This is a genomic window from Nocardia niwae NBRC 108934 = DSM 45340 (assembly GCF_001613465.1).
GTDB lineage: Bacteria > Actinomycetota > Actinomycetes > Mycobacteriales > Mycobacteriaceae > Nocardia > Nocardia niwae.
Map to the genome: position 1 here is coordinate 57,077 of NZ_BDCK01000018.1, position 111,347 is coordinate 168,423.

Sequence of the window (111,347 nt, forward strand, 5' to 3'; positions counted from 1 at the left end):
GCCGCCCAGCGTCTCGTACTCGCCCTCGGGCGCGTCGTATCCGGTCGCTCGGGAGACCTCGTCGATGCGCAGCAGGCCCGAGCAGTCCCAGCCGTCGGAGACGCGCCGTACGTCGCGCTCCTCCTCGTCGTGCTCGTCGCGGACGTCACCGAGGATCTCCTCGATGATGTCCTCCATGGTGACCAGGCCCGCGGTGCCGCCGTACTCGTCCACGACCAGGGCGACCTGCATGCCGTCGGCGCGGACGCGTTCGAGCACCTCGTCGCCGTCCAGGCTGGCGGGCACGATCGGGACCGGCTGGGCGAGCCGGTGTAGCGGGATGGTCCGGCGCGCGTGCACCGGGCGGGTGAACGCCTGCTTGACGTGCACGAAGCCGAGGGTGTTGTCGAGGTCGCCGTCGATCACCGGGAAGCGGGAGTAGCCGGTGCGGCCCGCCGCATCGATCAGATCGGCGATGGTGTCGTCCTTGTCGAGCGATTCGATCTTCACCCGCGGGGTCATCAGTTCCTCGGCGCTGCGCTCGCCGAATTGCAGTGACCGGTCCATCACCTGGGCGGTGGGCTGGTCCAGCGCGCCGCGTAGAGCGGATGTGCGCACCAGCGAGCCGAGTTCCTGCGGCGAGCGGGCCGAGCGCAACTCCTCGGCGGGTTCGACGCCGAGCCTGCGGACCACCCAGTTGGCGGTGCCGTTGAGGAAGTGGATCATCCACTTGAACACGACCGAGAACCCGACCATCGGTCCGGCCGTGACACGGGCGGTGGCCAGCGGTTTGGCGATGGCGATGTTCTTGGGCACCAGCTCGCCGTAGATCATCGACAGCGAGGTGGCCAGGACCAGCGCCAGGGTCAGGGCGATGCCGCTCGCGACGGCTTCGCTCAGCCCCAAGCCGGTGAACACCGGATTCAGCAGCCTGGCCAGCACCGGCTCGGCGATGTAACCGGTGATCAGCGTGGTGATGGTGATGCCGAGCTGGGCGCCGGACAACTGGAACGACAGGGTGCGGTGCGCGTTGCGGACCATGCGGGCGCGGACGTCGCCGGTGCGGGCGTGCGCCTCGACGGTGCTGCGCTCGAGGGCGGTGAGGGAGAATTCCGCGGCGACGAACAGGGCCGTGCCGACGGTGAGTGCGATGAATCCGATCAGGCTGAGCGCGGTGAGCGCGACGGACATGGTCAGCACCACCCGAACGGTGCTGGGGAATGGCCTGTGCGGAGTGGGACTACTGCGGGGAGGGGGACGCCGGGTCGGTCACCCGGCTCGGTAGAGGAGCCCTCCTGTGCGGCGCCCTCGGACGCGGGTGACAACTGGATCCTTTCGCGAATGTGTCGTGGTGCCGGTGTCCGGCAACCCCCATGCTACCGGCCCACCTGCCGAGCGGCGTGGGCCGGTGCCGGTGCGGTGCGCGTGTCGGCGCTCACCAACCGCTTGGCAGCGGGCGACCTTCGGCGAAGCCGGCCGCGGACTGCACGCCGAGCACGGCCTTCTCGTGGAATTCGGTGAGCGTCCGCGCTCCCGCGTAGGTGCATGCGCTGCGCACGCCGGAGCAGATGTGGTCGAGCAGGTCCTCGACGCCGGGTCGCTCGGGGTCCAGCCGCATCCGGGAGCTGGAGATGCCCTCTTCGAACAGCCCCTTGCGCGCGCGGTCGAATTCGCTGTCGGAGGCGGTGCGGGCGGCGACGGCCCGCTTGGACGCCATGCCGAAACTCTCCTTGTACGCGTTGCCGTCGCGATCGACGCGCAGGTCGCCGGGGGACTCGTAGGTGCCGGCGAACCAGGAGCCGATCATCACGTTGGACGCGCCCGCGGCCAGTGCGAGCGCCACGTCGCGGGGATGGCGCACGCCGCCGTCGGCCCAGATGTGCACGCCCAGTTCCTTGGCGGCCGCGGCGCATTCGGCCACCGCGGAGAACTGCGGACGGCCGACGCCGGTCATCATCCGGGTGGTGCACATCGCGCCCGGCCCGACACCGACCTTGACGATGTTCGCGCCCGCCTCGGCGAGTTCTCTCGTGCCCTCGGCGGAGACGACGTTGCCCGCGGCCAGCGGCACGCCGAGCCCGAGATCGCGCACAGCGGTGAGGGTTTCGAGCATCTTGGTCTGGTGACCGTGGGCGGTGTCGATGACGAGCAGGTCGGCGCCCGAATCCACGAGGGACTTGGCTTTGGCGGCCACGTCGCCGTTGATGCCCACCGCGGCCGCGACGCGCAGCTTGCCGGTGGCGTCGACGGCGGGCTGGTAGATGCCCGCGCGCAGCGCGCCGGTGCGGGTCAGCACACCGGCCAGCGTGCCGTCCTCGGCGGTGAGCACGGCGAAGTCGGCGTGCTCGGCGTGCAGCAGGTCGAACAGGTCACGCGGCGTGGTGCTCGCGGGGGCCCGCACGAAATCGGTGGCCGCGACCTCGCGCAGCCGGGCGAAGCGATCGACGTCGGCGCAGGCGGCCTCGGTCACCACGCCGACCGGGCGGCCCTCGTCGACCACCACGACCGCGCCGTGCGCGCGTTTGTGCATGAGCGCCACGGCCTCGGAGACCGAGCGGTCGGGATCGAGGGTGACCGGGGTGTCGGCGGTGAGCGAGCGGCTCTTGACGAAGGCGATGGTGTCGGCGGCGGCGGTGATCGGCAGGTCCTGCGGAAGGACGACGATGCCGCCGCGACGCGCCACGGTCTCGGCCATTCTGCGCCCGGCGACGGCGGTCATGTTCGCCACGACGATCGGGATGGTGGTACCCGACCCGTCGACCGTCGAGAGATCGACGTCGAAGCGCGACGCGACGTCCGTCCGGTTCGGGACGAGGAAGATGTCGTCGTAGGTCAGGTCGTACGGCGGCTGATGACCGGGGAGAAAGCGCACTCGACCGATGATATCCGGGCGCCGACCGGTGCGCGCCGTTCTCCCGGAGGTGCTGCCGCATTTCCCCCGCTACCTCATGCGAATGCCGGCCGCGCGGCTTCGGGCGCCGAGCGCGGCCGCGTCGAAGCGATGGCAGGCCCGTCGCGGGGGCGCTTGCACCGAACCGCGGCCGGGCGATGCCGGCGTCCGTCGACCCCGCCGGTTCCCCGCGCCGGTCGGTCCGGTTCAGGCGACGGCTTCGGAGCGGGAGAGCATGATCGTGGTGATGACCATGACCACCACCGCACCTGCGGTGACAACCAGCCCGCCGGTGTCCGCGCGCAACCGCTCGTCGAGCACGGCGATGCCGATGAACGCGGCGGCCAGTGGTTCGGCGACCGTGACGGCGGGCAGCGAAGCGGTCAGCGGCCCCACTTGATAGGCGCGCTGCTGCAGGTAGACGCCGGTGACGCCGGCCGCGACCAGGGCCCAGGTCTGCCAGCCGCCCAGCACGTCTCCCAAACCGTGTTCGAACAGGCCGGTGACATAGTCGGTGAGTGCGGCGGCCAGCCCGTAGAGCGCGCCGCTCGCGGCGCCGAGCAGCAGCGCTCGCCACGCGGGCTCGCGTGCGGCGATCCCGGTGACAGTCGCGGCGGCGATCAGGCCGACCAGGAGGCCGAGCGGCAGGAGCCACTCGCGCAGCGGCGCACCGGTATCACCTTCGGTCGGATCGCCGACGAGCACGAAGCAGGCCAGCGCGGCGGTCAGCGCGAGCGCGGTCGCCCACGTGCGCGGCGCCACACGGCGATCGTTGAGGCGGGCGGACAGCGGCAGGGCGAACACCAGCGCGCTCACCAGGATCGGCTGCACCAGCAGGACCGCGCCCAGGGCGAGGGCGGCGACCTGCATGGCATACCCGCCCGCGTCTCCGACGACGCCGGCCCACCAGCGGGGGGCGCGCAGCAGCGAGCGGACCAGCGACTGGCTTTCCGGCACCGCGGCCGCCGCGCTCTGCTGCGCGACCGCAGCGACCGCGAACAGGAGCGCGGCCAGCAGCGCGCAGCCGACGGCGGCTGCCGGATGGGTCGACATCCAACTAGTTTGCTGCTCGATTGCTTCGAGTGGGAGACTGCTGGGCTCGCACGGCGCGTCGCCGAGGTCGGCCCGCCGTGTCGCCGGATGCGGAAGTGGCGGCGCGGCCGGCGAAACCGCTCCCCGTGCCCGAGGTGCGAGTGGGCGTGCCCTTGGCCGAACCCGCGCCGCGGCCTCCGGCCTTGCTCACGACGGGTTTCGCGTCGCCGCGGCGGCGTGCGGGCGTGGCGACCGATTCACTCCTGCGGCCCCCGCCTGCGGCCGACCGGCTCCCGGGCTGCTCGGCCGCCGTGCTCCGGTCACCGGCGGCCGTGGGCGTCCCACGTTTGCCGGGCTTGCGCCGTGCCTGTTTCGCGGGTGCCGCGGCCGGGGTGGACACCGGCGCGGCCGCCGCGACCGGGATACCGGACGGGCGGCGGGCGCCGGTGATCTCGATCAGCGCGCGGTCGCCGGGACGGACCGCGACCCCGTCGACCTCGACACCCGCCTTGCGGGCCATGGCCTCGACGTCGCGGCGTTCTTCGTCCATCACCAGCGTGACGACCACGCCGTCCTCGCCCGCGCGGGCGGTGCGCCCGGCCCGGTGCAGATAGGCCTTCGGCTCCGGCGGCGGGTCGACGTGCACGACCAGGGAGATCCCGTCGACGTGGATGCCGCGCGCCGCGACATCGGTGGTGACCAGCACCGGCACCGAGCCGTCGGCGAACGCGGCGAGGGTGCGGGTGCGGTTGTTCTGCGCCTTGCCGCCGTGCAGCGCGCCCGCGGCGATGCCCGCCCCGCGCAGCTGCTTGGCCAGCCGGTCGGCGCCGTGCTTGGTGCGGACGAACATGATGGTCAGCCCGTCGCGGGCCGCGATCTCGGTGGCGACCGCCCGTTTGGCCACTTTGTCACCGACGTACAGCAGGTGATGCGACATCGTGGTGACCGACGCCGACGGCGGGGCGGTGGAATGCGTGACGGGGGCGCGGAGATAGCGCTTGACCAGCTTGTCGACGTCGCCGTCCAGCGTGGCCGAGAACAGCAGGCGCTGTCCGTCGCGGGGGGTGCGGTCCAGCAGCTTGGTCACCTGCGGCAGGAAGCCCATGTCGGCCATGTGGTCGGCCTCGTCCAGGGCGGTGATCAGCACATCGGACAGATCGGCCGACCCCTGCGCGAGGAGGTCGGCGAGCCGTCCCGGCGTGGCGATGAGCAGGTCGACGCCGCGGGCGAGCCGGTCGGCCTGGCGCTTGATCGGTGCGCCGCCGACCACCGAGGCCACCCGCAGGCCGAGCGCGAGCGCGGGTTCGTCGAGCGCCCGCTCGATCTGCGCGGCCAGTTCGCGGGTCGGCACCAGCACGAGGCCGCGCGGGCGGCCCGGCTTGGCCGGAGCGCCGGTCAGGCGGGCGAGCATCGGGAGGCCGAAGGCGAGCGTCTTCCCGGAACCGGTCGGCCCGCGGCCGAGCACGTCCTTACCGGCCAGGACGTCCGGCGCCGTGGCGGCCTGGATCGGGAACGGCGTCTCGATGCCGTCGCGTCGCAGTGCCTGTACGAGCACGGCGGGCAGGCCCAGATCCGCGAAGGTCGCGGTGGGCGCCGCGGCGACGGTGGTCGAGGGGGTCACGAGGTGGTTGTGCCTTTCGTCGCACGGCGCGTTCCAGCGGAACGCGCTGTTCGGTGGGGTGGAGGGCGGTGCACGATGCGGTTCACCGCGCTGCGGCGCGGGCGATGACGCGCGCCGGTTGGAGCGAGAGGGTGCGGCCGACCGGAGGCGGACCGAATCTCCAGGATACGTGCCGAGGAGTCAGCCGTGGAACAGCCGGCTCAGTTCCACGAGCCAGGGCACGGCCACGGCCTGCGTGGGCACCACCAGGATGGCCGCGGACCCGAGATAGGCGGCCGTGGCGATGCGGATGTCGCCGATCCGCTCGCTGAGCCGCTGGATGCGGATGAGCGTGGTGGGGCCGCCCGCGGCGAGCGCACCTTGCGGCGCGGTGGATTTCGCACACGCGACGAGAGCGCGAGCCAGGGGTTTCGGCCCGGTGACCTTGACCGCCGAGTCGTCCGCGAGCAACTCGATGAGCAGTTTGACCGAGCCGAGCGCGGCCTTGCTGCGCACCACCCTCGGGAATGCCTCGTGCACCGCCGTGAACGCCTCCAGCACCAGATCGTGCCTGGCCCGCAGATGCGAACGTTCATGGCTGACGATGGCCGTGACCTCCGCGTCCGCGAGGTTGGTCAGGGTGCCTTCGCTGAGCACTACGCGCTGGCGCAGACCGGGCAGGCAGTAGGCGATCGGCTCGGTCGCGGCCAGCACCCGGATATCGGCCGCGCGCCGGTGCGGGCCGCTCTGGTCCAGCAGGTCGACGAGCATGCGGTGACGCGCCCGCCGCCTGCGGGTATGCACGCCGACCCGGATGATCGCGTAGATCAACCGGGCGCCGACCAGCAGTGTGAGCGCGAAGACGAAGACGTAGGCGAGCCACAACGGCAGGCCGAGCGCGTCGATCTCCCTGGTGGGCGCGGTGGTCGGGCGGCCGTCGGGGCCGGGCACGAGCAGTTCGGCGGCGATGGCCAGCCCGGAGCCGAACGCGCTGAGCACGGCGGCGAGCGCGATGGCCTGCCACAGCACCAGCGCAGCGCGGGGCGTCCGGTAGGTCCAGGTCGCCCGGCTGAGCAAGGCCGGGGCAGGCCCCGCGAGAAGCAATGCGAGTCCGGCGAAGACCGGCGCGGTTGCGTTCATCGACTCAGCTCACTGCGTTGTGGGGCCAGGGCGCCCGAGGAGTCTACTGCGGCGGCGGCGCCGAGTCCTCGTCCTCGGTAGCTTCGAGCTTAGCGAGTGCTTCGCGCAGGGCGGCAGCCTCGTCCTTGCCGACTTGCTCCACGAAGTGCACCAGCGCGGCGGCGCGGCTGCCCGCGGCGTCGGCCTGTTGCAGCGCGTCGACCATCAGACTGGCGACGAGTTCGTCGCGGGTGTGCACGGGCGCGTAACGGTGCGCGCGGTCGTCGCGTCGCTGCACCACGAGGTTCTTCTTCGCCAGGCGTTGCAGCACGGTCATCACCGTGGTGTACGCGAGCTCACGGCGTGCGGCGAGCGCCTCGTGCACCTGCCGGACCGTTTGTGGTTCGTCGGCCGACCACAACTGGTCCATGACCGCTTTCTCGAGTTCACCAAGACCTGCCATCCCACAATTTTAGGTACTCAACGACGAAGATGCGTACTACAGGGTGTCGTAACCATGAAGTAGCTGGTGTGTCATTTCTCATAGGGCGCGAATCCGGGCTCTCCGGCAGCGGGTCCACCCACCTTTCCGCGCACGTGCCGGGCGCCGATCGGCACGATCAACGGCCGGCCCGACACCGGGTCCTCGAGCACCGTGGCCTCCAGGTCGAACACCTCGCGCAGCAGCTCCACCGATACGACTTCCCCCGGCGCGCCCACGGCCACGACACGCCCATCGCGCATGACGACCAACTGGTCGCTGTAGCGGATCGCGAGATTGAGATCGTGCAGCACCATCACGACGGTGCGCCCGAGATCGGCGTGCAACCGGTCCACCAGGTCCAGCACCTCGATGGAGTGCGCCAGGTCCAGGTAGGTGGTCGGCTCGTCGAGCAGCAGGATGTCGGTGCCCTGGGCCAGCGCCATCGAGATCCAGGCGCGTTGCCGCTGCCCGCCGGACAGCTCGTCGAGCGGGCGCTCGGCGAGGTCGGCGATCCCGGTCTGCGCCAGCGCGGTCGTCACCTCGGTCTCGTCGGTGCCCGACCACTGCCGGAACCAGGACTGGTGGGGATGGCGTCCGCGCGCGACCAGATCGGCGACGGTGAGCCCTTCCGGAGCCACCGGCGACTGCGGCAGCATGCCGATGATGCGGGCGACGTCCTTGGTCTTCATCGTCGATATGGTCTTGCCGTCCAACAGGACTCGGCCGTCCCGCGGCCGCAGCAGCCGGCCGAGCGAACGCAGCAGAGTGGACTTTCCGCAGCCGTTCGGTCCGATGACGGTCGTCACCACCCCGGGCGTGATGGACAGGCTCAGTCCGTCGACGATCACCCGGTCGCCGTAGCCGAGGGTGACCCTCTCGGCGTCGAGCCGGTGTCCCGGAGCGTTCGCTCGGTCCGCGGCATCGGGGGTGGTGAGGTCTGCGATCGTCATGACAGCGTCGCCTTCCGGTTCATACGCACGAGCAGATACAGCAGGAACGGCCCGCCGAATGCCGCGGTCACGACGCCGAGGGGCAGGTCGACCGGGAACACGGTGCGGGAGGCGACATCCGCGCCGACCACCAGGATGGCCCCGGCCACCGCGGAGCCGACGAGCGGTTCGCCTGGCGTGCGCAAAACGCGCCGGGCGATCTGCGGCGCGGCGAGGGCGACGAAGCCCACCGGTCCGACGGCGGCGGTGGCCACCGAGGCGGACACCACAGCCGCTGCGATCAGGATGGCCTGCTGGGTCTGGATGCGCACGCCGAGCGCGCGCGTGGTGTCCGAGCCCAGGCGTAGCGCGGCGAGGGTGCGGGCGGAGGCGAGCGCGACGAGGCCAGCGGCTCCCGCGGCGATCGCCGCGGGAATGAGGTGCGTGGCGTCGGCCGCGTTGAGCGATCCGGTCAGCCACAGCTGCACGCGCTGGGCGTCCGCCAGGCTGGCCCGGGTGAGCAGCCAGGTGATGCCCGCCGTCAACAAGGCGTTCACACCCACGCCGATCAGCACCAGCCGTAGACCGGTGGCGCCGTACGCGCCGGTGGCAGTGCGTCCCCACGCGAGCGCATAGATGGCGACGGCGGTGAGCAGGCCGCCCGCCAGCGCCGCCATCGGCGCGCCGACCGAGGCGGCCAGTCCGGTGCCCGCACCTCCCGTGCCGACCAGCACGGCGACCGCGCCCAGGCTCGCGCCCGAGGTGATGCCGAGCATGTCCGGCGCGGCCAGCGGGTTGTGCAGGACGGACTGGGTGATGGCGCCGGAGAGTCCGAGCGCGAGGCCGACCACGAGCGCGGTGAGCGCGCGCGGCAGGCGGGATTCCAGCACGATGAACCGCTGCGCCTTGGTGCCGCCGCCGGTCAGCACGTCCAGCACCCGCCCCAGCGGCAGATGAGACTCGCCCACCGCGATGTCCAGGCAGAACAGTCCGAGCGCCAGCGCGATCAGGAGCGCGACGATCACCACCATCCGCGGTCGCAGCACCGTCGACACCGGCCCGAGGCGCAGCGCGGGTCGCCCACTCGTCGTTCGCAGCGAAATCGTCACGGATTCACCAGCTTTCGCCGACGCACGAATGCGAGGAAGAACGGCACGCCGAGCACGGCCAGCATCGCCCCGACCTCCAGCTCGCCGGGCCGTGCCACCACCCGGCCCGCCACATCGGCGATCAGCAGCAGCAACGCGCCCAGCAGTCCGGAGTAGGGGATCAGCCGGCGATGGTCCGGTCCGGTGACCGTCCGCGCGAGGTGCGGGACGACCAGGCCGAGGAAGGCGATCGGCCCGACCGCCGCCGTCGCCGCGCCTGCCAGCAGGACGACGGCCGCGAGCCCGAGCGCGCGGTTGCGGCCGACATGCACGCCGAGCCCACGCGCGACGTCGTCGCCGAGGCCGATCAGATTCAGTCCGGGCGCTGCCAGCACCGCCAGGAGCATGCCCGCCACCAGGAACGGCAGCACCTGCCAGAACACCGCGGCGTCGCGGCCCGCGACGGTGCCGATCACCCAGAATCGGTAGGTATCCAGCGCGGCGGCGTCGAACAGCACGACGGCGTTCGTCATCGCCTGCAGGAACGCGGTGATCGCCGCGCCCGCCAACACCAGGCTCAGCGGACCGGCCTTACCGCCGCCGACAGACGAGGTGGCGAACACCACCACGCCGGCGATCAACGCTCCGGCGAGCGCGAACCAGATGTATTGCTCCGGCGCGCTGAAGGCGAACAGGTACACGCTCAGGGCGGCGAGGAATGCCGCGCCCGCGTTCAGCCCGAGCAACCCGGCGTCGGCGAGCGGATTGCGGGTGTAGCCCTGGATCAGCGCGCCGGCGATGCCCAGAGCCGCTCCGCAGACCAGGGCCAACGCGGTGCGTGGCAGCCGCAGGCCGCGCACGATCTGCTCTTCTGTGGAATCGGCGGCGCAGGTGAAGGGGCCGCCGGGGCAGGTGAGCGCATGGTGCACGGCGTCGAACACGGTCCCGGGCGCCAGGGATCGGGCGCCCACCGCGACACCGGCGAGCGCGGCGAGCAGGAGCAGGGCGGTCGAGAGGAACAGTCCGGAAAGACGTCGCCGCCGAACGGTGGGAAGGAAGGTCACGGCGACGAGCTGCTCCTGAAATCAACGATACGGTTGCTAGGTCTGGTAAGCCTAACCTATCTTTCGCTAGGGACGGGCATGGCCGAGTGTCCGCCGCGCCGCGCGACGGAGCCGATCCCCGAGGAGGTTCGATGACCGAGCTGATCACCACGCCACATCGCTCGCCGACGGCGTTCGGACGCGCCTGCGCCCGGCTTCGCGCGCTGCAACCGGAACATCCTCGGGTCTACGCCGTCGCCGCGATCGCGGAGCAGGGTAAGCGGCGCTGGTGGCGGCTGGACGACGGTGTGCGCGAGGGGCGCGTCGAACTCATGTACCGGCGGCACGCCGCGGAGATGATCAGTGCCGATATCGCGGCGGAAGTCGTTGCCACCGCGCTGATCCACGCGATCGCCGGACGCGTGGTCGCGCTGCTCGTCGCGGAAGGGCGAGCCTGGGATCCCGGATTGGAGAATCTCTGGATCCACACCGACAACGACGGCGGGATCGACTGGGCCGGCTTGTCGGACACCACGATTCGCGTGGTCGAAGGTGACCCGCTCGCGGGCGGGCGCGGTGTGGTCGCCTTGCCGTGCGCGGAGGCGATGTACGTCTGGCTCGCGCATCGCTGCGAATCCGCGCTGACCGTCGTCCAGCAGAACCTCACCCGTTGCTCCGGTTTGAGCGCCCGGCGGTTCTGGTCCCTCGTCGGCGAATCCGTCGCCGGCGCTTCGACTTACGTGCCGGACCTGGCGCGGACCGATTCGGTTGCCGGTGCCCGGCGCGGGCAGGGGTTGCTGGCGGCGATGGCCGAGCGCGGGCTCCCGGTTCGACGGTCGGGATCTTGCTTAGTTAGGTAAGCCTGACCTATACTTCTCGGCGTACGGATCGCGCGAGAGTCCCGAGGGCTGCGGTGACCCCCGATCCCGTGCCGCGGCGGGCTCCACTCCGGTGGGGCCCGCCGCTCAGTTTCGGTGTGAACTACGTCGCCCGCTCTGGCGCTGCGCCTCGTCACGGATCTAGTCTGACGCCGGCACGAACGCTGAACCCGCTGCACAGCAGGGAGATTCGTCGTCCGGCCGGCCACGGCGGGCCACCGCCGCGTCGCGGATTCGGCCCGGTCTCGTGTCGCGATCATCGGTGCGCATCGGCGCGCGCCTGCTCCGAGTCGTCGATGACGCCCGCTCGCCCTCCCGCACAGGCTTTCACGATGGCTCTCCGGAAGTTCGAGGGGTTGTCGGCTTGCCCACCATCACACCGTTCCGTCCCCGTTCGATCGCAGCGGTGCTGGCCGCGGTCGCGGTACTCGTGCTGCCCGCCTGCGGCTCCGGTGAGCAGCGGGGTGAACCGTCCCCGCACGCCGCGCCGCACTGGGATTACGACGCCGAGGGCCCGGACCATTGGGCCGACCTGGACCGGGACTTCCTGACCTGCAAAAGCGGCCACCAGCAGTCACCCGTCGATCTGCCCGGCCACGCCCGGCTCGAGCCGCACGAGCACACCACCATCGACTACCACTCGGTGCCCGCGGTGACGCTGCGGAACAACGGGCACACCGTGCAGGCGAATCTCCCCGCGGGCAACGGAAACCGCGTCGTGGTCGACGGCGTGCCGTTCGAGCTGGCGCAATTCCATTTCCACCTGCCGAGCGAGCACACCGTGGACGGCGCAGGTACCACGATGGAAGCGCACTTCGTGCACAAGAGCGCGGAAGGTGCGGTGGCTGTGCTCGGGGTGCTCCTGCAGGCCGGACCCGGGGCGTCGGGCTTCGCGCCGATCCTCTCGGTCGCGCCACGGGCGGCGGACGCCGAGACGGTCGTGCCCGGCCCGATCGACTTGCGCTCGATGCTGCCGAGCGTCACCGATCAGTACCGTTATCAGGGTTCACTCACCACGCCGCCGTGCAGTGAGGGTGTCTCGTGGACGGTGCTCGGCAGTCCGGTGGCGGTGGCTGCGGCCGACGTCGACCGGTACCGGGCGTTGTTCGCGCACAGCAATCGGCCGACCCAGCCGCTGAACGGCCGGACGGTCACGCTGGCCGGCGGGTGAGGCCGAAGCCGGGTCGAATCGGCCGATTCTGGGCGGGGTATGTTCTGAAGGGCCGACGCGACAGGAGAATTCGACGATGATGACGACAGTGCAGGGCGAGTCGGTCGACGTTCGGACCGCCGATGGTGTCGCCGACGCTTATGTTGCCTACCCCGACGATGGCGCCGCCCATCCGGGAGTGCTGGTGATCCAGGACGGTTTCGGACTGCGGCCCAGCCTGCGGTCGCTGGCCGATCGTATCGCGGCCCACGGCTACACCGTCTTGTTGCCGAACGCCTATTACCGGCACGGACGTGCCCCGGTGATCGAGCTGCCGGACTTCATCGACCCGGCGCAGCGGCCGGAGATCTTCGAGCAGGTCGTCCCGATGATCGTTGAGCTGACACCGGAGCTCCTGCGTTCCGATGCCGCCGCTTACCTCGCGTGGCTGGCGGCGTCGCCGCTGGTCGCCGAGGGGAAGGTCGGCCTCACCGGCTACTGCATGGGGGCGCGACTGGCGGTGCTGATCGCCGCCATGTTTCCCGATCGGGTCGCCGCGGTCGCCGGTTTCCACGGCGGACCGCTGGTCACCGATACCCCGGACAGTCCCCACCTGGCCGCCGGAAACATCACGGCCGAACTGTATTTCGCCCACGCGGGCGAGGACCACCACATGACTCCGGAACACATCGCCCGATTCGACAAGGCACTCGATGCCGCAGGCGTCCGCCACCGCACCGAGATCTACGACGGGGCGCAACACGGCTTCACCCAGGCCGATACTTCCGCCTATGACGCCGAGGCCGCCGAGCGGCACTACCGCGAACTGGCGGCCCTGTTCGGCCGCAATCTGCGCACGTAGCTCGCCTCGGCCGTGCCCGGGCCGTGGCGACCCGGGTGCCGGATCGGCGCTGAACTCCGCCGGAACCCACCCGGAGGCGTGGCTGGATGTGTCGCCGTCTGCGTCGTCGAGGACGAGGTGACGCGGCTGCTCCGGATCCAATGGGCGCCAGGACCTTTCCGGCGGCGTGTGCGTGCTATCCGGTGAAGGACTGGACACAGATGCTGGAACGAGCGTCTGGAGCAGACAGTTCGAGGAGGATGCCATGGCACAGGAGAGCTACCGTTCCGCCGAGACCGGCGAATACGTGAGCGAGCGGACCGCGGCGGAGAACCCGAGGACCACCCTCGGCGAAGACGAGCCGCATCAGGGTGACAACCGGCGCGACCGCTCGGCGATCACCGGGCACTTCGTGAAGCCCGATACCAGTCGTCGTCACCCCGACACCACCGTCACCGAGAACGGGTGACATCCCGCAGGTCGTGACAGCGTTTCCTTCCCGTCGACCGCTTCGGCGCGTGGGAAGTCCCTACGGGTCGCTCTGTCGCCCGCCCAGCCGTCCACCGGCCGGTGAGCCCGCGCCGGCGGGTATCGCCGGCTGTGCGACAGTGAATACATGACACAGCAGGAGACTCAGCAGGTCGGCTCGCTGGCGGACGTCACGCCCGAGCAGATGAACGCCTACAGCGAAGGCACCTTCGCCGACCTGATCGGCCTGCGCTACACCGAGCTGAGCCCCGACCGCGTGCGCGGCGAGTGGGTCGTCGAACCGCACCTCTATCAGCCCGCGGGCATCCAGAACGGCGGTGTGTACTGCACCGTCATCGAAACGCTGGCCAGCATCGCCGGCGGCATCTGGTTCGGCGACCAGGGCACGGTGGTCGGCGTGAACAACAACACCGACTTCCTGCGCGCGGTACGCGAGGGCAGGCTGTCGGGCGAGGCGACCCCGCTGCATCGGGGCAGGCTGCAACAGCTGTGGCAGGTCGTCATCACCGACGAGCAGGACCGCACCGTGGCCCGCGGCCAGGTGCGGCTGCAGAATCTGCCGCATCGTTCCTGACCGCTCGCCCGGCGACGGCGGAACGGGCGTGCCAGAATGTCCGTCACCCGCCACTGTGAACCGGTGAGGAGCCCGGATGCGACTGTCACCGCATGAGCAGGAGCGCCTGCTGCTCAGCTACGCCGCCGAGCTGGCTCGGCGCAGGCAGGCGCGCGGACTCAAGCTGAACCATCCCGAGGCGGTCGCGCTGATCACCGACCACGTGCTCGAAGGCGCGCGGGACGGCCGCACCGTCGCCGAGCTGATGTCCTCGGGGCGGGCGGTCCTCACCCGCGACGACGTGATGGAAGGCGTGCCGGAGATGATTCCCGATGTCCAGGTCGAGGCGACCTTTCCCGACGGCACCAAGCTCGTCACCGTGCACCACCCGATCGGCTAGGCGGGCGGTATGGGGTACCCGAACGCCGCCCAGGCGGATCGAGGTCCGGCGTGATACCGGGCGAGTACTTCTGCGCCGAGGGCGTCATCGCGCTGAATTCCGGCGCGCCGCGCGTGGAACTGGACGTGCTCAACACCGGTGACCGGCCGGTTCAGGTCGGCAGCCATGTGCACTTCCCGCAAGCGAACGCGGCGCTGCGATTCGACCGGGCGGCCGCGCACGGGCACCGCCTCGACATTCCGGCCGGGACCGCGGTGCGCTTCGAACCCGGTCTCGGGCAACGCGTGCGGCTCGTGCCGCTCGGTGGCGACCGGGAGGTCCACGGGATCAGCCTCACCCCACCGGGCCGTCTCGATGACCAGTGCGCGGGCCCGGCCGATCCGGTGCGGGGCAGGAGGACGCGATGAGTGAACTGAGCCGGGCGCGGTACGCCGAATTGTTCGGGCCGACGACGGGCGACCGCATCCGACTGGCGGACACCGATCTGCTGATCGAGATCACCGAGGACCGCAGCGGGGGGCCGGGGCGCGCGGGTGACGAGGCCGTGTTCGGCGGTGGCAAGGTGCTGCGCGAATCGATGGGCCAATCCCGGGCGACGCGCGCCGAAGGTGCCCCCGACACCGTGATCACGGGTGTGGTGATCATCGATCATTGGGGAATCGTCAAGGCGGACTTGGGTATTCGCGATGGACGGATCAGCGCGATCGGCAAGGCGGGCAACCCCGACACCATGACCGGGGTGCACCCCGACCTCGTCGTCGGCCCGTCCACGGAGATCATCGCGGGCAACGGCCGCATCCTCACCGCGGGCGCGATCGACTGCCACGTCCATTTCATCTGCCCGCAGCTGATGCAGGAGGCGCTCGGCGGCGGCATCACCACCCTCATCGGCGGGGGCACCGGTCCGGCCGAGGGCAGCAAGGCGACCACCGTGACGCCCGGCGCGTGGCATCTGGCGCGGATGCTGGAGGCCACCGACGGCTGGCCGGTGAACATCGTGCTGCTCGGCAAGGGCAACACGGTGAGCGCCGAGGCCATGTGGGAGCAATTGCGGGCCGGCGCGTCGGGTTTCAAGCTGCACGAGGATTGGGGCTCCACACCGGCCGCGATCGACGCCTGCCTCACCGTGGCCGACGCGGCCGGGGTGCAGGTCGCACTGCACTCGGACACCCTGAACGAGGCGGGTTTCGTCGAGGACACCCTCGCGGCGATCGCCGGGCGCGGCATCCACGCCTACCACACCGAGGGCGCGGGCGGCGGGCACGCGCCCGACATCATCACCGTCGCCGCCCATCCCAACGTGCTGCCCAGCTCCACCAACCCGACTCGTCCGCACACGGTCAACACCCTCGCCGAGCATCTGGACATGCTCATGGTGTGCCATCACCTGAGCGCATCGATCCCCGAGGACCTGGCTTTCGCCGAGAGCCGCATCCGACCGTCCACCATCGCGGCCGAGGACCTGCTGCACGATCTCGGCGCCATCTCGATGATCGGCAGCGACTCGCAGGCCATGGGCCGCATCGGCGAGGTCGTGCTGCGCACCTGGCAGACCGCGCACGTGATGAAGCGCCGCCGCGGCGCGCTGCCGGGCGACGGCGCCGCCGATAATGCCCGCGTCCGGCGCTATGTCGCGAAATACACCATCTGCCCGGCCATCGCGCACGGCCTGGATCACGAGATCGGTTCGGTGGAGGTGGGCAAGCTCGCCGATCTGGTGCTGTGGGAGCCCGCGTTCTTCGGCGTCCGCCCGCACGCCGTGCTCAAGGGCGGCGCGATCGCCTGGGCCGCGATGGGCGACGCCAACGCCTCCATTCCGACGCCGCAGCCGGTGCTGCCGCGCCCCATGTTCGGCGCCGCCCCGGCGACCGCCGCCGCCACCTCGCTGCATTTCGTCTCCGAGCAGGCGATCGAGGACGGCCTCGCCGACCGCTTACGCGTGCAGCGCAAACTGGTGCCGGTGCGCAACGTCCGCGGCGTGACCAAGACGGACCTGCCGCACAACGACGCCATGCCGCGCATCGAGGTCGAGCCGGACACCTTCACCGTCCGCATCGACGGCGAGGTCTGGCGCGAACAACCCGCGACCGAACTGCCCATGGCCCAGCGCTATTTCCTGTTCTGAGCGCCGACCGCCCACCTCGCCGACGGTTGCGCTTCTCGCGGTCCCGCCCGATCCGTGAGTGAACCGGCTGCGACGGAGAGAGCCTCGCGGTTCCTGCTACTCGTACGGGCGATCGGGGACAGAATTGTATAGTCCGGTAGCCAGCCCGAGCTGGAGGAAGGGAGGGAAGCATGACTGAAACGGGCGAGCGGGGAGTGGCGCGTCGAGTTCTGCTGGGTGTTGTCGGCGGGGGGACGTTCCTAGCGGCGATGTTCGCGACCTCCTCGGCCGCGCCGCTGCCGTCCGGCAGCGGGTCGGGGCTCCAGAACAGCTCCACGGTCACCTTGAACGACTATTGTCAGGACCCCGGCGCGGTCGGCCACCTCGCCGACGGCCGCACCGTCTACTGCACGCAGGTACAGAACACCGACGCGTTCGTCTGGTCCTACAGCCGGAACCCGATCCCGCGCGATCCCCACACGCGCGGCTACACCTGTGACAGCGACGCCTGCCACCGGCCCGACGGCACTGCCGTCCCGAACTACGAGCGCTGTGGAATTCTCTGCGGCGAGCCGCCCACCAGCGGCGACGTGCAGAGCGGTCTTTACGACTGCTTCGAAACGGGAGCCGAATTCGAGGAGTGCGAACGCCGGACGCGATGAGCCGAGCGGCCGCCATGAACAAGCCGCGTGCAACGGGACTATCCCTGTCGTCGGGGTGTACCGACGGCCGTGTACCCCGGATCGCGGAAACGCTACGTGAGCCGGTGCTCGTCGACCGAAGTGCTCAGCGCGGTGCCGTTGAGGTCCAGATACAGCAGGCGCTCGGTGACCGACAGGGTGACGGTGTTGCGCCGTTCGACCGCGCCGACGGCGGCATCGATGAAGCCGCGATCGAAGCTGTACAGCGGTATCGCCTCGGCGCGATGGATACGTTTGCCGGTTAGTTGCGCGAGCACCTTGGCGGGGTCGCGATGGGTGTAGACGGCGACGCGTTCGGCCAGTTTGCTGCCGCGGTGCACCCGCTCCGCGTCCGGCGCGCCGACTTCGATCCACGCGGTGAGGCGTCCGGTGAGGTCGCGGACCAGGACGGCGGGCTCGTCGGTGGACGAGACTCCGCCGTCACTGAAGGCGATGCCCTCCTCGTACTCGAGGCAGTAGGCCAGCACGCGCGTCAGCATGAACTCCGCCGATTCCGACGGGTGACGCGCCACCCGCAACTCCAGCTCCTGGTAGACGCCGCGATCGACGTCGGCCGAGTGGACGGCGAAATTGTGCAGGGTCGCGCTGAGTGCCATAGGTGTAGCAGCTTAACGCCGGTCGGAATGCGGACGGGGGAGGGCTGGTCTCCAACGGCTCCGCTCGGCGCGGACCCCTGGTGATCAGCCGGCACGGTGGCGATGAAGCAACGGGCCACGTGAGCGATGTCTCCGGGAAAGGCGGCGGCGACGAGAACCTATCCCTCGGCGAATGCCTCTGGTGGCGTTTAGGATTCGACGGTGACACTGACTCGTGACGACCTCGCCGGCTACGTCGAGCGCGACCTGGACTCCGATCTGGCGCGGTGGTTTGCCGATCGGCCGCCGGTGGTCGTGCCGGAGGACACCCGGCCCGTGGCGCCCTTCCTCGAACGGCTGGCGCCCGCGCCCGCGGCGGCGCTGGCGGCCTTCGATCGCCGGGTGCGGTCCGGGCGGATGCCGCAGTTCCTGGACATCCACTCCTGGTCCTACGGTTTCGATTTCGCCGGAAACGACTGCGGGATAGTGGATTCCGACTACGAGACCGAGCTGACCGACGACGACGTGTACTCGATCGGCGCGGACGGCGGCGGCAACCTGTATCTGGTGCTCACCAACGGGCAGGTCGCGATCTGGTTCCACGAGGAGGAAGTCGTCGAGGGCGGCACTCGCTTCGACGATCTCGATGTCTTCCTCTGGTCGGTCGTGCGTTACCACGCGGTGCGGGCCGGGGTGCTGGAGCGAGCCGCCGTCGAGGCCGACTTCCGGTCCCTAAGCCAGGACGGCGCGCTCGAGCCGGAACTCGGTTTGCTGCGCTCGATGAAGTAAGGCGCACCGTCGGATCAGTCTTCGCCCGCTCGTCGCTGAAATGGCCTGCGGGCCCGGAAGACATCGCGCAGCCACGGCGATCGGCGGTGGTGCGGGCGGCTCCGGTCGGCCCAGAGGGGATTGGATTCGTCCCGGCGGTAGACGGCGAGCTGACCGGCGATGGCGAAGTGCAGGCGGTTGGCCTTGCCGACCACCTCACCGTCGGTGGCCAGTGCCTCCGGCGTGGGCAGGTGCACGAAGAGCTCGGGCAGCTGGCGCTCGCCGTAGACCTTGCTGTGGCCGATCGCGGCCAGCAGCAGTGCCAGCACGGCCCGGGTTCGCGACCACCGCAGATCGGCGCGCAGCCAGCGGACGTCGAGCAACCCGGCGTCGAGCCGGTCGCGGAAGGCGGGCACGGCGCCGTGCGGATGGTAGGGACCGTTGCCGACGAACAGGAACCACACCCGCTGCCAGCGCCCGTCCAGGCAGATCTCGATCGGCTCGGCCCGGCGCAGGGTGACCACGAGCGCAGCGGCGAACGCGGGCCATTTGCCCCATCGGGCTTGCCACTGTTCGCGCAGCTGCACCAGATCCGGGTAGGCGCCGAGGCTGGCCGTGTTGATCAGATGCCGAGTGCGCGTACCGGTGTCGTCCTCGCATTCGACGCTGGCGATGTCGACCGCGACCGCCTCGCCCGCGCCGGTCGCATCGATCACTTCGCGCAGGTCGTAGACGCCGAGGTCGCGGGCGAAGTGGTTGAGCGTGCCGGTGGGGATGACGACCAGTGGCAGTTGGTGGCGCACCGCGACGGCGGCCACGGCGGCCACGGTTCCGTCCCCACCGGCGACGCCGACCGCCAGCACCGGTTCGCCGTGTTCGGCGATGGCCCGTTCCAGGTGGTCGGCGCAATCGACATCGGGCTGCGTGCGCAGCACGGTGGCGGCGGGCAGGGCGGCGACGACGTCGTCGGTGGGGTCGTAATTCGGATCACCCGAGATCGGATTCACCATGACCACCAGGCCTTTGCCCTCCGCCAGCGCGGGCACCTCGGGGACCGGGCTCGCCTGCGCTTCGTCGGATTCGCGCACCGGCCACCAGCGCCGCGTGGCCAGGGCGACCCCGGAACCGACGGCCGCGCCGATGAGCACATCGGAACTCCAATGCACCCCGGTGTGCACGCGCGAGTAGGCGACGGTGGCGGCCAGCGGGGCGACGACCAGTGCGGTGCGCGGACTTTCCATCGCCACCGCGGTGGCGAACGCGGCGGCGCAGGCGCTGTGCCCGGAGGGGAACGACGACGACCGCGGGGCGGGAGTGAGCCGCCGGTGCACCGGCAGGAGTTCGGCGGCGGGCCTGCGTCGCGCGATGAGCGACTTGAGGCCGACATTGACGACGAGGCTGGCTCCGGCGACGGAGACGACACCGCGCAGCGCGGCCCGGCGCGGTGCGCCTTGGCGGGTGGCGAGCAGCGTCGCGAGCGCCAGCCACAAGCCGCTGAAATCGGCACTGTTGGTAAGCCGTAACAGGCCGTGGTCGGCCATCGAGGCCGGCAGTTCGGCGACCGCCCCGCCGATCGCCCGATCTATTCGTCCGATGCCGTGGAACTTCCGGCGCACCCAGCTACTCACCCGCCCGACATTACCGATCCCCGCCCGACCGTCGCTGCACCGCGACTGCTCGGCGGCCGTGGCTCACAACAGGATCGACCGCCGCCCTGGGTTCCTCCTGCCGGGGCGCCGCGCGGTTCCAGCGTGATGGCGTCTCGGGGACGATCCTTGCAGCGCCCACAGCGTTGAGGGTGAGCGGTGGCACCGCGTACGGATCGGCGGTGCTCTGCCGCGGCGCGGACGTGTTCTGGATCGACTGTTACATGCATCGTGGGACCCTGGACCAGGTGCGGTGGGGCGTCACAGCTGTTTCGTCGGCGTGCCTGGCGGGCGTCTGGTAGCCCGGCGAGACCTTGCTGCGCCCGCGGCAGCGGGGGCGGACGCGATGTGGACGCGTGACTTTCCCTCGTGAGGTGCCCCCGGCGCGCGCACCGTCCGCTTCCACGATTCCTGATTCGCGCGCACGTCCCGACATCTGCGGCTACCGTAGTGGTGCGCGATTGCCAAAGGTTTGCTGTGGAGCGGGTCGGTCAGGTGGACACTGCGCCCTCGGTGTCGCAACGGTGACGAGCTGCCGAAGATCGGGGCCCCGGAATCTCGCACGCGCCGTGGACCGACGTCCGTTCCTCGCGGCATTCGGGGGCGGATCCGGTAGCTGCACGTATCCCCATCATGAATCCCACAGGAGGTACACCATGTCTCGAGCAACGACGCAGGGTTCGGCCGGCCTCACTTCTGGTGCGGCGTCGCCGGCCGGGCTATCCGCGGAGAACATCACCGTCAGCAGCCTCACCCGCGCGTTCCGCGACCTCGCCCACGCCGCCGCCGACGACGTCTTGGTGCACTCCCTCGCCGAGGCCCGCGCGCTGGCCGAGGCCGCCCGCGGTCTGGCCGACTCGGCCCGGGCGGACGCGGCGGCCGGTGCGTGCGGTCTCGCCCGCGCCGATGCGAACTTCGCGGCCGCACTCGCCGCCGCCGCCAGGGATACCGCTGCTCGTGCCCGGAGTATGGCGGAGGCCGCCAATGCCTACGAACGCAGGCTGACCGATGAAGACGCGCCCACCGCGCGGTACCAGGAACCGGGCAGCCCCTCCGTGGGCCTGCACGAGTTCTACCACACCGAACCCGCGTTCCCCACCGCCGTGAACGATTCCGTTCGGTACGCCGACCTCTCGACGGCCGAAGCGGGCGACGACGCCGGCCGTACCCGTGCCGCGAAGCTCCGTAGTGTCGCCGGCGCGCTCGCCGCCAGTGCGCAGGCTCGCGCCGACGACCGGGCGAACAAGATCGTGCAGCTGGCTCGGGAAGCCGACGCGGCCGCGGCCGAAGCCTCTCGCGCCGCCGAGGACGCAGTCCGGGCGGCCGACTCGTGTTCGGGTACCGACGGAGCCAAGTGAACTTCCGCCCGTCGTCTCGGCTGTGCGGTGCTATCGAAGGGCCGTGGGAATGAGGTGGCGGCGGGCGAAGCTGCGAGCGTCGTCGTCGGTGTCGAGGCAGAAGTAGCTGTCGGGGATGAGCAGGAGGGTGAGGGACAGGCGGGCGGCGATCTCGGCGGAGGCCTCGGGATCGATGTCGCCGACGTCGTCGGCCCGGCGGAGTTGATCGGCGAAGAACCCGCGTGCGGCGGCGAGCAGGGTCGAGCCGTAGGTGAGGACGAAGGGTTGGCCGCCTTCGCCGGCGAGCAGGATGCGATTGGTGAGCGGGTCGCTGCGCAGAGTGCGCAGCACGATGGCGAAACCCTCGGCGGCGCGAATGCGGACGTCGGTATGGCCCGCGACGGCTGTGGTGATGCCGGACAGGACGCGCCGCAGCCACACGGTCAGCGCGGTGGTGACGAGCCGGTCTTTGGTGGGGAAGGCCCGGTAGACGGTGGCGCGATGCAGCCCGGCGCGGCGGGCGATGTGCTCCATGCGGACACGATCGACGCCGTGGTCGCGGAACTCCGCCAGGGCCGCGTCGAGGATCCGGACGGCCTGCGAATCGCCTTCGACGTCGGCGGCGAGCTGGTCGACATCGAAGGCGGTGGTCGTCTGCCCCGGAATATGCAACCAATGGTTGCGTTCGAGGGAGGGCCGAGCTAGCGTCATGTGCAACCAAATGTTGCACATGACGAAAGGCGGCGGGTATGGAGTACGGCAGCATCGAACGGGAGATCTACGTCGATGCCTCGCCCGAGGTGGTCTTCGAGGTCGTCAGCAGCCCGGAGCACATCTCGCAATGGTGGAGCGACGATGCCGCGTTCGAAGTGGCTCCCGGTGCGGTCGGCGAGCTGGTCTGGGGTGACCGGGCGCAGGTCGCTCCGATGACCGTGGTGCGAGCCGAGCGGCCTCGGGTGTTCTCGTTCCGCTGGTGCTACCCGGACGGCGAGGTCGACGACTCCGCCGGCTCGCTGCTGGTCACCTTCGAACTCGTCGCCTCGGGTGCGGGCACCCTGATCCGGCTCACCGAGACGGGTTTCCGGGAGACGGGCTGGGAGGCCGCGAAGCTGGCCGAGCAGTACCGCGAGCACACCGTGGGCTGGGACACCTACGTTCCCCGGCTGGGGGAGTACATCGCCCGGCTGGTGTCGGCCCCGTGACCGCCGCTGTCGACGACGACCTGTGGTCGGCTATCGGAGATCCGACGCGTCGTCGGATGCTCGACCTGCTCCTCGTGGACGGCGGGGGCACGGCCACCAGTCTCAGTACGCAACTACCCGTGACGCGGCAGGCGGTCGCCAAACATCTCGGCGTGCTCGACCGCGTCGGCCTGGTGCATGCCACCGCCGCCGGGCGGGAGCGGCGGTACCGCGTGGACGAGGCGCAACTGGCCCGAGCGGTGGCCCAGCTGTCCTCGGTGGGGGCGGCGTGGGACGCCAGACTCCGCCGGATCAAGCGGATCGCCGAGGCGATTCAGCGCAGCCAGGACCGGCAGTGAATCCGGACCGGAACCAACGGAAGAAAGGAAGCGAAAATGGTGGACATCCTGCACAGGGTCGGTATCGAAGCGCCGGTGGACGAGGTCTACGCCGCCTTGACCACCACCGAGGGCTTGTCCGGCTGGTGGGCGAGCGACACCAGCGGCACGAGCGACGACCTCGGCGGCCTGATCGAATTCCGCTTCGGCGCGGGCGGATTCGACATGCGCGTGCGCGCCCTCGAGCCGGGCAAGCGAGTGCTGTGGGAGGTGGTCGGCGGCCCCGACGAGTGGCTCGGGACCGAGGTGGACTGGACCCTCGATCAGGCAGGGGACTACACCGTCGTGCTCTTCGCGCATCGGGGATGGAAGGAGCCGGTGGAGTTCATGCATCACTGCAGCACCAAGTGGGCGGTCTTCCTGCTGAGCCTGAAGTCCTTGGTCGAGACCGGCAAAGGCGCGCCGGACCCGTACGACGTCAAGATCGACAACTGGAATTGACGTGCTGCGCGGGCATCGCGACAGCATCTTCGCCATCGGTGAAGATGCTGTCGCGCACTCGCCGCGGTGTGCGAATCAGGCGCCCACGTAGGCCGCGAGGTGCTCGCCGGTGAGGGTGGCGCGGGCGGCGACGAGGTCGGCGGGAGTGCCCTCGAAGACGACCCGGCCGCCGTCGTGGCCCGCACCGGGACCCAGATCGATGATCCAATCGGCATGCGCCATCACCGCTTGGTGATGCTCGATGACGATGACGGACTTGCCGGAGTCGACGAGCCGGTCCAGGAGGGCGAGCAACTGCTCGACGTCGGCGAGATGCAGGCCGGTGGTCGGCTCGTCCAGGATGTAGACGCCGCCCTTGTCGGCCATGTGCGTGGCCAGCTTGAGTCGCTGCCGCTCGCCGCCGGACAGCGTGGTGAGCGGTTGGCCCAGGCTGAGATAGCCCAGCCCGACGTCGGCGAGCCTGCCCAGAATGGCGTGCGCGGCCGGCGTGCGCGCTTCGCCGTCGCCGAAGAACTCCTGCGCCTCGAGCACCGGCATCGCGAGCACTTCGCTGATGTCGCGTCCGCCGAGGTGGTACTCCAGTACCGATGCCTGGAATCGCTTCCCCTCACACTCCTCGCAGGTGGTGGCGACGCCGGCCATCATCCCCAGGTCGGTGTAGACGACGCCGGCGCCGTTGCAGGTGGGACACGCCCCCTCCGAGTTGGCGCTGAACAGGGCGGGCTTGACGCCGTTGGCCTTCGCGAACGCCTTGCGGATCGGCTCGAGCAGGCCGGTGTAGGTTGCCGGGTTGCTGCGCCGTGAGCCGCGGATGGGCGCCTGGTCCACCGACACCACACCCTCCCTCGCGGGAATCGACCCGTGCAGCAGTGAGCTCTTGCCGGAACCGGCCACGCCGGTGACGGCGACGAGCACGCCCAACGGAATGTCGACGTCGACGTCGCGCAGGTTGTTGGCGTTCGCGCCGCGGATTTCCAGCTTGCCTGCGGGCTTGCGCACCGTCTGTTTGAGCGCGGCCCGGTCGTCGAAGTGGCGGCCGGTGACCGTGCCGCTGGCCCGCAGCCCCTCGACGCTGCCCTCGAAGCAGACGGTGCCGCCCGCCGTACCGGCTCCGGGGCCGAGGTCGACGATGTGGTCGGCGATCACGATCGCCTCCGGCTTGTGCTCCACCACGAGCACCGTGTTGCCTTTGTCGCGCAGCCGCAGCAGCAGATCGTTCATCCGCTGGATGTCGTGCGGGTGCAGGCCGATGGTCGGCTCGTCGAAGACGTAGGTGACGTCGGTGAGCGACGAGCCGAGATGACGGATCATCTTCGTGCGCTGCGCCTCGCCGCCCGACAGCGTGCCCGATGGCCGGTCGAGCGAGAGGTAGCCGAGGCCGATCTCCACGAACGAGTCGAGGGTGTGCCGCAGCGCGGTCAGCAGCGGCGCGACCGACGGCTCGTCCAGACCCGCCACCCACTCGGCCAGGTCGCTGATCTGCATCGCGCAGGCGTCGGCGATGCTGATGCCCGCGATCTTCGACGATCGGGCCGCCTCGGTGAGCCGGGTGCCCTCGCATTCGGGACAGGTGGTGAAGGTGACCGCCCGGTCCACGAACGCCCGGATGTGCGGCTGCATCGCCTCCCGGTCCTTGGCCAGGAACGACTTCTGGATCTTGGGAATCAGCCCCTCGTAGGTGAGGTTGACGCCCTCGACCTTCACCTTGGTGGGCTCCTTGTAGAGGAAGTCCCGCATCTCCTTCCGGGTGTAGTCGCGGATCGGTTTGTCGGGGTCGACGAAGCCCGACTCCGCGTAGACCCGCACCGTCCAGAAGCTGTCCGATTTCCAGCCGGGAATGGTGAACGCGCCTTCGGTGAGCGACTTGGAGTCGTCATAGAGCTGGGTGAGGTCGATATCGGAGACCGAGCCCCTGCCCTCGCAGCGCGGGCACATGCCCCCGGTGACGCTGAAGCTGCGCCGCTCCTTCACGGTCCGTCCGGCGCGCTCGGTCGTGACCGCACCCGCTCCGCTGATCGAGGCGACGTTGAAGGAGTACGCCTGAGGCGAGCCGATGTGCGGCTTGCCGAGCCGGCTGAACAGAATGCGCAGCATGGCGTTGGCGTCCGTGGCGGTGCCGACCGTGGAGCGCGGATCGGAACCCATGCGTTGCTGGTCGACGATGATCGCGGTCGTCAGGCCCTCGAGCACGTCGACCTCGGGCCGGGCCAGCGTCGGCATGAAGCCCTGGACGAAGGCGCTGTAGGTTTCGTTGATCAGCCGCTGCGATTCGGCGGCGATGGTGCTGAACACCAGCGAACTCTTGCCCGAGCCGGAGACGCCGGTGAACACCGTCAGCCGCCGCTTCGGGATCTCGATGCTGACATCCTTCAGGTTGTTCTCGCGCGCGCCGTGCACGCGGATCAGATCGTGGCTGTCGGCAGTGTGCAGCGCGGGCGACTGCGTGTCCGTCGTCGTGGCCGTGCTCATCGTGTCTCCCTCTGTCGGGCGGGGCCGCGTGAGCGGCCCGGGATCGGCGTCGCCTGGCTCGATCCAACCAGATCGACCGATATGGCTGATTGTTCGCGAGCCCGCCCGGGCGACGGCGCCGGACGCGGCGCACCGAGTCGCCGGCCGTCCGGGCGTCGTCGCGGGTGACGGTGGTCGTCGGGCGGCGCGGCTGACCGCACCGGAGGTTCAGCGCAGCTGCTGGATGCGGATCAGATTGCCCGCGGGGTCACGGACGGCGCAGTCGCGAACCCCGTACGGCTGCTCGGTGGGCTCCTGCACGATTTCCGCGTCACCGGCCGCCAGCCGCTCGAAGGCGCCGTCGAGATCCTTGGTTGCCAGCAGGATGCCGCCGTAGGTGCCCTTGGCCATCATCTCGGCGATGGTGCGGCGCTCGTCGTCGGTGATGCCGGGATCGGCGCCCGGCGGGTGCAGCACGATGGACGTTCCGGGCTGGCCGACGGGGCCCACGGTGAGCCAGCGCATCCCTTCGTAGCCGACGTCGTTGCGGACCTCGAAGCCGAGAAGGTCGCGGTAGAAGGCGAGCGCCGCATCCGGGTCGTCGTGCGGCAGGAAGCTCGCGTGAATGGTGATATCCATGGCAGTCAGGCTAATTGCGGCTCGGTAACCGGCGCTTCTCGATTCCTGATCGGTCTGGTCACCTGTTTCGCCACGCAGGACGGCATCCCCGCCGTCGCGCGCGCCGCCTCGCGCCGGTAGACGCTGGGCGGCACCCCCACCAGCTCGGTGAAGCGTGTGCTGAAAGTGCCCAGCGACGAACAGCCGACCTCGAAGCAGACCTCGGTGACGCTCAGGTCGCCCCGGCGCAGCAGCGACATCGCGCGCTCGATGCGCCGCGTCATCAGATAGGAGTACGGCGACTCGCCGTAGGCGAGCCGGAACTGGCGGCTGAGGTGCCCGGCCGACATGTGCGCGTCGCGGGCGAGCGCCTCCACGTCCAAGGGCTGCGCGTACTCCCGGTCGATGCGGTCGCGGACTCGACGTAGCCGCGCGAGGTCGTGCAGCTGCTGCGCCGCGGCGGGTCTACTGGTCACTCACCCGATGGTGCCACATCGCGGTGACACGCGGTCGATGTCCGTCCCGCCGCTCGCGGGCTCCCAGGGCTACCAGAAGGTCGCCGAGAGCTCGTACTCGGCGAGCGCGGCCTGCACCAATTCGGTGAGCCGCTCGGCGTCGAGCAGGGTCGGTGGGTGGAAACCCATGATGCGCAGCGTGATCGCGTCCGCGGCCTCGATCAGCGCGACATACAGGTTGCCGCCGCGTTCGGTCACGACGGTCCGCGAGTTCAGGCTCTGATTGACCAGGCCCAGCATCATCGCCGAAGCCGGGCGGCCGTCGATGCGGAGGATCTCGGGGTCGAGCTTGCCGAGGCTGGAACACACCGTGGAGATGGGATCGGTGGCGGCTTGCCGCGCCAGGCGGGCGTAGCGCCCGCGCGGCAGCGCCACCGCGACCGGAACCAGCGGCGGGACGTCCTGACCGCTCGCCGCGGCCGCCGTGAGCTTCTCCTTCATCACCGCGCGCAGCGGGGCCAGGTCGACCGGCTCGCCCCCGCGAGCGTCCAGCTCGAAGGCGATCGAGGTCAGAGCGTTCGCGCGAAGATCATCGGCGGTACGGGTGCTGACCGGCATCATCATGCGAACCCGGCCCTCTTCGTCGGTGCGGCCGATCTCCGTGGCGATAGCGGCCATCATCGCCACCGCCAAGGTGGTGCCGGTTCCGCCCCGCGCCCGTGCCGCCGCATGCCACTGCTGCGCCGGGACGGTCGCGGTGACCGTCGGAAGGTGGAAGTCCCGCCCGTTATCGCCAGGCCCGGCGCCGCCGCGCCTGGCGACGGACAACCGCAGCGCCAAACCGGCAGCCGAGGGGAACGACCGGGCTCGCCGCGCGGCATCGCGAAGATCGCCTGCCAGCAGACGCAGCCGGCCGAACTCGTCGCTCGGGTACGCCAGGTCGAGCCGCTTGTCCGCGACCGCGTCGGTGACTGCCGCGCAAAAGGCGTGGCCGTCCGCGAGGGTGTGCGAAACCAGCAGCGACACCGCGCTTTCCCCGTTGTCGAGCCGGGTAGCGGCCAGCCGCCACGCGGGCCCGCCGAAGGTGCGTAACTCGGCATGCCCCTGTTCGGCGATCCAGGCCTCGAGGGCACCCGATGGAATGGGCTCATCGGCGATCTCGAGCGGGCTGAATTCGGCTCGGGTGGTCCAGCGGTCCCCGGCGGCGGGGATCATCGCGGGTGCGGCCGCCCTGCCCAGCCTGCCGTGCCGCAATGCCTCGTGGAAATGCTCCAGCGCCGCGAGGTCCACGGGACGGTCGTAACGCCAGACCGCCTGTATCGCCAGGGTTCCCCCTAGCGCGGAGTGCCCCCGTGCACTCACGCAATCGATATCGGTCAGGCGGTAGGTCACGCAAATCTCCCCTCGAGTTCCGGACACCGGGCGGGTCCGCACCGGTGTCGTCGCCGCCACAACTCTGGCGCTTACGACGATGAAGATCGTTCGAATGTCCGGTTTCGAGCTGTTCGGCCAACCAAGAGCATCCGGCCTGGCAACGCCGTGGTCAACCCTACTGGCGGGTTCGGTGTCCGCCGCCTCCGCGATACGTCCCGATGCGGTGCGAATGGTACCCATTGGTTCGCTGTGCTGCACGAACGAGAAATCTCTGCACATCCGCGGGGGATCCGAGGCTCGATCGCCGGGCACCGCGAACCGGCCCGATGCGGTCACTCGAGCTGGACGGGCGACCACATCAGCAACGTGCCGGTGGCGCGGGTGGCCGGCTCGCGCCCGCGGATCAACGGCAGGTAGACCTCGTCCACGAGGTCGATCAGCACGTCGTCGGGCGCGGTCGGCGCGCCGCGCACGACGAATTCGTTGCGGAGCAGAACCAGGGCGACGGTGGGGACGCGCGGATGCAACGCCTCAGGGGCTACTTTCCCCGGGCGATTGCGCGACTCAGCAGGGGTGAGCCACGGGGCGGCGGCGTCGCCGGACTGATCCGGCAGTTGCGCGGGCAGTTCGGATGCGCCACCGGCGGAGAGAGCGCGGCGGCTCAGTCGTGGCGCTCGCGGTGGTGGCGGAAGGCCAGGCGGACGAGGTCGGCGATGTCCGGGTCGGCGATCGCGTAGATGTGACGCCTGCCGTCCTTGTGGGCGTGGACCAGGCCGGCGAGCTTCAGTTTGGCCAGGTGCTGGCTCACGGCGGGCACGGACTGGTCGACGGCGGCGGCGAGGGAGCCGACGTCGCGCTCACCCTGCGCGAGGAGCCAGAGTATCTGCAGGCGCGCGGTGGCCGCGAGCATGCCGAAAACGGCCGCAGCGTCCTGTAATCGGTCCGCCGGGATGGGGCCCGGCGGTTCGCCCTGCTGGGTCACGTCCGCCTCCATAGCTGTCGGTAGGGTGACACGGCCGTGTCCGGCTGTGCAAGCATGTGGCCGCCGGACCGGCACGTGTCGCTTCGGGCCGAAAACCGTTGTCGTGCGCCCACATCGGTGCCGATCGGCGCCGCCAGTTTTCCAATGGGTGGCGGGTTGTCGAATACTTGCGCAACTGATTGACGTACCCCGATCGGCGGGTTTCTAATGATGGATGGCGCAATTCGTGCGCCGGTCGACCAGTGAAGCGAGGTGAGCGGCAGATGCCGGATGACGGTATCGACATCGACATCGACATCGACATCGACATCGACAGCCGGGCCGCCCTCGAGAAACAGGTTGCGCCGCCGCGTCGTTGATCCGCGTACGTGATCGGCGACCGGGCAACGGCGCCCCGATCGGCCGGCGCAGCACGCACTTCCACCTTCGTCGATCGACGCGAAAGGGCGCGTCCGGGTTCGATCGATGCGTGTTGTGTCCGCGGCGACGGTCTTCTCGCGGATCGACGCTGCCCCGCCCCGTGTGCGCGTCCTCTGTCCACGAGGGGTGTGCCAGCCCCGCACGATAGTAAGTATTGGAGCCCCCGCTATGGCCACACCGCACGAGAAATCCGAAACATCGTCGCGCCCAACAAATCCGGAAAGCGAGCCGACCGGTGCGCGCCCGGATTCGTGCATGCGAGTCTTCTCGGGGCAGTGGTAGTCGATGACGACCTTTCTCAACGCCGTGACCGCCGACCACTTCGACACCGAGGTGCTCCAGCAGCATTGGATTCCCCTCGCGGCCGACGACGCCGACACCGCGGCCGTGCTCCGGGAACGGCTCGGCGTCGACTTCACCGCCGCGCACAACCAGGTCTGGGAGGCAGGCAACTTCCTCTACCTGCCGGTGGTCGCCGATTACCAGCGCGGCGAGACCATCGAAAGGGCGACGATCGTCTTCGCCCTGGGCGGAGAGTTCCTCGTGACGCTGCAGCCGTCCGAGCATTTCGTCCCGTTCGACAAGGCGGTCGCGAAGATGCGCCGCAACCCGCAGCTCGCGGGTTCCGCGCACGGTGTGATGTACGCGCTGCTGTGGGCGCTGAACGAGGCGTCGGAGCGGGTACTCCACCACAGCGGTGACGCGCTGGAGGCGACACAGGACGAGATCGAGCGGGCGATCTCCGGCCACGACCGGCGCGATTCCGCGATGGCCGACCTGCGCGGCGCGCTGGCGCGGATGAACGCGACCGAGCGAATCGTCGCGCGTACTCGCGAGACGCAGCTGCAATTGGCCCGTGCGGCGCGCCACCTGCGGGCCGATGCTCCGTCCGGCCACGGCGAACTGGACAGTGCGATCGGCGTCCTGCTCGCGGACATCGACGGGGTGGGGCAGCACGCGGGCGTCGAGTACGACAAGGTTCGTTATCGGCAGCACTCCGCGCTGGCCTGGCTGGATGTCCGGCAGAACGAGATCGTCGAGGCGTTCGCCGTCACCGCGGTCTTCCTGCCGCCCACGCTGATCGCCACCTGCTACGCCGTGGATCTGATCTCCGAGTTGTCCTGGGTGACCGGTCTTCTGGTCACCTGCCTGCTGACGCTGGCCTCCGCGCTGATTCCGCTCGCCTACCTGAAGAAGAAGGGCTTACTGCGCTGAGTGCCGTCGCTGTTGTCCGGCGATCATTACCTCGCGCGTAATCGACGCGAGGCGCGCGGCACGGCAAGGTTGACGACAGCCGAACGGAGAACCCGATTCGGTTGACGAAAACCATTGCAGCACAGGAGGTTCAACATGTCGCGTTATGAGGAAGCGGTCGATCGGTACTTCGCCGCGTGGAACGCCACCGACGAATCCGCCCGGGCCACCGCGGTCGCGGCCGCGTGGGCCGAGGACGGCGCGTACACCGATCCGCTCGCCGAGGTGAGCGGTCACGCCCAGCTGGCAGCTGCCATCGGGGGTGTACAGGCGCAGTTCCCCGGTTTCGAGTTCCGCCGTCTCGGCGAGGTCGACGGCCACCACGACATCGCCCGCTTCTCCTGGGAGCTGGTCTCGGCGGCCGACGGCAGCGCCCCGGTCGCGGGCTCGGACGTGATCACCCTCGGATCGGACGGCCGGATCACGAGCGTGCACGGCTTTCTCGACCGGGTGCCCTCGGCTTAGCGTCCGGTCCTTGCGCCGCTGAGCGCAAGATTCCCGGAGGTCCTGGTCGCCCGCCCGTGCCCCGAAACGGTCCGGCGCCCGCGCGATGGCGGGCACCGCTGTGGGGTCTCGTGATCGCGACACGCCCGGCAGCCCGCGGCCCGGTTGTGCCTGCGGCGAACACGGTGCGTCGCCGCCGCCGCGGGGGCATGCTGGACAAAGTAGTGCAAATCCGGCAAACAGGGTGGTGGTCGGCGTGGACAACGCCGCGATGGATGCCTACTCCCGCACGGTGATCGCGGTGGCGGCGTCGGTGACGCCGCACGTCGCGAGTGTGCGGACCAGGCGGGGGAGCGGATCGGCGGTGGTTTTCACCGACGACGGGTTTCTGCTGACGAACGCGCACGTGCTCGGCGCGGCACGCGAGGGCGAGGTGGTCTTCGCCGACGGGGTGGAATCCCGGTTCCGGGTGGTCGGGGTGGATCCGCTGTCGGATCTGGCGGTGCTGCGCGCCCGCGATGGCGCACCGGACGCGGTGCCCCTCGGAGACGCCGACCGATTGGTGGTCGGCCAGCTGGTGGTCGCGGTCGGCAGTCCGCTGGGTCTGGCGGGCTCGGTCACCGCGGGCGTGGTCAGCGCGCTCGGACGGGCGGTTCCGGTGGCCTCCCGCCGCGCCGGGCGGGTGATCGAAGACGTGATCCAGACCGATGCGGCGCTCAATCCCGGCAATTCCGGCGGCGCCCTGTCCGATTCGGCGGGCCGGGTGGTCGGCATCAACACCGCGGTCGCCGGGATCGGTCTCGGCTTGGCCATCCCGATCAACGCGACGACGCGCCGGATCATCGGCACGCTGCACACCGACGGACGGGTACGACGCGCGTATCTGGGCTTGGTCGGCGTGCCCGCGCCGCTACCCGAGCCGGTCGCCGCGCGGACCGGGCAGGCGGCCGGGGTGCGCATCGTGGAGGTGGTCCGGGGCGGCCCCGCGGAGGAAGCGGGCCTGCGCCGCGGTGATCTGGTGCTGAGCGTGGCGCGGTCGGAAGTGCGTGACGCCCAGGGCATCCAACGGCAGCTGTTCGCCGAGGCGATCGGCGTGCAACTGCCCGTCACGGTGCTGCGCAACGGGGCGATGGTGGACGTGATCGCCGTTCCGGTGGAATTGGCGGCCGACTGAGCGCCTGCTAGTGGGCGGTCCGGACGGGTTCGGGGGCGCCCGCCGGGGCGGGTGGTGCCGTCTTCCATCGCGCGTCGACGACCAGGCCGGCCAGGCCGATCGCCAGGCAGACGCCGGACAGCGCCAGCATCGCCGGGTGAGTGGTGCCGGTGAGCGCGTCGCCGAGCACGACGGTGCCGATCGTGCCGGGCAGCACGCCGAGCACCGTGGCGATCAGGTACGGCCAGAACCGGATCGAGGACAAGCCGCAGCAATAGTTGATCACCGAGAACGGCACCGCCGCGATGAGCCGCAGCGAGCCGACCGCCAGCCAGCCCCGGCGCGCGAGACGTTCATCGATCGCGCGCACCGCCGGATGGGTGAGCCGGGCGGCGACCTGCTCCCGGTCCAGCGCGCGCACGAGCAGGATCGCCAGCACCGCGCTCACGGTCGTCGCGCCCACCGCGAGCGTGATCCCCAGCAGCGGGCCGAACAGCAGCCCGGCGCTGACGGTGAAGACGGTGCGGGGAATCGGCGCCACCGTCACCAGAGCGTGGACCAGGAAGAACAGCAGCGGGAAGACCGGGCCGACCGACGTCGCCCACTCCTGCACCTGGCGGGGCGAGGGCAGCGGAACCACCAGGGCCGTGCCGAACAACGCCACCGCGCCCACGAGCAGCGCGACGATACGCGGGTCGCGGATCAGCTTGGTCACGACGCCGACGCGCCGGCGCTCGGCTGCCTCGTGCCCATCGGGGCTGCGGTCGATCACCGCGACAGGTTACCGGTTGGTAGTGGCGGGCAGGGGAAACGGCTGGGAATGCGCCCGCTAGCATCAGTGGAAGCGGGACGAATGCCCGTTAACCGAAGTAGTCGCTGAGCTGGGCGAATGTGAGGGTATCGGGCGCGCACTGGCGGTGCGCCCGTGGTGAGGAAGAGGAACAGCAAGCTATGCCGATTGCTTCAGATCCCGGGACCGATCCGGTGCCCGAATACGGTGCATGGCGCAAGGGCGTTGCCGGAGTGCTGGCGAAGGCTCGCCGCGTCGAGGTCAGCGAACTTCCCGAGGAGCCCGAGCGACTGCTCGACGAGACCACCTACGACGGGCTGACCATCGCTCCGCTCTACACCCGGCGCGACGAGCTGCCGGAGCAGCCGCTGCCGGGCGCCTTTCCCTTCGTGCGCGGCCGGGACGCCACACGGGACGTGCACCGCGGCTGGTTCGTCGGCGCGCAGGTCGCCCAAGGCGACGCCGCCGCGGCCAACCGGGAGATCCTGACCGGACTGGAGAACGGGATCAGCGCGATCCGGCTCGGCGCGGGCGATCGCGGTGTGCCCGTAGCGGATCTGCCCGCCGCGCTGACCGGCCTGCTGTTCGAATTGGCCCCGCTCACCCTGGACGCGGGCGGCGATGTCGCCGAGGCGGCGGCACAGGTGTTCGCGGTGCTCGACGGTTACGCCGCGCCCGCTCGCGAGGAGATCCGGATCGCCCTCGGCGCCGCCCCCTTGACCAGTCGCTTCGCCGGTCTCGCCGATATCGGTCTCGCCGAGGCCGTCGCGCTGGCCGGACGGGCGGCGGGGCGGGCGGAAACGGTGCGCGCGATCACCGTGGACGGCACCGTCTTCCACGACGCGGGCGCGTCCGACGCTCAGGAACTGGGCGCGGCCGTCGCCGCGGGCCTGGCCTACCTCCGGTCGCTGATCGAGAGCCTGGACCTCGCCGACGCGCTGGGCCAGCTGGAGTTCCGGTTCGCGGCAACCGACGACCAGTTCGCCACCATCGCGAAGTTCCGTGCCGCCAGGCAGCTGTGGGCGCGGGTCGCCCAGGTCTGCGGCGCACCGGATCTGGGCGGCGCGCCGCAGCACGCCGTCACCTCGGCCGCCATGATGAGTCAGCGCGATCCCTGGGTGAACATGCTGCGCACCACGCTCGCCGCGTTCGGCGCCGGCATCGGCGGCGCCGACACCGTGACCGTGCTGCCGTTCGACTCCGCCCTGCCGCCCGGTGAGCTCGGCGTCTCCAAGTCGTTCGCCGACCGCATGGCCCGCAACACCCAGCTGCTGCTGCTCGAGGAATCGCATCTCGGCCATGTGCTGGACCCGGGTGCGGGCTCCTGGTACGTCGAGGACCTCACCGCCGCGCTGGCGGCGAAGGCGTGGGAGTTCCTCCAGGAGATCGAGGCGGCGGGTGGTTACCTCGCCGCGCTGGAGTCCGGTCTGCTCGCCGAGCGCGTCGCCGAGACGAAGACCGCCCGCGACGCCGATGTCGCGCACCGCAGGACCGCCGTCACCGGCGTGAACGAATTCCCGAATCTGGCCGAGCAGCCGTTGTCGGAGGCGGCGCGCCGGCCGGACCGGGTCGCCCGCTACGGCGCCGCGTTCGAGGAACTGCGCAACCGCTCCGACGCCTACCTCGCCGCCCACGGGACGCGGCCGAAAGCGCTGCTGGTGCCGCTCGGTTCGGTGGCCGAGCACAACGTGCGGGTCACCTTCATCGCGAATCTGCTGGCCTCCGGCGGCATCGAGTCGATCAATCCCGGACCGCTCGCGGTGGACGCGATCGCCGCGGCGGCCACCGAGGCCGGAGCGCCGATCGCGGTGCTGTGCGGGTCGGATACGCGTTACGGATCCGAAGCCGGTGCGGCGGTGGAGCGACTGCGGGCCGCGGGTGTGGCCACGGTGCTGCTGGCCGGCGCGGCCGAGGCCGTCGCCGATCTGGACGACGCGCAGCGCCCGGACGGATTCCTCGCCGCGCGCATCGACGCCGTCGCCGCGCTGTCCGGCCTGCTGGAGAAGGTGGGAGCCTGATGACTACTCGTGAGATCAAGCAGCTGATCGGCAGTTTCGCCGACGTGCCGCTGGCCGAGCGGCCGCCGGAGCCCGCCGCGGTCGACGCGGCGCAGGTGACGGAGTACGTCCGCGCGGCCGCGGCGGCCAACCGGTACGCCCCCGAGCAACTGGTGTGGTCGACGCCCGAGGGCATCGACGTGCCGCCGGTGTTCACCAAGGCCGACCGGGATGCGATCGCGGCCGAAGGGTATCCGCTCGACAGCGTGCCCGGCGTCGCGCCGTTCGTGCGCGGGCCGTACCCCACGATGTACGTCAACCAGCCGTGGACCATCCGCCAGTACGCGGGCTTCTCCACCGCCGCGGATTCGAACGCCTTCTACCGGCGCAATCTGCAGGCGGGGCAGAAGGGCCTCTCGGTCGCGTTCGACCTGGCGACCCACCGCGGCTACGACTCCGATCACCCGCGGGTGCAAGGTGACGTCGGCATGGCGGGCGTGGCCATCGACTCGATCCTGGACATGCGCCAGCTGTTCGATCACATCCCGCTGGACCAGGTCAGCGTCTCGATGACGATGAACGGCGCGGTGCTGCCGATCCTGGCGCTGTACGTCGTCGCCGCCGAGGAGCAGGGCGTCGCGCCCGAGCAGCTGGCCGGAACCATTCAGAACGACATTCTGAAGGAGTTCATGGTCCGCAACACCTACATCTACCCGCCGAAGCCCTCGATGCGGATCATCTCCGACATCTTCGCCTACACCAGCGCGAAGATGCCGAAGTTCAACTCGATCTCCATCTCCGGCTACCACATCCAGGAGGCCGGTGCGACCGCCGACCTGGAGCTGGCCTACACCCTCGCCGACGGCGTCGAATACATCCGCGCCGGCATCGACGCGGGCATGGAGGTCGACAAGTTCGCGCCGCGGTTGTCGTTCTTCTGGGCGATCGGCATGAATTTCTTCATGGAGGTCGCCAAGCTGCGCGCGGGCCGCCTGCTGTGGAGCGAGCTGGTCGCGAAGTTCAACCCGAAGAGCGCGAAATCGCTGTCGCTGCGGACCCATTCGCAGACCTCCGGCTGGTCGCTCACCGCGCAGGACGCCTACAACAACGTCGCGCGCACCTGCATCGAGGCGATGGCCGCCACCCAGGGCCACACCCAGTCGCTGCACACCAACGCGCTCGACGAGGCGCTGGCGCTGCCCACGGACTTCTCCGCGCGCATCGCCCGCAACACCCAGTTGCTGATCCAGCAGGAGTCCAACACCACCCGCCCGATCGACCCGTGGGGCGGCTCCTATTACGTCGAGTGGCTCACCCACCAGCTCGCCAACCGCGCCCGCGCGCACATCGCGGAGGTCGAGGCGCACGGCGGCATGGCGCAGGCCATCGGCGAGGGTATCCCGAAGCTGCGCATCGAGGAGGCCGCGGCGCGCACGCAGGCCCGCATCGACACCGGCCAGCAGCCGGTGATCGGCGTCAACAAGTATCAGGTCGAAGAGGACCAGCAGATCGAGGTCCTCAAGGTCGAGAACTCGCGCGTGCGCGCCGAGCAGATCGAGAAGCTGCAACGCCTGCGCGCCGAGCGCGACCCCGACGCGGTGCGCCGGGCGCTGGCCGAATTGACCCGCGCCGCGGCCTCTTCCGAGGGCGGCATGGCGAACAACCTGCTCGCGCTGGCCATCGACGCGGCCAGGGCCAAGGCCACCGTCGGCGAGATCTCCGACGCGCTGGAGCAGGTGTACGGCCGGCACCAGGCGGAGATCCGTACGCTCTCCGGTGTGTACCGCGACGAGGCAGGAAAGGTCACCAACATCACCAAGGCGAGCGAGCTGGTCGAGGAATTCGCCGAGGCCGAGGGCCGCAGGCCGCGCATCCTCGTCGCGAAGATGGGCCAGGACGGCCACGACCGAGGCCAGAAGGTGATCGCCACGGCCTTCGCCGACCTCGGCTTCGACGTCGACGTGGGCCCGCTGTTCCAGACCCCGGAAGAGGTGGCGCAGCAGGCGGCCGACAACGACGTGCACGTCGTCGGTGTGTCGTCGCTGGCGGCGGGCCACCTCACGCTGGTGCCCGCCCTACGGCAGGCGCTGGCCGATGTCGGCCGTCCCGACATCATGGTCATCGTCGGCGGCGTGATCCCGCCCGGTGACTTCGACGAGCTGTATCAGGCGGGCGCGGCGGCGATCTTCCCGCCCGGCACGGTGATCGCGGACGCGGCGATCGACCTGCTGAAGAAGCTCGGCGCCGAACTCGGTCACGAACTCGGCAGCGGCGCCGCGGATTCCGCCGCGACGGAATGAGCGAAGCGGGTTCCGCGGCGCGTGGCGCCCGCGCGGCCGCCGCGCGCCGGACGATCGACGTCGACGCTCTCGCCGCGGCGGTCCGCGCCAACGAGCGGGCCGCCCTGGCGCGGGCGATCACGTTGGTGGAGTCCACCAGAGCCGATCATCGAGCGCTGGCGCAGCAACTGCTGCTGAAGGTTTCGCCGGAGGCGGGCGCGGGCAGCGCGCCCTCCAACCGCGTGGGTATCACGGGCGTTCCCGGCGTCGGCAAGTCGACCTTCATCGACGCCCTCGGCATGTTCCTGATCGAGCGGGGACACCGGGTCGCGGTGCTCGCGGTGGACCCGTCCTCGACCAGGACCGGCGGCTCCATCCTCGGCGACAAGACCAGGATGGCGCGCTTGTCGGTGCAACGCGACGCCTACATCCGGCCTTCGCCCACGGCGGGCACGCTCGGCGGCGTCGCCAAGGCGACGCGCGAGACCATCGTGCTGCTGGAGGCAGCGGGCTACGACGTCATCCTCGTGGAGACCGTCGGGGTGGGGCAGTCGGAGGTCACCGTCGCGAACATGGTCGACGTGTTCTGCTTCCTGACCCTGGCCCGGACCGGTGATCAGTTGCAGGGCATCAAGAAGGGCGTGCTCGAACTCGCCGACCTGGTGGCGGTGAACAAGGCCGACGGCAAACACGAGGTCGAGGCCAGGTCCGCCGCCCGGGAGCTCGCGGGCGCGCTGCGCCTGATCCATCCGCACGACGCGCTGTGGCGGCCGCCGGTGCTGACCATGAGCGGTCTGGAAGGCGTCGGCCTGGACCGGTTCTGGGACACGGTGCTCGAACACCGCCGCGTGCTCACCGACGCAGGCGAGTTCGCCGAGAAGCGCCGTCGGCAGCAGGTCGACTGGACCTGGACCATGGTGCACGACCAGCTGCTGCGAAGGCTCGCGGACAACCCGCAGGTGAAAGACATTCGGGCGCAGGTGGAGAAGCAGGTTCGGGACGGCACCCTCACCGCGGCGCTCGCCGCGGAGGAACTGCTGCGCGCCTTCGACGGCCGCTGACGGCCGGATCGACGGCCGAGGTCACCGGCGGTTCAAACGGATCTGCGCCACCAAGGCGCGGTGGTCCGCACCCGGCAGGCCCACCGTCCGCACCGCGACCGCGCTACCACCGGCGACGAGGATGTGGTCGATACCGACGAGCGGCGGCCATCGCTTGTCGGTCGGATAGGTGACCAGATGTCCGGCGCCGGCCTGCTCGGCGGCGTCGCCGAAACGGCCGGAGAGCATCGCGCGGAACTGCCGGTGATCGTAGGTCGCGTTGAAGTCGCCGCCCGCGATCGCCGATCGATCGGCGGGCGATCGGTCGAGAATCGCACGCAGCCGGGACAATTCGTCGGCCCAGACCTGCGTGCCGTACACCGGCGGCACCGGATGGAAGGCGTAGACCGCGACCGGCCCGATACCGGGGATGTCCGCGGTCGCCGCAAGCTGGTTCAGCACATAGCCGTCGTATTCGACGGTCTCCGACAACGGGTGGCGGCTCCAGATGCCCGTCCCGGCGGCCGTCCTCCCCGGGGAGAGATACCGGTACGGCAAGACCTGGTCCAGTCCCGCCCGGCCGAGATCGTCGACTGCCGTCGGCGTGAGCTCGTTCACGGTGAGGACGGCGACCTCACGTGTGCGTACCTCATCGACCAGTGCCCGGGGATCGGCTCCATCGAACAGGAGATTGGCCTGCATCACCGTCAGGGTGTGCCCGTCCCCGTCGTGCGAGCGGCCGACGTACAGCGGCGCTTGTGTCCACGCGGCGATGGCGACGACGAGCGCGACTGCCGCACCGCTCCACTGCCGCAGGGCGACGAACGCGACCGCCCCGAGCACGGCGCAACCCATGAGATACGGGGCGCCGGACGCCGCCAAGACCAACAGCCGAGACGACAACCAGTTGAAGTGCAATGCGATCCCCACGCCCCCGGCCAGCGCGGCAAGCCAGGCCAGTGACTGGACGGCGGCCGATATCGACTTCGAAACCACGTCCGAACCCACGCCGGTCACTCGAGGCCGAACAGCGTCGCCGCGTTGTGGTAGCAGACCTGGCGCAACCAGTCGTCGCCGAGCTCGAGCCGTTCGAGCGCCTCGATCGAATGATCATAGGAATGCGGGATGTTGGGGAAGTCGCTGCCGAACAGGATGCGGTCGGCGAAGGCTCGTAATCTGCCGTGTTCGTGCGCCGGGAACGGGGCGTCGGCCTCGGAGAAATCGGTCCACACCATCGTGGTGTCCAGCCGCAGGTCCGGGTAGTTTTCGGCCAGGTCGAGGAATTCGGAGTACTCGGGCGTGCCCATGTGCGCGATGATCAGCCGCAGCCGCGGAAAGCGCCGCAGCACACCGGCGATCGGCTCCGGGCCGGTGTACTTTCCGGGCGCCGGGCCGGAACCGCAATGGATGACGATCGGAACCCGCGCGTCCTCCAGCAGGCCCCACACCGGGTCCAGCAGCGGGTCGCCCGGATGGTAGCCGCCGACCTGAACATGCGCCTTGAAGACGCGCGCGCCGCGCTCGACGGCGTCCCGGACATAGGTCGCCGCCTGCGGCTCGGGAAAGAACGTGGCGGTGTGCAGGCAGTCGGGGGTGCGGGCCGCGAAATCGGCGGTCCATTCGTTGAGCCACGCGGCCATGTCGGGTTTGTGGGGGTACACCAGCGCGGTGAACGCGCGAACGCCGAAGTCCCGCAGAGTCTTCAGCCGGACCTGCGCGTCGGCGCGGTAGGTGATCGGCCAGCTGCGGCCGAGCAGCGGTCCGGCCGTGTCGAAGTACGCCCACACCTTCCGCATCACCTGATCGGGCATGAAATGGGTGTGCACGTCGATGATGCCGGGCAGTCCGAGCCCGGCACGGAAGGCGGACAGATAGGCCGCGTCGTCGGCGCCGGTCACCGGACCTCCTGCGTCGCGGGCGGGTGCACGATTCGCGCGAAGTCGCCGACCCGGGCGATCAGCCGTTCGAAGAACAGCTCGGGGTCGGTGCCGATCACGATGTCCGCGTTCGGTTCCCGGCCCCACATGCCCGCCCAGTCGGCGACCGTGGTCGCGCGGGTGATGGTGCCGGCCAGCTCCACGTCGACCGTCGCCGGGCGAGTGCGGGCCAGCGCCGGGTCCAGCGCCACCGCGGCCGCGAAGGGGTCGTGCATGTGAGCCAGATAGCCCAGGTCGTAGCCGTGATGGAAATCGAAATAGAACCGCACGGCGTCGGTCACGTGCCGGACGATCGGATTGCTCGCGATCGAGCGGGTCCCGGGCGGATCGTCCGGCGAGAGGAGCTCCACCGGGTAGCTTTTCGCCCGTTCGGCCAGGCGGACCAGATGCCCGGGCCGCATCTCGATGGTCTCGGTGATGTCGAGCGCGCAGACGATCGGCCTGCGCTCCGCGGGCGCGGCAGCGAACGCGTCGAAGACCTCTTTGGCGGCCTCCGGGTCGACGTGCACGTTCCACTCGTTGGTCGGCGTGGTGTTGCCCGGATGATTGAACGCCCCGCCCATGACGACCAAACGGCGCAGCAGCAGTGGCAGATTCGGCTCGATCCGCAGGGCGAGAGCGAGATTGGTCAGCGGTCCGGTGCACAGCCCGACGATCTCGCCCGGATGCGCGCGCACCAGCTCGGCCCACATCTGCGCGGCCGAGCGCCGGGAGAGACGGCGCGCCGACGGGCAGAGTTCGGCGTATCCGATGCCCTGGGGTCCGTGCGTGTCCTCGGTGGTGCGCAGCGGGATGGCCAAGGGATGCGCGGCGCCGAGCGCCACTTCGATCTCCGGTGCGTGGCAGACGTCCAGCCAGGCGAGATTGTTCGCCGCCACCTGGGCTGCCGCGACGTTGCCCGCTGTGGCGGCGATGCCGGTGATCTCGGCCTCGGGCGAGCCGAGCAGATACAGCAGCGCGAGGGAGTCGTCGATGCCGGTGTCGACGTCCAGGATGATCTTCTGCCGCACGGCACGAGACTAGCGAGCCGGGATGCCGGGGCGACGGCGAGGTGTCGATTGCCCGGCGGTCGCAGCCGGTAGGACGTACGTCTAGTACATTTGTCTGAGACGTTGTAGCCTGTGGTCATGGGAAATCGCGAGGATCTACTGGCGGGAGCACGGAAAGTCATCGTCGAGCGCGGCGTCGCCAAGGCGACCGCCCGCGACATCGCCTCGGCCGCCGGGGTGAGCCTCGCGGCGATCGGGTACCACTTCGGCTCCAAGGACCAGCTGATCACCGAGGCGCTGACCGACTCCCTGGGTACCGCGATCGGTGACAGCATGGAGGCGAAGATCCGCGACGGCGGCGGCGTCGCGCCGCTGGCCGCGTTCGCCGCGATGTGGAACGGCATGCCCGCCGTGTTCACCGAGAACCGCGACAGCATGCTCGCGAGCCTGGAGAACCTGGTGCGCGTCGCGCGCTCGCCGGAGTCGCAGCGATTCTTCGCCCAGAGCCTGCCGGGCGCCTATCGGGACATGGCCGACGCGCTGCGGCAAGCGCATCCCCAGCTGACCGAAGACCAGGCCGAAGCGATCGCCGAGCTGTACTTCGTGCTCGTGCAGGGCCTCGGTGTGTTGCAGACCATCGCTCCGGAGGCGGACCTCCCGGACGGCGACCGCTTGGCGCAGGCCGTCGCGGCGCTGGCCGGCACCGAGGACTAGTTCCGATTCGACAGCTGCCCGGCCCCGGCGCGGCGATCAGTGCGTCGGCAGGGGCCAAGCCGGGCGATCGGAGCCGTAGGCGGGCGCGGGCCACGCGTAGTCGCGGTATTCCGCGAGCACGGGCGGTGCGGTGACGACCTGGCCGTGCCGGACCGTCTCCGCCGGACTCGGCGCCGCGGCCTTGGCATGTCGCGGCGTGCGGTCCGGCGCGTCGAGCAACCAGGACGCGGTGCGGGCCAGAGCCACCCGCACGTCGCGCCCGACGCCGTCGCCGCCGCGCGCGACCAAGGCATCGATCACGCCCGCGGCGAGCAGGTAACCCGACGCGTGATCCAGTGCCTGCGCGGGCAGTGCCCCCGGCACGGACGGCGCGCCCTCGATGGTCGAGATGCCGGACGCGGCCTGCACGATGCTGTCGAAGCCGCGGCGATCACCCCACGGACCGGCTTCGCCCCACGCCGAAACCCGCCCGTGGATCAGCCCGGGACGGGCGGCCGCCCGCACTCCCGCGCGTTCGAGCGCACCCGGCCGGTACCCGGTGATCAGCACGTCGGCGGCAGCGACCAAGTCGTCGATGCCGCGGGTGCGCAGGTCGACCAAGGCCGAGCGTTTGCCCTGACAGGTATCGGCGAATTGCCAGGAGATCTCGGGCAGCTGCGGCGGGTCGACGCGCAGCACCTCTGCGCCGAGCAACGCCAGCGCCCGGGTCGCGACCGGTCCCGCGATCACCCTGGTCAGATCGAGCACGCGGACTCCACGCAGCGGCTGCAGCGGCGCCGCGCCCGTGGGTAGTCCGGTCTCTCCGCGATCGCCGCGCTCGTCGATCGCGACCAATGGACCGGCCGCCGCGGCCTGTCCCTCCGGGCTTGCGGCCCATTCCTCCTCGGTGCGGACGCGGACGGCGATGGCGCCCTGCGCGGCGGCCCGCTCCTCCAGATCGGCGGCGCGCATCATGGCCATCTGGGCGACGACGAGGTCGACCGGCGCGGACTCGGGCAGGCCGAGCGTGGCGAAGAGCCGGGCCCGGTGATGCGGATAGTTCGCGTGGGTGCGAACCCACCCGTCGAACGTGGGGAAGAAGCCGGAAAGGTCGGCGAACGAGGTCGGCCCTCGGCCTTCGATACGCAACAGGCGCTCGCTGGAGAAGGCCGCGGTGATGCGGGCCGGATCGATGCGGTGCGCCACCGGGTGGATACCGCGCGCGGTCCGCATGCGATTCGCGGCGGCGGTCAAGGCCGCGACCGAACCGGCGGCCAGTGCCCAGACCGGTAATGTCGCGGCGAGATTGCTACCCGGATCGGGCGCGGGGGAGACTGGCGAGGCGGTGACACCGATACCGGCCTCGTAGTCCTGGACGAGCCGTGCGTGCGTGTTCACTCGCTTCAGCCTAGTTGCCGGCTTCGTCCGGCCGGGGGCCGTGGTGCCCGCGCCGCCGTCCATGGCCGCGGACGGTGTGGTCGTTCTCTGACCTCACCTGCGCCGATTCGATTCGAAGCTCGGCGGGGCCCGCGCGCGGGCACGCGGGGCGTCGCGCGCGGGGGCCGGAGGTCGCGCTCGTCCGGATCGCTCGGGCGCGGGCGCTCACGCGGTGCCCGCGCGGTCGCCGAGCCGTTTCGCGGAGATAGCGGATCAAGTGCTGACGCGCCCGCGCCGCCGCGACCTGTCGCGAAGGGCCCCGGGCGTCGTCCCCAGTATTCCGGAGCGCGAAAAGAGCTGCCGGAGCGAACTTCTCGCCCGTGAGGACGGTGCAGTCCAGAGGACATCGGCGTTGCCGAGTATCCGGACGAAAAGCGTTACGCCGTGGCCGGACCGGCCTGCTGTCCTCGGCGTCGCACTGAGCCGCCGCATCAGGATTCCCGGACGACCCGGCCTGGTGACCGCGGGCGGCTACCGTGGTCTGGTCCGGCCTGCGCGGCGGAACCGGTGACGGCGAAGGGAGACCGAACGTGGCGGGTGGCATCACCGACTCGGCGTGGTTGCGGACGTTGCGATCCGCGGCGGCCGTGCGGCAGAACCTGCTGTGCTTTCCGCCCGGCGGAGGATCGGCGACGGCCTACCGGGACCTCGCCCAGCGGTTCGGGGCGGGCGTCGCGGTGTTCGCGGTGCAGTACCCCGGACGGCAGGACCGATTGAGCGAGGAACCGATCACCGACCTGGTCGAACTGGCGGACCGGATCGCCCGCGAAGTGCTCGCGCAGGGCCGGATCGAGCGGCTGTCGCTGTTCGGGCACAGCATGGGCGCGACCGTGGCGTTCGAGACCGCACGCCGGCTCGAGCGTGCGGGGCAACCGGTGGCCACGCTGTTCGTCTCCGGCCGTCCCGCGCCGGAATTCGAGGAGACCCAGCGGTTGCACCTGGCCTCCGACGACGAACTCATCGACGACCTGGCGCGGCTGGCCTCGGATCCCGCTCCGCTCGAATTGCTGCGTGCCGAGCCGGGCCTCGCCGAACTCGTACTGCCCGCCGTACGTGCCGATTATCGAGCGGTCGAGACCTATCGCCACCGAGCGGAGAACCCACTGCGCGCCGACATAGCGGCGCTGGTCAGCACCGAGGACCCGACGATGCGGCCCGAGCAGGCCGACGAATGGCGCGCGCACACCAGCGGCGGATTCGAGCGGGCGACGTTCCCCGGCGGGCATTTCTACCTCGACGAGCACGGCGCGGAGGTCGCCGGTTTCCTCGCGCGCCACCTCGACGCCTGACCGATCATGGCGGGTCAGTGCGGCGCGTGCACACCGGCGGCGGGGACGTTCCGTCGGCGCGCCAGCCACGCGAGACCGATCCAGGACGACACCACCGTCGCCGCCGCCACCGCCCGCACCAACCCGAGCGCGTCCTCGGGATAGATCACGCCGGTGAGGTAGTGGTCGATGAACCCGCTCGACGGCAACCGCTGCTGCCCGGCGCGCTCGCGCGCCCAGTTCTCCAGATGTGTCAGCGGGCAGTCGAATCCGACCACGATCGTGCCGAACCCCCAGCAGACCGCGAGCAGGTGCAGCCAGATGGTGCGCGGGAACCGCCACGCGAGGAAGCCGCCGACCACCACGTAGGCCACGAAGGCGAAATGCGTCACGGCGGTGGCGTCGGCCGTCAGCCGGTAGAGCACGCTTCCAGCGTAGCCTTCGGGCGCGCGGCGGATCCGGGGTCGGCCGCTACCAGGGGGAGGGCTGATAGTCCTTGAGGAAGCAGCCGAACAAATCGGTGCCGTTCTCCCCCTGCACGATGGGGTCGTAGACCCGCGCCGCGCCGTCGACCAGGTCCAGCGGCGCGTGGAAGCCTTCCTCGGCGAGGCGGAGTTTCGTGTAGTGGGGGCGTTCGTCGGTGATCCAGCCGGTGTCGACGGCGGTCATCAGGATGCCGTCCTGCTCGAACATCTCCCGGGCGCTGGTGCGGGTCAACATGTTCAACGCCGCCTTGGCCATGTTGGTGTGCGGATGCCCGGGGCCCTTGTAGGCGCGGGAGAACTGCCCTTCCATGGCCGAGACGTTCACGACGTACTTGCGGCGCGCCGGTGCGGCCGACATCGCCGGGCGCAAGCGCGAGACCAGGATGAACGGCGCGACCGAGTTGCACAGCTGTACTTCCAGCAGTTCGGTCGGATCCACTTCCGCGACGGTCTGTACCCAGCTGTTGGTGTGCGCGAGGTCGGGCACCAGGCCGCCCGCGTCGATCGCGACCCCGCGCGCGATGCGTTCCGGAGTCGCCGATCCCGCGACCAAGGCCAGCTCCGCGACGTCGGCGGCGGTCAGCGCGGGGGTGAGCGAGGCGGTCAGCGCGGTGGGGTGCGCCTGCATGGTCTTGCCGAAACTGACCACCTCCGGCAGGGCGCCCGCGGGCAGCGGTCCGGATTCGGCCTCGACCAGGGCGCTGTACGCGCCGGGGGAGCGGCGCACCGTCTGCGCGGCGTTGTTGATCAGGATATCCAGCGGGCCCTGGGCGGCGACGTCGTCGGCCAAGGCGACGACCTGGGCGGGATCGCGCAGATCGATACCGACGATGCGCAACCGGTGCAGCCAATCGGCGCTGTCGTCCATCGCGGCGAAACGCCGGATGGCGTCGTTGGGGAAGCGGGTGGTGATGGTGGTGTGCGCGCCATCGCGCAGCAGCCGCAGCGCGATGTACATGCCGATCTTGGCGCGGCCGCCGGTGAGCAGCGCCCGCCGCCCGGTCAGGTCGGTACGGGCGTCCCGCTTGGCGTGGCTGCTGGCCGCGCAGTCCGGGCACAGCTGGTGATAGAAGGCGTCGACCTCGGTGTAGCGCTGCTTGCAGATATAGCAGGGCCGGGGGCGGATCAGTGTGCCCGCGCTGGCTCCGGTCGTGGTCGAGCTGATCGCGATGCCCGCGGTCTCGTCGTCGATCCGGTTCGGTGAGCCGGTCGCGGTGGCGGCGACCACCGCTCGGTCGGCGGCCGAGACCGCCGCGCGCGCTTCGGACCGGCGGCGCTGCTTGAGCTTCTTGAACATGTGCCCGACCGCTCGCTGCACGGCCACCGAGTCCGGATGCTCCTTGTCGAGCGCTCCGGCGTGCTCCAGGACCCGAAGACAGGTCGCGAGATCCTCGGGATCGATCATGCTTTCGGCCATCGCGGCGGGGGACATCCTTCATCGAGCTGGGCAGACGACCGGCCCATTGTCGCAAACCCCCCGCCCCGCGCCTCGGCGGGGAGGACGCGGTCAGCTGCTGCGCGGTGTGATGGCCGCGCGATCGCCGCGCAGATCGTCGACGAAGTTCGCGATCGCTTCGGCGACCAGCAGCGGCTCGGTGATCGGCAACCAGTGATTCGCCGGGACGGCGCAGCGCCACAGCTTGTCGACCCAGCGCGCCGAGGCGTCGTAGACGGCGGCCGGGACGAAGGGGTCGGTGGTGTCGACCAGCAACTGGACCGGGACGGCGGTCCGCCGCACTCGCGGTTTGCCCAGGTGGTGCAGCAGGTTGGCGTGCGCGATGCGGACTCCGGCGACCAGATCGGCACGCCAGGTGCGTGCCACGCGTGCGGGCAACGGTGTGACGCCGCCGAGCCTGCCCACGATCAACCCGCGCACCCGTGGCGGGTACAGCCTGCGGGCGATCGGACCTGGCGTCAGCGCCCAGCGCGCGCCGTGCAGCCACCAGCCCAGCTCGCGGAGTTCCCGGCCGGCACGGGGCGCGAGCGCACGCAACCACAGGCCGAGATGATCGAGGTTCGGTCCGGCGATCGCGGTGAACGAAGCGATGCGGGTGTTGGCCCGTTCGTCGCAGACCGCCTCCCACAGTTGCACCGCGCCCCAGCCGTGGCCGCACGTGTGCACCGGCTTGCCCGGGCTGGCGGCATCGATCACGGCGTAGAAGTCCTGCGCGAGCAGGCCGAGGCGGTACTCCGTCACCGCCGCGGGGGCGGCCGAACGTCCGTGGCCGCGCACGTCGTAGGTGATGACCCGGAAGCCGTCGGACAACAGAGCCGCCACCGTCGACCAGACGCGGTGCGTGTCGGTGAGCCCGTGCACCAATACCAACGGGTCGGCCGCGGCGTCACCCCATTCGTAGACGGCGAGATCGGCCCCGTCCCGGTCGACCGTCCAGGTGCGGTCCGGGCCGGGCGTTTCGGTGGTGTCGAGCAATTCGGCCATTCGCTACCTCATTCGCTGCCGCTACCGATCCATGACACGTCGCCGTCGTGCCCGATGTCAGTAATTCCGATACGGACAGTACGAAGAATTGACCCATCAAGGGAAAGGTAAAACGCCCGAATATGGCACAGGTCACCCCGGGTGTCGCGAACTCGGCGCCGGTCCTCGGTGGGTGACCGGATTCGTTCCCGTCCGAGCCTCGAAATCCGTGCGTCGGCGTCGGCGATCGGGCGCCTGGCCGGTCGGCGCGGCAGCGGCGGCGAATCTTGTTGACAACTCGCCAATAGTTCGGGAACCTGAGGCGGAACCGGCGACGGCGCCGGACCGGAGCGAGCAAAGGATCGAGCGATGGCACGCGCGGCGTGGAGTGACGACGAGGTCGAGGCGGTACGCGACCTGGCGAAGACCTTCTTCGAGAAGGAGGTCGTGCCGCACGAGGAGAAATTCGTCGCCCAGGGGCACCCCGATCGCGCGCTGTACAACCGCGCGGGTGAACTCGGCCTGCTGTGCCCCGCGATCCCGGCCGAATACGGCGGTGGCGGCGGCACCTTCGCGCACGAGGCCGCGATCATCGAGGAGCAGGCCCGCGCGGGCGACGGCTCGATGGGCATCCCCGTGCACAGCTCGATCATCGCGCCGTACCTGTACGAGTTCGGCTCCGAGGAGCTCAAGCGGCGCGTGCTGCCCCGGGCGTCGAGCGGCGAGATGGTGCTGTCCATCGGCATGACCGAGCCCGGCACCGGATCGGATCTGCAGAACATCAAGACCCGCGCGGTGCGGGAAGGCGACGAGTACGTCATCACCGGCTCGAAGATCTTCATCACCAACGGCTGGCTGTGCGACGGCATCATCATCGCCGCCAAGACCGACCCGACCAAGGGCGCGGCCGGTGTCTCGCTGATCTTCGCCGAAGTCGGCGACGACACCCCCGGCTTCAAGCGCGGGCGCATCCTGAACAAGATCGGCGGCAAGGCCCAGGACACCGCCGAGTTGTTCTTCGACGGCCTGCGCGTGCCCGCGTCCAACCTGCTCGGCGCCGCCGAGGGCCAGGGCTTCTACCAGATGATGCAGATGCTCGCGCAGGAGCGCCTGGTCACGGCGATCATCGCGGTCGCCATGATGGAGCAGGCCGTACAACTCACCGTCGACTACACCAAGGGCCGCGAAGCGTTCGGCAAGCCGCTGTTCGCGATGCAGAACACGAGGTTCGAACTCGCCGAGTGCGCGACCATCACCAAGGTCTCCCGCACCTTCCTCGACGACTGCATCGACAAGCACCTGCGCGGCGAACTCGATATTCCCAGCGCTGCCATGGCGAAGTACTGGCTGACCGATCAGCTCGGTATCGTGGTTGACCGCTGCCTGCAACTGTTCGGCGGCTACGGCTACATGACGGAGTATCCGATTTCCCAGCTCTACACCGGCGCCCGCGTCCTGCGCATCCTCGCGGGCAGCAACGAGGTGATGAAGGATCTCATTGCCCGGTCTCTCTGACACCACGAGCGCGACCGCCGACGGTGGCGCCGATCCGGCGCTACCGCGCCGCCGCAGGCTCGAACCCGACGAGCGGCGCGCGCAGATCCTGGCCTGTGCGATCGACATGTTCGGCGAACGGCCGTACGCGGCCGTCTCCACCGCCGAGCTGGCGCAGCGGGCGGGCGTGGCCCGCGGTCTGATCAACCACTATTTCGGCAACAAGCGGGATCTCTACCTCGCGGTGGTGCGGCGCATGGTGACGCTGCCCAGGCTCGACGACATGGTCGTGCCGACCGGCAGCTGGCGCGAGCGGGTCGATGCCAGTGTGCGCTGGCTGCTGGACACCATCGCCGAACACGGCAGCACCTGGGTGAAGGTGACCAGCCACGAAGGGGTCGGTGACGATCCCGAGGTGCAGCAGATCCTCGACGCGGCCGACGACGCGGCGGCCGAACGCCTGCTGTTGATGGTCGGCCTGGCACATTCGGCACACGACGCCGAATTGCGCGCGATGGTGCGCGCCTACGGCGGGCTGGTGAAGGTCGCGGGCCGGGAATGGATCACGCGCGGCACGCTCACCCGCGAGCAGGTGCACGACCTGCTGTGCGACATGTTGCTGACGCTGGTCACCGAATCGCTGCCCAAGGTCGACCGCAGGCAGTGACTCGGCGTCGCCGGATCACCGGTCGCCGCTGTAGCGAATCGGTCGCAGGGCGCCCGGCCCGTGCCCCCGGCGCCCGTGCTTCAGTTCGATCGTCTGTTCCCGGTGATGTTCGACGAGCAGCGCGCCGACACCGGTGATCCACAGCGCGGCCGTCACGACCACGCCGACGCCCGCCCGGACGGTGAATCCGTATCCGGCTGCGGTCAGCGTGCAGGCCAGCGCGGCGACGCCGAGAGCGCACAACACGATGCCCGGCAGGTTGAAGTTGTCGTCGAGCAAATCTCCGGCCCTGGCATGCCAATGGGGGGTATCCCGGCCGCTCGACGTCGTCTTATCGGACATGGATCCTCCTGGGGAAAGACCGCTGTCAGGTGGGTCGCCTGTCGACCAGCATGCGCCTCGGCTAACAGATTCACGAGAGTTGCGACGCGTTTGTTATTACGGCCCGATCACAAAAATCGGACGTTTCGAATCAACTTTTCGCCACGCGCGCCCTATTCTGTGTCGGTATATCGGGGCGGGTCCGGGCAGTCCGAGGTTCCTGCGCGGTGTGTTGGTGTGGAGAGGGAACCTGAATGACACGGGCAGAACGGCGTGATACGGATCGCTGGCCGCAGGCGCAGCCGGAGGATCGCTGGTCGGAGCCGGAGCCCGACGGCCGCTGGGAGGACGACGAGGACGAGCGCTGGCCCGAGCAGCCGCCGAGCCGCCGCCGCGCGGGGCGACTGCGGGTGGAGATCCCGCCGATCGTCAATCCGTACGCGATCGTGGCGCTGGTGGCGGCGCTGCTGGGACTGTTCCCGGTCGCCATCGTGTTCGGCTTCATCGCGTTCAGCCACCCGCGCGGCCGGGTCATGGCGATGTTCGCGCTGCTGCTCGGCGTCGCCGAGATCACCGCGGTGGCCGGGTTCGTCCTGCTGACGGGCAACTGGCTGCCGGACGGCATCAACCGCCAGTCCGTGATCGCGCCCACGCCCGTCGCATCGGTGCCGACGACCGTCGAGCGGCCGGTGGCTACGACAACGGCGGCAGCGCCGAGCCCCGCGGTCACCACCACCCCCTCGGCGCTCCATGGTCCGGTCACGAAAGGTTCGTCGTGCACCGAGGCGCAGCTCGGCCAGATCGGCAGCGCCGCCGACGGTGGCACCCTGATCTGCCTCACCACCTCCGGCGGCTACCAGTGGGCGGGCCCGCACGTCGTCGCGACCGCAGTGCAGCAGGCGGGTTCGAAATGCGACGCCTCCGGTGCGAAGACCGGACGCACCGCGGACGGCCGAGCCCTGGTGTGCGAGCTCAGCGGCCGCGGCGGCACCTGGGTGCTGTGGACCGAATAGCGCTTCGCTATTCGGCCTTCTTGGCGCGGCTCGGTTGCACCCTGGGCGGTTCGTTGGGCATCTTCGGGTATTGCGGAGGCCACGGTGCGTCCATGAGACCGGCAGCCATATCCCGTTCGGACATCTCCAGCAGCGGGGCTATGGACTGGGGGGCGCGGTCGGCCCACGGGTCGCCGGATTCGGCGTAGCGGGCGGGCACGGTCGCGATCGTCAGCTCGTCGGGTACCACCGAATCCAGATCGGACCAGCTGATCGGCGTCGACACCTGCGCGCCGGCCTTCGGTCGCACACACCAGGCGCCGAAAACCGTTTTGTGTGGCGCGTTCTGATTGAAATCGATGAAGACGCGGTTTCCGCGTTCTTCCTTCCACCACTGCGCGGTGATGTCCTCCGGATACCGCCGCTCCAATTCCCGGGCCAGGGCCACCGCGGCGGCCCGCACCTGATAACCGTCCCATTTCGATTCCAGCGCCGAGTAGAGATGCAAGCCGCGTGACCCGGAGGTCTTGATCCGGGATTCGACGCCGAATTCGGCCAGCAGATCCCTGGTGCGGATCGCGGCATGCCGCAGATCGGCGAAGGTTGTGCCCGGCGACGGATCGAGGTCGATGCGCAGCTCGTCGGCGATCTCCAGATTGTCCGCGCGGTTGGGCCAGACGTGGAACCCGAGGCACCCTTGGTTCACCGCCCACAGGATATGGGCCAGATCGTGCGCGACCAGGGCGTCGCTGGTGGTGCCGTTCGGCGTGGACACCTCCACGGTGTGCAGCCAGTCCGGGGCGGACTTCGGCACCCGTTTCTGAAACCAGGATTTGCCGGATGCCCCATCCGGATACCGCTCCAGCAGCAGCGGTCGCCCGCCCACCACATTCAGGAACGGTTCGGCGATCGCCTGGTAGTACCGCACCAGATCGAGTTTCGTCTCGCCGCGCTCGGTGAAATAGATCTTGCCCGGATTGCTGATCGTGACGGTCCGGCCGTCGGTCTCGATGTCGACGGACTCGGTCATCGCGCCGCGCCTTCGCCGAACAGCGTGCTCAGTTCCGCGGGCGCGACTTCGTCGAGCTGCGCGTAGGTGCACGACTGCGGGGTCCGGTCGGCCCGGAACCGCACCAGCCTGCCACCGTGGCGCAGTCGTCCCGACTGCACGTGCTCGTAGCGCACCTCGGCGACCAGCTCCGGCCGCAGCGCCTCCCAGGACAGATCCTTGCCGCCGGTCCAGCGGCTGACGCCACCGGGCATCTTGCCGTCCGCGGCGGCCTGCGCCGCGGCGTCGGCCCAGTCCCGCCACGGGTGGTGGTCCAGCGCGTTCTCGCGCAGCGGTGCGAGCTCCCCGACCAGTTCCGCGCGCCGCGCCGCGGTGAAGCTGCTGGCCACGCCGACGTGATGCAGATGGCCCTCGTCGTCGAAGAGACCGAGCAGCAGCGAACCGACCCCGGCTCCGTCCTTGTGCCACCGGAAGCCCGCCACCACGCAGTCGGCGGTGCGCTCGTGTTTGACCTTCAGCATGACCCGCTTGTCCTGGAGATAGGCGAGGTCGTCGGACTTGACCATCACGCCGTCGAATCCGGCGCCCTCGAAACGGGTGAACCAGTCCTCGGCGACGTCGGGATCGTGGGTGAGTGGGGTCAGGTGCACGCGCGCGAGCGCGGTGTCCAGGATCGTCTCCAGCAGCCGCCTGCGTTCGATGAACGGCTCTCCGGTCAAATCTTCGTCGCCGAGGGCGAGCAGGTCGAAGGCCACGAAACTGGCCGGCGTCTCCGCGGCCAGCTTGGCGACCCGGGACGCGGCCGGATGCAGGCGATTCTGCAAGGTGTCGAAATCCAGACCCTGTTCGGTGACCACGACGATCTCGCCGTCCACCACGCAGCGCTCGGGCAGCGCCTGCTTCAGCAACTCGGCGACCTCGGGAAAATACCTGGTCAAGGGCCGGTCGTTGCGTGAGCCGAGTTCCACTTCGGCGCCGTCGCGGAACACGATGCAGCGGAAACCGTCCCACTTGGGTTCGTAGCTCAGGCCCGGCTCGCGGGGCACCGCGGGCGCGGATTTGGCCAGCATCGGCCGCACTGGCGGCAGCACCGGTAGGTCCACGCGATCCTCCTCGGGTTCGATCCTCACCCATACCGACGGCGCGCGCGAAGCGAACTCATCGGTATGCGGCCGCGCTTTCGGCTCGATCGTAGGCGGCCGCCCCGACAGTCTCGTGGAACCCGCCGCTCAGTTCTCCAGCCAGCCGTGCTGGTCGGCGAACGCGGTCAGCCGGTCGCGAATGGTGAGGATCTCGCCGGCGGTGAGCGCGGGGCTGGCGTCCAAGAGCAATTCGGTGATCAGGCGCTTGTGCTCGGCGACGGTGAGCTGTCCCGAACCCGGCCTGTCCTTGCCCTTGTGCCGCGCCGGCGGCGCGGACGACCCGCCGACCACGGTCAAATTCACCGCCTTGGGTCCGCGGTCGCCCTCGGTGACCTCGAATTCGAACACCCGCCCCTGCCGCAACTCGTCCTCGTCCAGTCCGATGTCGTTGACGTGGACGAACACATCGGGCCCACCGTCCTCCGGCCGAATGAAACCGAATCCCCGAGAGCTGTCGAACGACACCAATTTCCCGATGGACACCAACACCCGCTCCTCGTCGCCGTCGCTACCCGGCAACTTTAACGCGCCTTTTCGCCGTCGTCGGAGGAAAGCGCCTTTTGCAACGAATGGAAAACGGTCAGTCCCTGACCGACCATTCCGTTCACCAGTTCGCTCACTCCGTCCGGTCCGTTCAGCACGGTGAGATTCGCGCTCGCCAGCCCGCTCGACGCCTGCCGCACGATTTCCGGAAGTTGTTCGATCAACAACTGATCCAGCGCGATCCGGTTGTTCGACGCGGCCGCCTCGGCCTGGATCCGGGTCCGGTCGGCCTCCGCCTCGGCCAGGATGCGCACGCGATCCGCCTCCGCCTGAGCCGGTTTGACGACCTCGGCCTGCAACTGCTGCTCGCGCAGCTCGGCCTCCTTGCGCGCCTGCTCGGCCTGGGCGGTGAGCACCTCCTGCAACGCCATCGCCTCGGCGAGCGGGCCCGCCTGCGCCGCCTCGGCGTTGGCCTTGTCGATATCGCGCTGGTATTGCGCACGCAGGATCGCCGTCTCGCGCTGATATTCCGCCTGCCTGCGCTGGGATTCCTGTTCGGCCTGCGCCGCCGCCTGCGCGGCCTGCGATTGCGCGATCTGCGCGTCGCGCTGCACGGCGGCATTGTGCGGCGCGGCGAGCGCGGCGATATAGCCGAGGTTGCCGTCATCGATGGACTGGATCTGGAAGGAGTCGACCCAGAGGCCGATATTGCTCATCTCGACTTTCGACGCGACGAGCACTTCGTCGGCCAGTTTCTGGCGCTCCCGGATGATCTCCTCGACCGTCATCGAGCCGACGATCGAACGCAGGTGCCCGGAGAAGATGCGTCCGGTCAGCACCGACATCTCCCGCTCCTGCTCGGAGAGGAACCGCTGGGCGGCGTTCACGATGGACTGGGTGTCGTTGGCCACCTTGAACGCGATCACCGCGCGCACGTCGAGCTGGATCGCCTGCTTGGTGACGCACCGCTCCTTGATTTCGGATTCGAACATCGCCAGCGACAGATAGCGCACCTTGCGGAACAGCGGAATCACCCAGGCGCCGCGCCCGATGATCACCTTGAACGGCGCGTTGTCCCGGCTCTTGCCGCCGCTGACCAGCATCGCTTCGTCCGGGTCCGGTACGTGGTAGCCCAGCACGTCTGTCTCCCTTACTGTTTCAGGTTTCTCCGGCCGGGTCCGGGGTGAGCGGAATCCACGGGACGACGTCGACGACGCGCCCCGGATGGACCGCGATGACCAGCACGGCCGCACCGGCCGGAATCGGCTCGGTGGACTGTGCGATGTACAGCTCGGTTCCCCCGCGAATCGCGACCAGGACCTCGCTCAGCGTCCCGGCACCTCGGATCGGCGATGTGAGCGTACCCGTCAAACCCACCACGGGGTCGGTCATCCCGCGATCTCCTTCTTCCGGCTCCCGGACCGTCACCTTACGTCTCGCCCAGCGCTTTTCGATATCGGCCGCGGCGGAAGGCCGCGACGGCGCGGGTATGTTTCTTGCATGGCAGGTCGGCTGGCGCTGGTGGTGGGGTCGGAATGCGCGGCGCTGGGGAAACTGGGTTTCACCGAAGAACTCGCCCAGGGGCTGTACGGCAGCCTGACCGCAGCGGGCGGCTGGCGGCCTGCGCTCGATCTCGACGGGCCGGTGCTCAATCCGACTGTGGCGCAGATGATCAGCGCGATCGACGCCGCGTTCGCGGCGGCCTCCCAACGGCAGGCCACCCTGCTGCTCGGCTTCATCGGGCACGGCGTCGCGACGACCGCCGAGGACTTCTACCTGCTCGGCCACGATTCTCCCGCGGACCCCACCTCGCACAACGCCTTTCACATGACGCAGGAGATCCGCGAGCGGCTCGACCGCGCCGCGCTGGACGGGCTGGTGCTGCTCGTCGACGCCTGCGAGGCCGGACAAGGCGTGCAGGGGGCCGCGCGCCGCTGGACCGATCTGCTGGCGCAGTCGGGCGGGAGGATGGAGCTGCTGGTCGCCTCGGGTGACGGTCCCGCATATTCCGGGTGCTTCACCCGCACCATGCTCGCCACCTTCGATCTCGGCCTGCCGCTGCGCGGCGAGAACCTGCTGCCCTCGGACCTGGTCGATCCGATCGCCGTGCAGTGCACCCACCAGCAGCCGCAGCATCTGTCCTTCAGCTCCGGCGCGGTGTCCACCACGCAGGGTGTCGACCCCGGGCTGTGGCTGGTGCCGAACACCGCGCGTCATCGTGACGCGGTGAGCGGGCGTTCCGCGGCCGGGTTCGTCGACCAGCTCACCCGGAGCCTGTTGCTGACGCCCGACGTCCGCGAGCGGCTGGACGCGATCGTCGATGCGGGCAGCCACCGGCTGCGGGCGGTGCTGGGGCCCGCGGGCGTGGGTAAGTCCACGCTGCTGGCCATGCTGATCCGGCCCAGCCTGGTCGACGGACTCGCCGTCACCCCCGACTACATCACCGCCGCGGTGTTCCTGACGGTGAACAGCTCGGTCGAGTCGGTCGCCGCGGAGCTGGCCGCGCAGCTCGACGCGCGCCTGCCCGGCTTCCCGGAAGCGGCGCGCGCGGCGCGGGCGCATCGGCCCCGCGACGAGTTCGACATCTTCGACATCCTGGTCCGCCGCCCGCTGGCGCGCCTGTCCACGGCCGGGCGCCGGGTCACCCTGGTGTTCGACGGACTCAATCAGCCGCAGGAGGGCACCAGGCGGTTGCTGGTGGCCGCGATCGCCGATCTGACCTGCCGCGAAGATCTCCGGCACGTGCGGGTGATCGTCGGCATCCGGCCCGGGACCGGCGTCGAGGACGACTCGGGGCTGGCGCACATGCACCGCATCGATGTCGCCGAACCGGCGGCCGACGACATCGCCGCCGTGGTGGACTCGGCCCGCGGAACGGCGCCGGTCGGCCCGGTGGACTGGATCGGCTGGATCCAACGGTTGCTGGCCGAGACGCCGACGGACGAGAGCGGTTCGCGCGTGGTCTCCGGCGGCTGGCTGGTGGCGCGCATCCTGCTGGAGGTCGCCTCCGGGTTGACCGACGGCGCGGTCGCGTCCGGGATCGGTCTGGACCGGGTCATCGCGCTGCGGGTGGAGACCGCGCTGCGCGGGGTCGACCCGGCAACCGCGAGTGACACGGCGGCTCTGCTCGGGCTCCTGGTCGCGGCGGGTGTCGGCCCGGTGCTGCCGCTGGAGTTGCTGGACTCGGCGCTGTTGTCGCTCGGCGTCGACCTGAGCGCCGCCCGGGTCCGCGATATCGCGGTGAATCTCGGCGCGTTGGTCACCCGTAGTCATCCCGGTACCGTTCGCGAGTCGCTCGGCGTGACCCACAGTGCGTTCCTGCCCGCGCTGGGCGTGGAATGCCGCCGTCTCGGCGTGCGCATCGCGGACGCCCACCGCGCCTTGATCGCGGCGATCCAGGCCGACGACACCGACCGGGCCGCCGACTACGCGCGGGGTGCGGCCATGCGTCACTGCCTGGCCTACGGCGACTCCGCCTTGGCGATCGACTTCCTGATGAAGCTGGAAACCGGCAGGTCGGCCGACGATCGCGACCTATGGGCCGCGTGGGCGCCGGACTTCGTCGAGGCCCTCGGGCCGGACCATCCCGATACCTTCACCACGCGCCGGCGGCGGGCCTATCACCGCGCCGAGAGCGGCGACCTGGTCGGCGCCGTCGCCGATTTCGAGCAATTGCTCGCCGACCGGCTGCGCGTATTCGGAGCCGACGACCCGGCCACCTTGGACACCCGCGACAGCCTGGCCAGCTACCGCGCCCGCTGTGGCGACTACTCCGGCGCGGGCGCGGAATTCGAGCAGCTGCTCATCGACCAGCTGCGCCTGCTCGGCCCCGATCATCCCGAAACCCTGCGCACCAGGAACAATCTCGCGTCCAACCGTGGCGACGTCGGCGATTTCGCCGGGGCGATCACCCGATTCGAACAGCTGCGCACCGACCGCGCCCGAGTGCTGGGCGCCGACCATCCGGATACCCTGCGCACCCGCAACAGCCTGGCGTACTGGCGGGCCGACAGCGGCGATCTCGCCGGCGCCCGCGCCGAATTCGAGCAACTGGTGGCGGACTATCTGCGCGTCTTCGGCGCCGACCATCCCAACACACTCGGCGCGCGCAACAACCTCGCGGCGTTCCGCGCGCGCAGCGGTGATCTGGCCGGGGCAGGCGCGGAATTCGCTCGCCTGCTCGACGACCGCCTGCGGGTGCTCGGCCCGGACCATCCCGACACGCTGCTCACCCGCGGCCGGTTGGCCGGATACCGCGCCGACAGCGGCGACCTCGAGGGCGCGATCACCGACTGGGAGAAACTGCTCGGCGACCGGTTGCGGGTGCTCGGCCCGGATCATCCCGATACCTTCGCCACCCGCAACGAACTCGCGGGTTGCCGCGCCCGGCACGGCGACCTCACCCGCGCGGTCGCGGAACTGGAAGTCCTGCTGGTCGCGGAGTTGCGTGCGCTGGGCCCCAATCATGCCGCCACTGTCCGGACCAAGAACACTCTGGCGTACTGGCGGGGCCAGGCCGGGGACTGACCGCCCGGCCGCGGGTGGTGCGAGTCAGGAACGGTAGAGCGAGCGATACACGGTGAGCATCGCGAGGCAGTGCTCGATGATCTGCTCGCGAGTGGCGCGCAGCGAGCCGTTCAGCCACGCCGAGAACATGCCCGCGTTCCCGCTGGCCATGGTCACGGCCGCCAGTCTGCGCTTGACCGGGTCGTCGATGTGGCCGAACAGATGGTCCTGCATGATCCGGGTGAAGACCGGCATCACCGCGAAGGTGGTCTGTCCGAGTCCGGTGCTGGAATACGGCTCGACCAGGAACAGCCGCGATTTGCGCGGGTCGGCGAGCACTTTGTCCACCAGGATCTCCGAGAGCGCGCGGTCGCGGGACGGGTCGTCGGTGGCCGCGAAGGCCGTCATGGGTTCCAGGAATTCGTCGGCGACCTGGCGGTAGAGCACGTCCAGTAACTCGTCGCGGCTGGCGAAGCTCTCGTAGAAGTAACGGTCGGTGAGGTTGGCCTTGCGGCACACCGCCCGCATGGTGACCCCGCCGGCGCCCGACTCCCCGATCAGGTCGAGCGCCGCTTCCAGCAGCGTCGCCCGCCGCGTCTCCCTGCGCTCGGTGAGCGTCGTCCCACCCCAGATCCGCGGGCCCCCGTCGTCGTCTGCTTCCTGACCTGTCTGCACGGCCCCACGATAATGCCTGGCGGCGGGCCCCGACTCCGCCCGCTCCGGCCTGCCCTCCGTGGTCTCGCCGAACGCCGGCGGCTACCGCGGTCCGGTCGCCCCTTTGCTGTCGAGCCTTCCCGCCGAGCCCGGTGACCTGACGGCGCACCCCGGAGGTCAGCCTCGTTCCAGCGGCAGTCCCGCATCACGCCAGGCCACAACGCCCCCGGCCAGGCTGGCGGCGTCGTATCCGGCTCGGCGGGCCCGTGCGGCGAACCGCACCGACAGCTCCCCGACAGGGCAGACGAAGACGACGGGGCGCGAGCGCGGGAACGGGATGCCCTGGCCGAACATGTCGTCGAGCTGGTCGTCGCGAATGTTCAACGCACCCGGCACATGCCCGATCCGGTAGGCCATCGCGCCACGACTGTCCACGATGGTCGGCCTGCCGGTCCGGTCCAGCTCGTCGAGTTGCTCGGGCGACAGGCGTGGCACCGCGGCCAGCTCGGCCTCGGTCGGCGCCGCGTCGCGCTCGGCGCGGCCGAACAGTTCCGGTCGGCGCTTCTTGATGTAGGACAGGTACGGCTCGAGCCGATCGCAGACGATGAACACCGCGACGATCGGGTCGTGCGGATCGATCGCGGACAGATCCAGCGCGCCGAGCGTCTCCAGCGCGGCGGCATAGCCCGCGCCGCTGGTCGGCCCGGCCAGCACGCCGTACCCGGTGGCCAGGCGCAGCGTCGCGTCCACGGCGTCGCCGGCCGACACGGTGACGATCCGGTCGTAGAAGTCGGGCTGGAACAGCCCCACATCCCACATCTCGGTCTCCGACCGGATGCCGGGAACGAAGTCCGACCGCTCCGAAACCACGGCGACAGTGCGCAATTCGGGATTGTGCTTGCGCAGGTAGGTGGCGGTCCCCCTGGTGGAGCCGGTGGTGCCGAGCCCGCCGATCAGATAGTCGATCCTGGTGATGCCGTCGGCGGTCAGATCCTCGTGGATTTCGCGTCCGGTGCCGTGGTGGTGGGCCTCGATGTTCTTCTCGTTGGTGTACTGCGACAGGTGACGGTACGCGCCGGGCTGTTGCGCCATGGTCGCCTCGATCACCGAGTAGACGTCGTTCGGCGTGGTCGGGTCGGGGCACTCGGACAGTCCCGGCAGCTCGACGATCTCGGTTCCGAACAGATGCAGCAGATCACGGACTTCGCTCACCTTGATCCGGTTGGTCACCGCCCGCAGGTCGATGCCGTACACCGCGCCGAGCACACGCAGCGCTTTGGCGGTGTTCCCGCTGGACGCCTCGATGAGCGTCTGCCCGCCCGCGCGGATCTGCGCCAGATCGTCGCGCAGCATCGCCCAGGCCACCCGGTCCTTGACCGAGCCGAACGGGTTGTGCGACTCCAGTTTCGCGTACAGCTCGACGTTCGGCAGTCCGTGCACCGCGGGGTCGAGGCGAAGCAGCGGCGTGTTGCCGATGAGTTCGGTGATGTGGTCGTATCGCATTCAGGGGGCCTCGACGGATCGGACCGGGCTGGTGGCGGGGTGGGCGGCGTGCGGCGCGATATGACGCGCCTGTGCCGACGCGACGGGGAAGTCGGGTTCGTATTCGGCGTCGGGAACGACGCGGAACCCGTCGGGTCCGCGGGTGACCACGAACTTCGCCGGGAGCGGATGCAGGGAGGCCGTCGCCGCGGACAGGTCCATGTGGTAGGCGGCGGTGTTGGGGAACACCACCGTATCCCCCGGCCGCGGCCTGGTGGGCAGCCACACCTTGTGATTGGTGATCAGGTCTCGTTCCAGGCACAGCCGTCCGGCGAGGTAGACGCCGACCGGGCCGGTCGAGCGGTCGTCTCCCGCGGCCGCGCGGGGCAGCAGGATCGGGTCGACCATGACCTCCTGATCGGCGGGCGTCACCGCGTCGCGGCTGAGGTCGAGGTGCACCAGCACGCTGCCGTCGGCGACTTCCTTGACGAATTCGACCGTGGCCATCGTGATGCCAGCGTGGTCGACCAGCGCCTTGCCCGGCTCCAGCCACAGCTCCAGCAGATTGTCGCTCGTCACCTGCGCTACCGTGCGTCCGCCGTGCCGCTCCAGCGGGGCGTCGAGCAGATCGGCGAGCATGCGGTCGGCGGGGACGGTGTTGGCGTACTTGTGGAACACCGGTGTGCCGTGCACGGCGCCGCCCGCGACGTGATAGCCGAAGGTGTTGCTGCCCCAGGTCATCGGTTCCCCCCGGCCCAGCAGAGATTCGCGCAGCGCGAGCACATAGGCGTCGAATCGTTCGGCGTCGGCCGTGAACACCTGCCGGAATCCGCCGCCGATGTCGAGCACCGACGGGGTGAGCCCGCGCTCGTAGGCTTGCTCGATCAGCCGCAGGCAGGCGTCGATCGCCCGGACGCGCTCACCGACGTCACCGGAGTCGAGGTGGAAGGCGAACCCGAGGAACGCGATGCGTCCGCGCTGTGCCGAGAGCAGATCGAAGGCCCGCCCGACGTGTGCGAGCGGCACCCCGAACCGGCTCACCTGCCCCGCGTCGAAACCGGAAAGACGTAGCAGCACAGGCACTTCCGTGTTATCACTGGCCAGTTCTGCGATGCGGCCCAGTTCCCACAGGTTGTCCACGTTGATCGTCACCCCACGGTCGACGAGGTCGCGCAGGAAAGCTTCGCCTTTCGGGCCGGTGACCTCGATGCGTGGCGGACCGAATCCGGCGGCGAGCGCGCCGGCCAATTCGTGCGGTGAGGCGACGTCGATGGCGATGCCCTCGCGGGCGGCGGTGCGAACGAACGCGCGAGACTGATTCACCTTGTGCGCGTAGCAGATACGGTGCCCGGGAAGCCGTCGCTCCAGCACCGCGCGCAGGCGCAGCAGGTTCTCCGAGTAGACCTGCGGGAACACCAGATGCGCCGGGGATCCCGAGCGCGCCGGCATCTCCGTCGCCAGGCCGGGAGTGTCGAGGAAGGCGCGGACCGTCGGATGCATCTTCGCGGGCAGCGCAGGCGGCCACAGCGTCATACGGCGGCTTCCGACGGCTCGGTGACCCGCGCTCGGGTCGCGTCGTCGGGGCGTTGCGCGGTCGGGTTGTAGCCGCCGTCCCGGATCGCCTCGAATGCCCTTGCCCGGTTGCGCGGACTGCGGAACTCGGCCACCACCCGCTTGCTGTCCAGGTCGATGTCGACCACGCGGATGTCCATCGACTCCAGCACTCCGCCGATCGTGCGGACACAGTGCTTGCAGGTCATGTCCGGCACGTAGAACACCTGGTCTTCGGCGGTAGCCGCGCGGTCGGCGGTCGCCTCGTCGAGTTCGGCGCTCACCTCGGCGATCGCGCAGCGGCCCACGATCTCGGTGAAGGTCGCGACGAACCGGTCGACCAGCAGCGGCAGGATGCTGAAATGCCCGCTGTCGAGCTGGTGCGGTGTAGCCGCGGGGCAGGCGGGATGGCTGCCCTCGGGCAGCAGCGCGTACTGCCGGGAGATCAAATCGAGGTCGTCGTGGTATTTGGCGATCGCCTCGGCGACCGTGAGACCTTCGGCCGTGGTGGCGCGCTCCATCACGGTGTGCGCGTCGGCGATGGTGGCGTCCTTCATCGCGCGCAGGGTGGCCACCGTCTCGGCCGAGTAGCGCAGGGCGCCGTCGGGCTGCGCGACGAGAGTCACCGGGATCATGCCCCGCCGATACGTCGAGGCCTGCAACTCCCAGAACCATCGCGTGGCCACCGCGGCGAAGATCCCGGACGCGCGCAGCGCTTCGGCGAAGGCGGCGGCATCGTGGTAAGGGGTCTGACCGGCCAGCAGGGCGTGCTGGGCCAGCACGCGTCCCGCCGCCTCGATGCCGACCCGGAAGATGTCGCGCGGATCGTGGTCGGTGGTCGTGCCCGCCAGAATGGCGTGTTCGTCCGGTCCGAGTGCCGCGACCCGCGCGGCGAAGGCGGGATCGCTGTCCAGCTGGTGCCACAGCGCCAGGACGGTCTCGCGCATCGCGATCGGCACCACCGGGCCCAGGCCGTCGGCGCGGAAGTGCCCGGTATTCGGGATGCCGTCGCTGTCGGTCCACGCGATCCGGTGTGTCGCGCTGGTCACCTGGTCCGCGCGGCACGGGCGCATGAAACGCTCCAGATACAGCCGCTGCGAGTAGGTGAGATGGCTGTCCGGCTCCGGACGCACTGCGACGCAGGTGAATTCGAAGCGGCGATGCGGGGAATCGCGAACCGGTTCGGTGAACAGCCCCGGCTGCGCCAAGTCGGCCAGCACCCTGGACGCGGCCCGCCGGTCGTAGCGGGGGATGTCGTTACTCACGTGACCTCCTCGGCGATGGTTCGCACGCATGCGACGAATCGGTCGATCTCGTCGGGCGTGTTGTAGATGTGCGTGCTGACCCGCACCGAGCCCGCGCCACCGGAATCGGCGGGGACGCAGTGCGCGCCGGTGCGGACCAGGAAACCCAGTTCGCCGAGGACGAATCCCGCGTCGGTGGCCGAGATCCCGTCCAGGGTGAAGGAGAGGATTCCGTAGCCCACCTCGCATGCCGCGTGCGCCGGGCCGGGTAGGAACTCCAGGCCGCGGACCGGCCGCAGCCCGTCGATCAGGCGCAGGGTCAGGGCGCGGTTGTGCGCGGCGACGACGTCGAGGCCGATCGATTCCAGCACCTCAATGGCACTGCCGAGAGCCAGGATGCCGGGGATATCGGGCGTGCCGCCTTCCAGCAGCGCGGGCATCGGCCCCGCCCGCAGTCCGTCCGGCTCCGGCCCGACGCCGGAATTGCCGCCGGGCAGGAACGGGACCAATCGGTCGTGCACGCGTCTGCGGCAGTACAGGATGCCGGTGCCAGGGGCGCCGAACATCTTGTGCGCGGCGAAGATCGCGAAATCCGCGCCGAGCGCGGTCACGTCGACCGGGAGATGCCCGCCGCTCTGCGAGCAGTCGAAGCACAGCAGAATGGCGGGGTCGATACGGCCGCGCAGTTCCTCCAGGGTGCTGAGGCCGCCGAAGACATGATGCAGGTGCCCGGTCGTGATCAGCCGGGTACGCGGGGTGATCTTGGCCAGGATGTCGTCGGTGTCCGCCTCGCCGGCGGCGGTCACCCGGTAGGGGATCAGATCGATGCGGCGGCCGAACCGGGTGAGCAGTCCGCGCAGATGCTGCCACGGATAGACGTTCGACGCGTGATCGCTCGCGTTGTACAGGATCTCGTCGCCGTCGGCGAGCGCCGTCAGGCCCCACGACAGCGCGACGGCGTTGAGCGCCGCGGTGGCGCCCGCGGTGAAGACCACCTCGTCGGGGTGCTCGGCGCCGAGGAACGCGGCGGTGCGTTCCCGGATCCGGGCGATCCGCGCGGTGAGGCCGGTGGCCCAGGGGTAGGTGCCGCGCCCGACGTTGGCCGTGCCGTTGCTGTGATACCGGTGGATGGTCTCGATCACGGGCAGCGGCTTCTGAGTGGTGGCGGCGCTGTCCAGAAAGACCTCGGAGGCGCGGGCCAGGGCCGGGAACATCGACCGCACGGCGGCCGGGGCGAACCGGGGAGGCTCTTCCGTCCGCGTCACCCGCGATCTCGGGGCAGGGGACCGCAACGTGACGCTCCCTTCACCGGTAACTCGGACGTCACCCACGATACGCATTTTCGGTACGGACTTCGAAGTTTTGTCGTGGACAATGTCTTTCACGACTAGCCTGGAAATATGCCGCTGACCCCGCAAGAGCGTCAAGAGTTCCTGGCACAGCCGCATGTCGCGGCATTCTCGGTGGCCGCGGGCGCCGGTCGCGGCCCGCTCACCGTCCCGATCTGGTACCAGTACCACCCTGGGGGCGAGGTGTGGATCCTGACCGGACCGGAGTCGCAGAAGATGCGCTACCTCCGGGAGGCCGGTCGTTTCAGTCTGATGGTGCAGCAGGTCGAGCCCACGGTGCGGTACGTGAGTGTGGAGGGCCCGGTCATCCGGACCGTCCCGATGACCGACGAACTGCACCGCGAGATGACTGCGCGGTACCTGCCCGCCGAATCGGTCGACGCGTACCTGAGAGCGGCCGAGGCCTACGGTGAGCAGATCGCCGTTTACCTGCGGCCGGAGCACTGGCTGTCGGCCGATCTGGGCGACCCGAGCGCGCTCTAGTACCTGCCCTGCAGGTAGTCGACGAGGTGCTCGCGTTCGGTCGCCAGTTCGGAGATCGCGCTCTTGACCACGTCGCCGATGCTGACGATGCCGACCAGCCTGCCCTCGTGCACGACCGGCAGATGCCGGATGCGGCGCTCGGTCATGGTGCGGCGTAGCCCGTCGACCCGGTCGTCGGGCGCGCAGGTGTGCACCGCGGCGGTCATGATCGCCGAGACCGGCGTGTCCAGCAGGTCCGCGCCGCGCGCGTGCAGACTGCGCACCACGTCACGCTCGGAGACGATGCCCGCGATCGTATCGCCATCGGGGGAGACGACGACCGCGCCGATGTTCCGCTCGGCCAGGGTGGCCAGCAGCGTGCGCACCGTTGTTTCGGGCGCGACCGTGGCCACGTCGCTGCCCTTCCTGCGCAGGATCTCCGAAATTCGCATATTTCACCATCCAGACGTCGCGGCACTACCAGGATCGCAAGTCAGCGCTCCGGTGACCAGCACGAATCCGTTACAGGTCGCGGTTCGGTCACGGGGTGGACGTCAGAGGCGGCGCGTGACACTGCGGTCCAGATCGCGGGCCAGCAGGGCGATCGCCGCCTGCGAGATGCCCGCAGAGGTCGCCAGGTCGATCGAGGTCAACTGGGCGATACGGCGCAGGCGGTAGTCGACGGTGTTCGGGTGCACGAACAGCTGGCGGGCGGTGAGCTGCCGGTTCATGTCGTTGCCGAGATAGGCGCGCATGGTGTCGAACAGCTCGGGATGGGCGTCCAGCGGGTCGAGGATGGTCGCGATCCGCCGGGTGGCCGGGCCGCTGCGGGTGAGCTGGTATTCCACCGCCAGATCCGACATCTGGTAGAGGCCGGGCGGCCGGACGCCGACCCGCACCAGATTCAGCAGCTCGTGCGCTTGGTCGGCGGATTCGGGGATCTGATCGGTGTCGGTCGGCACGACGGTCGCGGTGAGCGGGACCTCGGCGGCGGCGGCCAGCAGCTCGAGCGTCGCGGCCGTGAGGACGGTCTCGGCCTCCTCGCCCAGCGGGATGAGCAGTGTGCCGCCCTTGGCGCTGAGCAGGGCCAGTGCGCGGGAGGCGAACACGGTGGCGAGCTCGGATTGCAGCCGCCGCAACTTGCGGCGCGCGGCGACGTTCCCGTCGACGCGCGGGTCGCGTTCGTCCGGATGTTCCGGAATGGACAGGGCGACAACTTGATAGGACTCCGCGATCGGGATGCCGGTCTGCCGGGCCAGTGCCGAGCTGCCGCGACCGCTGAGCAGCGCGGAGGCGAGCGTCTGCGCAGCCGTCTGGTGCTCCTTGGCCACCAGGTGCTGTTCGTCGACGTAGGCGTCGGACACCGCCGCGGTGATCGCCTCGAGCAGTTCGAGCAGCAGATCGGCGGCGACCAGCACCTCCTCCACGTCGTCGGCCTCGGCCGGCGCGGTGACCAGACCGAAGGCGATGCGCAGTCCTTCGTGGTAGGCGCGCAGGATGGTGCTCAGTGGCACGCCCTCCCGCGCCCAGCGGGCGGCCGCCGCGCGCACCGGGCCGAGCTGGTGTTCGTCGGGTACGGTGCGCCGGTCGAACATCTCGGCGGCGAGATTCAGGCAGCTGCGGGTGAGTTTCGTGACGTCTCCGCGTAATTGCTCGCCGGGCAGGGTACGGCAGGGAGCCATGACGTTCTCGAAGTATCCGACCATGTGCGAGGCCACGCTGTCGGTGTTCTGCAGGGGCACCGAAGCCGGCTGTCCGCCGATTTCCAGCACCGGGTCGGACGAGTCGGTGGACAGATCCAACGCGGAGTAGGTCATTACGAGTTCGCTCCCAATGCCACGCCAGGCGTGCGAGATATCGCGCCCGAGTCGATCGATCACTATACGAAAGGGGCGTGGACAGGGGGAGTGATCCGTGAGATCGTCCGGCACCCTGCCCATTGCCTACGACAGCGCTGTTTCCTACAGCTGTCCGCGGGTGAAATGTCGCGGTCCGGCAACGGTGTGGCCGGGTTGCCTGCCGCGCCGAATTCCTCTGCGCCGGAGGGAGGGGCCTACTCGTCGTCCAGCCCGGCTGACAGGTAGGCGGCGGCCGCCAGCCATTGCCTGCACTGCGGGCCGTGCACCTCGTGCGCGGAGAGTATGTCGCGCGCTTGCCGGTAGGTGAGGCCGCGGGGCTCGGCTCCGCAATCGGACATAGCGAATTCCGGTGCCGGGTACTGGCGCGAGGGTTCGCCGCTGCCGCCATCGATGACGGCGACCCGAGGAGAAGTTCGAAATGGCTCGATCATTCGACAACCCCTCGCGTCCGACGTGCGGCGAGGAGGTCGACCTGCCGGTGACGCAAGCTCGAACTCCCTGCGTACCTCCCCGATTTCGAGTTCGAGTCTATGCCTCCGTCACTTGCAAATGCAAGTACATTTGCACGATCGGTCACAGAAAAAACGCCGGCGGCCGCCGGTGCGAGACCGGCGACCGCCGCTGTGCCGCTTGTGGTTTGGCGTCCAGGGGCCTTACGGCTTGCGAGCGACCGCGCCGTAGGCGGAGATCGGCCGGGACTCGCCCACCTCCGTGTCGCCCGCGCGCCACTGCGTGATGGACACGAAACCCGGATCGACCAGCTCCAGTCCGTCGAACACCGCCTTGATCTGCGCCTGCGGGCGGGGGACATAAGGAGTGCCGCCGGTGCCGGTGTAGTTCTCGCACAGGGTGACGTAGGCCTTGCTGTCGTCGGTGCCGTCCCACATCACCAGGTGGCTGCCCGAGGGTACGGCGTCCAGCACGGTGTGCACGATACGCAGGAGTTCGTCGTAGCTCTTGGCGTGGCCGAGGACGCCCATGAACATCACGCCGATGGGCTCGTTGAAGTTCAGGACGTTCTTGGCGTCGGCGATGATCCGCTCGGGATCGTGGTAGTCGGCGTCGATGTAGGTGGTGACGCCTTCCGGTGTGGTGGACGTGAGCAGCGCCCGCGCGTGCGTGAGCACGAGAGGGTCGTTGTCGACGTAGACGATCCGGGCTTCGGGCGTCACGCTCTGGGCGACCTCGTGGGTGTTCTGCATGGTGGGCAGGCCGGTCCCGATATCGAGGAACTGGCGGATGCCCACCTCGCCGGCGAGGTAGCGCACGGCGCGGATCAAGAACTGGCGCGACTGCACCGCCATGGTGGTGATGTCCGGATCGACCTCGATCCCGGCATCGCCTGCGACGCGGTCGATCTCGTAATAGTCCTTGCCGCCCATCCAGTAGTTCCAGATGCGCGCGGAGTGGGGGATGTCGGTCCGGATGAGAGGGCTGTGGTCTTCGGGCATGGGGTTGTACTCCTCGGCAAAAATGTGTCCGCGACACTGCCGTGCTGGTGGGCGCGTGGGTGCGTCGCGAATGACTGGTACATCCGATGTGCACTGTGACAGTACAAGATTCACGCTTGTCCAGCGGGGTGGATCGGGGACCTGATCTCGGTGTTTTCCAGGCGAGGCGAGCATGTTTCACATCATCGGTCCGCCGGGCCCTGTCGGCGGGCACACGCGGTGGCGAACTTCGTGCTATCGTCCGGTGTTGGTGCAGATGCAAGAACGTTTGAACGTGCATCTGCACGAACCGAATCGCCTAACTGCGGTAACCGAGGAGTGGGGAAGATGTCGGATACATCCACCAACGAGATCGTCGGAACTTGGCGCAAGAGTTCCTTCAGTAATGCGAGCGGCAACTGCGTCGAGGTGGCCGAAACGGCCAACGGCCAGGTGGCAGTGCGTAACTCGCGGGACCCGGAAGGCGGGGTCCTGATCTACACGCGTCCGGAGATCGATGCGTTCGTCCGCGGCGCGAAGGCCGGGGAGTTCGACTATTTGACTAGCTGAGCGGTAACATTGGCGGTCGGTACGGTGTGTTTCGCGACAGGTGGTTGTGACACACTGTGGGCAACCCCCGGAGTATCGGAGACGAACTCGATGATCGCTGAACCCGATGACGATGGTCATGCGCAATCCGTTGTCGCGGAACGTGGTCCGACCGTGCTACGCATCGCATTGGGCGGCCAGCTGCGCAAGCTCCGGGAGAAGAGGAACATCACCCGCGAGGCGGCCGGTGACGCGATCCGCGGATCGCATGCCAAGATCAGTCGTCTCGAGCTCGGCCGTACCGGCTTCAAAGAACGTGACATCCGCGACCTGCTGACCCTCTACGGCGTCCACGATCCGGAGGAGCGCGAGTCGTTCCTCGAACTGGCCAGGCAGGCCAACGAGCCCGGCTGGTGGCATCGATACAGCGACCTGCTGCCCCAGTGGTTCGGTACCTACCTGGGCCTGGAACAGGCCGCGAGCAAGATTCGCACCTACGAGTCGCATCTTGTTCCCGGCCTGCTGCAGACACCCGAATACGCCAGGGCCGTAGTGGCGCTCGGGTACGAGGACGGCGACATGGATCGGCGGGTCGCGGTACGTCAGCGCAGGCAGGAGATCCTCTTCCGCTCGGACCCGCCGGTGGTCTGGGCGGTGCTCGACGAAGCCGCGCTGGTGCGGCCCGTCGGCGGCCCGCAGGTGCATCGGGAGCAGATGCTGCACCTGATCCGGCTGGCGAAGCTCCCGAATGTGACGATCCAGGTGCTGCCGTTCACCGCGGGTGAGCACGCCGCGGCGGGGAGTTCCTTCAGCATTCTGCGTTTCGCCGAGCAGGAACTGCCGGACATCGTGTACCTCGAACAATTGACCAGCGCGCTGTATCTCGAGCGGAGGCAGGACCTGGCGCTGTACCTGTCGGTGATGGACCGGCTCAGCGTGCAGGCCGAGCGTCCGGACAAGTCGATCGAGATCATGCAGAAATACGCCGATGGGCACTGAGTTCGCGCGGTAGCGCTAGGCGCGGCCGAGAACCCGATACGCCGAGCGGCCACCTCCGATATCGGAGGTGGCCGCTCGGTTTTCTTTGCTGTCTAATAGCTTGGCGGCGGTAGCTGCCGGAAATCTTGGTTTTCGGGTCGGCGCCCGACGTCGATGGCATCGTGGTGGCTGTCCACCGGCGTCGGGGGACGCGACGAATGTGCTCGTGGCACAGGGTATTTTTGTGGCCCGCCGGGCTCGGACGGCGGGAGGTCTACTGCTTGATGAAGCTGGAGGCGATTCGCCAGAATGTCGCGGGCTGCAATGCCTCGAAATCCCAATCGTCGGCCATCGCGTGCGCGGTGGTGACGATCCGGTCGATATCGAAATCGTGCCGAGTGGCCGCCCCGGTGGATTCGACGGCATCGATGACGTATGCCACGGCGGTTTCCCGGGAAAGTTCGGTATCGGTGTGGCCGCTGTGGGCCGGTAATGTGCTCATATGTCTACCGTTCGCTGGCTGGTCGGCCAGTGCGGTGTCGGTTGATCCGAACCGACCGCCGGTAAGTGGATGTTCCATTCGAACGCCCCTGCTTTGTCTGGCGGCGGCAAACCCATGGCGGCTTCGGCCTTCGGCTCGCCCACGCGGCCTCCCCTGATGGTCCCCTGTAAAGCGTTGCGGGACCGAGTTTATGCCGCTGTGCCTTTCACATGCAAGCACATCTGCACGATCGATTGCACGTGCGCAGACCGCATTTCGCGGCCGGAAGTTTGCGGATGCGGTGCCCGCCGCGGGATATTCAGTCCCGCCCGAATAGGACGTCGGTGCTGTAATCGATCTGTGTACCCGGCTCGACGAATTGGTCCGCCGCTGCCCGCCAGGCGAGAAAATGTTCGGTGAAACGGTGCGCCTCCGCCGCCTCGTCGTCGGTGTAGAGCTGGTACAGGAAGAAGCGGTGCGGGTCCACCCGATCTGCGCAGATGTCGAAGCGCAGACAGCCGGGCTCGGTCCGTACGGAGGCGTCGGCGCTGCGGGATATGGCCGCCAGGAACTCGGCGCGGGAGCCGGGGCGGATCTTCATCGAGACGATTCGACTGAACACGGTTGTTCTCCCATCGTGACCGTTGCGGTCGATCGGCAAGGGCGGTAGGGGGCTGCGCGACAGCTCAGTCGGCCAGTTGCGCAATTGCCTGGCTAATCGGGGTGTCCCCCGAAACGAGTTCGAGGGTCTGCCCGAAGGTGTGCGCGGCGGGCAACAGTCCGGCCAGGACGGCGGCGACGTCGGCGCGGGGGACGTCGCTGCGCCCGACCGGGGGCGGGGCGAGGGCCACCAGCCCGGTTCCGGTGGAATCGACCAACCGGCCGGGCCGCAGGATGGTCCAGTCGAGAGCCCTGCCTCGCACATCGTTTTCGGCCTGGGTCTTGGCGTCGAGATACGCCGCCCATACCTCGTCGGTACCGGGAGCGGGTGGCAGTCCGGCGCCCATCGTCGAGATCTGCAGGAAGCGGCGCACGCCGGTTCGCTCCGCCGTCTCGGCCAGCCGGACGGAGCCGCCCAGGTCGACGGTGTATTTGCGTTCGACACCGCTGCCCGGCCCGGCACCCGCGGCGAAAATCGCCGCGTCGCAGCCCTTTACGACGTCCGCCACCTCGTCGGCTCCCGCCTTCTCCAGATCGCACAGCACCGGCTCGGCGCCGGTGGCGCGCACGTCGTGCGCGTGCTCGGGATTGCGGATCAGGGCGGCGACCTCGTGGCCGCCTCCGGTGAGCAAGGGGGCGAGCAGCAAGGCGATCTTCCCATGTCCGCCTGCGATGACGACGCGCATGCGACGCTCCTTCCGGTCGGGGCGGCGCCCGTGCTCAGCGCTCGGGGCCACCGGGATTACAGCGCGCCTCGACGGTGGCCTGGTAGCCGACCGCCGGGCGCCACGGTTCCAGGTTCCAGCTCGGCTTGTCCGGCTGGACCAGCCGCGCCCAGGCCCAATGACAGAGGAACTGGTCGCGCATGCCGGGTGCGTCGGCGTCCGCCGACCCGTCCACGATCTCCTGCCAGGCCCGGTCGTCCGAGCCGGGAAAGGTGGTCCGCCGACCGGCCTGGGTGGGGAAGACGAGCAGCCGCGGCCCGTCGATCGTCTCGGTCCAGGTGAGGTGATCGATCAGCGGCTGTCCCGCGTAGGGGTCGACGGACGGAACGGCGGCCTGCGGTGTCGAGACCGGCAGCGCGGACGCGCGGGAGGTGGTCGTTGTGGTGGTGGCCGCGGAAGGCCCGGACGCGTCGGCTCCGCAAGCGACCGCCGAGGTGAGCAGGCCGGTCGAGAGCAGAACGGCCGCGCGCCGCCGGGTGCGGAGGCCCTGCGGGTACCGCTGCGCCACGGCCGAACCTCCTGTGTTCTCCTCGGCACCGCTTTCCGGCGTGCTCATCCGAGCCTAGCGAGCCCGCGCCGCCGCGGCGAGGCTCCCCGGCGGGGCCACCGATTGTGGTGGCTTGCCGGTGGGGCCCCGGCTGGGCATAGTCGGTCGGTGCGATGTGGACGGATCATGGTGGGGGCGGCAGGCGTCGTGGTCTCGGTGACGGTCGCCTTGGCCGGGCCCGCGGACGCCCGGGTGGGCGAGGCGCCCGGCACGGTGACCGATCTGGTGGAGCTGGCGGGGAAGCTGCATGTGCGGGGGGCGGCGACCGCCGAGAGGCTGACCTATTGGTCGCGTGGCCCGCGCGGGCCGATGCAGAGCACCGGGGTGCTGTATCTGCCCGAAGGCACGCCGCCGGAGGGCGGTTGGCCGATCGTCGCCTACGCGCACGGCACCTCCGGGATCGCCGACGAGTGCGCGTTCACTCTGCAACCCCGGGACTACTACCTGACCTCGGTGTACCCGGACCTGCTCGGCGCCGGATACGCGGTCGTGATCTCCGACTATGTCGGACTCGGGACCCCCGGTGTGCATCCCTATCTGGACGGTCCCGCCCAGGCCCGCAGCATCATCGACGGCGTGCGCGCCGCGCGGGCGGTGGCACCCGCGCTCGGTACGCGCTGGGCCGTTCTCGGTCAGTCGCAGGGCGGCCATGCGGCGCTGTTCACCGCCCACCTCGCGCCCGGCGACGCTCCGGAACTCGATCTGCGCGGTGCGGCCTCGACCGGCACGCCGTCGAATCTGGACGCGGTGTTTCCGCTGGCCGGGCCCTGGCTGCCGCGGTTGCCGCTGCAGAAGACGACGACCTACTTCGGGATGCTGCTGGCCGGATTGCGGGACGCCGCACCGGAGCTGGACATCGACAGCTACTTGACGCCGGTGGGCCGGGACGTGCTGCGCGTCGTGGAGGAGGACTGCGTGACCGAGGCGGACGCTCAGGTGTCCGGTATCGGCATCGGCGCCATGCTGTCGCGGCCGCTGGACGACCCCGCCCTGCTGGCGACGGTGCGCGCGATGTTGAAGGTACCGACGGGCGGCTACTCCGTGCCGCTGTATCTCGGCCAGGGCCTGACCGACCTGGAAGTGCCCGCGCCGCTGACGCTCGAGCTGATCGCGGAACTGCGCGCCTCCGGCACCGATCTGCGGGTGGGCTGGTATCCGGGCGATCATCTCGGCGCGGCGCGGGAAGCGTTCCCCGACGCGCTCGCGTTCCTGCGCGGTGTGCTCGACCGGCCCTGAGTCCGCTCACTCAGCGCCAGAGCGATCGGCACGGTAGCCTGCGCAGGCCGGGACGCACCTGGCCGTCGACGGTGACGGTGAGCCCGGCGTGGGCAGCGGCCGAGGTGAATTCCCCCGCTTCGGTCCTGGTCGCCGCGTACTCGAGGATCAGCGCGTCCTCGGGGGTGGGACCGTCGAAGTAGACGGTGATCCGCTGGTTCGGCGGATCCAGGGTGTCGTCGCGGTCGGCGAATCTGCGCGCAGTGCCGTCCATGCCACCGTCTCCTTCCTGCCGGTGCGGCAGCCGCGCCGGTAGGTCTGACGGTAAGGGGCCGCCACTGCTGAGAACATGTTCCAGGTTATCGGCTGGAAATGTCACAGAACGGACCTCGTGCGGTCGGGTACAGTCACCAGCCGAGGCGCACGGCCGACACCGTCCGCGCGCTCGAAAGTTGTGAATTGTCAACATGTTCGCTCCGGGCGGTGTACCGGTGCGGGAGATGTTGCCGAGGATGAGCACAGCGTTGAATGATTCAGGAGGCACACGTCGATGAGTCAGGGCCCACGTTCGTTGGGTAGGGGAGTGGGGCGACGTCGTCTCGCACGTGCGATCGGAGCGATGGTCGCGGGCCTCGTGCTGGTCGCGAGCATGGCCGGCGCGGCAACCAGCGCGCCGTTGTACCCCGAGCCCGATCCGGATCCCTTCTATGCGACACCGGCGGATATCGCCGATCGCAAACCCGGCGACGTGATCGCGACCCGGGTGATGCCGCCGCTGGCGATCTTCCCGGAGACCACCGTAACCGTGGTCCGGTTCCGGTCGACGAGCTCGGAGGGGAAGCCGATCGCGGCGACCACCACGGTGCTGACCCCGAAGGCGCATCGCGCCGACGGGCCGCTGCTGTCGTTCCAGCACATCATCAACGGGCTCGGTTCGGAGTGCTCGGTCTCCCGGGTGCTCTACACCGGTGACCCGAACCTGATCGTGCGGGAAGCGCCGGGCTGGAACGTCTTGCTGGCGCGCGGCTGGAGCGTCGCGCTGCCCGACCACCTCGGCCCGAATTTCGCCTACGGCGCCGCGAAGCTCGGCGGGCAGATCACTCTCGACGGGATTCGCGCGGTCAAGCAGGTCACCGAACTCGGTGTGCAGCGCAGCCCGGTGGCGATGGTCGGATACTCCGGCGGCGGAATGGCCACCGCATGGGCGGCGGCACTGCAGCCGAAGTACGCACCGGAACTGGACATCGCAGGCGCCGCCATGGGCGGCGTGCCGATGAATCTCGTGAAGATGCTCGAGGGGCTCGGCCTGAACCCGCACCCGGTGTTCGGGCTCGCGTTCGCCGCCGGATTCGGCCTGGAGCGCGAGTATCCGACTCGCTTCCCGCTGAGTGAGCAGTTGAACGAGCGGGGTCTGGCCGCCCGCGCGCAGATCGCCAACAGCTGCACCAACGACATCCTGTCGACCGGAGCGGGGCACGGCGCGCTGGACTTCGCGAAGACGACCTCGATGATCAACGACGACACCGCGCGCGCCGTCGTCGAGGAGAACAGCCTCGAGCTCTACGACGGCGTGCCGAAGACGCCGGTGTTCGAATGGCATTCGCCGATCGACGGCCTCATCCCGATCGATGCGGTGGTCAACACCGACAAGCGGTGGTGCGCGGCGGGCGCCAAGGTGCAGGCCGAGCAGATTCCGGTGCCGGACCATCTGACCGCGGCGGTGCTCGGCATTCCCGCGGCATTGAACTGGCTGGACGCCCGTTTCCGAGGGGAGCCCGCGCCGAGCAATTGCTGAGCGACGATTCACGGACACCCGAACCGGGACCCGCTCTCCGCATACGGGTCTCGGCTCGGTTGTTGCGATATGGATACGCGACAACACAACTCGGATGCTTTACTGCGTCCAGTCCGGGGCGCTGACGTAGCCTGACGTCCTGGCTCCCGGTCTGACAGGGGACATTTCGGGGGTCGAAGGCCAGTGCGCCCGGGTGCCAGACGACGTTGCCGTTTCGCACCCGAAGGCGTGTGCCATGAGAATCTCGCGTGCCATTGCTGTGGCATTGCTCGCCGCCGGCTCTCTGCTGTCCGTCCCCGCCGCCGCGGAGCCACCGCCCGCGCCGCCGCCGACCGACGTGTCCGGCGTCTTCCCGCCCGGCGGACTCTTGCCCGGCCTGCAACAGCTCATCGATCAGGTGATCCCGCCGCCGCCGATCGCGCCGCTGCCGGAACCGGCTTTTCCCGCGCACGAGGCGACGACGCTGTCGCCGTCGCTGGCGGCGTTGCGCACGGCCACGCTGCCCGCGGCCGTGGGGGACCCGATATTCGACCTACGGCCGGCGAATCTCGACGAACTGACCGCGGGACAGGTCATCGAGGTCCGCGACGTGCGACCGACCGCGGCACCGTTGCTGCTGCTGCCCATCCAGCGCGCGCTGCTGGTGAAGTACCGCACCACCGACGCCCACGGCGCGCCGTCGTACGCCACGGCGACGCTGATCGTCCCCGCCGCACCGTGGCCAGGGCCGGGGCAGCGGCCGGTGGTGGTGAACAACCTGCCCATCGACGCCCTCGGCCGTACCTGCACGCCGGGATACACCCTCGCGCACGGACTCAATCCCGACACCAGCAGCACCGATTTCCTCCCGCCCACGACGCACGTGGCGGCGCTGCGCGGCTACGCCGTGCTGATCCCGGACCACGAGGGGCCGTCGATGGCCTACGCCGAGCCGATCGTGGCCGGACACGCCGTGCTCGACTCGATCCGGGCGGTGCGCGGCCTGCTGCCGGAGGAGTTCGGCGCCGCGAGGTTCGGTCTCGCGGGATATTCCGGTGGCGCGATCGCCACCCACGGGGCCGTGAAGCTGATCGACGGCTACGCACCGGAATTGGCGGACGTGATCGTCGGCGCCGCGCTGGGCGGCGTGCCCGCCGATTTCGAAATGCTGGCGCGCAGCATGAACGGCAATCTCGCCTCGGCGATATTCATGGGCGCGGTGTTCGGGATCGGCCGCGAGCGACCGGAGATCCTGGCCGGGATGAACAATCTCGCCCAGTGGGTGGCCACCTCGCCGGTGAAGAACATGTGCGGCAGCAGCTTCGGGGCGATCGGTGTGCTGATGCTTCCGATCGACATCGCCGCGAATTTCCCCGATCCACTGCATTCCGCGCTGGCCGCGGATATCTATCGGGTGACCAAGATGGCCGGCATGAGGTCGGCCACGCCGCTGTTCATCTACAACGGAGAGCAGGAGTTCTGGATCCCGGCCGAGGGCGCGCGCAATCTCTATCGGGAGCAGTGCCGGCTCGGGGTGCCCGCGGTGTACCGCAGTGTGCTCGGTGAGCACATCATCGCCGGTGCGCTCGGCTATCCGGAGGCGATGATCTGGCTGGACGACCGGTTGCGGGGCCTGCGCGCCCCCGACGAGTGCTGACCGGGTGAAGGCGCCGCGGGCGCTCCGGTAACGCGGTGCGCCTGCCCTCGCGATCAAGACCGTGTCCCCTTCGGTTCGTATGCCCAGATCTGGTGAGGGCGCTCCAGCGGCGTCGTCGTGGCTTTGGGTACCGTGGGCCGGTCGGGCGGGGTCTACGCCCGTTTTGCGAGAGAGGCACATGAACCACATCACGACCACCGCGTCCGAGCAAGCCAAGGCACTGGTGGGGCGGCATTACCGCCTGACCGACACGTACGAGGTGGGACGGGAGAAGATCCGGGAGTTCGCGCGAGCGCTGCAGGACGGTCACCCGGCGCACCGGTATGAAGACGCGGCCGCGGGACTCGGCTTCGACGGGCTCGTCGCTCCGCTGACGTTCTCCTCGATCGTCCTGATGCTGATGCAGCGCAAGATGTTCGAGTCCGTGCTCTCCGGCTACGACCTCGGCCAGGTACTGCAGACCGAACAGTCGATCCAGGTGCACCGGCCGATCGTCGCGGGTGACGAGGTGCGGTGCGACTCCTATATCGAGTCGTTCCGGCAGTTCGGTGACAAGGATTTCATGGTCACCAGGAACGTGCTGAGCAACCAGCACAAGGAAGTGTTGCAGACCGCGCACACGACGGCGGTGGCGCAGACCGGGGTCGACCTCGCCGCGGATCTGCGCGCGGCGGTCGAGGGCGTGATCATGACCGGGCAGTCGGCCGCCGATCGCGCGGAGGCGGCGGCCGCGCGCGAGACCGGCGACGACGGCGGATTGGTCGAGAGCTTCGACGAGGAGTTGCGCCCGGACTCCTCCGACGAGCCACGCAGACCCCGCACCGCTCCCGCTTTCGAGGACTTGTCCGTCGGCATGGAGATCGCCCCGCGCACGGTGCTGCTCTCCCGTGGTGATCTGGTGAACTACGCCGGTGTGTCGGGCGATTCGAATCCGATCCACTTCAGCGACGTGGTCGCGCGCAGCGCCGGGCTGCCCGACGTGGTGTCGCACGGACTGCTGACGATGGGCCTCGGCGCCGGATATCTCACTTCGTGGCTCGGTGATCCGGCCGCCGTCACCCGGTACGGGGTGCGGTTCGCCGGCTTCGCTCCGGTGCCCGCGGCCGAGGCGAGCGCGATCGAATTCCGCGGCCGGGTCAAGCAACTCGATCCGGATCGCCGCGCGGCCACCATCGCGTTGACGGCTACTTGCGGGGAGCGCAAGCTGTTCGGCCGCGCGACCGCGGACATACTGCTGCGCTGAGACAAGGCGCTGCGCGAACAGTCGCGTCTTTCGCTGATATCCGGCGGCTTGGGCGCATTCGCCGCAGTCGCTGCCGGAGTTCGTCGCGCACAAGCACGTGGGTGAACCGTGCCGCAACCGCGTCGTCTCGTGCGACGGCTGCGCGCTGCCGGAACGAGCGGGCGTTCCGGCGACCACGGGAACGATCTTGCGGATGTGCTTGCACCTGCGCATTCGCGGTGTTGGACGGGGTTCGGTGCTGGAGTGTGCGCGGTGCTCGTGCGAGACTCGGAACATGCGTGCTTCGGTAGTGCGGCCTCGGAACGAATCCATCGCTCGTGGAACGGCTCCCGCCGCCGAGGGCGGCCCGACCGCCTTGCGGATGATCCTCGGCGGGCGTATGCGGCGGCTGCGGGAGGCATGCGGCATCTCGCTCGAGGAAGCGGGCGAGGCCATCCGAGGGTCGCACTCCAAGATCAGCCGATTGGAATTGGGGCGGACCGGCTTCCGCGAACGAGACCTGGTGGATCTGCTCGCGCTCTACGGCGTCACGGACGAGGCGGAGTGCGCGGAGTTCAAGCGGTTGGCCGCGCAGGCGAACACCTCGGGGTGGTGGCATCACGACACCGACTGGTTGCCGAAGTGGTTCGACACCTACCTCGGGCTGGAGCACGCGGCCCAGCTGATCCGCTGTTACGAGCCGCGGGTCGTCCCGGAGCTGCTGCAGACTCCCGACTACGCCCGCGCGCTGTTCGTGCTCGCGCATCCGCACGAGGACGAGGAGTCGATCGAGCGGCGGGTGGCCCTGCGGATGCGCCGCCAGGAGATCCTGACCAGGCCCGATCCGCCGCAGATGTGGCTGATCGTCGAGGAGGCGGCGCTGCGCCGCAGGATCGGGGGATCCCAGGTGTGGCTGGACCAGCTCGAACACATGCTCCGGGCCGCGGACGCGCCGAACATCACGGTGCAGGTGCTCGCCGATCATGTCGGCGGCCCGGCGCTGGCGGACGGGGCGTTCACCATGTTGCGCTTCGCCGAGGCGGATCTGCCCGACATCGTGTACCTGCAGCAGCTCACCGGCGCGCTGTACCTGGACAAGGACGCCGATCTCGCGGCCTACCGGGCGGTGGCGAATCTGCTGTCGGTGCACGCGGCGCCGCCCGAGTACACCCGTGACCTCGTCGCGGCGCTGCGCGAACGCGAGCCGCGCATCGTCGATCTGCCGTCGGGTTCCGCCTGACCTGTAGACGCCCGCCGAACCACGAATATTCCGGCGTACAGGGACTTTCGGCCGTAGATCACGATTGGGTCGACATGGCAGACTCGGGGCATGCGTCCTTCGAACGTGCGACAGCCGGCCGACGCGCCCGGACTCGGTGCTGATCCGGTGTCCGGCGGCGGTCCGACGGTCCTTCGCATGGTCCTCGGTGGCCGGCTGCGTCGCCTCCGTGAGGCCCGTGGTCTCACTCGCGAAGCGGCGGGTGAGGCCATTCGCGGGTCGCATTCGAAGATCAGCCGATTGGAGCTCGGGCGCACCGGCTGCCGGGAACGCGATCTGGTGGACCTGCTCGACCTGTACGAGGTGACCGATCCCGCGGAACGCCGGCGGTATCTGGAATTGGCCAGGCAAGCCAGTGCGTCGGGCTGGTGGGCGCGGGACAACGACTGGCTGCCCAAGTGGTTCGACACCTACCTCGGGCTGGAACAGGCGGCGCGGCTGATCCGCAGCTACGAACCGCGGGCCGTCCCCGAACTGCTGCAGACCCCGGAGTACGCCCGTGCGCTGCTCGCCCTGTCGCATCCGGGCGAGCCGGAGGAAGCGATCGAGCGCCGGGTCGCGCTGCGCATGCGCAGACAGGACATCCTCACCGGCCCACACCCACCCCGGTTGTGGATGATCATCGAGGAAGCCGCGCTGCGCCGCAGGATCGGCGGTTCGACCGTCTGGCGCGCCCAGCTCGACCGGGTGCTGCGCGCGGCGGCGCAGCCGAACGTCACCATTCAGGTCTTGGCCGACCATGTGGGCGGCCCGGCGCTCACCGACGGCGCGTTCACCGTCCTGCGCTTCGCCGAATCGGATCTGCCCGACATCGTCTACCTCCAGCAGTTGACCAGCGCGCTGTATCTGGACAAGATCGCCGACCTGGACGTGTACTACGCCGTGCTGAATCAGCTTTCGCTGCTCGCTCCTTCGCCCGCGCATTCCCGCCGGTTGATCGAGGTGCTGCGCGACGGCGTCCCGCCGACCGTCGACGAACCGGTGGACCGCTCGCGCGGGTAACCGGCTCTCCGCCGCTGGACACGGCGCTAGGTCCGTGCAGCGGGCGCCCGGCTCGACCCGGCATGACCCGCGATTCAGTGTGGGCGAATCGGGCATCTCCTGTGCGAGGTGATCCGCATGCCGGCGAAGGGCGAAGTATTGTCCCATTGGGACAATAGGGGGTATGCTGTGTGCATGAGCGACGACGGTGTCGGTCTGGACGGCCGTCGGCTGCGCACTCGGCGCAGCCGCGAGGCGTTGTCGCGCGCGGCATTCGATTTGCTCACCGAGCGGGGGCTCGAGGCGATGGCCGTCGAGGACATCGCGGTGCGCGCCGGGGTCACCCGGCGCACGTTCAGCAGGCATTTCGCCTCCATCGAGGAGGCGATCCTGGGCGATGTCGACCAGGACGTCCACCTGTTCAACGAAGCGCTGTGCCGCCGCCCGCGGGCCGAGCCGCCCCTGATCGCCTACCGTAACGCCGTCCACGACTGGCTCGCCGCCGAGTACGGCGGCGCTCGGGCGTCCCTGCTGGCCCGCCGCTGGATACTGTTCCAGCGCTTCGAGGACGAACCCGAGCTGTTCGCCGGTTATCAGCGCATCCGCATCGACGGGCAGCGCGAATCGGTCCGGATCATCGCGGCGCGACTGGGCGTGGATCCGCTGACCGATCCGCGTCCGGCCGTCGCCGTCGGCGCGGGCGCGGGCATGCTGCTCGCGGCGCTGCAGAGCTGGGCGGCGGGCCCGGATCCCATGGGCCTGCCGGGCCTGGTCGAAGAGTTCTTCGACACCCTCGTCACCCTCACCACCGAATTCCGCATCGAGGAGTCACCGTCATGTCTACCGGGTCGGTGAACATGTACCACCGGACGTGCCGACGCGTCGGCCTGGATCGAAACCCGCTGCGCCGCAGGGAAGACCGAGTGCAGACCGGAGTCGCGGTGCTGCTGGCCCTGGTTTTCCTGATCGTCGTGCCCGTGCTGGCGGTGACCGTCGGCGGCCGGGTGTACCGCACCGAAACGGCCGCGGTGCACGCCGAGACGGCGCGATTGCATCAGGTGGACGCCACCGTCGTCGAGACCGGGAAGGCGCCGCTGTACGCGCCGGTGGTGCCGGCCAGGGTGTCCTGGAAGGACGTCGACGGCGTGGCGCACACCGGCGACTACCAATCGACCACCGTGGTGGAGCCGGGCTCCACCGTGCCGATCTGGTTGAACGAGCGTGGCGCGATCGTGGAGCCGCCGTCGGCGAGTCAGCCCGCCAGCAAGGCGGTGATGCTCACCGCGGGTGCGGTGCTCGGTGTCTCGCTCGTGCTCGCGGGGAGCTACTTGCTGGTGCGGCGTGGACTGGATCGGCGGCGGCTGCGCCGGTGGGAAACCGAATGGGTCGCGGCCGACCTCACCTGGGGCCACGGCTGAGTGGTGCGGCGTGCCCGCCGGGCGAGGGTAGGGAACAGGCGCAGCGGGCACGTCGCGTACCGGGCGCAACGCGGCGAACGAAGCAGCCCGGCACTGACCTGAGCGTAAGGCATCGGCGTGCCGGACGGCCAGGTTCGGCGCCGATGGCCGGACATCCCACCACATAGACTCGATTATGTTGTGACACACCCTAATCGGAGCGGGATCGTCTCAGACCGGAAAGAGGCTGTGCTTGCGCGGGTTCGGCTCGGCGCTCGCCTCCTTCTCGCGCAGCAGGCGCAGCGCACGGCGGATCTCCAGTCTGGTCTGCGAGGGCTCGATCACCGCGTCGATGTAACCGCGCTCGGCCGCGATCCACGGCGTGGCCACCGTGGCGTTGTACTGCTCGATCATGTAGTCGCGCACCGCCGCGCGTTGCTCGGGAGCTATTTGGGCGAGCTGACGCTTGCCGACGATGCTCACCGCGCTCTCCGCGCCCATCACGGCGATGCGCGCCGTCGGCCAGGCCAGGCTGACGTCGGCGCCGAGTTGCTTGCAGCCCATCACGGCGTAGCCGCCGCCGTAAGCCTTGCGGACCACGACGGTGACGATCGGGACGGTCGCCTCGATCACCGCGCGGAAAAACCGGCCGCCGCGTTTGATCACACCGCTGCGTTCCTCCTCCACGCCGGGCAGCACACCGGGAGTGTCCACGACGAAGATCAGCGGCAGCCCGAAGACATTGCACAGTCGGATGAAATGCGTCGCCTTGTCCGAGCATTTGGCATCGATCGCGCCGCCGAGTACCAAGGGCTGGTTCGCGATCACCCCGACGCTGCGCCCGTCCACCCTGGCGAAGCCGGTGATCAGGTTCTGCGCGGTGGCCGCGCTGATCTCGTGGAAGTCACCGTCGTCGAACAGGCGCAGCAAGATCTCGTGCATGTCGTAGCCTTGCCGATCGGAATCGGGAACGATCGAGTCCAGCTCCTGATCGTGCGTCGTGATCTGCGGCTCCAGCCCTGGGTTGACGACCGGGCCGGGCTCCAGGCAGCTCGACGGCAGATAGCTCAGATAGGTCCTCGCCCAATCGAAGGCGTCCCGCTCGGTGGCGGCGACATGGTGGACAGTGCCGGTGGCCGCCTGTGCCTGCGCGCCGCCCAGTTCCTCCATGGTCACCTCTTCGCCGGTGACCTCCTTGATCACCTCGGGGCCGGTGACGAACATGTACGACTTCTCGGTCGCGATCAGGACATCGGTGTTCACCGGTGCGTAGACCGACCCCGCCGCGCATTTGCCCAGCATGATCGATACTTGCGGTACAAAGCCCGACAGCCGTTCCTGGCGGCGGCTCATCAGCGCGTACCAGGCCAGCGAGGTGACCGCGTCCTGGATGCGGGCGCCGCCGGAGTCGTTGATCGCGACCACCGGGCAGGCGTTCGTGGTGGCGAAATCCAGTGCGGCGGCGACTTTGCGGCCGAACATCTCACCCACCGAGCCGCCGAAGACGGTCTGATCGTGCGCGATCACCACGACCGGCCTGCCATCAATCCGGCCGCGCCCGGTCACCACGCCGTCGCCGTACATGGCTCCGGGCGTGCCCGGCTGGCGCACCAGCGCGCCCATCTCCACGAAACTCCCCGGGTCGAGGAGTGTGCGCACCCGTTCCCGCGCGCTGGGAATGCCCTTGCTCTTGCGCTTCGCGATGCCGTTCTCGCCTGCGGGCTCCTCGGCCAGCTCCAGGATCCTCCGCAGCTCGTCCAGCTTCTCTCGCGTACCGCTCATATGTGGTGTAGCCCTTCGAAACTCGTCGCGACGCCGTACGGCAGCGCGGCGCTCGATGCTATCGGCGCCGCGATCCGCGGCACAGCGGTTCGGAAGATCTCATGGAACAGCTCACAGGTTTGCGTCTCGATTCCTCGGTTCATAGCACGCGACGGCGCCCTCCGTTGCGACGACACGGACTGTGCGACGTCCCAATCGTGGCCATGAGCGTCGATGAACCGTCCTCACAGCATCGAGGGGGGCTTCTCAGGCGGTGCCCGCGGATCTAGGGTGATCTCGACGCAGCGCCGGAAATGCGCGGACGGCGCTGCGTCACATACTCGGACATCGGTCCCACGTCGGCGGGCTCCGAAACCTGCCCCGGCGCAGCGGTTCTCTGTGTAGCGGGCCCCCGCCGTCGCCGAATCCCTTCGAAGCGCTTGTGATCGCCCCCAACCAGCCGGGTGGCCACTGATGACTTACCCGATTCGGCGCGGCATATCTCGATTCCATCACGATCCGTCGCTAGCCTTTGGGAGGCATGATGGACAGGCAGCCGAGAACGAGTACCGAGACGTTGGCATCGAAACTCGTCGAACATCTGGCCGGAGGTTCCGGCCACGACGCATCCGGTGAGGTCGCGACCACCGCGCGAAACTGCTTGGCTGCCGCCGTCGAACGGCTGGTTCCGCGCCGGGCGGCCACCGTGTCGCGGCCCCCGGAAATCGCCGGTTTCGCCTCCCGCTGGGCGCGCGAAGGCATCGCTTTGGAAACGGTGCTCGGGGCGTATCACGACGAAATCCGCGAAGGATTGGAATTGCTCGCCGACGAGGTCACCGACGAGCGGGCCGATCATTTTCTCGCGGGTGCGCGACTGGCGGTCCACGTGCTGGAAATGGTCACCCTCGCGGTGTCGACCGCTTACGTCGACGAGCATCGCGCGGTCGCGCGGGAGCATCAGACCGCCGCCCAGACGCTGGTCTCCGCACTGCTGGGCGGCCACGCCGTCGGCGAGCTCGCGCGGGCCACCGGCATTCCGATCGCGCGGTCGTACCAGGTCGTGGCGCTGGGCATCCCGGCGCATCCGGACGAGCGAAGACCCGGCACGGGCACCGACGCGGCGCGGCGCAAGCTCCGCCGGGTCCAGGCCGCGCTGGCCGATCCGCTCGGCTCACGCGCGCTGTCGGTGCTGTCCGCCGCCGGCGGCACGGTGCTGGTGCCGCTCGACGACGCGCCGGCCCGCACCGGGACGTTCACCATGACCGACGACGTGCTGGCCATCGTCGGCGCGGCCGCCGAGGTGCCGTTGACCGCCGCGGTGGCCACCGGCCGCACCGCGCGCATCCCCGAACTGGCGGGTCGCGCCCACGACCTGCTGGACCGGGTGCGGGCGGCGGGCAGGGCGCCGGGGCTGTACCGGGTGGCCGAAGCGGGCGAGGCAGCGAGTTGTGAACTGCCCCAGCCGGGCCATATGGCCATCGTCACCGCGCCCAACGATCGCGTGATCGGTCGTTCTGCCTGATTTCTGCGCGTTATCGTCGAGTATGCCCTGATATCGAGGGTGAGCGAAGGAGTGCCGAGTGACCACCGCGTTGTCCGACCGCGATATTCTGCGCGAACTCGAGCCCGCTGCCGAACGCCTGCTCAATGACCATCTGCGCAAAGCGAAATCATGGAACCCGCACGATTACGTACCGTGGGACGATGGCCGTAATTTCGCCGCTCTCGGCGGAATTGATTGGGAGCCGGGCCAATCCGGCCTTTCCGAGGTCGCGCAGACCGCGATGATCACCAATCTGCTCACCGAGGACAATCTGCCGTCGTATCACCGGGAGATCTCGGACTCGTTCTCGCGGGACGGGGTGTGGGGTACCTGGGTGGGCCGGTGGACCGCCGAGGAGAACCGCCACGCCATCGTGATGCGCGACTATCTGGTCGTCACGCGGGCGGTCGATCCGGTGCGGCTGGAGCAGGCGAGGATGGCGCACATGACGACCGGATTCGCCAAACCCGACAAGGACCAGCAGTTCCTGCGTTCGGTCGCCTATGTCACATTGCAGGAGCTGGCGACCAGGATCAGTCACCGGAACACCGGAGCGGCCTGCGCGGAACCGCTGGCCGAGCGTATGCTGCAGCGAATTGCCGCCGACGAGAACCTGCACATGATCTTCTACCGGAGTATCAGCGCCGCGGCCTTGGACCTGGTGCCGAACGAAGCGCTGCGCGCGATCACCACCGTGGTCACCCGTTTCCAGATGCCGGGGGCGACCCAGCCGAACTTCCGGCGCAACGCGGTGCTGCTGGCCAAGCACGGCATCTACGACCTGCGCCAGCATCTCGACGTGGTGGTGCGTCCGGTGCTGCGCGCGTGGCAGGTCTTCGAACGCACCGATCTCTCCGGTGACGGCGAACGCGCGCGTGACGAACTGCACACCTACCTCACCGAGCTCGAGAGCCGGACGCGGCGGTTCGAGGAGCAGCGCGAACGCGCGGCGGTCGCACAGGCGGAGCGGGCCGCCGCGGCAGGATGAGTTTCCGCGTTCCGATCACCGCGGCGGCGATGGCCCTCATCGCCGCCGTCACCGCTGCGCCCGTGCTCGCCGATCCGGTGCCCGCGGCCCCGCCGCCGGCGGTGGACCCGGCCATGACCCGGACCGGGCTGCTGTCGATCGAGGAGGCCGGGGCCGGTCGTGAACGTCTGTCGATCGCTTCCGCGGCGATGCGCAGGATCATCACCGTCGATGTGCTGCGCGGCAGCGGCGAGGGGCCGCGGCCGGTGCTGTATCTGCTCGACGGCGTCGACGGTGATGCCACGTCTGCGTGGTTGACCAAGGGCGGTGCCGCCGAATTCTTCGCGGGCAAACCGGTCGACGTGGTGCTCACCGGCGGCGGTACCGGCAGCATGTACAGCGACTGGATGCGGCAGGACGCCGCGCTGGGACTCAACCGCTGGGAGACCTTCCTCACCACCGAACTCCCGCCGATCGTGGAGTCGCTGCTGCGCACCGACGGGCGCCGCGCCATCGCGGGGGTCTCGATGGGCGCGCAGGCGGCGATGATGCTGGCCCAGCGCCACCCCGGCTGGTATCGCGCCGTCGCCGGGATGAGCGGGTGCTATTCCACCGCCGACCCGCTCGGGCACGCGGTCACCACCATCACGGTCGCCTCCCGCGGCGGCAACGTGGACAATCTCTGGGGCCCGCCGAGCTCACCGGAATGGGCCGCGCACGACAGCCTGCTGCACGCGGAACGCCTGCGCGATACCGCGATCTACCTCTCGGCGGCCGCCGGTCTGCCGACCGGCGCCGATCTGGTGGCGGTCGCGAAGTCCCCGACGGTAGCGGAGGCGCTGCGGACGGCGGGCGGCGGCGCGGCGCTGGAGGCGGGCGCGCGCGCCTGCACCGAGCGGTTCGCCCAACGGCTGTCGGAACTGAGCATTCCCGCCACTGTGGAGTACACCGCGCAGGGCATGCACACGTGGCCGGATTTCCAGGCAGAGCTGCCGCGGGCGTGGCGGGTGCTCGCGCAGGCGCTCGGGGTGCCCGCGTCCTCGTGACCACGGGCGGAATCAACGCCGCGCGCTCGCGTTGACACCGGTATGACCTCGGCGCTGTCCTCTGTCCGGTTCTCCGTCCTCGATCGCTCGCGCGTCCGGCGCGGTCAGAGCCATCCCGCCGCGCTGCGGGAGACCGTCGAGTTCGCGCGCCTCAGCGAGGAGTGGGGTTATCACCGCTTCTGGGTCTCCGAGCATCACAGTGTGCCGGGGGTGGCGGGGTCGGCGCCGACCGTGCTCGCGGCCGCGGTGGCGGCGGCGACCGCGCGGATCCGGATCGGCACGGGTGGCGTGATGCTGCCCAACCACCAGCCCTTGGTGGTCGCCGAACAGTTCGGCGTGCTGGAATCGCTGTTCCCGGAACGCATCGACATGGGCTTGGGCCGCTCGGTCGGGTTCACCGACGGAGTGCGGCGGGCGCTGGGGCACGACAAGCGCGACGCGGAGGACTTCGACGCCCAGCTCGCCGAGCTGCTGGCGTACTTCACCGAAGGCAGGCGGGGCGTGCACGCCTGGCCCGCTGAGGGGCTGCGGGTTCCCGCTTTCCTGTTGGCGACGGGGTCCGGCGCCGAGCGCGCGGCCCGGTTCGGTTTGCCGCTGGTGATCGCCGCGGTCGGCGGCGAGGAGCGCATGATCGAGGCCATCGACCGCTATCGCGCCGAGTTCCGCCCCGGTCCGGCGGGCGCCGCCCCTTACGTCGTGGTCTCCGGTTCGATCGTCATCGCCGACACCGCCGCGCAGGCCCATCGGCTCCTGCTGCCGGAGGCATGGTCGGCCGCGTACGCGCGCACCCGTGGCGAGTTCCCGCCCCTGCTGCCGCCCGCCGAGATCGAGGCGCGCGATATGACCGATCGGGAGCGCAGGCTCGTCGACGACGGGCTGCGCGGCCATCTCTACGGCACCGAGGACGAGGTCGCCGAGCAACTGGAGCGGTTGCTGCGCCGGACCGGCGCCGAGGAGATCCTCGTGCACACCAGCACCTACGATCGTGCCGCCCGGCTGGAATCGCACCGTCGCCTGGCACTGCTCGCCGGCCTGTCGAGAGACGGCGTGAGCGCTCGCGATCGAGCCGGGGCGCGCGCGGGCACCGCCGCTCGAGCAGCCGCCGCCTACGGGAAGAGCACCTCCGCGGCGGCATAGCCGAACAGCCGACGTCCCTCGGCGCGGGCGTCGACCGCGATGGTCGCCCGCCGCCTGCGCGGATCGATCGAGGTGACCCGGCCGCCGAATCGGATCGTGCCCGCCCCCAGCGGTGGTACGCGCAGGTGATGGGTGTTGTGCGCGAACTGCGCACGGAAACGGCTGACCGCGGCGGGGTCACCCAGCCAGGAGCTGAGGAACGAGGTGGCCATGCCGAGTTTCAGCATGCCCGGCGCCACCACGGTCGGCAGGCCGCTGGCGACGGCGACCCGTTCGTCGAACAGCACCGGATTCGACTCGCCGGTCACGCCGGCGTAGTTCACCAAGTCGCCCCGGGACAGGCGCATGGTGCGGACGGGCAATTCCGTGCCGACCGACAAGTCGGCGAACGCCACGCGCGGCCGCGGGGTGCGGCGGGCGGGCGACGGCGTGAGGTGGTCCGCCGCGGCCGGGACGACGGCGCTGCCACGGGCCGTCTCGTCCGGAAAGGGTTGTCCCATGGCGACTTTGCGCACCGCGTCGGCCAACCCGGGATCGCGTCCGCCGACGCGCGCGAGCAGCGCGCTGGAGCCGGTCTGCACCACCGTGCCGTGCTGGTCGATCAGCACGCTCTTGATCGCGAGGACGTCGTAATCGCCGAAATGCCGGAATGATTCGAAATAGATGTCACAGGTCAGCCGGTCGCCTGCCAGCAACGGCCTGCCGAAGTCGAAGACCTGGTCCGCGTGCAGGATCCGAGTCGGGTCGTAGCCGGTGATCAGCGTGTCCATGATTTCGCGGTGCACCCTGGTGAGGATGATCGCGCTGAACGTCGCGGGTGCGACCAGTGCGGGAAAGCCGAGTTCGGCCGCGGCGGCCTCGCTCCGATGTGCCGGATGGGAATCCTGGACGGCGCGGGCGAATTCGCGGATCTTTTCCCGTTCCACTTCGTAGCGAAAGGTGGAACGGTAACGATGATCGATCAACGACCTCGCCTGATCGGCCGGATTCACCGCGGTGTCGTTCATGGTTGCTCCTGTATTGCGAAATGGTGGATCACGGCGGGCCCCCGGTCACCCGAGGGGGCCGAACCGCCAGATCCGAGAAGGCACCTGCTCGGGAGTGACGGTGCCGACGACTTCTACCCCGGCGTCGTGAAAGGTGCCCACCGCACGGTCGACGTGGTCGGCGGAGGTGATCACCACGGCGTCGCGCGCGCCGATCGCGCGCATGATCGTGGCCGAGCGCGCCGCGTTCTGCGCCGTGGTGTCGGACTCTGGTTCGAGGTGGATCCGCGCCGCCGGAATGCCGCGCGCGATCAGCCAGTCGGCCATGGCCCGAGCCTCGGTGACGCCGTTGCGCGCGTTGCCGCCGGTCACGATGACGGGCGAGACGGGGGCCAGTAGGGCCTGCACGTATCCGGCGCGCAGCCGGTCGATCAGCTCCGGGCGCATGCCGCCGTCGGGCAGCAGCCCGTAGCCGAGCACAACGATGGCGGTGAACGGTCCGTGCACCGTCGGTGCGGGTGGCTGGACGAGGGCGAACGGCGCGCCGCTCGCGCGGTCGGCGTCGGCGGAGCCCGAGTTGTCCGCGTGGGCGTGCGGCAGGTGGATCAGCGCGGCGGTGACCGCGAGCGCGCCCAGCACGACGCGGGCGAGGGGAACCGGACTGGCGGACAACGTATCTCCAAGCGGTTAGCCATCGGATGGCCACCGATGGCTGGGGTGCAGCGTCCATCCATGATGCGGCCGCCGGCCGTTGCTGAACCGAAATTGCCTGGTGATCTGGATAATTCACCGTTTACACGGCGCTCGCTTGTGCCGCCTGCCCTATTCGAGGAATTGCGAGATCGCCTTTTCCGCGCCCTTTGTGTCGCATCCCTAGCGGGGGCAAATCGCATTCGTGAGCTCTCCAGACCCAGCCGTTCCGCATTGGACGCCGCGATCGGCGGTTTTAGCGTTGGCGCAGCTTCGGTGCCGTTGACCAGCGAAAACGGCACCCTCGGTCGAACACCGTGGTTCTGCAGGAAGGCAACTCATGAAACGAAGTACCTATGGGCGCTCGTCCTTGGCGGCGGTGCTGCTGAGCGTGTCGGTGCTCGCCATCGGTGCCTCCGGCGCCAACGCGGCGCCGGGGGCCGAGCCCACCGAACAGCAGCTGGCCGACTACATCGCGGCCGGCCGCAAGGTGGCGCCGGTGGCCGATTCGGGCAGTGCGGGCACCGGCTCGGCGTGCACCTCGGGCAGCGGCGCGGGCTCGGGCAACGGTTCCGGCGACTGCTACGGCGGGTCGGGCAGCAGCTCGGGATCCTCCGGTGGCTACGCCAGCGACACCGTCGGCTACGGTCCGCCGATGACCTCGTGGCTGGCCGCGTTCGGTTACGGATTGACGCATCCGGACGTCGCGCCGCCAGGGGCCAACGACTGGAACTGCAAGCCGACCGCCGAGCGCCCGCGCCCGGTGGTGCTGGTGCACGGCACTTGGATGAACGCCTACAACGGCTTCGCTTTCATGGGTCAGCCCATCAAGGACGCGGGCTTCTGCACCTTCACCTTCAACTACGGCCGGTCCAATCTGCTCGAGGGCGGCGGTCTCGGATCGGTGCTGCCGGGGGTGATGGGCACCGGCTACATCCAGGACTCGGCCGAACAGCTGGCCACCTTCGTCGACCGGGTGCTGGCCGCGACCGGGGCATCGGAGGTGGACCTCGTCGCGCATTCCCAGGGCGGCTCGATGTCGAACTGGTACACCAAGTTCGAAGGCGGCGCGGCCAAGGTGAAGAATCTGGTCACCTACGGCGCCACGCATCACGGCACCAGCTTGGACGGCATCGGTGCGCTGGGCCGGGCGATCAACAACTTCGGCATCGACGTCCTCGGCTTCATCGAGATCTTCGTCGGGCACGCGGGCATCCAGCAGACGATCGGCTCGGACTTCGTCAACAAGCTCAACGAGAACGGCGACACCGTTTCCGGAGTCGACTACACCGTCGTCGGCACCCGCTACGACGAGATCACCAATCCTTACGATTTGACCTTCCTGAAGGCGGCGCCCGGTGTGACGGTGCAGAACATCACGCTGCAGGACGGATGCGAACAGGACGTGTCCGACCACCTCACGATGATGTATTCGCCGCGAGCGCTGTCCATCGCGCTGCGCGCCCTGGACCCGGCCGGGCATCCGAATCTGGAATGCACCTTCAACCCATGGTTGCTCGGCGGCGGAGGCTCGCTGTGAGCACCGAATGACCTGCTCCCGTCGAGTGGTGTGGCTCGTGCCCCGACTCCGTCCGCCGCTCGACGGGAGCGCCGACCGCCACGCGTGCTGCTCGCCGGACGGGATCCCTCAACCCGCCTCTGTCCGGCGTGCACGTCCCCGGCGCGCGGCGGTATGCCCACCGAGCAGCTCCTCGCACCCGCTGCTCGGTGGGCATCGGCGGTTTCCGCCATATCACCAGGATTGGGAATTGACAATCACCTCCGCCGCACCTAGGTTGACGAGCCTGAGCTGGCCTGAAACGCGTTGTGCCCGAACAGGAGCCATGTATGCCGGTATCCGGTTCGACGCGCAGATCCTTCTTGCGTGCGGCGGGCGCGGGCGCGGCGGCCTTCTGCGCCGCGGCGTGCACCGGGTTCGCCACCAGCGGCAGCGGCGGCATGGTCTTCCTGTCCACGCAGTTCCGTCCCGCCGACGAGGCCGAGCGGTTCCGTGGCCTGCTCGCCGCCGCCGCACCCGGCGTCGGTTACGTGACCATCGAGGAGAGTCCGTTCGCGAGCCAGGTGCGCAGCCAGGTCGACGCGGGCGCCACTCGGATCGGCCTGCTCGGCGGCTTGCACGGCGACATCGCGCCGCTGGCCGACGGCTATCTGCAGGACCTCACCGGTCTGCTCGCCGGCCTCGGTACCCGCGGCTGGCCCGCCGCCTACCTGGAACTGGCCAGGCTGGGCACCGACCGCATCTGGTACATCCCATGGGCCACAGCGAGTTACGTCCTCGCGGCACACGAGGAGGCGCTCGCACATCTGCCGTCCGGAGTCGACGCCGCGTCGCTGTCCTATGACCAGTTCCTCGACTGGGCGATCGCCGCGCGCCGCGCCAACGGCAATCGCCCCGTGCTCGGCCTGCCCGCAGGTCCCAAAGGACTGCTGCACCGGTTCGTGCAGGGTTTCCTGCTGCCTTCGTTCACCGGCGGCCAGATCACCACCTTCCGCTCGAACGAAGCCGTGACGGCCTGGCAGTACCTGCGTGAGCTCTGGGCGAACTGCGCGCCGTCGAGCACGAATTTCGACTTCATGCAGGAGCCGCTCGACAGCGGCGAAGTGCGCGTGGCGTGGGACCACGTCGTGCGCCTGGTCCACGCGCCCGAGCGCGACCCGCGGAACTGGCGGATGCTTCCGTCGCCGCGGGGGTCGCACGGTCTGGGCTACATGGCCGTGCTCGCCGGACTCGCGATTCCCGAGGGCAGTCCGGATCCCGAACTGGCGCAGCGGACGATCAGCACGCTCACCCGTCCGGAGACCCAGCTGCGGCTGCTGCGGTCCAATGGGTTCTTCCCCGCGATCGACACGTCGATCCCGGACGACCTGCCACCGGCCATCCGGCTGGAGGCCGACGCGGTGCGCAGGCAACAGGAGGCGCCCGGCGCCATCCTCTCCCTGCCGCCGGTGGGCCTGGGCAAGCGCGAAGGGGAGGTGAGCAAAGTCTTCAAGGACAGTTTCCGCTCGATCGTGCTCGACCGGGCCGATATCCGCGCCACGCTGGACCAGCATGCACGGGTGCTGCAAGGCATCCTCGACGACCTGAAGGTGCCGTGCTGGGCCCCCGACCCGTCCGCCGACCTCTGCCGGGTGGGGTAGTCATGATGTCGCGACCGCGCTCCCCGTGGATCCTGCTGCTGCCCTCGATCATCCTGATGACGGCTTTGTTCGGCTGGCCGCTCCTGCAGGGCGTGCTCGCGGCCTTCCGCGGCGACGGCGGATTCACTCTCGCCCACTGGGAGCGCTTGTTCGACGATCCGTATATCTTCGCCGCCCTGCGCAACACGCTCCTGCTGATCGCGATCGTCGTGCCGGTCCAACTCGCCCTCGCCGTCGGCATGGCGCTGCTCATGCAGGCTCGGCCGCGATTCGCCGGCGGCCACTTCTATCTGTGGTGCCTGCCGCTGGCGATTTCCGAGCTGGCCGCGGGCCTGGTCTGGCTGGCCATCTTCGACAACCGCGGGTATCTGAATTCCCTGCTGGTCGGCATCGGGCTCGCCGACGACGGGGTGCAGTGGCTCGGCTACCAGAACCCGGGGACGATGCTGCTCGCCGTCGTGGTCGCCGAGATCTGGCGCGCGACCTCGCTGGTGTTCGTGATCGTGGTGGCGGGCGTGCAGATGATCCCGCGGGACTACGACGAGGCCGCGCAGGTGTTCGGCGCGACCTTGTGGCAGCGGCTGCGGCACGTGACGTTGCCGATGCTCGGACCCAGTCTGCAGGTGGCGCTGATTCTCCGGACGATCCTCGCGTTGCAGGCTTTCGCCGTGGCGCAGGCGTTGACCGGCCGGGATTTCCCGCTGCTGGTCGGCGAAACCTACGAGTGGTACGCGAATCTGCAGAATCCCGCGGTAGCCTGCGCCGTCTCGCTGATCGTGCTGGCGATCTCCCTGGCCACCGCAGTGTTCTATCTGCGGGCTGTCCGGCAGCCGGAGCAGGCCCGATGAGCGCCGATCGTGCGGCGCAGGCCGATGCGCAGGGGCGCGCGCAGGAGGCGAGGAGCGCGATGAACCGAACCGGCGCGCCGTCGCGGCGCGTGCTGCCGCCGATCGACCGGGCACCTCTGCGCAGGCGTCGCAGGCGCGCTGTGTGGGTCCAGCTTGCCTGCACTGCCGTGAGCGTGTTCATGGCGCTGCCGATCGTTCTCATCGGACTCGCCGCGGTCTCCTCCCGTGAGGCGCTCAACGAGTTCCCGAAACCGCTCGTTCCGCGGGAGTTCTCCACCGAGACCCTGGCCGCGTTCTTCCGCGCCACGGGGACCGTCGCGGCGCTGGGCAATTCGGTGCTCGTCGGCCTCTACACGGTGTTCTGGTCCCTGGTGATCGGCGCGCCCGCGGGATATGCGCTGGCCCGCCACGCGTTTCGCGGCAAAGACACCTACCAGGTCTTCATCCTGTTCGTGCGGGCGTTGCCGATCGTGGTGCTGTCGGTGCCGCTGGCCACGCTGTTCCTGCGCGTCGACGTGTACGACACGGTGCTGGCCGTGACGCTGGTGCACACCACGCTCGCGTTGCCGACCACCGTGCTCATCACGGCGAGCATCTTCGTCGCGGTGCCGCCGGATCTGGAGGAAGCGGCGCGGGTCTTCGGGTGCACCCGATGGCAGGCCGCGCGCCGGGTCGTGGTGCCGCTCGCACTGCCGGGGCTGGCCGCCTCGTCGATCTTCACGTTCGTCCTGTCGTGGAACGAGATCCTCGGCGCGACGATCGTGACGCTCGGGCACCGAACTTTGCCCGCGCAAGTGCTCACGGCGCTGGACGAGGCGTCTACCGCCTACCGCTTCGCGGGCGGGTTCGCGTTGATCATCCCGGCGCTGGCGTTCATCTTCGTGATGCGGCGCTACCTGGTGAACATGTGGGGGACGACGCTGCGATGACAGGGGTTGGCTGATGGCTGAGGTGGTGGTCCGGGATCTGGTGAAGACCTACCCTGGCGGCACGGCGCGTGCCACCGACGAGGTTTCGCTGGAGATCGCCGACGGCGAGTTCATGGTGCTGCTCGGGCCGTCCGGCTGCGGCAAGACGACTTTGCTGCGCATGATCGCCGGATTGGAACTACCCGACGCGGGGCAGATCGTGATCGGCGGCAAGGACGTCACCTATCTGGAGCCGCGACGGCGCAACCTGTCGATGGTGTTCCAGTCCTACGCCGTGTTCCCCAATAAGAAGGTCGCCGACAACATCGGCTTCGGCCTGCGCGTGCACGGGGTGCAGGCCGACGAGATCCGTCGCAAAGTCGCCTGGGCGGCGGAGCTGTTGCAGCTGACCCCGTACCTGGACCGCTATCCGGCCCGGTTGTCGGGCGGGCAGCGCCAGCGTGTCGCGGTGGCGCGGGCGATCGTGATGGACGCCGATGTGCTGCTGATGGACGAGCCGCTGTCCAACCTGGACGCGTTGCTGCGGTTGTCGTTCCGCGCCGAGCTGAAAAGACTAGTCGCCGAACTCGGCACCACGACCGTCTACGTCACCCACGACCAGGTCGAGGCGCTGTCGCTGGGCAACCGCGTCGCCGTGCTGCGCGACGGGGCGATCGTGCAGTGCGGTCCGCCCACCGAGGTCTACGACGATCCGGCGACGGAATTCGTCGGCGGATTCCTCGGCAGTCCCCCGATGAACTTTCTCACCGGTCCGGTTTCCGCCGCAGCGACCGGGCCGCGCATCGATCTCGGCGGGCAATCGCTCGCCGTTCCCGCGGCACTGTCGAGCTTCGAGGGCCGCACGATCCGGCTCGGCATCCGCCCCGAGGCCATCCTGGTCGGCCGGGGACCCGCGGACGCGACGGTGCGGGGCGAACTCGAAGTGCTCGAGCCACTCGGCTCGTCGACCCTGCTCACCACCCGTGTCAGCGGGCAGACGGTGAAAGTGCAAGCAGCGCCAGGGTTTCGCGCCACCGAGGGTGACGCCGCGAGCCTGCACCTTCCGCCCGAGGCATGCCGCTGGTACGACCCGGAGACCGGATTGCTCTTGACGGTCGACTGATCGCGGGACTCCCGCGCCGGGCGCGACTGCGCACCCGGCTACCGAGCCTCCCGGGTCACTTGTCCGTCGTGCCGAGACCGGAGGTGACGAGCTGGACGATCAGGTCGGCGGTGGAATCGAACTCAGGCAAGCCGAGGTGGTCAGGTGTACCCCTCGGGTCACCCCAGCGCCGCGACGGCGGCCCGAGCGGCCTCGGCGACGAGAGGGTTGTCGGCCTCGGCGTTCTGCTCGGCTTTCGTGGACAGCACCGCGATGACGAACGGGGAGCGCCCGGGCGGCCAGACGACAGCGACGTCGAGGGCGCTGCCGTAAGCGGGGCTGCCGGTCTTGTTGCCCACGGTCCATGCGGCGGGCAGCGCGGCGCGAATCCGGTCCGCGCCGGTCTTGCTGGCGATCAGCCACGACTTCAGTTGCGCCCGTTCGGGTTCGGCGAGAACATCGCCGAGGACCACATCGCGGTAGTCGGCGGCGAGGGCGGCGGGTGTGGTCGTGTCGCGCTCGTCGCCGGGAACGGCGCTGTTGAGCTCGGTCTCCCAGCGGTCCAAGCGCGATGTGGTGTCGCCGATGGACCGCAGGAAGGCGGTGAAACCCTCTGGACCGCCGAGCAGTTTCAGCACCTGGTTGCCCGCGGTGTTGTCGGACACAGTGATCGCCGCGTCACACAGCTCGGCGACGGTCATGCCGGTGTCGGCGCGCTTCTCGGTCACCGGCGAATTCTCGACGAGTTCGGAGCGGGCGTAGTGGATCACCTGATCGAAGTAACCCGTGGACAGCGGATGGTCGCGAAGCAGGGCACCGCAGGCGAGACCTTTGAACGTGGAGGCCATCGGGAACCTCTCTGCCTCCCGATGGACAACAGTGCGGCCGGAGCCGGTGTCGACCGCGTACACGCCCAGCCGGGCGGCATGCCGGGTCTCGATCTCGTGGAACGACGCGGCCTCGGCCGCCGGTGTGGTGCTCGAGGCGGCAGGCGCGTCGGCGCCCGACCCGCACCCGGTGGTGAGCAGGGACAGCGCCGAAACCGCCACGGCGGCGAGAAGTCGCCGCCGACCGAGCAGGCCATGGCGACTGGAAACGGAAATGATCACCGAGGCACCACACCATCGACCTGATCGCCCGCACCAATATCCGGCTCCCGCGCCGTCGAGTCGAGTTGGGTATCGCCGCAGGTTCGCCGCTGTTTCGGCTCCGGTGCAGACGGCGCAGGTGGACAGCCGAACCGAGGCCGGGCAACCCGCTGGTTCAATGACCGCATGGACCTGATCCGCCACCTTCGCTTCTTCGTCTCCGTCGCGGAAGAAGGGCACTTCGGCAGGGCCGCGGCCGCGCTGGACATGACCCAGCCCCCACTGTCGCAGGGGCTCAGACGGCTCGAACGGCATCTCGGCGTCGACCTCATTCGCCGCACCCGTCAGGGAGCCGTTCTCACCTCGGCCGGTGCGCAGTTGCTCCCGCGCGCCCGGCTGCTCGTGGACGACGCCGAGCGTCTGCTCGCCGAGTCCCACCGCATCGCGAACGCCTACGGCGCCGTGCACTGGGGCACTGTCGCGGCACTGCCCGATCGGGTGGTCACGGCGTGTGTGGGCGCCTTACGCACCGTGGTCGCCCCGGGCGCCGCGGTGTCCACGACGGTGGGCACGAGCGTCGACCTGGTCGCCGACGTGCGCGCCGGAATGTTCGATGTCGCGGTCATCGAGCATCCCGCCCTGGTCGACGGTGTCGAGGTGCGCCCGGTCGTCAAGGTGCCGCGGTGGCTGGTGGTGCCGTCGGATCACCGCAGTGCAGCCGCCGAGCGCCCGACCTTCCCCATGCTGGCGGGACTGAATTTCGCGTGTCCGCCGCGCGCAGCCAACCCACCCGCCTTCGACACCGCGGTGGACCTGCTGCGGGAGCGAGGCCTGGACGCACCGACCGTGCCCGCGCCCGACGATCGCGCCGTGTTCGCGGCGGTGGCAGCGGGAACGAGTTTCGGTCTCACTACCATGGCCCCGTCGTGCACGCCCGGCGTGACGTGGCTGCGCATCGCGCCGCAGGCGGTCGCGCTGCGTGTCCGAGTCGTCCACCGGCCCGGCGCCGAAGCCCATGCCGACGCGGTCGACCGGGTGCTCTACCGGGAGCGACTGCGGTGAGCACGACCGAGGACCGGATCCGTGCCGTGTTCGCCGATGCCGGATGCAGTGGCTGGCTGCACGCCCGCCGATGCGACGGCTCGGCGACGGAGGTCTCCGTGGGCGGCGACGAGCGGGTCGTGCTCGCGTCGGTGTACAAATTGCCGCTGTTCGTCGCGTTCTGCCGTCAGGTCGACGCCGGGCGCATCGATCCCGCTGCCCGGCTGACGGTGATCCCCTCCGACTGCACTCCGGGCCCGACCGGCATCGCCGTCATGCGTGATCCGGTGACCATGAGCCTGCGTGATCTCGCGACGTCGATGATGACCGTCTCGGACAACGCGGCAGCGGATGTCCTGCTGGGTGCGGCGGGACTCGGCGCCGTCGAGAGCCTGCTGGACGATCTCGGCCTCGACCGCACCCGCGTCGTCGGCGGCACCGCCGATCTGCACCGCAGTCTCGTCCGCGACACCGACACGCACAGCACCGCCGAGGCCTTCGCGGTGCTCGCGCAGAATGACGACGCATGGTCGGTGTCGGCATACGATCCCTCCTACACCAGCGCGACGACGCCGGAGGAGATGACCCGGCTGCTGCGCGCCCTCTGGAGCGGCACGGTGTTGTCCGCCGAGCAGACCGACTTCGTCCGCACCGTCATGCGCCTCCAGGTCTGGCCGCATCGGGTCGCCGCAGGCTTTCCTCATCGCAGCGTCGCGACGGCGGGCAAGACCGGAACCATCGGGGTCATCCGCAACGAGGTAGCGGTGGTCGAATTCCCTGGCGAACATCCCGTCGCGGTTGCCGTATTCACCCGCGCGGCCCGCGCGGATCCGCACCTACCCGCCGTCGACGCCGCTATCGCCGAAACCGCCCGTATCGCGGTCACCGAACTTCGGCTCCCGTTGCCGTAGACGGAGCGGCGGGGGGTGCGGCAGCAGAGTCCGCTTGCGCGGCCGACGTCCTTGTCGGCCTATCGACGACGCTGTCGAGGGCGGAGTCCGGATGACGAGGGCGTTGTCCGGACCTGTGCGTGCTGCACAGAACCAGCATCATCGACTGGGTGCCGACCCCGCATCGGTAATTCCACCCAACGTATACCTATCTATGGTCAGGCCCGGCCCGCGTCGCGGACGGCCGCGCCGATTGCGGGCTTGGGGGACGAAACCGAGGCGGGCATCGCCACCCGGCGCAGGATCACCGGAAGGCGTCCGCGTGGGCGGTGGCCCACTGGCGGAATGTGCGCGGCGCGCGGCCGGTGACCTCTTGTACCGTCGGGCGGACGATGGATTCGTCGATGGCCCCGTGCGCATAGAAGTCGAAGAAGGCGTCCACGTACTCGACGGGTGTGGTCCGGAGCATGTCGGCGCGGGCCTGCTCGTCGGTGAGCCCGTGACAGGTGAGGTCGCGGCCGGTGGCCTCGGCCAGGATCTCGACCTGCTGGGCGGGCGTGAGCGGCTCCGGCCCGGTAGGCCAGAGGATTTCGCCGTGCCGATCGTTGTCGCGCAGTACGGCGGCGGCCACCGCGCCGATGTCCTGCGGGTCGAGAGCGGCCGTGCGGACTTCGGGGAACGGTGCGCGAATCACGTTCCCGTCGCGAAGCTGGGGAAGCCAGCGCAGAGCATTGGAGGCGAAGGCGCACGGGCGCAGAATCGTCCATGCCACACCGCATTCGGTGGTCTCCTGCTCGGAGGCCATCATGTAGCGGGTGATGGCATTGGAGGTGTCACCGGTCCCCGCTGAGACGCCGGAGAGCTGCACGATGTGCTCGACGCCCGCCTTCGCGGCCGCCTGTGCGACCCCCGGATAACCCGGCAGCAGAAACACCGCGCGGACACCGTCGAAACCGAGGGACTCGGGCGAGGTGAGATCGCCTGCCACGGCTGTCACGCCCTCGGGCACGACGGCGCGCTCCGGATCACGCACCAGCGCGCGCACCGGTTCGCTCGTTGTGGCCAGGGCTTGCACAACTTCCGCGCCGACATTGCCGGTCGCTCCTGTCACGAGGATCATTGCGCCGATCTTTGCAGTAGTCGGCCCTTTTCACCCGCCCAGTGCAGCTTCCTGCAGCACACTGTGCAGCCTCTGCCCCTCCGGGAATCACTCCGTGAGATGTGCGGCGACGCCGTCGAGCAGTTTGCACAGCCCGAACTCGAAGACGCCTTCCGCGACATCACCGATGTCGCGGTCGTCAGGGGGACCTGCGGTGAGCATGGCCAGCAAGGCCGGGTAGCGCTCGGGCTGTCCGTACCGGTGGATCATCGCCGGGTCGAGAGTCGGGCCGACCTGCCCGGCCGCGTCGCGTCCCCGGGTCGGATCGATCGCCAGACGGGCGACTCCGCCGACGAAAGCGTTGATGGACAGGGTGATCTCGAAGATGCCGTGCGGTGGGATCCCCGCCTCGATGAGCGCACCCATCGCGGCCTCGCCCCACGCCGCTTCGTTCGGGCCCATGCAGCGATTGCTGGTGCCGACCGCCAGCACCCACGGGTGCCGGAGGTACAGCTCACGGGTACGGCGCGCCCACAGTTCGAGCGCGGCGCGCCAGTCGCCCCGCGGCAGGTCGGGTGGTTCGGACATCGTCGCGTCGAACATCAGGGCGACGAGTTCGTCCTTGCCCGGCACGTATCGATACAGCGACATGGTGGCCGCGCCCAGCTCCTTGGCGACTCGCTGCATCGACAGTGCGCCGATGCCCTCCGCGTCCGCGACGGCCATAGCCGTGCCGACGATCCGGTCCAGGCTCAGTGCCGGCCGGGGGCCGCGTCCGGACCGTCGGCCGCCGGTCCACAGCAGCTGCGCCACCGGAGGCAGTTCGTCAGCCATGTTCGCTCCTAGCGATCTAATTGCGTATGACCTACGCATTGCGTATAGGCTACGCAGTAATTCGTCGTTCTCGGATGTCCGGGGTGGTTCACCATGGCAGTTCCTGCCAGATCTTCTGGTTCCGTCGTGTCGGAGCCGAATCGGCCACGGTGGTGGCAGCGTCCCTGGATCGGGCCACTGCTGGTGCTCACATTCGCGTTCGTCGCCTTCTCTCTGCCGCCTTATCTCACCTTGGATCCGGCCCGGTCACGGGTACCGGACCCGGGGTTCGCCCCGCATTATCCGATGCTGGTCGCGCACGTGATCTGCGGCTCGGTCGCAATCCTGGTCTGCGGTTTCCAAGTGTGGCCGTGGTTTCGCCGCGAACATCCGGCGGCCCATCGGCGGCTGGGCCGCTGGTATGTCTTCGCCGGGGTCCTGCCCGCCGGGCTCGTCGGATTGGTAGTGGGGGCGACCAGTCCGTTCGGTCCCGTCGCGCGCGTCAGCAACGTCATGTTGGCGACCCTGTGGCTGATCACCACGTTCATCGGCTGGCGCATGGCGCGGCGGCGCCGCTTCGCCGAGCATCGCCGCTGGATGATCCGCAGTGTCGCGCTCACCTTGTCGATCGTGCTCAACCGGCTGCTCGGTGGAGTGCTGCTGCTCGTGCTGAGCCCGCGACTGGAGACGTCGTTCCACGGCGACGAGACGCTGCTGACGCAGACCATCGCGGGCATCGGCACCTGGCTCGGATGGACGCTCTCGCTGCTGCTCGCCGAAGCGTGGCTCGAACGCGGACGCTCACCCCGGGGCACGGGAGTCGTCTCCGCCGGAAGGCACCGAGCATGAGCCTGACCGGACTAGGGCTGACGGCACAGCAGGAGCGCGTCTACCGGGAGCTGCTACGCACCCGGCCCGGAGCCTCGGCGCAGGCGGCCGCGGCGGACGAGAGCGATGCCGGTGCGCGGAACGTGCTCACCGAACTGCGTCTGCTGGGTCTGGTGGACGAGAACCTGGCCGCGGTACCACCGGCGGCCGCGGTCGATCTGCTGGTGCGGCGGCGGATCACGCAGGCGCAGAGACAGTTCGAGGGAATCGCCGCCGCCTGGGACGCGTTGCGCGAACTGACCGAGGAGCAGCGCACCGGACGGCCTGCGGGGCTGATCGAGCAGCTGCCGAACGGGCCGGAGACCGTGCGGCGCATCTACGCACTGCTGACGGATCACCCTGGTGAGTTCTCCGCGCTGCGCACCGACGCGCTGCACGACGAATCGCGGCACGACTCCGTCCGGCACGGCCGTCTGCTGATCGCCGGGCTACGCAGTCGCACCCTGTTTCCCGCGCAGGCGCTGGAGGATCCCCTGCAGGCGGCCCACGCGAGCCGACGGCACGCGCTCGGCGAACTGCACCGGGTGACGACGGAACCGGTCTGGCCGTTGATCCTCGTCAACCGATCGGTCGCCTTCGTGCCCGCCGATCTCTCCGACCCCGAAGCGGGTGTGCTGCAGATCCGGCGCACGGGCGTGGTCCGGATACTGGCGGAGGTCTTCGACGGCATCTGGGACCGCGCCCGCGACCTCGGCCAACTACCGGTCTCACCCGACGAGCGGCGGGTTTTGCGGGCGCTGACCCGCTACGACACCGACGAATCGGCGGCTCGTGCGCTCAATGTCTCGGTGCGCAAGTTCCGCGCCCATGTCGCCGACCTGATGGACCGGCTGGGCGCACGCACTCGATTCCAGGCCGCGCTGCTGGCCAAGGAACGCAACTGGCTCTGACCCGCCGGGAGTTCTCCGGAATCCGCGGGCTCCTAGGTGCGCTCTCCCGGGCGGACCATGGTCAGCTGGTGAACTCGTCTGCCCGCGTAGCGCATTCCGGCAATCACCGGTGCGTCGCCGATGGGAACGAACCCCATGCGGGTGAAAAACGCCACAGCCCGGCTGTTTTCGACCTGCGTCTGCAGATGGCAGCCGATGCCGTCCTCGTCCAGCCGGGCCAGCCACCCGTCCATGAGAGCGGCCGCGGCGCCGGTTCCGCGCGCCTCGGCGGCCACAGCGATGTGCAGGTGGGCGGGCCAGCGCACATCGTGGAAGTCACCGGCCGTAGGCCGGCGGCGGATCGCCGCCAGGAGGGTGTCGACCATGGCGACGCCGAAGAACCCGGCCGTAGCCGGGCGCAGGAACAATCGGTAGGCGCGGATCGCCCGCTCGATCCGCTCGGCCTCACCGGGGAACTTCGAGCTGTCCCGGCAGCCCGTCAGATATCCGACCAGCTTGCCCTCCGCGACCGCCAGGAACACCGACTCGGGTTCCAGATTCAGGTATGGATCGAGGTAGACCGACGCCTCCGATGCCGGATCGCCCCACAGCTCGGCGACGGGCGAGCCTTCGCCCGCCCGGCCGAACAGTTGCCGTAACTCCGGCCGGTCGGCGGCCTCGAATCCGCGAATCTTTATGTCGATCATTCTCTCGGGGCCGCGGTGTCCGGCCGGCTCACAGGGTCCGGTCGAAGTGGGCGGCGACGGTGTCGACCGCGACGGTGACCTGTGGCTCCTGGTCGTAGAAGTCGAACTGGGTCCCCTGGGTCCAGAAGATGTCCTTGGGTCCGGCCAGCCCGGCGTGGAAGCGGCGCGCTCCGTCGGGGATCGCGGCCTGCTCGCTGTGCACGAGCACCGTGGGCTGGGTGATCTTCGGTGCCAGCGCGACGGCGTCGTAGGTGAGCCAGTCGGCCCAGGACATGACGGCGAACCGGTTGGGCCAGGCGGGGATTCCGCCACGGGCAGGATTGAGGTAGAAGTCGATGTCGTAGGGCATGGCCGCGCGTTCGTCGGTGGCGCTGACCACCGGCACGTAGTCGACCACGCCCGTCTCCGCGAACCGTGACCGCGCCCGCTCGCCGAGTGCGATCTTGGCTGCCACCGCCTCGGCTCCACCGTAGACCTCTGCGCAGACAGCCGCGTCGTGCAGCCAAGGCGCCACCAGTGCGAGCGACCGCACGCGGGCGTCCTCGGCCGCGTTGGCGGACATGTACATCGCCGCGGCGCAGATGCCCAGCGCGCCCAGTCGTGTGGCGTCGACGGCGGGGTGCGCCGCCAGGAAGGTCATCGCGTGGTGGATGTCGCGGACCTTGCGCTCCGGTGATTCGACATCCCGTGGTTCGCCCGCCGATTCACCGAAGCCGGTGAAATCGAACGACAGCGCCGCGTAACCGCGTGCCGCCAACCGCTCGGCGTACCGGTCGGCCATCAACTCCTTGACGCTGGTCCATGTTCCCGCCACCACCACGCCCGGTGCTGGGCGCCGCCCTGGCGGCAGGTACAGGTTTCCCACGAGTTGTACACCAGCGCTGTCGAATTCGACCTTCATGACTCCGAATCTCTCTTCATAGTGTTTCCGATCGACTCGCTGCGGTACGGACGGTCACGGCAGTGCTCGGTTGCCGTCACCCCAGAGCGCCGTCATCACCACCGCGGTGATCCGCCAGCCATCGGCGGATCGCACGAGGTCGAAACGATAGGAGCCGCCCAGTGTCCACAGGGATGCGCCGAAAGGGGCCGATCGGCGGTGGGTGGCTTGGAAGGAGGCGGTGCACACCGCGCGGTCGCCCTCGATGCTCACCAGGTGGTTGCCGAGCAGGTGCTGGGTCGCCGCGAAACCGCCGAGCGCCTCCTGCCACGCGGCCGCGATCTGCGCGGGAGTGAGCACCGCGGGATCGCCGCCGTTGAGGCTGGTGTAGTCCAGCGTCACGGTGTCGGCGAACACGTCCGCGAGCTTGTCCCACTCGCGAAGATCTGCGTACCACGCCATGCGCGTGCAGGTTTCGATGACATCAAGGCGATCCATACGGCCCAGAATGGCTGTCGCCGCGCTGCTCGGGGAAGGGTAGAGGTTGCACTCCGCGCTGCAGGAACCTGCACCGTCCCGAGCCGGATGGCTGGTTCGGCAGTGGTTGACGTTCGGCTTGGCCGCCGAGACCGCGAAGCCCTCGCACTACGAGCACGTGGCACGGTTCGTCGAAACAGTCGCGCCGCGCCGAATCGGGGAGCTGCGAGCGCATTACGATCCGATCGTCACGGCCCACGGGGTGGGTGAGCACATCCAGCGCGCGAACGGCACCCACCCCGGGCGCCCGTTCTCCGACCATGCCGCGGACGGGCTGGCGCTGGTCGAATCGTTGCCGGGCGCCGCCGAGGCGCCCGGGGTCCTGGACGCGGCCCGCCTGATCGTGCGTTACCACAAGAACAGCACCGCCTCCGGCCGCCGTGACTTCGCCGCCGAATCCGCCGCGGACCTCGCCGTGCCGCCCCCGTCGGCGGACTTCGCCGACACCGTGCTCGACCGACCGGGCCTCGGGGACTACCTGCTGGATCTACGAACCGCCCCCGCCGGCGCGGTTCGGCAGTGGCTGTGTCGACCCGGAAAACTCCGCCTCCTCATCGGGACCTACGACCCCACCCGCGACACCCGGCACCACATCACCGGGGCCGGTCTGGGGGACTGGTTCGACATCGTTCTGCGCATCCGTACCATCACTCCGACGCATTCGCTCGCCGAAGGGCGATAGCCCTCCGTCGGCCCGGGTCCTCGGGCATCGGCAGGCGAGTGCGTGCCGCGTCCGCGCGCCCCTAGGGTTGTGGCCGACGGGCTGGTCCGTCGAGAGGAGTTGCCGATGGACGCCGAACACTTCCTGCCGTTCCGCAAGAGCGCGGTGATCTCGCTGTGCGCCGACGAACTTCCCGATGCGGAACGCGAGTCGTTCGCCGAGTTCGCGCGTCTGCTGGCGGCCGTGGTGCATTACGAGTTCCATGCGCGTGGCGAGGCGGTGCTCGACGCCTATTCCGTGGTCGATCCGGCGGAGGACGAACGCGTGATCCGTGCCGCTACACCCGAGGACAGGGCGGCGGCGCGGATGCGGGTGGAAAGGGAACTGGTCGCGCTGGCCGAAGCGGCGGACTTCACGCGCATCGATGCCGCGGAGATCGAACGCGCATTCGCCGAGCATTCCCTGGTGAAGGTCCGATTGGAGGTCGATGAGGACGACGTCGAGACGGTGATGTTCTTCCGGCGCGGGGTAGCGCAGCGCACCGAGCGGGTCGGGTCGCTGTTCGGTCTGCGGCGGCGCAGCGTCGAATTCACCAGCTATGGCAAGGTTCTGGTGTATGTCGCGTTCGCCGAGCGTCCGGCTGCGGTCGCGGACCGGCCGCCCGCCGGTGTGCTGCTGAAGCTGTTCGGGAACGTTCCGAGAAACGATCTCGAAATGCTGTATCCGAGCGTTCGGGTGCGGATGCGGCCGGTGGACAAGCTGCTGATCGGGGTGCCCGCGGTGGTCTCCGGAATCGTCGTGGTCGTCACCAAGCTGGTGGCTTCGCTGGGGCCGCTGGTCTTGCTGCTGGCATTCTGGGCCGGGCTGCGTGAGGAATCCGTGCGGCTGGATCAAGCCACGCTGATCACCCTGGGCGCCGGGGTGGCGGCCTTCGGCGGTTACCTGGTGCGGCAGTTCTCCAAGTTCAAGAACCGCAAGATCAAAATGATGAAGACGCTTTCGGAGCACCTCTACTTCCGCAATCTCGACAATGACGCGGGAGTGATCCACCATCTGCTCGGCGCCGCCGAAGAGTCGGAGGTGAAGGAAGCCGTTCTCGCCTACCACTTCCTGCGCACGGCGGACCGGCCGCTCACCGCCGCCGAACTCGATCAGCGGGTGGAGGACTGGTTCCGTCGGTGGTGGGGGACGACCTTCGACTTCCGGATCCGCGACGGACTTCGCCGGCTCCGGGCGTGGGACCTGCTCATCGAAGACGAGCACGGCGCGCTGGGCGCGGTGCCGCTGACCGAGGCGAAACAGCGGCTGGATCAGCACTGGGACAACGTATTTCGTCCCGGGTCGGCCGACCGGCTCGGAGTTGCTTCCGGCTGAGACGGCCGGCCCGACGCCGGACCTGTTCGGGGAGTGGATCCGTGCTCAGCCGGCTGCCGGCACCGGATCGTTCCCGCTCCTGGCGGCGGGGCTCCGTGCGGGGAACGAACCGTCGGGGGCGACCCCGGGAAACCGGCGACGTAGCTGGGTGATGCAGCGGAGCACTTCGTTCAGTTCGGTTCGGAGCCTGCGCAACTCGGTGGCGCGTTCCACCTGGTTCGGTGAGTCGGTGCGCGTCATAGCCGCGATGAAGGAGTCCAGTTCGTCCGCCTCCGCGACGAGTAGGTCGACGAACATCTCCGCCTGAGTCCGCTCCGCCTGAGTCCGCTCCGCGTGGTTCTGCACCGTCGGCTCACCCCACCCCGAGGTCTCGGAGAGTTCTCTGCCCGCGCGGCGTTCCACCAGCAACGGCACGAATTCGCGTACAGCGGCGTGCCCGAAGCGCTCATGGGCTCGTCGCACGACCAATGCCACGGCCTCGGGGGGAACTTGCGGATGGCACTGCACGAGTCGTCTGACGATGTATCGGATCTGGATGGCCTCGTGGCTCTGCATGCTCAGTCCCTATCGGCGGCCGTACACGCGGAGCGCGACGACCACGCGTCGTGAGAATCCGGACGAAACACATCGGCGGTGCCAGAACGTTTCTGGGCTGTCCGCCGCTCTGCGCGACTCTCTGGTAGCGCCCGATTTCCGGACGGACCGAAGGCGGTGCGACTACCCGAATCGTCGTCACGCTGTCAATGTACCGTTGTGTGACGGTACGATCAATGGCGGCAAGGAATTATGGGTTCGGCCCGCCGGATCGGGCCGATTGGGATACCGTGTGCTGCGAAGGGGGATTCGCATGCGCACCAGACTATTTCGTCGAGCCTTCGCCGTTGTCACAGTAGTGACGACCTGTGTGGTGGCTGCCCTGAGTGAGGGAAGCGCGGCGGCCGAGACGGGTCTCGAACGGTTCGAGCGACAGGTTGTCGCCTGGCGGCCATGTGGTGACGAAAGATTGGACGCGGCGGGCGCACAATGCTCCGACGTCGTGGTGCCGCTCGACTACGCCGCGCCGGCAGGCGCCACGATCGCCATCGCCATCTCCCGCACTCCCGCGACCGATCCGGCGAAGCGGCGGGGACTGCTGTTGACCAATCCCGGCGTCCCCGGTCTGGACCCGTCCCCGGTCGTCGAAGGGTTGTCGGCCGAGGTTCGCGCCACGTACGACCTGGTCGGCTTCGATCCGCGTGGTATCGGTCGCTCGGCGCCGGTCCGCTGCGGATGGGGGCCGAGCCGTATCCCGGGTGGTGATCGGGCGCCGGGCCGCACCCGCGCCGCGGGCCCCCGAGTGGTACTGGCGCAATATCGAACGCAGCCGCCTCGAACAGCCCGTCTTCGGCCCGCTCACCAACCACATCGCACCGTGCGCCTTCTGGCCGCCGCCCGCGGAACCGGCCACCGAGATTCGGAACTCCGTACCCGCCTTGTTGCTCCAGGCGGACGGCGATATCCGCACACCGTATGCCGGTGCTCGAGCCATGCGCCGGGCGCTGACCGAATCGCGGCTGGTCACGCTGCGGGATACGCGCTGGCACGGCAACCTGGGGCTGCTCAGCAGCTGCGTGGCGGAATCCGTCGGCACCTACCTACTCGAGGGAATCCTGCCCGCCACCGACTCGGACTGCAGGCGCGGCTGACGGGCTGGAGGTCGAGGTCAGCGCAATCGCGGCCGCGCCGGGGCGATCCGGTCCTCGTCGGTCGGGCGGGAGGCGGCGATGTCGCCGGCGCCGAATCTCGCCGACCTCGGCCCGGCAGCCGGGCGGCTCGAGCCGAGGTCATAGGATGCGCTCTTCGGTCCCGGGTCGCCGTACGAGGCTCGCCGGTCTGGTGACGATCACCGGCACCTCGGCCCCGTGCAGGACCGCTCGACTCACCGACCCGAGCGGCATCGAGGGCAGCTCGTCGTGCCTGCGGCTGCCCACGACGATCGACCGCGCCTTCTCGCCCACCTCGAGCAGCCGCCTGGCGGGACGGCCTTCGACCACGACGCGCCGCACGGTGATCTCCGGATACGCCTCGCGGTAGTCGGCCAGGCTCCGGTCGAGCGATTCCTCGGCCTGCTCTCGTGATTCGGCGAGCGAGCCGTCGCCGCGGGAGGAGAATGCGTGCGTCGCAACGAGATCGGCGCCGCGGAACGCCGCCTCCTCGAAGGCCAGCTCGACAGCTGCGGCGCTGCTGCCGGAGGCGTCGACGCCGACGACGACAGGCCCGTCACCGTGCTCGACGTCTTGGGGAATGACGGCGACCGGACATCCGGCCTGCCGGGCCAGCGCGGTGCTCAGCGAGCCCAGCATGGCGCGGCTGAACGCGCCGAGGGCACGAGTGCCGACCACGAGCAGCCGCGCGTTCTCGGATCGGCGGCGCAGCACCGGAATGGGCGCGGCGTCTGTCAGCTCCGCGGTCACCTCGATCCGGTTGATCGGAGCGGATTCGGCGACTGCCGTGGCGTACGCGATCTCCAGCGCATCGGATCCGCCCCAGCGGTACCGCGCGGGGACGGACCGCTCGATCTCGACGCCGGAACCGTAGTCGCCGAGGACACCGGTCAGCGAGACCAGATGCAGCGGTGCGCGGCGATGGGCCGCGTCGACGGCAGCCCAGCGTACGGCGGCGAGCGCTACCTCGGAACCGTCGACACCCACCAGAATCGAAGCATTGCTCATCGTGGACATGGGGTGTTCCTCCAGTTCGCATGCAAGGTCCCGAATCGCGGTGACTTACCTGGACGAGTGTCCATCCCCTTGCCCTGGTGGCAGTAGAGCAACCGGTAGCCTGCGGCGAAGGACCTAGGTCCCGCCCGCGCGGGGCCCCGGCCGCGATGGCCCGAAGGCCGCTACACGCTCGCTGCCGAGGTCGAGCACGGTGGCGAAGCCTGCGGCGAGGCATTCGGTCAGCGTTTCGGTGTCTGGGATCGCGGCTGTGTCTGCGTTGATTCCGATGTAGCAGGTTCCGGCATGCGAGGTGAGGGTTACGTTGACGGCCGTGCCGATGGTGGGGCCGAAGGCGTACATGCGGTCGATCCGCGCGCCGGCGATGTAGAGCGGCACGGGGGAGCCGGGGACGTTGGAGGCGACGAAGTCGACGTGTTTGAGCATATCGGTCAGCAGCGCGGCGGGCAGGCGGTTCAGCGTTGCCGCGACGGCACCCGACAGCGGTATCGCGGGTTCGCGTCGCCAGCCCGCGACCGCGGCGTCGACGGCGCGCAGGAGATCCGCGGTATCGGTGATGCCGGCCGGTAACGCGAAGCGAGCGAGCGTGATGCGGTTGCCGCCGAGCGGGTCGTCCGGGGTGCGCAGGCTGATCGGCATCGTCACCCGCAGCTGGTCGAGCGCCGCGCCGTGCCGGTTGTGATACATGCGCAATCCGATCACCACTGCGGTCAGGAAGGCGTCGTTGAGGGTGCAGCCCGCAGCCTGTGCGGTACCGCGTAGTCCTGCGAGGGGCACGTCGAGGACCGAGACGCGGCGGCCGAGGCTTCGCCTGGTCATCACGGGTGAGAACGTCGCGGTGATGGGCCGGGCCAAGCGGACCAGCGACCTCGCCAGCGCGGTGCCTTCGCGCAGCGCCCCGGCGGGGTTGCGCAGCGCTCGCCATGCGATGGGCGGCGTCGAACGGATACCGCCGGCGAGCAGATCCGAGCCGATCGACAGGTTCCAGGTCACGATGTCGCGCAGGGTGCCGGCGTGGTCGCCCAGCGGCTCGGCAGGGTTGCCGTGGTCGGTGCCCGCGCGGTCGAAATCGAGCAGGGCCGTGGCGATCTGGATGCCGCCGATACCATCGGTGAGACTGTGGTGCACGGTCAGCACCAAGGCGCATGTCGCGCCTTCCGGACCGCTGAGCAACGTCGCGCGCCACAGCGGGCGGGCCGGGTCGAATCCGGTCATGGCCTCGGTTCGGGCGAACTCAAGTACTGTCGACATGTTCGCCGGTTGCGGTAGTGCGGATCGTCGCAGATGCCAGGACAGGTCGAAATCCGGATCGAGTGCCCACCGTGGCGGGGCGAGGCCGAGCGGCACGGCGATGAGCCGATGCCGAAGTCTGGGCACGACGCGGCTGCCGCGATCCATCGTCCGGGCCAGTCGATCGG

Annotated in this window: 111 protein-coding genes (2 of these 111 running past the window's edge); 53 read left to right on the top strand and 58 right to left on the bottom strand. The window is 69.6% G+C overall.

All coding sequences use genetic code 11. The features are described from left to right. The 9 genes from NNI01S_RS10930 to NNI01S_RS10970 form a co-directional block, all read right to left on the bottom strand. Positions 1-1,170 carry the 5' portion of a hemolysin family protein gene (locus NNI01S_RS10930; protein ID WP_063020099.1) on the bottom strand. It extends 213 nt beyond the left edge of the window, so the window shows 1,170 of its 1,383 coding nt (coding positions 1-1,170); the start codon lies at positions 1,168-1,170; its stop codon lies off the left edge, out of view. A gap of 244 nt (positions 1,171-1,414) precedes the next feature. Beyond that, positions 1,415-2,851, bottom strand: a complete 1,437-nt coding sequence (locus tag NNI01S_RS10935; RefSeq protein WP_063019939.1) for a GuaB1 family IMP dehydrogenase-related protein — start codon at positions 2,849-2,851, stop codon at positions 1,415-1,417. Between the two features lie 225 nt (positions 2,852-3,076). Continuing rightward, positions 3,077-3,922: a DMT family transporter gene (locus NNI01S_RS10940; RefSeq protein WP_063019940.1), complete on the bottom strand. Its 846-nt coding sequence runs from the start codon at positions 3,920-3,922 to the stop codon at positions 3,077-3,079. A 4-nt stretch (positions 3,923-3,926) separates the two neighbouring features. Beyond that, positions 3,927-5,522 (bottom strand): DEAD/DEAH box helicase, encoded by a 1,596-nt coding sequence (locus tag NNI01S_RS10945; RefSeq protein WP_063019941.1) that lies wholly within the window; start codon positions 5,520-5,522, stop codon positions 3,927-3,929. 180 nt (positions 5,523-5,702) lie between these two features. After that, a complete protein-coding gene (locus NNI01S_RS10950; RefSeq protein WP_063019942.1) occupies positions 5,703-6,641 on the bottom strand; it encodes a M56 family metallopeptidase in 939 nt (312 codons plus the stop codon). A 43-nt stretch (positions 6,642-6,684) separates the two neighbouring features. Beyond that, positions 6,685-7,083 carry a BlaI/MecI/CopY family transcriptional regulator gene (locus NNI01S_RS10955; protein ID WP_040866505.1) on the bottom strand — a complete coding sequence of 133 codons (399 nt, stop codon included), beginning with the start codon at positions 7,081-7,083 and terminating at the stop codon, positions 6,685-6,687. 71 nt (positions 7,084-7,154) lie between these two features. Next, a complete protein-coding gene (locus NNI01S_RS10960) occupies positions 7,155-8,054 on the bottom strand; it encodes an ABC transporter ATP-binding protein (RefSeq protein WP_063019943.1) in 900 nt (299 codons plus the stop codon). Then, positions 8,051-9,142 carry a FecCD family ABC transporter permease gene (locus NNI01S_RS10965; RefSeq protein ID WP_063019944.1) on the bottom strand — a complete coding sequence of 364 codons (1,092 nt, stop codon included), beginning with the start codon at positions 9,140-9,142 and terminating at the stop codon, positions 8,051-8,053. Before NNI01S_RS10965 ends, NNI01S_RS10960 begins: the two co-directional genes overlap by 4 nt. Then, a complete protein-coding gene (locus NNI01S_RS10970) occupies positions 9,139-10,185 on the bottom strand; it encodes a FecCD family ABC transporter permease (protein WP_063019945.1) in 1,047 nt (348 codons plus the stop codon). The genes NNI01S_RS10965 and NNI01S_RS10970 overlap by 4 nt, the downstream gene beginning before the upstream one ends. 131 nt (positions 10,186-10,316) lie before the next feature. On the opposite strand from NNI01S_RS10970, the gene NNI01S_RS10975 reads away from it, so the two are divergent. The 9 genes from NNI01S_RS10975 (at position 10,317) to NNI01S_RS11015 (ending at position 17,241) form a co-directional block, all read left to right on the top strand. After that, on the top strand, positions 10,317-11,024 hold the full coding sequence (locus tag NNI01S_RS10975; RefSeq protein ID WP_063019946.1) for a hypothetical protein: 708 nt from the start codon (positions 10,317-10,319) through the stop codon (positions 11,022-11,024). 382 nt (positions 11,025-11,406) lie between these two features. Further along, the gene (locus tag NNI01S_RS10980; protein ID WP_245676063.1) at positions 11,407-12,213 is read left to right on the top strand and encodes a carbonic anhydrase; all 807 of its coding nucleotides are present in this window, start codon (positions 11,407-11,409) and stop codon (positions 12,211-12,213) included. A 76-nt stretch (positions 12,214-12,289) separates the two neighbouring features. Further along, positions 12,290-13,054, top strand: a complete 765-nt coding sequence (locus tag NNI01S_RS10985; RefSeq protein ID WP_245676064.1) for a dienelactone hydrolase family protein — start codon at positions 12,290-12,292, stop codon at positions 13,052-13,054. Positions 13,055-13,298: 244 nt separating this feature from the next. After that, a complete protein-coding gene (locus NNI01S_RS10990; RefSeq protein ID WP_063019947.1) occupies positions 13,299-13,502 on the top strand; it encodes a hypothetical protein in 204 nt (67 codons plus the stop codon). A 147-nt stretch (positions 13,503-13,649) separates the two neighbouring features. Further along, positions 13,650-14,096: a PaaI family thioesterase gene (locus tag NNI01S_RS10995; protein WP_084488707.1), complete on the top strand. Its 447-nt coding sequence runs from the start codon at positions 13,650-13,652 to the stop codon at positions 14,094-14,096. A gap of 76 nt (positions 14,097-14,172) precedes the next feature. After that, complete coding sequence (locus tag NNI01S_RS11000) at positions 14,173-14,475, top strand: urease subunit gamma (protein ID WP_063019948.1); 303 nt, start codon at positions 14,173-14,175, stop codon at positions 14,473-14,475. Positions 14,476-14,525: 50 nt separating this feature from the next. Then, positions 14,526-14,882 carry an urease subunit beta gene (locus tag NNI01S_RS11005; protein WP_063019949.1) on the top strand — a complete coding sequence of 119 codons (357 nt, stop codon included), beginning with the start codon at positions 14,526-14,528 and terminating at the stop codon, positions 14,880-14,882. Beyond that, entirely contained in the window at positions 14,879-16,600 is a 1,722-nt protein-coding gene (locus tag NNI01S_RS11010) for an urease subunit alpha (RefSeq protein WP_063020103.1), read from the top strand. The genes NNI01S_RS11005 and NNI01S_RS11010 overlap by 4 nt, the downstream gene beginning before the upstream one ends. Before the next feature lie 170 nt (positions 16,601-16,770). Then, on the top strand, positions 16,771-17,241 hold the full coding sequence (locus NNI01S_RS11015) for a hypothetical protein (RefSeq protein WP_157114701.1): 471 nt from the start codon (positions 16,771-16,773) through the stop codon (positions 17,239-17,241). A 92-nt stretch (positions 17,242-17,333) separates the two neighbouring features. Here the strand turns inward: NNI01S_RS11015 and NNI01S_RS11020 are convergent, their stop codons facing one another. After that, positions 17,334-17,876 (bottom strand): YaeQ family protein, encoded by a 543-nt coding sequence (locus NNI01S_RS11020; protein WP_063019951.1) that lies wholly within the window; start codon positions 17,874-17,876, stop codon positions 17,334-17,336. A 201-nt stretch (positions 17,877-18,077) separates the two neighbouring features. On the opposite strand from NNI01S_RS11020, the gene NNI01S_RS11025 reads away from it, so the two are divergent. Further along, complete coding sequence (locus NNI01S_RS11025; RefSeq protein ID WP_063019952.1) at positions 18,078-18,644, top strand: hypothetical protein; 567 nt, start codon at positions 18,078-18,080, stop codon at positions 18,642-18,644. A gap of 14 nt (positions 18,645-18,658) precedes the next feature. On the opposite strand, the gene NNI01S_RS11030 is transcribed toward NNI01S_RS11025, so the two are convergent. Continuing rightward, positions 18,659-20,251, bottom strand: coding sequence for a bifunctional phosphatase PAP2/diacylglycerol kinase family protein (locus tag NNI01S_RS11030; RefSeq protein WP_245676065.1), 1,593 nt, complete (start codon positions 20,249-20,251; stop codon positions 18,659-18,661). Between the two features lie 674 nt (positions 20,252-20,925). On the opposite strand from NNI01S_RS11030, the gene NNI01S_RS11035 reads away from it, so the two are divergent. Further along, positions 20,926-21,627, top strand: coding sequence for a hypothetical protein (locus NNI01S_RS11035; protein WP_063019953.1), 702 nt, complete (start codon positions 20,926-20,928; stop codon positions 21,625-21,627). Positions 21,628-21,657: 30 nt separating this feature from the next. On the opposite strand, the gene NNI01S_RS11040 is transcribed toward NNI01S_RS11035, so the two are convergent. Further along, complete coding sequence (locus NNI01S_RS11040; RefSeq protein ID WP_169812952.1) at positions 21,658-22,317, bottom strand: TetR/AcrR family transcriptional regulator; 660 nt, start codon at positions 22,315-22,317, stop codon at positions 21,658-21,660. Between the two features lie 38 nt (positions 22,318-22,355). Between NNI01S_RS11040 and NNI01S_RS11045 the strand changes: the two genes are divergently transcribed. From NNI01S_RS11045 to NNI01S_RS11055, 3 genes are read left to right on the top strand one after another with little or no spacing between them, the layout of a single operon-like run. Next, positions 22,356-22,808 carry an SRPBCC family protein gene (locus tag NNI01S_RS11045; RefSeq protein ID WP_063019955.1) on the top strand — a complete coding sequence of 151 codons (453 nt, stop codon included), beginning with the start codon at positions 22,356-22,358 and terminating at the stop codon, positions 22,806-22,808. After that, a complete protein-coding gene (locus tag NNI01S_RS11050) occupies positions 22,805-23,146 on the top strand; it encodes an ArsR/SmtB family transcription factor (protein WP_063019956.1) in 342 nt (113 codons plus the stop codon). Before NNI01S_RS11045 ends, NNI01S_RS11050 begins: the two co-directional genes overlap by 4 nt. Before the next feature lie 36 nt (positions 23,147-23,182). After that, positions 23,183-23,626: an SRPBCC family protein gene (locus NNI01S_RS11055; protein ID WP_063019957.1), complete on the top strand. Its 444-nt coding sequence runs from the start codon at positions 23,183-23,185 to the stop codon at positions 23,624-23,626. 75 nt (positions 23,627-23,701) lie between these two features. On the opposite strand, the gene NNI01S_RS11060 is transcribed toward NNI01S_RS11055, so the two are convergent. The 6 genes from NNI01S_RS11060 to NNI01S_RS11085 all read right to left on the bottom strand — a co-directional run bounded on the left by NNI01S_RS11060 (position 23,702) and on the right by NNI01S_RS11085 (position 29,503). Then, the gene (locus NNI01S_RS11060) at positions 23,702-26,095 is read right to left on the bottom strand and encodes an ATP-binding cassette domain-containing protein (RefSeq protein WP_063019958.1); all 2,394 of its coding nucleotides are present in this window, start codon (positions 26,093-26,095) and stop codon (positions 23,702-23,704) included. A 207-nt stretch (positions 26,096-26,302) separates the two neighbouring features. Beyond that, positions 26,303-26,713 carry a VOC family protein gene (locus NNI01S_RS11065; protein WP_063019959.1) on the bottom strand — a complete coding sequence of 137 codons (411 nt, stop codon included), beginning with the start codon at positions 26,711-26,713 and terminating at the stop codon, positions 26,303-26,305. Between the two features lie 5 nt (positions 26,714-26,718). Continuing rightward, positions 26,719-27,168 carry a helix-turn-helix transcriptional regulator gene (locus NNI01S_RS11070; RefSeq protein WP_063019960.1) on the bottom strand — a complete coding sequence of 150 codons (450 nt, stop codon included), beginning with the start codon at positions 27,166-27,168 and terminating at the stop codon, positions 26,719-26,721. A gap of 69 nt (positions 27,169-27,237) precedes the next feature. Then, positions 27,238-28,539 (bottom strand): condensation domain-containing protein, encoded by a 1,302-nt coding sequence (locus NNI01S_RS11075; RefSeq protein ID WP_157114702.1) that lies wholly within the window; start codon positions 28,537-28,539, stop codon positions 27,238-27,240. A 314-nt stretch (positions 28,540-28,853) separates the two neighbouring features. Continuing rightward, positions 28,854-29,048 (bottom strand): hypothetical protein, encoded by a 195-nt coding sequence (locus NNI01S_RS35680; RefSeq protein ID WP_218019181.1) that lies wholly within the window; start codon positions 29,046-29,048, stop codon positions 28,854-28,856. 134 nt (positions 29,049-29,182) lie between these two features. Then, complete coding sequence (locus NNI01S_RS11085; RefSeq protein WP_245676066.1) at positions 29,183-29,503, bottom strand: ArsR/SmtB family transcription factor; 321 nt, start codon at positions 29,501-29,503, stop codon at positions 29,183-29,185. A 705-nt stretch (positions 29,504-30,208) separates the two neighbouring features. On the opposite strand from NNI01S_RS11085, the gene NNI01S_RS11090 reads away from it, so the two are divergent. The 3 genes from NNI01S_RS11090 to NNI01S_RS11100 all read left to right on the top strand — a co-directional run bounded on the left by NNI01S_RS11090 (position 30,209) and on the right by NNI01S_RS11100 (position 32,795). Beyond that, the gene (locus tag NNI01S_RS11090; protein WP_084488708.1) at positions 30,209-31,138 is read left to right on the top strand and encodes a CorA family divalent cation transporter; all 930 of its coding nucleotides are present in this window, start codon (positions 30,209-30,211) and stop codon (positions 31,136-31,138) included. Positions 31,139-31,273: 135 nt separating this feature from the next. Further along, positions 31,274-31,642: a nuclear transport factor 2 family protein gene (locus tag NNI01S_RS11095; protein WP_063019964.1), complete on the top strand. Its 369-nt coding sequence runs from the start codon at positions 31,274-31,276 to the stop codon at positions 31,640-31,642. 250 nt (positions 31,643-31,892) lie between these two features. Then, positions 31,893-32,795 (top strand): S1C family serine protease, encoded by a 903-nt coding sequence (locus NNI01S_RS11100; protein WP_174554393.1) that lies wholly within the window; start codon positions 31,893-31,895, stop codon positions 32,793-32,795. Positions 32,796-32,802: 7 nt separating this feature from the next. Here the strand turns inward: NNI01S_RS11100 and NNI01S_RS11105 are convergent, their stop codons facing one another. Then, positions 32,803-33,489: a TVP38/TMEM64 family protein gene (locus NNI01S_RS11105; RefSeq protein ID WP_174554394.1), complete on the bottom strand. Its 687-nt coding sequence runs from the start codon at positions 33,487-33,489 to the stop codon at positions 32,803-32,805. Positions 33,490-33,725: 236 nt separating this feature from the next. Here NNI01S_RS11105 and NNI01S_RS11110 point away from each other — a divergent pair, with 236 nt between their 5' ends. Genes NNI01S_RS11110 through meaB form a run of 3 tightly spaced genes read left to right on the top strand, consistent with a single transcriptional unit; the run spans position 33,726 to position 38,901 of the window. Beyond that, positions 33,726-35,582 (top strand): methylmalonyl-CoA mutase family protein, encoded by a 1,857-nt coding sequence (locus NNI01S_RS11110; protein ID WP_063019965.1) that lies wholly within the window; start codon positions 33,726-33,728, stop codon positions 35,580-35,582. Further along, positions 35,582-37,861 (top strand): methylmalonyl-CoA mutase, encoded by a 2,280-nt coding sequence (gene scpA / locus NNI01S_RS11115; protein WP_063019966.1) that lies wholly within the window; start codon positions 35,582-35,584, stop codon positions 37,859-37,861. The genes NNI01S_RS11110 and scpA overlap by 1 nt, the downstream gene beginning before the upstream one ends. Beyond that, positions 37,858-38,901: a methylmalonyl Co-A mutase-associated GTPase MeaB gene (meaB, locus tag NNI01S_RS11120; protein ID WP_063019967.1), complete on the top strand. Its 1,044-nt coding sequence runs from the start codon at positions 37,858-37,860 to the stop codon at positions 38,899-38,901. The genes scpA and meaB overlap by 4 nt, the downstream gene beginning before the upstream one ends. A 21-nt stretch (positions 38,902-38,922) precedes the next feature. Here the strand turns inward: meaB and NNI01S_RS11125 are convergent, their stop codons facing one another. The 3 genes from NNI01S_RS11125 to NNI01S_RS11135 are packed head-to-tail and all read right to left on the bottom strand — an operon-like array spanning position 38,923 to position 41,827. Next, positions 38,923-39,888, bottom strand: coding sequence for an endonuclease/exonuclease/phosphatase family protein (locus tag NNI01S_RS11125; RefSeq protein WP_245676067.1), 966 nt, complete (start codon positions 39,886-39,888; stop codon positions 38,923-38,925). Positions 39,889-39,893: 5 nt separating this feature from the next. Next, positions 39,894-40,778, bottom strand: a complete 885-nt coding sequence (locus tag NNI01S_RS11130; protein ID WP_063019968.1) for an amidohydrolase family protein — start codon at positions 40,776-40,778, stop codon at positions 39,894-39,896. Continuing rightward, positions 40,775-41,827: a nucleoside hydrolase gene (locus NNI01S_RS11135; protein WP_063019969.1), complete on the bottom strand. Its 1,053-nt coding sequence runs from the start codon at positions 41,825-41,827 to the stop codon at positions 40,775-40,777. The genes NNI01S_RS11130 and NNI01S_RS11135 overlap by 4 nt, the downstream gene beginning before the upstream one ends. A gap of 117 nt (positions 41,828-41,944) precedes the next feature. Between NNI01S_RS11135 and NNI01S_RS11140 the strand changes: the two genes are divergently transcribed. After that, positions 41,945-42,520: a TetR/AcrR family transcriptional regulator gene (locus tag NNI01S_RS11140; protein WP_063019970.1), complete on the top strand. Its 576-nt coding sequence runs from the start codon at positions 41,945-41,947 to the stop codon at positions 42,518-42,520. A 36-nt stretch (positions 42,521-42,556) separates the two neighbouring features. Here the strand turns inward: NNI01S_RS11140 and NNI01S_RS11145 are convergent, their stop codons facing one another. Then, positions 42,557-43,897 (bottom strand): CoA transferase, encoded by a 1,341-nt coding sequence (locus NNI01S_RS11145; protein WP_245676068.1) that lies wholly within the window; start codon positions 43,895-43,897, stop codon positions 42,557-42,559. A 569-nt stretch (positions 43,898-44,466) separates the two neighbouring features. Between NNI01S_RS11145 and NNI01S_RS11150 the strand changes: the two genes are divergently transcribed. Continuing rightward, a complete protein-coding gene (locus NNI01S_RS11150; RefSeq protein ID WP_063020108.1) occupies positions 44,467-45,225 on the top strand; it encodes a thioesterase II family protein in 759 nt (252 codons plus the stop codon). A gap of 14 nt (positions 45,226-45,239) precedes the next feature. On the opposite strand, the gene NNI01S_RS11155 is transcribed toward NNI01S_RS11150, so the two are convergent. The 3 genes from NNI01S_RS11155 to NNI01S_RS11165 form a co-directional block, all read right to left on the bottom strand. Then, positions 45,240-45,629 (bottom strand): DUF2784 domain-containing protein, encoded by a 390-nt coding sequence (locus tag NNI01S_RS11155; RefSeq protein ID WP_063019971.1) that lies wholly within the window; start codon positions 45,627-45,629, stop codon positions 45,240-45,242. Between the two features lie 46 nt (positions 45,630-45,675). After that, positions 45,676-47,106, bottom strand: coding sequence for an SDR family NAD(P)-dependent oxidoreductase (locus NNI01S_RS11160; protein WP_063019972.1), 1,431 nt, complete (start codon positions 47,104-47,106; stop codon positions 45,676-45,678). Between the two features lie 90 nt (positions 47,107-47,196). Next, the gene (locus NNI01S_RS11165; RefSeq protein WP_063019973.1) at positions 47,197-48,129 is read right to left on the bottom strand and encodes an alpha/beta fold hydrolase; all 933 of its coding nucleotides are present in this window, start codon (positions 48,127-48,129) and stop codon (positions 47,197-47,199) included. Between the two features lie 348 nt (positions 48,130-48,477). On the opposite strand from NNI01S_RS11165, the gene NNI01S_RS11170 reads away from it, so the two are divergent. Beyond that, positions 48,478-49,623, top strand: a complete 1,146-nt coding sequence (locus tag NNI01S_RS11170; RefSeq protein ID WP_063019974.1) for an acyl-CoA dehydrogenase family protein — start codon at positions 48,478-48,480, stop codon at positions 49,621-49,623. Continuing rightward, positions 49,607-50,269 (top strand): TetR/AcrR family transcriptional regulator, encoded by a 663-nt coding sequence (locus NNI01S_RS11175; protein ID WP_063019975.1) that lies wholly within the window; start codon positions 49,607-49,609, stop codon positions 50,267-50,269. The genes NNI01S_RS11170 and NNI01S_RS11175 overlap by 17 nt, the downstream gene beginning before the upstream one ends. A gap of 15 nt (positions 50,270-50,284) precedes the next feature. Here the strand turns inward: NNI01S_RS11175 and NNI01S_RS11180 are convergent, their stop codons facing one another. Beyond that, on the bottom strand, positions 50,285-50,611 hold the full coding sequence (locus NNI01S_RS11180; protein WP_063019976.1) for a hypothetical protein: 327 nt from the start codon (positions 50,609-50,611) through the stop codon (positions 50,285-50,287). 233 nt (positions 50,612-50,844) lie between these two features. Here NNI01S_RS11180 and NNI01S_RS11185 point away from each other — a divergent pair, with 233 nt between their 5' ends. Then, complete coding sequence (locus NNI01S_RS11185; protein WP_063019977.1) at positions 50,845-51,603, top strand: DUF4190 domain-containing protein; 759 nt, start codon at positions 50,845-50,847, stop codon at positions 51,601-51,603. Between the two features lie 7 nt (positions 51,604-51,610). On the opposite strand, the gene ligD is transcribed toward NNI01S_RS11185, so the two are convergent. From ligD to NNI01S_RS11210, 5 genes are all read right to left on the bottom strand, one after another. Beyond that, entirely contained in the window at positions 51,611-52,612 is a 1,002-nt protein-coding gene (ligD, locus tag NNI01S_RS11190; RefSeq protein WP_063019978.1) for a non-homologous end-joining DNA ligase, read from the bottom strand. Continuing rightward, a complete protein-coding gene (locus NNI01S_RS11195; RefSeq protein WP_218019182.1) occupies positions 52,609-53,694 on the bottom strand; it encodes an ATP-dependent DNA ligase in 1,086 nt (361 codons plus the stop codon). Before NNI01S_RS11195 ends, ligD begins: the two co-directional genes overlap by 4 nt. Before the next feature lie 126 nt (positions 53,695-53,820). Continuing rightward, positions 53,821-54,222 carry a cold-shock protein gene (locus tag NNI01S_RS11200; protein WP_063020110.1) on the bottom strand — a complete coding sequence of 134 codons (402 nt, stop codon included), beginning with the start codon at positions 54,220-54,222 and terminating at the stop codon, positions 53,821-53,823. 32 nt (positions 54,223-54,254) lie between these two features. Further along, entirely contained in the window at positions 54,255-55,355 is a 1,101-nt protein-coding gene (locus tag NNI01S_RS11205; RefSeq protein WP_063019979.1) for an SPFH domain-containing protein, read from the bottom strand. Between the two features lie 19 nt (positions 55,356-55,374). Then, positions 55,375-55,608, bottom strand: a complete 234-nt coding sequence (locus tag NNI01S_RS11210) for an NfeD C-terminal domain-containing protein (protein WP_063020111.1) — start codon at positions 55,606-55,608, stop codon at positions 55,375-55,377. A 108-nt stretch (positions 55,609-55,716) separates the two neighbouring features. Between NNI01S_RS11210 and NNI01S_RS35685 the strand changes: the two genes are divergently transcribed. Continuing rightward, complete coding sequence (locus NNI01S_RS35685) at positions 55,717-58,743, top strand: tetratricopeptide repeat protein (RefSeq protein WP_063019980.1); 3,027 nt, start codon at positions 55,717-55,719, stop codon at positions 58,741-58,743. Positions 58,744-58,767: 24 nt separating this feature from the next. Here NNI01S_RS35685 and NNI01S_RS11220 read toward each other — a convergent pair whose 3' ends face one another. From NNI01S_RS11220 to NNI01S_RS11240, 5 genes are all read right to left on the bottom strand, one after another. After that, a complete protein-coding gene (locus tag NNI01S_RS11220; RefSeq protein ID WP_063019981.1) occupies positions 58,768-59,397 on the bottom strand; it encodes a TetR/AcrR family transcriptional regulator in 630 nt (209 codons plus the stop codon). A gap of 156 nt (positions 59,398-59,553) precedes the next feature. After that, complete coding sequence (locus NNI01S_RS11225; RefSeq protein WP_063019982.1) at positions 59,554-60,879, bottom strand: pyridoxal-phosphate dependent enzyme; 1,326 nt, start codon at positions 60,877-60,879, stop codon at positions 59,554-59,556. Beyond that, complete coding sequence (locus tag NNI01S_RS11230) at positions 60,880-62,391, bottom strand: type III PLP-dependent enzyme domain-containing protein (protein WP_084488710.1); 1,512 nt, start codon at positions 62,389-62,391, stop codon at positions 60,880-60,882. It lies immediately after the preceding gene. After that, a complete protein-coding gene (locus NNI01S_RS11235; protein WP_063019983.1) occupies positions 62,388-63,674 on the bottom strand; it encodes a heavy-metal-associated domain-containing protein in 1,287 nt (428 codons plus the stop codon). Before NNI01S_RS11235 ends, NNI01S_RS11230 begins: the two co-directional genes overlap by 4 nt. After that, a complete protein-coding gene (locus NNI01S_RS11240) occupies positions 63,671-64,918 on the bottom strand; it encodes an aminotransferase class V-fold PLP-dependent enzyme (RefSeq protein ID WP_245676069.1) in 1,248 nt (415 codons plus the stop codon). Before NNI01S_RS11240 ends, NNI01S_RS11235 begins: the two co-directional genes overlap by 4 nt. A 135-nt stretch (positions 64,919-65,053) precedes the next feature. Here NNI01S_RS11240 and NNI01S_RS11245 point away from each other — a divergent pair, with 135 nt between their 5' ends. Beyond that, positions 65,054-65,485 (top strand): pyridoxamine 5'-phosphate oxidase family protein, encoded by a 432-nt coding sequence (locus NNI01S_RS11245; RefSeq protein WP_063019985.1) that lies wholly within the window; start codon positions 65,054-65,056, stop codon positions 65,483-65,485. Here NNI01S_RS11245 and NNI01S_RS11250 read toward each other — a convergent pair. The 4 genes from NNI01S_RS11250 to NNI01S_RS11265 form a co-directional block, all read right to left on the bottom strand. After that, the gene (locus NNI01S_RS11250; protein ID WP_063019986.1) at positions 65,482-65,916 is read right to left on the bottom strand and encodes a CBS domain-containing protein; all 435 of its coding nucleotides are present in this window, start codon (positions 65,914-65,916) and stop codon (positions 65,482-65,484) included. The two genes, NNI01S_RS11245 and NNI01S_RS11250, sit on opposite strands and share 4 nt — an antisense overlap. Positions 65,917-66,018: 102 nt before the next feature. Further along, on the bottom strand, positions 66,019-67,281 hold the full coding sequence (locus NNI01S_RS11255; RefSeq protein WP_063019987.1) for a PucR family transcriptional regulator: 1,263 nt from the start codon (positions 67,279-67,281) through the stop codon (positions 66,019-66,021). Between the two features lie 236 nt (positions 67,282-67,517). Continuing rightward, positions 67,518-67,661 (bottom strand): hypothetical protein, encoded by a 144-nt coding sequence (locus tag NNI01S_RS35945; protein WP_245676070.1) that lies wholly within the window; start codon positions 67,659-67,661, stop codon positions 67,518-67,520. Between the two features lie 315 nt (positions 67,662-67,976). Beyond that, positions 67,977-68,774 carry an SAM-dependent methyltransferase gene (locus tag NNI01S_RS11265; protein WP_063019989.1) on the bottom strand — a complete coding sequence of 266 codons (798 nt, stop codon included), beginning with the start codon at positions 68,772-68,774 and terminating at the stop codon, positions 67,977-67,979. Between the two features lie 327 nt (positions 68,775-69,101). Here NNI01S_RS11265 and NNI01S_RS11270 point away from each other — a divergent pair, with 327 nt between their 5' ends. Beyond that, a complete protein-coding gene (locus tag NNI01S_RS11270) occupies positions 69,102-69,323 on the top strand; it encodes a DUF397 domain-containing protein (RefSeq protein ID WP_063019990.1) in 222 nt (73 codons plus the stop codon). 90 nt (positions 69,324-69,413) lie between these two features. Then, a complete protein-coding gene (locus NNI01S_RS11275; protein WP_063019991.1) occupies positions 69,414-70,301 on the top strand; it encodes a Sco1979 family transcriptional regulator in 888 nt (295 codons plus the stop codon). 253 nt (positions 70,302-70,554) lie between these two features. Here the strand turns inward: NNI01S_RS11275 and NNI01S_RS11280 are convergent, their stop codons facing one another. From NNI01S_RS11280 to NNI01S_RS11295, 4 genes are all read right to left on the bottom strand, one after another. Next, the gene (locus NNI01S_RS11280; RefSeq protein ID WP_063019992.1) at positions 70,555-70,782 is read right to left on the bottom strand and encodes a hypothetical protein; all 228 of its coding nucleotides are present in this window, start codon (positions 70,780-70,782) and stop codon (positions 70,555-70,557) included. A 298-nt stretch (positions 70,783-71,080) separates the two neighbouring features. Next, a complete protein-coding gene (locus tag NNI01S_RS11285) occupies positions 71,081-71,383 on the bottom strand; it encodes a putative quinol monooxygenase (protein ID WP_043690427.1) in 303 nt (100 codons plus the stop codon). 64 nt (positions 71,384-71,447) lie between these two features. After that, complete coding sequence (locus NNI01S_RS11290) at positions 71,448-72,107, bottom strand: SDR family oxidoreductase (protein ID WP_063019993.1); 660 nt, start codon at positions 72,105-72,107, stop codon at positions 71,448-71,450. A gap of 34 nt (positions 72,108-72,141) precedes the next feature. Continuing rightward, positions 72,142-72,654: a DUF2599 domain-containing protein gene (locus NNI01S_RS11295; RefSeq protein WP_063020112.1), complete on the bottom strand. Its 513-nt coding sequence runs from the start codon at positions 72,652-72,654 to the stop codon at positions 72,142-72,144. Between the two features lie 165 nt (positions 72,655-72,819). On the opposite strand from NNI01S_RS11295, the gene NNI01S_RS11300 reads away from it, so the two are divergent. Continuing rightward, positions 72,820-73,929 (top strand): lipase family protein, encoded by a 1,110-nt coding sequence (locus tag NNI01S_RS11300; RefSeq protein ID WP_063019994.1) that lies wholly within the window; start codon positions 72,820-72,822, stop codon positions 73,927-73,929. Between the two features lie 10 nt (positions 73,930-73,939). Here NNI01S_RS11300 and NNI01S_RS11305 read toward each other — a convergent pair whose 3' ends face one another. Then, on the bottom strand, positions 73,940-74,182 hold the full coding sequence (locus tag NNI01S_RS11305) for a hypothetical protein (protein ID WP_063019995.1): 243 nt from the start codon (positions 74,180-74,182) through the stop codon (positions 73,940-73,942). A gap of 345 nt (positions 74,183-74,527) precedes the next feature. Here NNI01S_RS11305 and NNI01S_RS11310 point away from each other — a divergent pair, with 345 nt between their 5' ends. From NNI01S_RS11310 to NNI01S_RS11340, 7 genes are all read left to right on the top strand, one after another. Continuing rightward, entirely contained in the window at positions 74,528-75,703 is a 1,176-nt protein-coding gene (locus tag NNI01S_RS11310) for a lipase family protein (protein ID WP_063019996.1), read from the top strand. 235 nt (positions 75,704-75,938) lie between these two features. Further along, positions 75,939-77,339: a lipase family protein gene (locus NNI01S_RS11315; RefSeq protein WP_063019997.1), complete on the top strand. Its 1,401-nt coding sequence runs from the start codon at positions 75,939-75,941 to the stop codon at positions 77,337-77,339. 178 nt (positions 77,340-77,517) lie between these two features. Beyond that, positions 77,518-78,582: a fused (3R)-hydroxyacyl-ACP dehydratase subunits HadA/HadB gene (locus NNI01S_RS11320; RefSeq protein ID WP_063019998.1), complete on the top strand. Its 1,065-nt coding sequence runs from the start codon at positions 77,518-77,520 to the stop codon at positions 78,580-78,582. A 274-nt stretch (positions 78,583-78,856) separates the two neighbouring features. Next, positions 78,857-79,801: a Sco1979 family transcriptional regulator gene (locus NNI01S_RS11325; protein WP_063020113.1), complete on the top strand. Its 945-nt coding sequence runs from the start codon at positions 78,857-78,859 to the stop codon at positions 79,799-79,801. 90 nt (positions 79,802-79,891) lie between these two features. Beyond that, positions 79,892-80,842, top strand: coding sequence for a Sco1979 family transcriptional regulator (locus NNI01S_RS11330; protein ID WP_245676071.1), 951 nt, complete (start codon positions 79,892-79,894; stop codon positions 80,840-80,842). Positions 80,843-81,016: 174 nt separating this feature from the next. After that, positions 81,017-81,676, top strand: a complete 660-nt coding sequence (locus tag NNI01S_RS11335) for a TetR/AcrR family transcriptional regulator (RefSeq protein WP_063019999.1) — start codon at positions 81,017-81,019, stop codon at positions 81,674-81,676. Next, positions 81,658-82,239 carry an Rv1733c family protein gene (locus NNI01S_RS11340; protein ID WP_157114703.1) on the top strand — a complete coding sequence of 194 codons (582 nt, stop codon included), beginning with the start codon at positions 81,658-81,660 and terminating at the stop codon, positions 82,237-82,239. Before NNI01S_RS11335 ends, NNI01S_RS11340 begins: the two co-directional genes overlap by 19 nt. A 210-nt stretch (positions 82,240-82,449) precedes the next feature. On the opposite strand, the gene NNI01S_RS11345 is transcribed toward NNI01S_RS11340, so the two are convergent. After that, positions 82,450-84,000, bottom strand: a complete 1,551-nt coding sequence (locus NNI01S_RS11345; RefSeq protein ID WP_063020001.1) for an acyl-CoA carboxylase subunit beta — start codon at positions 83,998-84,000, stop codon at positions 82,450-82,452. Positions 84,001-84,520: 520 nt separating this feature from the next. Between NNI01S_RS11345 and NNI01S_RS11350 the strand changes: the two genes are divergently transcribed. Genes NNI01S_RS11350 through NNI01S_RS11365 form a run of 4 tightly spaced genes read left to right on the top strand, consistent with a single transcriptional unit; the run spans position 84,521 to position 88,672 of the window. After that, a complete protein-coding gene (locus NNI01S_RS11350) occupies positions 84,521-85,501 on the top strand; it encodes an RsbRD N-terminal domain-containing protein (protein ID WP_245676072.1) in 981 nt (326 codons plus the stop codon). Positions 85,502-85,559: 58 nt separating this feature from the next. Then, positions 85,560-86,510, top strand: coding sequence for an acyl-ACP desaturase (locus tag NNI01S_RS11355; protein WP_063020002.1), 951 nt, complete (start codon positions 85,560-85,562; stop codon positions 86,508-86,510). After that, a complete protein-coding gene (locus NNI01S_RS11360) occupies positions 86,507-87,535 on the top strand; it encodes an alpha/beta hydrolase (protein ID WP_063020003.1) in 1,029 nt (342 codons plus the stop codon). The genes NNI01S_RS11355 and NNI01S_RS11360 overlap by 4 nt, the downstream gene beginning before the upstream one ends. Positions 87,536-87,577: 42 nt before the next feature. Beyond that, positions 87,578-88,672: an LLM class flavin-dependent oxidoreductase gene (locus NNI01S_RS11365; protein ID WP_063020004.1), complete on the top strand. Its 1,095-nt coding sequence runs from the start codon at positions 87,578-87,580 to the stop codon at positions 88,670-88,672. Here the strand turns inward: NNI01S_RS11365 and NNI01S_RS11370 are convergent. Both NNI01S_RS11370 and NNI01S_RS11375 read right to left on the bottom strand, forming a co-directional pair. After that, positions 88,642-89,679, bottom strand: a complete 1,038-nt coding sequence (locus tag NNI01S_RS11370) for a fused (3R)-hydroxyacyl-ACP dehydratase subunits HadA/HadB (protein WP_063020005.1) — start codon at positions 89,677-89,679, stop codon at positions 88,642-88,644. The two genes, NNI01S_RS11365 and NNI01S_RS11370, sit on opposite strands and share 31 nt — an antisense overlap. Positions 89,680-89,724: 45 nt before the next feature. Continuing rightward, positions 89,725-90,330 (bottom strand): YdcF family protein, encoded by a 606-nt coding sequence (locus tag NNI01S_RS11375; RefSeq protein WP_063020006.1) that lies wholly within the window; start codon positions 90,328-90,330, stop codon positions 89,725-89,727. A 358-nt stretch (positions 90,331-90,688) separates the two neighbouring features. On the opposite strand from NNI01S_RS11375, the gene NNI01S_RS11380 reads away from it, so the two are divergent. The 5 genes from NNI01S_RS11380 to NNI01S_RS11400 all read left to right on the top strand — a co-directional run bounded on the left by NNI01S_RS11380 (position 90,689) and on the right by NNI01S_RS11400 (position 96,386). Beyond that, positions 90,689-91,888 (top strand): esterase/lipase family protein, encoded by a 1,200-nt coding sequence (locus NNI01S_RS11380; RefSeq protein ID WP_063020007.1) that lies wholly within the window; start codon positions 90,689-90,691, stop codon positions 91,886-91,888. Between the two features lie 308 nt (positions 91,889-92,196). Further along, the gene (locus NNI01S_RS11385; protein ID WP_063020008.1) at positions 92,197-93,507 is read left to right on the top strand and encodes an extracellular solute-binding protein; all 1,311 of its coding nucleotides are present in this window, start codon (positions 92,197-92,199) and stop codon (positions 93,505-93,507) included. Between the two features lie 2 nt (positions 93,508-93,509). Then, positions 93,510-94,355, top strand: coding sequence for a carbohydrate ABC transporter permease (locus NNI01S_RS11390; RefSeq protein ID WP_063020009.1), 846 nt, complete (start codon positions 93,510-93,512; stop codon positions 94,353-94,355). Then, positions 94,352-95,284, top strand: a complete 933-nt coding sequence (locus NNI01S_RS11395; RefSeq protein ID WP_245676073.1) for a carbohydrate ABC transporter permease — start codon at positions 94,352-94,354, stop codon at positions 95,282-95,284. Before NNI01S_RS11390 ends, NNI01S_RS11395 begins: the two co-directional genes overlap by 4 nt. A gap of 13 nt (positions 95,285-95,297) precedes the next feature. Then, positions 95,298-96,386 carry an ABC transporter ATP-binding protein gene (locus tag NNI01S_RS11400; RefSeq protein WP_063020010.1) on the top strand — a complete coding sequence of 363 codons (1,089 nt, stop codon included), beginning with the start codon at positions 95,298-95,300 and terminating at the stop codon, positions 96,384-96,386. A gap of 158 nt (positions 96,387-96,544) precedes the next feature. Here the strand turns inward: NNI01S_RS11400 and bla are convergent, their stop codons facing one another. Then, positions 96,545-97,444, bottom strand: coding sequence for a class A beta-lactamase (bla, locus tag NNI01S_RS11405; RefSeq protein ID WP_063020117.1), 900 nt, complete (start codon positions 97,442-97,444; stop codon positions 96,545-96,547). Positions 97,445-97,639: 195 nt separating this feature from the next. Here bla and NNI01S_RS11410 point away from each other — a divergent pair, with 195 nt between their 5' ends. After that, complete coding sequence (locus NNI01S_RS11410; protein WP_063020011.1) at positions 97,640-98,515, top strand: LysR family transcriptional regulator; 876 nt, start codon at positions 97,640-97,642, stop codon at positions 98,513-98,515. Continuing rightward, complete coding sequence (locus tag NNI01S_RS11415) at positions 98,512-99,405, top strand: serine hydrolase (protein ID WP_063020012.1); 894 nt, start codon at positions 98,512-98,514, stop codon at positions 99,403-99,405. The genes NNI01S_RS11410 and NNI01S_RS11415 overlap by 4 nt, the downstream gene beginning before the upstream one ends. A 283-nt stretch (positions 99,406-99,688) precedes the next feature. Here the strand turns inward: NNI01S_RS11415 and NNI01S_RS11420 are convergent, their stop codons facing one another. After that, positions 99,689-100,504: an NmrA family NAD(P)-binding protein gene (locus NNI01S_RS11420; protein ID WP_063020013.1), complete on the bottom strand. Its 816-nt coding sequence runs from the start codon at positions 100,502-100,504 to the stop codon at positions 99,689-99,691. Between the two features lie 87 nt (positions 100,505-100,591). Next, complete coding sequence (locus NNI01S_RS11425; RefSeq protein WP_063020014.1) at positions 100,592-101,317, bottom strand: TetR/AcrR family transcriptional regulator; 726 nt, start codon at positions 101,315-101,317, stop codon at positions 100,592-100,594. 126 nt (positions 101,318-101,443) lie between these two features. Here NNI01S_RS11425 and NNI01S_RS11430 point away from each other — a divergent pair, with 126 nt between their 5' ends. Together NNI01S_RS11430 and NNI01S_RS11435 are read left to right on the top strand one after the other, a co-directional pair. Continuing rightward, positions 101,444-102,145 carry a DUF2306 domain-containing protein gene (locus NNI01S_RS11430; RefSeq protein ID WP_245676075.1) on the top strand — a complete coding sequence of 234 codons (702 nt, stop codon included), beginning with the start codon at positions 101,444-101,446 and terminating at the stop codon, positions 102,143-102,145. Then, positions 102,142-103,074, top strand: a complete 933-nt coding sequence (locus NNI01S_RS11435; protein WP_063020016.1) for a helix-turn-helix transcriptional regulator — start codon at positions 102,142-102,144, stop codon at positions 103,072-103,074. Before NNI01S_RS11430 ends, NNI01S_RS11435 begins: the two co-directional genes overlap by 4 nt. Positions 103,075-103,106: 32 nt before the next feature. Here NNI01S_RS11435 and NNI01S_RS11440 read toward each other — a convergent pair whose 3' ends face one another. The 3 genes from NNI01S_RS11440 to NNI01S_RS11450 are packed head-to-tail and all read right to left on the bottom strand — an operon-like array spanning position 103,107 to position 105,138. Beyond that, a complete protein-coding gene (locus NNI01S_RS11440) occupies positions 103,107-103,760 on the bottom strand; it encodes a GNAT family N-acetyltransferase (protein WP_063020017.1) in 654 nt (217 codons plus the stop codon). A gap of 28 nt (positions 103,761-103,788) precedes the next feature. Beyond that, a complete protein-coding gene (locus NNI01S_RS11445; protein ID WP_063020018.1) occupies positions 103,789-104,661 on the bottom strand; it encodes an alpha/beta hydrolase in 873 nt (290 codons plus the stop codon). Between the two features lie 54 nt (positions 104,662-104,715). Further along, the gene (locus NNI01S_RS11450) at positions 104,716-105,138 is read right to left on the bottom strand and encodes a nuclear transport factor 2 family protein (RefSeq protein WP_063020019.1); all 423 of its coding nucleotides are present in this window, start codon (positions 105,136-105,138) and stop codon (positions 104,716-104,718) included. Between the two features lie 106 nt (positions 105,139-105,244). Here NNI01S_RS11450 and NNI01S_RS11455 point away from each other — a divergent pair, with 106 nt between their 5' ends. Continuing rightward, the gene (locus NNI01S_RS11455; RefSeq protein ID WP_063020020.1) at positions 105,245-105,859 is read left to right on the top strand and encodes an erythromycin esterase family protein; all 615 of its coding nucleotides are present in this window, start codon (positions 105,245-105,247) and stop codon (positions 105,857-105,859) included. A gap of 105 nt (positions 105,860-105,964) precedes the next feature. Then, entirely contained in the window at positions 105,965-107,212 is a 1,248-nt protein-coding gene (locus NNI01S_RS11460) for a TMEM143 family protein (protein ID WP_063020021.1), read from the top strand. A 45-nt stretch (positions 107,213-107,257) separates the two neighbouring features. Here the strand turns inward: NNI01S_RS11460 and NNI01S_RS11465 are convergent, their stop codons facing one another. Beyond that, on the bottom strand, positions 107,258-107,767 hold the full coding sequence (locus NNI01S_RS11465) for a three-helix bundle dimerization domain-containing protein (RefSeq protein WP_063020022.1): 510 nt from the start codon (positions 107,765-107,767) through the stop codon (positions 107,258-107,260). Between the two features lie 737 nt (positions 107,768-108,504). On the opposite strand from NNI01S_RS11465, the gene NNI01S_RS35950 reads away from it, so the two are divergent. Then, the gene (locus tag NNI01S_RS35950) at positions 108,505-108,897 is read left to right on the top strand and encodes an alpha/beta hydrolase (RefSeq protein ID WP_063020023.1); all 393 of its coding nucleotides are present in this window, start codon (positions 108,505-108,507) and stop codon (positions 108,895-108,897) included. A gap of 138 nt (positions 108,898-109,035) precedes the next feature. Here the strand turns inward: NNI01S_RS35950 and NNI01S_RS11475 are convergent, their stop codons facing one another. Beyond that, positions 109,036-109,932 (bottom strand): universal stress protein, encoded by an 897-nt coding sequence (locus tag NNI01S_RS11475; protein WP_063020024.1) that lies wholly within the window; start codon positions 109,930-109,932, stop codon positions 109,036-109,038. 114 nt (positions 109,933-110,046) lie between these two features. Continuing rightward, positions 110,047-111,347: the 3' portion of a wax ester/triacylglycerol synthase domain-containing protein gene (locus tag NNI01S_RS11480; protein WP_084488729.1), read on the bottom strand. 97 nt of this gene lie beyond the right edge of the window; only the last 1,301 of its 1,398 coding nucleotides appear in the window; its start codon lies off the right edge, out of view — the gene reads right to left on this strand; its stop codon occupies positions 110,047-110,049.

What these genes read in the sequence shown, in the direction of transcription:
- NNI01S_RS11230 (WP_084488710.1), bottom strand. Translation starts at nt 62,391, where the DNA reads ATGACGCTGTGGCCGCCTGCGCTGCCCGCGAAGATGCATCCGACGGTC.
- NNI01S_RS11000 (WP_063019948.1), top strand. Translation starts at nt 14,173, where the DNA reads ATGCGACTGTCACCGCATGAGCAGGAGCGCCTGCTGCTCAGCTACGCC.
- NNI01S_RS11320 (WP_063019998.1), top strand. Translation starts at nt 77,518, where the DNA reads ATGAACCACATCACGACCACCGCGTCCGAGCAAGCCAAGGCACTGGTG.
- NNI01S_RS11265 (WP_063019989.1), bottom strand. Translation starts at nt 68,774, where the DNA reads ATGCCCGAAGACCACAGCCCTCTCATCCGGACCGACATCCCCCACTCC.
- NNI01S_RS11380 (WP_063020007.1), top strand. Translation starts at nt 90,689, where the DNA reads ATGAAACGAAGTACCTATGGGCGCTCGTCCTTGGCGGCGGTGCTGCTG.
- NNI01S_RS11360 (WP_063020003.1), top strand. Translation starts at nt 86,507, where the DNA reads ATGAGTTTCCGCGTTCCGATCACCGCGGCGGCGATGGCCCTCATCGCC.
- NNI01S_RS11300 (WP_063019994.1), top strand. Translation starts at nt 72,820, where the DNA reads ATGGTGGGGGCGGCAGGCGTCGTGGTCTCGGTGACGGTCGCCTTGGCC.
- meaB (WP_063019967.1), top strand. Translation starts at nt 37,858, where the DNA reads ATGAGCGAAGCGGGTTCCGCGGCGCGTGGCGCCCGCGCGGCCGCCGCG.
- NNI01S_RS11055 (WP_063019957.1), top strand. Translation starts at nt 23,183, where the DNA reads ATGGTGGACATCCTGCACAGGGTCGGTATCGAAGCGCCGGTGGACGAG.
- NNI01S_RS11275 (WP_063019991.1), top strand. Translation starts at nt 69,414, where the DNA reads ATGATCGCTGAACCCGATGACGATGGTCATGCGCAATCCGTTGTCGCG.
- NNI01S_RS11185 (WP_063019977.1), top strand. Translation starts at nt 50,845, where the DNA reads ATGACACGGGCAGAACGGCGTGATACGGATCGCTGGCCGCAGGCGCAG.
- NNI01S_RS11340 (WP_157114703.1), top strand. Translation starts at nt 81,658, where the DNA reads ATGTCTACCGGGTCGGTGAACATGTACCACCGGACGTGCCGACGCGTC.
- NNI01S_RS11440 (WP_063020017.1), bottom strand. Translation starts at nt 103,760, where the DNA reads ATGATCGACATAAAGATTCGCGGATTCGAGGCCGCCGACCGGCCGGAG.
- scpA (WP_063019966.1), top strand. Translation starts at nt 35,582, where the DNA reads ATGACTACTCGTGAGATCAAGCAGCTGATCGGCAGTTTCGCCGACGTG.
- NNI01S_RS35945 (WP_245676070.1), bottom strand. Translation starts at nt 67,661, where the DNA reads ATGTCCGATTGCGGAGCCGAGCCCCGCGGCCTCACCTACCGGCAAGCG.
- NNI01S_RS11310 (WP_063019996.1), top strand. Translation starts at nt 74,528, where the DNA reads ATGGTCGCGGGCCTCGTGCTGGTCGCGAGCATGGCCGGCGCGGCAACC.
- NNI01S_RS11045 (WP_063019955.1), top strand. Translation starts at nt 22,356, where the DNA reads ATGGAGTACGGCAGCATCGAACGGGAGATCTACGTCGATGCCTCGCCC.
- NNI01S_RS35685 (WP_063019980.1), top strand. Translation starts at nt 55,717, where the DNA reads ATGGCAGGTCGGCTGGCGCTGGTGGTGGGGTCGGAATGCGCGGCGCTG.
- NNI01S_RS11210 (WP_063020111.1), bottom strand. Translation starts at nt 55,608, where the DNA reads ATGACCGACCCCGTGGTGGGTTTGACGGGTACGCTCACATCGCCGATC.
- NNI01S_RS11040 (WP_169812952.1), bottom strand. Translation starts at nt 22,317, where the DNA reads ATGACGCTAGCTCGGCCCTCCCTCGAACGCAACCATTGGTTGCATATT.
- NNI01S_RS11095 (WP_063019964.1), top strand. Translation starts at nt 31,274, where the DNA reads ATGTCGCGTTATGAGGAAGCGGTCGATCGGTACTTCGCCGCGTGGAAC.
- NNI01S_RS11015 (WP_157114701.1), top strand. Translation starts at nt 16,771, where the DNA reads ATGACTGAAACGGGCGAGCGGGGAGTGGCGCGTCGAGTTCTGCTGGGT.
- NNI01S_RS11140 (WP_063019970.1), top strand. Translation starts at nt 41,945, where the DNA reads ATGGGAAATCGCGAGGATCTACTGGCGGGAGCACGGAAAGTCATCGTC.
- NNI01S_RS11315 (WP_063019997.1), top strand. Translation starts at nt 75,939, where the DNA reads ATGAGAATCTCGCGTGCCATTGCTGTGGCATTGCTCGCCGCCGGCTCT.
- NNI01S_RS11305 (WP_063019995.1), bottom strand. Translation starts at nt 74,182, where the DNA reads ATGGACGGCACTGCGCGCAGATTCGCCGACCGCGACGACACCCTGGAT.
- NNI01S_RS11420 (WP_063020013.1), bottom strand. Translation starts at nt 100,504, where the DNA reads ATGATCCTCGTGACAGGAGCGACCGGCAATGTCGGCGCGGAAGTTGTG.
- NNI01S_RS11110 (WP_063019965.1), top strand. Translation starts at nt 33,726, where the DNA reads ATGCCGATTGCTTCAGATCCCGGGACCGATCCGGTGCCCGAATACGGT.
- NNI01S_RS11255 (WP_063019987.1), bottom strand. Translation starts at nt 67,281, where the DNA reads ATGACCTACTCCGCGTTGGATCTGTCCACCGACTCGTCCGACCCGGTG.
- NNI01S_RS11390 (WP_063020009.1), top strand. Translation starts at nt 93,510, where the DNA reads ATGATGTCGCGACCGCGCTCCCCGTGGATCCTGCTGCTGCCCTCGATC.
- NNI01S_RS11325 (WP_063020113.1), top strand. Translation starts at nt 78,857, where the DNA reads ATGCGTGCTTCGGTAGTGCGGCCTCGGAACGAATCCATCGCTCGTGGA.
- NNI01S_RS11270 (WP_063019990.1), top strand. Translation starts at nt 69,102, where the DNA reads ATGTCGGATACATCCACCAACGAGATCGTCGGAACTTGGCGCAAGAGT.
- NNI01S_RS11465 (WP_063020022.1), bottom strand. Translation starts at nt 107,767, where the DNA reads ATGCAGAGCCACGAGGCCATCCAGATCCGATACATCGTCAGACGACTC.
- NNI01S_RS11065 (WP_063019959.1), bottom strand. Translation starts at nt 26,713, where the DNA reads ATGGATATCACCATTCACGCGAGCTTCCTGCCGCACGACGACCCGGAT.
- NNI01S_RS10975 (WP_063019946.1), top strand. Translation starts at nt 10,317, where the DNA reads ATGACCGAGCTGATCACCACGCCACATCGCTCGCCGACGGCGTTCGGA.
- NNI01S_RS11090 (WP_084488708.1), top strand. Translation starts at nt 30,209, where the DNA reads ATGACGACCTTTCTCAACGCCGTGACCGCCGACCACTTCGACACCGAG.
- NNI01S_RS11170 (WP_063019974.1), top strand. Translation starts at nt 48,478, where the DNA reads ATGGCACGCGCGGCGTGGAGTGACGACGAGGTCGAGGCGGTACGCGAC.
- NNI01S_RS11010 (WP_063020103.1), top strand. Translation starts at nt 14,879, where the DNA reads ATGAGTGAACTGAGCCGGGCGCGGTACGCCGAATTGTTCGGGCCGACG.
- NNI01S_RS11100 (WP_174554393.1), top strand. Translation starts at nt 31,893, where the DNA reads ATGGATGCCTACTCCCGCACGGTGATCGCGGTGGCGGCGTCGGTGACG.
- NNI01S_RS11335 (WP_063019999.1), top strand. Translation starts at nt 81,017, where the DNA reads ATGAGCGACGACGGTGTCGGTCTGGACGGCCGTCGGCTGCGCACTCGG.
- NNI01S_RS10960 (WP_063019943.1), bottom strand. Translation starts at nt 8,054, where the DNA reads ATGACGATCGCAGACCTCACCACCCCCGATGCCGCGGACCGAGCGAAC.
- NNI01S_RS11400 (WP_063020010.1), top strand. Translation starts at nt 95,298, where the DNA reads ATGGCTGAGGTGGTGGTCCGGGATCTGGTGAAGACCTACCCTGGCGGC.
- NNI01S_RS11060 (WP_063019958.1), bottom strand. Translation starts at nt 26,095, where the DNA reads ATGAGCACGGCCACGACGACGGACACGCAGTCGCCCGCGCTGCACACT.
- NNI01S_RS11245 (WP_063019985.1), top strand. Translation starts at nt 65,054, where the DNA reads ATGCCGCTGACCCCGCAAGAGCGTCAAGAGTTCCTGGCACAGCCGCAT.
- NNI01S_RS11410 (WP_063020011.1), top strand. Translation starts at nt 97,640, where the DNA reads ATGGACCTGATCCGCCACCTTCGCTTCTTCGTCTCCGTCGCGGAAGAA.
- NNI01S_RS11160 (WP_063019972.1), bottom strand. Translation starts at nt 47,106, where the DNA reads ATGGCCGAAAGCATGATCGATCCCGAGGATCTCGCGACCTGTCTTCGG.
- NNI01S_RS10995 (WP_084488707.1), top strand. Translation starts at nt 13,650, where the DNA reads ATGACACAGCAGGAGACTCAGCAGGTCGGCTCGCTGGCGGACGTCACG.
- NNI01S_RS11460 (WP_063020021.1), top strand. Translation starts at nt 105,965, where the DNA reads ATGGACGCCGAACACTTCCTGCCGTTCCGCAAGAGCGCGGTGATCTCG.
- NNI01S_RS11330 (WP_245676071.1), top strand. Translation starts at nt 79,892, where the DNA reads ATGCGTCCTTCGAACGTGCGACAGCCGGCCGACGCGCCCGGACTCGGT.
- NNI01S_RS11385 (WP_063020008.1), top strand. Translation starts at nt 92,197, where the DNA reads ATGCCGGTATCCGGTTCGACGCGCAGATCCTTCTTGCGTGCGGCGGGC.
- NNI01S_RS10985 (WP_245676064.1), top strand. Translation starts at nt 12,290, where the DNA reads ATGATGACGACAGTGCAGGGCGAGTCGGTCGACGTTCGGACCGCCGAT.
- NNI01S_RS10950 (WP_063019942.1), bottom strand. Translation starts at nt 6,641, where the DNA reads ATGAACGCAACCGCGCCGGTCTTCGCCGGACTCGCATTGCTTCTCGCG.
- NNI01S_RS10990 (WP_063019947.1), top strand. Translation starts at nt 13,299, where the DNA reads ATGGCACAGGAGAGCTACCGTTCCGCCGAGACCGGCGAATACGTGAGC.
- NNI01S_RS11370 (WP_063020005.1), bottom strand. Translation starts at nt 89,679, where the DNA reads ATGAACGACACCGCGGTGAATCCGGCCGATCAGGCGAGGTCGTTGATC.
- NNI01S_RS11365 (WP_063020004.1), top strand. Translation starts at nt 87,578, where the DNA reads ATGACCTCGGCGCTGTCCTCTGTCCGGTTCTCCGTCCTCGATCGCTCG.
- NNI01S_RS11395 (WP_245676073.1), top strand. Translation starts at nt 94,352, where the DNA reads ATGAGCGCCGATCGTGCGGCGCAGGCCGATGCGCAGGGGCGCGCGCAG.
- NNI01S_RS11180 (WP_063019976.1), bottom strand. Translation starts at nt 50,611, where the DNA reads ATGTCCGATAAGACGACGTCGAGCGGCCGGGATACCCCCCATTGGCAT.
- NNI01S_RS11290 (WP_063019993.1), bottom strand. Translation starts at nt 72,107, where the DNA reads ATGCGCGTCGTCATCGCAGGCGGACATGGGAAGATCGCCTTGCTGCTC.
- NNI01S_RS10940 (WP_063019940.1), bottom strand. Translation starts at nt 3,922, where the DNA reads ATGTCGACCCATCCGGCAGCCGCCGTCGGCTGCGCGCTGCTGGCCGCG.
- NNI01S_RS11445 (WP_063020018.1), bottom strand. Translation starts at nt 104,661, where the DNA reads ATGAAGGTCGAATTCGACAGCGCTGGTGTACAACTCGTGGGAAACCTG.
- NNI01S_RS11450 (WP_063020019.1), bottom strand. Translation starts at nt 105,138, where the DNA reads ATGGATCGCCTTGATGTCATCGAAACCTGCACGCGCATGGCGTGGTAC.
- NNI01S_RS11225 (WP_063019982.1), bottom strand. Translation starts at nt 60,879, where the DNA reads ATGCGATACGACCACATCACCGAACTCATCGGCAACACGCCGCTGCTT.
- NNI01S_RS11165 (WP_063019973.1), bottom strand. Translation starts at nt 48,129, where the DNA reads ATGGCCGAATTGCTCGACACCACCGAAACGCCCGGCCCGGACCGCACC.
- NNI01S_RS11345 (WP_063020001.1), bottom strand. Translation starts at nt 84,000, where the DNA reads ATGAGCGGTACGCGAGAGAAGCTGGACGAGCTGCGGAGGATCCTGGAG.
- NNI01S_RS11425 (WP_063020014.1), bottom strand. Translation starts at nt 101,317, where the DNA reads ATGGCTGACGAACTGCCTCCGGTGGCGCAGCTGCTGTGGACCGGCGGC.
- NNI01S_RS10955 (WP_040866505.1), bottom strand. Translation starts at nt 7,083, where the DNA reads ATGGCAGGTCTTGGTGAACTCGAGAAAGCGGTCATGGACCAGTTGTGG.
- NNI01S_RS11020 (WP_063019951.1), bottom strand. Translation starts at nt 17,876, where the DNA reads ATGGCACTCAGCGCGACCCTGCACAATTTCGCCGTCCACTCGGCCGAC.
- NNI01S_RS11035 (WP_063019953.1), top strand. Translation starts at nt 20,926, where the DNA reads ATGTCTCGAGCAACGACGCAGGGTTCGGCCGGCCTCACTTCTGGTGCG.
- NNI01S_RS11350 (WP_245676072.1), top strand. Translation starts at nt 84,521, where the DNA reads ATGATGGACAGGCAGCCGAGAACGAGTACCGAGACGTTGGCATCGAAA.
- NNI01S_RS11475 (WP_063020024.1), bottom strand. Translation starts at nt 109,932, where the DNA reads ATGTCCACGATGAGCAATGCTTCGATTCTGGTGGGTGTCGACGGTTCC.
- NNI01S_RS11280 (WP_063019992.1), bottom strand. Translation starts at nt 70,782, where the DNA reads ATGAGCACATTACCGGCCCACAGCGGCCACACCGATACCGAACTTTCC.
- ligD (WP_063019978.1), bottom strand. Translation starts at nt 52,612, where the DNA reads ATGACCGAGTCCGTCGACATCGAGACCGACGGCCGGACCGTCACGATC.
- NNI01S_RS11250 (WP_063019986.1), bottom strand. Translation starts at nt 65,916, where the DNA reads ATGCGAATTTCGGAGATCCTGCGCAGGAAGGGCAGCGACGTGGCCACG.
- NNI01S_RS11435 (WP_063020016.1), top strand. Translation starts at nt 102,142, where the DNA reads ATGAGCCTGACCGGACTAGGGCTGACGGCACAGCAGGAGCGCGTCTAC.